Genomic DNA, 115343 nt, shown 5'->3' with positions numbered 1-115343 from the left:
GCACTATCCGACCATCAACGTGCGGCAGACCGACGAGGGCACCGTGCAGTTCGGCGATTCGATGGAGGAAGTCGGCTTCGACGACTTCACGACCACGCCCGTGCTCGCCGACATCGCGCGGCGCGGCGTGCGCGCGTTTCCGATGCTGCAGCACGTGCGGCTCGTGCGCATGTGGGCCGCGCTGCGCGTCTACAGCCCCGACGGTTTTCCGGTGTACGACGAATCGCCTGCGCATCCGGGTGCGTTCGTCGTCACGTGCCACAGCGGCGTGACGCTGGCCGCCGCGCATGCGTTGCGCATCGCACCGTGGATCGTCGGCGCGCCGCTGCCCGACGAATTGCCCGCGCTGTCGGCGCGGCGCTTTCCCGACGCCCCCGCCGCATTCACCGGCGCGCCCGCCCGGCCCCTGCTTACTGACCCTGCCCGCCCATGACCGCCCAATCGTCCTCTTCGCTGTTCAGACCGCTCGCTCCCGCCGGCGCAAGCGTCGACATCCGCTTCAACGACACGCGGCTGTGCGTGCCGGCCGGCGTCACGGTGGCCGCCGCGCTGCTGGCCGCCGGCGTATCGCGCTTTCGTGCGACGCCGGTATCGGGCGCGCCGCGCGCGCCGTACTGCATGATGGGCGCGTGCTTCGACTGCCTCGTCGAAATCGACGGCGTGCCCGCGCGCCAGAGCTGCATGGTCGAGGTGCGCGACGGCATGCAGGTCCGCTCGCAGGAAGGCGCGCGCGACCTGCCGCCCGCCACGATGCCGGCCGCCCCGTCACTGGAGAACGCCGATGGCCGCTGATTTCACGCCCGAAACCGTCGACGTCGTCGTGGTCGGCGCCGGCCCCGCCGGCATGAGCGCCGCGACCCGCGCCGCGCACGCGGGCCTGTCGGTCGTGCTGATCGACGAACAGGACGCCGTCGGTGGCCAGATCTACCGCGCGATCGAGCGCGCCGATGCGCGCCGCAAGGACATCCTCGGGCCCGACTATGCGGCCGGTGCCGCGCTGGCCGACACCTTCGTGCATTCCGGCGCGCGACACCTGAAGCAGGCGACCGTCTGGCAGGTCACGCGCGAGCGCTCGGTCCACTATCTTCAGGACGGCAAGGTCGGCAGCTTCGACGCGCGGCGGGTGATCCTCGCGAGCGGCGCGCTCGAACGCCCGTTTCCGATTCCCGGCTGGACGCTGCCCGGCGTGCTCACCGCGGGCGCCGCGCAGATCCTGCTGAAAAGCGCGGGCGAAGTGCCGGCCACGCCGCCGGTGCTGGCCGGCTGCGGGCCGCTGCTGTATCTGCTCGGCTGGCAGTACGTGCGCGCCGGCGTGCCGATCCGCGCGCTGGTCGATACCACGCGGCACGAGGATCGCTGGCGTGCGAAGCAGCATCTGCTCGCGGCACTGCGCGCATGGCCGTTTCTCGCCAAGGGGCTGCAGATGATCCGCGCGCTGCGCGAAGCGAACGTGCCGATCCATGAAGGCGCCGACCAGCTCGCGATCGAAAGCTGCGCGGGCGCGGACGGCACGCCGCGCGCCGCCGCGCTCACGTTCACTGCGCAGGGCCGCGCGCAGCGCATCGACGCCGACGTGATCCTGCTGCACCAGGGCGTCGTGCCGAACACGCAGTTCACGCATGCGCTGCGCGCGACGCATCGCTGGGACGCCGCGCAACTGTGCTTCGCGCCGCAGGTCGACGCATGGGGCGAGCTCGACGTGCCGGGCATCTTCGTGGCCGGCGACGGCGCGGGGATCGGCGGCGCGCAGGCTGCCGCGCAACAGGGCACGCTCGCGGCGCTGGCGGTCGCCGCGCAGCTCGGCAGGCTCGACGACGCGGCGCGCGATCGCGAGGCGGCCGCGCATCGCGACGCGCTCGCCCGCGCGATGCGGATCCGGCCGTTTCTCGACAGCCTCTACCGCCCGCGCGACGCGAACCGCATTCCGGCCGACGACACGATCGTCTGCCGCTGCGAGGAAGTCACGGCCGGCGAGCTGCGCGGCTTCGTCGCGCTGGGCTGCACCGGCCCGAACCAGGCGAAATCGTTCGGCCGCTGCGGGATGGGGCCGTGCCAGGGCCGCCTGTGCGGGCTGACCGTCACCGAGGTGATCGCCGACGCGCGCCAGGTCGCGCCGGAGACCGTCGGCTACTACCGGATCCGGCCGCCGATCAAGCCGCTCACGCTCGGCGAGCTCGCGGGTGAATGACCGTCATGCGCACGCGCGGCACGAAGCCGACGTGATCGTGATCGGCGGCGGCCTGCACGGCGCCAGCAGCGCGTTCCATCTCGCCCGGCGCGGCGCCCGTGTGATCGTGCTCGAAGCCGATTACGTCGCGCGCCATGCGTCCGGCGTGAACGCCGGCGGCGTACGTACGCTCGGCCGCCCGCTGCCCGAGATTCCGCTCGCGCTGCTGTCGCGCGAGATCTGGCACACGCTGCCCGCGCTGATCGGCGACGCCGGCGGCTTCGTGCCGTCGGGGCAGCTCCAGCTCGCGGAAACCGACGCCGAACTCGACGCATGCCGCGCGCGCGTCGCGCTGCTCGAAGCGCACGGCTTCACGCACGAGACGCTGGTCGACCGCGAGCGCGTGCGCGCCCTCGAACCCGCGCTCGCGCCGCACGTGACCGGCGGCATCTGGGTCGAGCGCGACGGCTACGCGTTGCCGTTTCGCACGACCGCCGCGTTCCGTCTCGTCGCGCAGCGGCACGGCGCGCGCTTTCACGAAGGCACGCCGGTTACGCGGATCGACCGGCTCGGCGCGCGCCACGTCGCGCATACGCCGTGCGGTACGTTCGCCGCCGGCAAGCTGCTGGTCGCGGCCGGCGCCTGGTCGGGCGAGCTCGCGCGCCAGGCCGGCGAGCCCGTGCCGCTGCATGCCGAGGGGTTGATGCTGATGGTCACGCAACGCGTCGCGCCGTTCTGCCGCGCGACGCTCGGCGCGACCGGGCGGCCGCTGTCGTTCAAGCAGTTCGACAACGGCACGGTCGTGATCGGCGGCAAGCTGATCGGCCATGCCGACCTGCCGGCGCGGCATGGCGAAGTCGATTTCATGCGGCTCGCGCGCAGCGCGCGGACCGTCGTCGACCTGTTTCCGCATCTGCGCGATCTCGGCATCAACCGCGCCTGGGCCGGCATCGAGGCGTTCACCGACGATGCACGGCCGGTGATCTCCGCGAGCCGCACGTCCGACGGACTCTATTACTCGTTCGGTTATTCCGGCAGCGGCTTCCAGCTCGGCCCGGGCTGCGGCCGCGTCGTCGCCGACCTGATGCTCGACGGCGCCGCGCCGGTGCCGCTCGACGCGTTCGCGATCGACCGCTTCTCCCGCACACGTGCTGCCGCCCCTGCGTCGTCCTGAATCTTTCCACCTGCCTTCATGGCCAAGGAGTGTGTTTCATCATGTCCGATATCACCCGCATCGAAACCAGCCAGCGCATGAGCCGCGTCGTCAAGGCCGCCGGCCTCGTGTTCATCGGCGGCCAGACATCCGCCGATCCGTCTCCCGACGTCAAGGTGCAAACCGCCAAAGTGCTGGAGAAGATCGACGGTTTCCTCGCGCAGGCCGGGATCGACAAGACGCGGCTCGTCTCCGCACAGATCTGGCTCGCCGACATCGCCCGCGATTTCGCCGGCATGAACGAGGTGTGGGACGCGTGGGTCGCGCCGGGCCACGCGCCGGCGCGCGCGACCGTCGAGGCGAAGCTGGCCGCGCCGCACCTGCTGGTCGAAATCGCGGTGGTGGCCGCGCAGGGCTGACGAATTCGGCCCGCGCTCATGCTGCAAGGCAACCGGCCCGCCCGGTTGCCGCCACGCCCGGCCGGCCGCGCCGCGATATTTGATTTCGAATCAAATATTATTGACCGGTAACGGCGTTTATCTCATCAGTGCGACGCGCCAGAATGGTTTCCGGATCGAAACCGTCCCCCCCTCCCAGGAGCACATGATGAGCAAGATTCCCGCATTCGGCCTCGGCACTTTCCGCCTGCAAGGCCAGGTTGTCATCGACTCGGTCCGCAACGGCCTCGAAGTCGGCTACCGCGCGATCGACACCGCGCAGATCTACGGCAACGAAGCCGAAGTCGGCGAAGCGATCGCCGCATCGGGCGTGCGCCGCGAAGACCTGTTCCTGACCACGAAGATCTGGGTCGACAACTACGCACCGGAAAAGCTGGTCGCGAGCCTCGAGGAAAGTCTGCGCAAGCTGCGCACCGACTACGTCGACCTGACGCTGATCCACTGGCCGGCCCCGGGTAACGGCGTGTCGATCCAGGCGTTCATGACCGCACTCGCCGAAGCGAAGGCAAAGGGCCTCACGCGCCAGATCGGCATCTCGAACTTCAACATCGAACTGACGAAGGAAGCGATCGCGGCCGTCGGCAAGGAGGCGATCGCGACGAACCAGATCGAACTGAGCCCGTACCTGCAGAACCGCAAGCTGGTCGAGTTCCTGAACGCCGAAGGCATCCACGTGACGTCGTACATGACGCTCGCGTACGGCAAGGTGCTCGGCGACCCGGTGATCGGCGCCATCGCGCAGCGTCACAACGCGACGCCGGCGCAAGTCGCACTCGCCTGGGCGCTGCAGCTCGGCTACTCGGTGATCCCGTCGTCGACGAAGCGCGAGAACCTCGCGAGCAACCTGCTCGCGCAGACGCTGCGCCTGACCGACGACGACATGGCGCAGATCGCCGCGCTCGAGCGCAACGGCCGCGAAGTCGATCCGGCCGGCCTCGCGCCGAAGTGGGACTAAGCGCTGCCCACCCCGATTGCCGCGTGGCTCCGCACGACGGAAGCCGCGCGGTGTTCCATCCGATCTTCGATCAGTCGTCACCCAGGAAACCCGCATGAACCTGCAAGCATCGAAACTCGCCCTCGTCACGGGCGGCTCGCGCGGCATCGGCCGCGCCACCTCTTATGAACTGGCACGCCAGGGCTACGTCGTCGCCGTCCACTATCGCGCCGACCGCGCGGCGGCCGAACAGACGCTCGCCGGCATCCGCGAACGCGGCAGCGACGGCTTCGCGATCCAGGCCGACCTCGGCACGCCCGACGGCGTCGCCGCGCTGTTCGACGCGTTCGACCGCGCCTGTGCCGAGCACGGCCGCGCGGCCACGCTCGACGTGCTGGTCAACAACGCCGGCGTCGCGGACGGCGGCACGCTCGACGACACGACGGCCGAGCTGTTCGACCGCCAGTTCGCGCTGAACGTGAAAGCCGTGTTCTTCGCAACCCAACAGGCCGTCCGCCGGATGCCGAACGGCGGCCGGATCGTCAACCTGTCGAGCGTGCTGTCGAGCCGCGTCTTCGAGGCAGGCGGAAATTTCAACGCGATTTCCGCCTACTCGGCGGCGAAGGCGGCCGTCGATACGCTGACGCGCCACTGGGCGGTCGAGCTCGGCCCGCGCGGGATCGTCGTCAACGCGGTCGCGCCCGGCCCGGTCGACACCGACATGAACGCGAGCTGGCTGCGCACCGACGACGGCCGCGCGACGATGACGTCCGCGAGCCCGCTCGGCCGCGTCGGCACGCCGGAAGACATCGCCGGCGTGATCGGCTTCCTCGCGAGCCCGGCCGCGCAGTGGACGACCGGCCAGGTCATCGACGCGAGCGGCGGCTATCGGCTGTAACCGGTACAGCGCGCGCCCGGCGGCTACGTCGCGCCGTCCGGCAAAACGGGCTTGCGTGAAGGCAAGCCCGTTTTTTCATGCGTCACGCAGCATGCGCGATGCACCGAGCCGCAGCAGGCCGGCAACGACCGTTTGCTGCGCGCCGCCGCAAGCGGCCTGATACAGCGGCGTATCAACAGCAAGAACCCGGCCGACTACCGCACCGCGTTCGACATGCTGAAGAAGGTGCGCCCGTACATCACGCAGTTCAATTCGTCGGGTTACAACAACGATCTCGCGAACAACGACGTATGCGTCGTGCTCGGCTGGTCGGGCGACGTCAGCGTCGCGCGCCGCGAAGCCGCGGCGGCGAAACGCAGCGACGAGATCCGGTACGCGAACCCGAAGGAAGGCGGCATCCTGTGGTTCGACGGGATGGCGATTCCGAAGGATGCGCCGCATCCGGAAGCCGCGCTGCAATGGATCAACTCCATCCAGGACCCGAAGGTCAACGCGGACATCACCAACGAGATCGACTACCCGAGCGCGAACCAGGCCGCCCATCAGTATGGGACGCCGGCCGTCGCGCGCGATCCGAACGTGTACCTGTCCGCCGACGTGCTCGACAGGATGACGCTGTCGAAGCCGCGTTCGGCCGACATTGCGCGACTCGAGAACCGCCTGTGGCAGCAACTGAAGAGCGGCAACTGACCGGGCCCGCCGCCGGCATACAATCCTGCGGACGCGCCTGCGGCGCGCTCCGCTCAACCCGAAGAAGGATGTTGTCCATGATCGACGTTTCATCCATTACCGACGCACTCGCCCCGCAAGGCGAACCGGCCACGTATCGCGTCGCGCCCGAGAAGCTGCTTGACGGCGACCCGCTGCAGACGCTCACCCCCGGCTTCACGAGCCCGTGTGGCCGCTTCTCGACCGGCATCTGGGAAAGCACGCCCGGCCGCTGGAAGATCGCGTATACCGAAGCGGAATACTGCGAGATCCTGGAAGGCACGTCGGTGATCACCGATGAGGAAGGCAACGCGAAAACCCTTCGCGCCGGCCATCGCTTCGTCATTCCGCCGGGCTTTCGCGGCACCTGGGAAGTCGTCGAACGCACGCGGAAGATCTTCGCCGCCTACGACGAGCAGCCGCCCGAATAAGCGACGGCCGCGTGCCGGGCACGCAACATCGCGCCCCAATTTGCCACGCACATCCACGCCGATGACACGGAATTGACACGCGCGGCCGGTAATTTCCGCACGTCTCGTCCCGTGTGTCGCCATGCTTGCCCTGCTTCTCGCCGCCTTCTATGAAACCGCTCGCCAGGGAAGCGTGACCGCCGCCGCGAAGCGCCTCGACGTGAGCCAGCCAACGATCACGTCGCGCATCCAGCAGCTCGAGCGCCATTATGGCGTCGAGCTGTTCCATCGCCGCGGCAACCGTCTCGACCTCAGCGACGCGGGTGCGTCGCTGATGCCGATGATCGGCCAGATGCTGCAGATGGAGAACGATATCGATTTCGCGCTGCGCAACGAGCGCGAACTGCATACCGGCAACCTGCGCGTCGGCACGACCGGCCCGTTCTACATCCTGCCCGCGATCGCCGCGTTCCGGCGCCAGTATCCGGCCGTGAAGATCAGCATCGAGATCGGCAACTCGCAGCAGGTGCTCGAGGCGCTCGTCGATTTTCGGTGCGACGTCGCCGTGTCGTCGCAGCGCGACGACGATCCGCGTTTCGTGCGACATACGATCGCCAACGATCCGCTCGTGCTGGTCGTGCACCGCTCGCATCGACTCGCCGCGCGCGAGTCGGTCACGCTCGCCGCGCTGGCCGGCGAGACGCTGCTGCTGCGCGAGCCCGGCTCGCGCACGCGCGCGCTGATGGAGCACGTGCTGAAGCACGCGGGCATCGGGCTGCCCGCGAACGCGATCGAGCTCGGCAGTCGCGAAGCGATCCGCGAAGCCGTGCGGCACGACATGGGCTGCACGTTGATGCCGCGCGGCGAGGTCGGCGCGCATCCGGAACTGCGCGCGGTCGCGTTCGCCGACGATCTGCCGCCGATGCACGAATACCTGTACTACCTCGACGCGCGCGCCGACACGCGGCTGATTACCGCGTTCATGGCCAACGTCGACCGCCACGACGCGCGCACAGCGGCCTGCGCATAACGGCGCACGCGCTCACACCGTTTCGAACAGCTCCACGATCCGCCAGCCGCGCGCCGTCGCCAGCGCGCGCAGCCGGTCGTCCGGATTGGTTGCGACCGCATCCGTCACTTGCTCGAGCAGCGGGATGTCGTTATGCGAATCGCTGTAGAACCAGCTGCGCTCGAAGTCGGACCACGCGAGCCCGAGCGACGCGAGCCACGCATCGGTACGCACGATCTTCCCTTCCCGATAGCTCGGCACGCCCGCCGGCCGCCCCGTATAGCGCGAATCCGGCCGCCCGTCGACGGTTTCGAGCTCGCACGCGATCAGCGCGTCGATGCCGAACGCGTGTGCGATCGGCCGCGTGATGAACGCATTCGTCGCGGTGACGATGCAGCACAGGTCGCCGCGCGCGCGATGATGACGCACGAGATCGAGCGCGGCCGGCGAGATCGCGGGCCGCACGACGTCGGCCATGAAGCACGCGTGCCAGTGCGCGAGCCGTTCCCGCGAATAGCGGGCGAGCGGCGCGAGCATGTTGCACAGGTGCGCATGGATATCGAGTGTGCCGGCCGCATAGCCGGCCGAAAACGCCGCGTCGATGCGGGCGAATTCGGCCGCGTCGATGAGACCCTGCTCGACCATGAAATGGCCCCAGGCCTGGTCGCTGTCGAACGGAATGAGGGTGAAGTCGAGATCGAAAAGCGCGAGTTGCGTCATCGAGTGAGGCGTCGTGTGAACAGGAGGGAATGAAAAACGCGCGGCCTCGTCGTCGCGAGGCCGCGCACAAAAAGCCGCCGGTGCGGGTCGGCGCGCCGGCGGCAACCGGTGATGCGACGCCGGCCGTCCGGCCGGCGCCGGTCAGCTGGACACGCCCATCGCCGGATCGCTGATGCTGTCCTTGCCGGTCTCGACCCGGCCCGCGAAGCGGCGCACGAGGCCGTTCTCGGCCGTCAGCGTGAAGTCGTACCAGCCGCTCGACGCGGCGAGCGTCCAGTACGGCTCGACCTGCATGCCGGCCGGCACCGCGTAGCTCCACGGGCCGTCGGTGCGGTACGCGTTCGACGTGACCGTGACCTGGCTCGCCGCGTTGCCGACGTTCATGATCGTCAGGTACACGGCGTCGTTCGCCGGGTCGTAGCACACGCGGATCTCCGGCACCGGCCCGCTCGCCGCCTTCGCGACGTTGCCCTGGAATTCGCGCAGGAAGCCGTTCGGCCCGAGCACCCACAGGTCGTAGTGGCCCGCATCGTCGGCCACCGCGCGCCATGAATCCGACAGCTGCTTGCCCGCCTCGACCGTATAGCGGCGCGGCGCGCGATCGAGATGCAGCTTGTCGTACACATGGAACACCGCGCCGGCCGTGCCGGTATTGCTGAACGTGAGCCACACCAGCCCGCCCGACACGTCGGCGCTCGCGCTCGTGTGCAGCTCGTACGGCAGCGCGCGCGACGGGCGCGTGCCGGCCGGCTGCGCCGGCATCTGCTGCGTACTGACCGACGGCACCGGCACCGCGCCCTGCAGGCTTTGCTGCACGTGCTGCGCATCGGCCGCGGCCTTGGTCGGCGCCGGGAACGACGTCGTCGGGTTGCCGTTCGGGTTCTTGAAGTTGAAGGCCGACGTCAGGTCGCCGCACACCGCGCGACGCCACGGGCTGATGTTCGGCTCCTGCACGCCGAAGCGCTGCTCGATGAAGCGCAGCACCGACGTATGGTCGAACACCTCCGAGTTGACCCAGCCGCCCGTGCTCCACGGCGACACGACGAACATCGGCACGCGCGGGCCGGGCCCGTACGGGCGGCCGTCCGGCGCGAGCGGCGACGAATCGCCGGGCGGGTTCGGCAACGTGAAGTATTCGTACTGCGTCGTGACGGTCGACTTGCCCGCATAGGTGCCGTCCGCATTGCGCGACGGCGCGTTCGGCGGCGGCATGTGATCGAAGAAGCAGTCGTTCTCGTCGTAGTTCACGATGAGCACGGTCTTGCTCCACACGTCCGGGTTCGCGGTCAGCGTGTCGAGCAGGCGCTGCAGGTAGTACGCGCCCTGCCCCGGCGTCGACGCGCCCGGGTGCTCGCAGTACGCGGTCGGCGACACGATCCAGCTCACCTGCGGCATCCGGTTCGCCGCGATGTCGTCGGCGAGCGATTGCAGGAAGCCGCCGTCGGGCATCGTGTTGCCGATCCCCTTGTACAGCGGCGACAGCGCTTCCATCGCCGGCGTGTAGGGCGCGTTCGGCGAGCCCGGCACCGTCTCGTTGACCTTGCGGAACGCCGCGAAGCCCGCGAGCGGGTTGTCGGTGTAGTTGTCCGGCATGTTCTGGTAGACCTTCCAGCTCACGCCGGCCGCCTGCAGGCGCTCCGGGTAGGTCGTCCACGTCAGGCCCGTCTTCGACGAACCGAGGCCGTCCCAGCCGTCGTTGTTCACCACCGCCGTGTTCGAGCCCGTCGGGCCGTTCGTGCCGGTCCACAGGAAGATCCGGTTCGAGTTGGTGCCGCCGTGCAGCGAGCAGTGATATGCATCGCACAGCGTGAATGCGTTCGCCAGCGCGAAGTGGAACGGCAGGTCGGACTGTCGCAGGTAGCCCATCGACGCGTCGCCCTTCGACGCGGGCCACGCGGTCATCCGGCCGTTGTCCCAGGCCGAGTGCGAATCGGTCCACGAGTGCGCGCCGCCGACGAGCAGCGCGTTGCCCTTGGTGCTGTCGAGGTAGAACGGCAGCACCGGGCGCTTGCCGTCGCTCTGCTGCCACACGGGCGTGCCGCCCGGCTGCGGGATCGTCAGGCGATCGCCGAAGCCGCGCACGCCGGGCATCGTGCCGAAGTAATGATCGAACGAGCGGTTTTCCTGCATGAAGATCACGACGTGCTGCACGTCGTTGATCGTGCCGGTCTGGTTGTTGGCCGGAATCGCGAGCGCGCGCCGGATCGCCGGCGGGAACATCGAGAAGGCCGTGCCGGCGGCAGCGGCACGGAGAAACGAACGGCGGTCGATGGAAGTCATGGTCGAGAAGGAAGGTCGTCCCGGAAAGGCGCGCGCGTCACGGCGCGCAGCGCAGCTGCGAGTTCAGCGACGGCGATTGCAGCGCCGCCGTGCCCGATGCAGGGCACGGGCCGGCGCCCGGCGCCACGACGATCGGCACGGGCGCGCTCGCGCCGCCCGCGCCGGCCGGCGCGGCGTTCGCCTTCGCGGCGCTGGCGGCCGTACCGCCCGAATCGTCGCCGCCGCAGCCGGCGACCAGCGCGCTCAGCACGCAGGCGGCGAGCGCCACGCGCACGCGGCGCAGGTTCGTCATGTTCATGTCGGACTCCGTCAGTGAAGGATCGTCGACAGCGGCTTGCCCGAGCCCGCGACCGACTGCAGTTCGGTTTCGGTCACGACGCGGTTCCACATCGCGACGTCGGAGAAGCTCTCCACGTTCGGCTTGACCGTCGTGCACGCGTTGACCGTGTAGCCGCCGCTGTAGTGGCTCGCCGGGTAACCGCACGCGAGCATGTGGTACTGGCCCGTGCCGTCCTCGTTGACGCCGAAGGTCTTCGTGCCGAGGCCCGGCAGCGCGGCCACCGACACCGTGAGCGGCGTGCTCTGCTTCTGCTCGCCGAGCACCGGGTCGAACGTGTAGGCCGTCATCGTCTTGCCGACCGTGTCGATCACGAACGCCGCATACACCCACTGGTTCGCGGTCACGCTCATCGTCTTCAGGTCGTTGCGGGTGGTGCCGTCGCCCGCGTTGTACTGGAGATTGCAGGTGCCCGACGGCGCGCCCGATGCCTGCGGGAACAGCCCGATCGCGATGCCCGCGTTCTTGCCGCTCTGCCAGTTCTTGTTCGCGAACATCGGCGTGCCGAAGCCGACCACGTCGGTACACGGCGTCTTCAGCCACATGCCGATCGTGAACTGCGCCTGCGTCGCGATATCGGCGTTCTGCACGAGCTTGTAGCCGTCGTAGCCATTCGTGTCGACGGTCTGCGTCGTCACCTGCAGCGCCTGCCCGCCGAACGGATCGGCGGTCAGCGAGCCGCCGTTCGCGGCGGCCGAGAACGGGCCCATCGTGCTCGCGTTCAGCGCATCGACGGCCGGCAGCGCGCCGAACGGGTAGTACGACGCAAGGCCGTTCTTCAGCGTCGTCGCCAGCGGCGGCGGCGGGGGCGGCGACGGCACGTACGCGATCCGCGCGATGCTGCCGAGCGGCGCAGCGCCCGCGGTCACCACGTAGTCGAAGCTGTAGGTCCCGGCCGCGGTCAGACCAAGATTGCTGTCGGTATAGGTCGTCGTGCCGGCCGGCAGCGTCGCGATCTGCTGGCCCGCGCGGTATACCGCGATCGCGCCGCTCGCGGGCGCCGCCCACGTCAGCACGACGCTGTGGCCGTCGGTGCTCGCCGCGCCGGCGAGCTGCGACACCGGTTGCGTGCCGATCAGTTCGCCGCCATCCATTTCGTACGCGGACGGCGCGGGCAGCGCGCCGAACTGCGCGAGCACGGTCGGCGCGATGTCCGCGATGCTGGCGCGCGTATGCAGGTCGGCCAGCGACGCCGGTTGCGCGGCGCTGCCCATCCGCCCGTTGTCGGCCTGGTTCATCGCGATGAAAGTCGTCGATTCGGACAGCAACGGCAGGCCGTCGCTGCCGCCGGCCGCATTCAGGCCGTGGCCGCCGGTGACGACAACCAGCCAGTTCTCCTTGTTGCGCTTCGCGGTTTCGGCGACGAGCGCGCCGACGGCCGCGTCGAGCTGCTGCAGCGTGTTCGTATACGCCGATGCACCTAGGCCGTAGTTCAGCGCCGCATCCTGCGCCGAGTGGTACTGCGCGACGACGAGCGAGTAGCCCTGCTGGATCATCGTGGCGCCTTGCTGCGTGACGCAGCTGTCGACCGCCGCGCAGTTCGCGAGCGTGTCGAGGCTGCCCGCGTTGCGCCCGGCGGTCAGCAGCGACGCCAGCGCCGGCGACCCGACGGCCGCGCCGAGCAGGCCCGCGTTCGCGGTCTTCAGCGTATCGAAGGTGGTGGGCGCCTGCAGCGCCTGGTTCGGTGCGTCGGACAGCACCTGGTGACGGTTGCCCCACGCGCCGGTGAGCAGCGTGGCCCAGCTCGGCGTGTCGAGGTTCGGCTGCTGCGACAGCAGGCCGTTGACGCCGCCGCTGTAGGCGGGCGCGATGTGCAGCTTCGCGAGGTTCGGCAGCGTGCCGCCCGCGATGCCGGCCTGCAGTGCCGCATAGGTAACGCCGTCGAGCTCGATCACGAGCGCGCGGTTCGCGACCTGCTGGCCCGGCGGGTTGCCGCCGTTGCCCTTGCCGTTATCGGTGCCGCCGGACCCGCCGGCCGCGTTCGCCGACGCACCGGCTGCACCGCCCGTGCCATCCATGTTGCCGCCGCACGCGCCGAGCGCGCCGACCAAGGTCAGCCCGCACAGCAGCCGCGCGAGAGTGGTCTTCCGCATGTTTCCCCCTGACTGGACTATCCGGACACGCCCGGAGATCTGCCCGGATTCTGATCAGGGGATGCGATGCACGTATTTCGTTTTGCAGAAGCGTGCCGATACTGGTATCAGTTTTTTTGGGGAGAGCCGGCCGTGTGAAACGGCCGGCTCTCCGGCGGAAACGTTACCGCCGGCCGTCGAGCGCCCCGAGAATCCCGTACGCGGCCTTCACGCGATCCTCGTTCGGATAGCTGCGGTTCGCGAGCATCACGATCGCGATCCGCTTCGAGGGGACGAACGCGACATAGGTACTGAAGCCGTTGGTCGAGCCCGTCTTGTTGATCCACGTATCCGCGCTCGGCGCGAGCGGCGGCTCGATCGCGGTGGCCGGTAACCCGCCGCGCAGCATCTTCATCGAGTTGCCTTCGAGCAGCGTCGGCAGCGCGACCGGATACGGATACTGTTCCCAGATCAGGTCCTGCGTCAGCGGCCCCGCGCGGAAATAGCCGGTGTGCGTGCGTTCGAGCGCGCGCTGCAGCCGCGGCGCGGTTTCGATCAGCCCCATGTTCGCCTGCACGAAGCGCAGCAGGTCGGCCGCCGTGGTGCGCACGCCGTAGGCCGGCTGCCACAGCATGCCGCCCGTCATCCGGATCGGCTTGCCGTCCTGCGTATAGCCCTGTGCATAGTCGTCCTGGCGCGCGTCGGGCACGTTGATGTACGTGTGCGTCATCCCGAGCGCGGGAAAGAGCCGCTGCTCCATCAGCACCGAGAAATCCTTGTGCATCGCCTTCGCGGTGAGCCACCCGAGCATCCCGATCGCGACGTTCGAATACGTGCGGTACGTGCCCGGCGCATACGCGGGCCGCCACGCATCGAGATAGCGGATCAGGCCCGCGTCGTCGCGGATGCTGTCGGGCACCTGCAGCGGCATGCCGCCGGGGGTGTGCGTGCCGAGATTGAGCAGCGTCACGACGCCGAACGGCTTGCCCTGCACCGCCGGCAGGTACTTGCCCGCCGGGTCGGCAAGCGACAGTTCGCCGCCCTCCTGCGCGTCGGCCGCAAGCGTCGCGGTCAACGTCTTGCTGACGGAGCCGATCTCGAACAGCGTGTCGCCGGTGACGGGCTTGCCGGTTTGCGTCGACATCACGCCGTAGTCGAACACGTAGGGCTTGCCGTCGGCGACGATGCCGATCGCCATGCCCGGAATCGCGTACTGCTTCATCAGCGGCGCGATGTGGCGGGTCACGGTGTCGTGGAGGTCGTCCTGGGTGGCGGCGGCTGCGTGGCCGGCCGTGGCGGTGACGCACGCGGCGGCGAACACGGTCGCGGCGAAGCCTGTCGCGTTGAATCGCATGGTTGCGGTTCCTTTGATTTCTGATGGTTGCGTGGACAACGGATCCGGTCGCGCCATGCGGAAATCGCAGCGGCCGGCCCGTCGAAACAGGACTATCCACTGCCGGCTCGCCGCCAACAATCGACGATATGTTGCGCGAGCCGAAAGAAAAACTTATGCGACAGGCGAAGCGCCGGAAGACGCTACCGCGAACGCGGCGCGCTCGACGGTATGCCGCGAACACCGGAACACCGTTACACGCGCCGCCACGCGTGCGGCCACAGGCGCGACACGCGCGGGACGTTGCGCTACGAGCGGTACGGTAGAACCCGGTCGCGGCGCACGGGAGCCCCGGCGCCGGCAACACGGCGACTTGAGCGCGTCAGCCCGGTAGCCGGTTGAGGAACGCCAGCAGCGCCGCGTTGAACCGCTCGGGTCGTTGCAGCGGCGCGAAATGGCTCACACCGGGCAGGATCGTCAGCGTCGCGCCCGGAATCGTGCGCGCCAGGTACGCCGCATGCTCGGGCCGGATGAATTCGTCGTGCTCACCCAGCACGATCGTGACCGGCACGGCGATCGCCGCGAGATCCTGCGCGCTGTAATCCGGTTGCGTGCGCATCATTTCGCTGACCGCCGCGACGAAGGCATCGAACTGGTCCGGCGTCGCGGACAGTGCTGCGTAGTCCTTGCGATGCCGCGCAAAGCAACGGTCGAGCAGCGGGCTCGGCACCCTCTCCTTCGTGCCGCCCGGATCCATGTTGCACGCGAAGAAGAACACGCCGGCCGCACGTTCCGGCGCACGATCGGCCAGCACGAGCGCGATGCATGCGCCGTCGCTCCAGCCGACGAAGCGCGCACGGTCGACGTGCAGCGCGTCGAGGACCGCGAGCACGTCCGATGCCATGCGTTCGTAGGAATAGGGTTGATCGTCGCGCGTGCTGCGGCCGTGGCCGCGGCTGTCGATCACGATCGCGCGGTAGCCGGCCGCGAGCAGCGCCGGCACCTGGTTGCCCCAGTTGCCGCTGTGACCGAGGCCGCCGTGCAGCAGCACGACCGGCGGGCCGTGGCCAAACGACGCGTGCCAGATGCGCGCGCCGTCGTGTTCCAGCCATCCGTGCTCGTCGGCCGCGGGCAGCGGCGTGCCGCCGTGCGCGTCGAAGCGGACGAGGTCGTCGTCGTCGAATTCCGCATTCATCGTTCTGCCGTCCTGTCGAGGGAGACGCGCTTGCGATTGTAATGCGTGCGGCCGACGCGGCCGCAACCGGTCAGGCGTGCGTCGACACCAGCCCGCCCGCCGACGAGGCGCCCGATTTCTCGATCACCTGCGCGAGCTGCGAAATCGCGGTCGAAAGCGCCCCCGAGATCGCGCCGGCTTCCGCGCTCAGCGACTGCTGTTCGATCGCCGCGGCCGGATCGTCCTTCGCGCGCTGCGCCGCGCTCGCCATCTGGCGCTCGATCGTGGCCAACTGCTTCTGCAGCCGCTCGATCAACGCTTTCAGTTGGGCAACCGCCGGGTCTTCCGACGACGCGCCCGATGCGCCGAGTTTTTCGCCGGTGGCGCCGGTCGAACCCGGTGCGCCGGTGGTGCCCGTCGTACTCGTCGCGCCATCGGTGGAGGACGCTGCGGCGGGCGCGGCCGACGTCGTCGCCGCGGCGCCCGGCGAAGCGTTCGCACTCGTGCCGCCGTCCGCCAGCGGGGCGCGCGTGGTCGTGGAAAAATCGATCTGCATGGTGTCGGTCCGTGTGTCGGTAAGCGAATCGTGACTGGGGTGGAATTGCCTTCCAACTCGTTTACGGCATTCGTCACACGAAACTTGAGTAGCGGGGCCGAACTGATTTGGCGGAAGATCGCCGTGTTTTAGCGCCGAAAGGGCCAGATTGGCGACATCGCGGCGCTGGTAAAATTGCGGCTTCGCCAGCGGAATCCGCGTGCCGACCGCCTCCGGGCGCGAGCGCGCAACGCCGCCGGTCTCGACTCCCGCCCTGCCGGGCGCGGCACGCCACGCGTGTCGACGCCGCGGTTGCGGCAGCGCGAGTCGCCTTTTCCGTCCGCCTGCGTGCCCCGCTCGCCGATTCGAGCGGCGAACGCCGTGCGGCGCGCGCTCACTTCATCACGCATTCGAGGAACACACGATGGCCCGCATCGGCGCCTTCTGCATCACGACGTGGCTTGCCGCCGCGATTCTCTACTTCGGCCAGCATTCCGTCGCGATGATCGCGTTGAGCGGGGTCGTCGTATTTGGCGGATTCGACCTGCTGCGCCCGTAGGCGCGCACGGTCGCGACAGCTGACGCGACTGTGATAGCCTCTCCCGCACCATCCGTCACGCGCGCCTCGCTGGCGAACAGGAGAAGGGGAGTTGAATCAGCACCTGAATCGCCACCCGTCGGCCATGGCCTGCAAGGTGTGTTCGGCCCGCGCGCCCATCTGCGGCCTGGTCGATTTCTCGCGCAGCGGCGCCGACTTCATGACCGGGAAAAAAGTCGACCCGTATGCGGGAATCCCGATCTACTACCACGCGTGCGAGGAATGCGGCTTCACGTGGGCGCCCGCGTTCGACAGCTGGACGCACGACGATTTCTCGGAGCATGTGTACAACGCCGACTATGCGCGCCACGACCCCGAGTATCTCGAGATCCGTCCGCAACAGCAGGCCGAGCTGATCTGCACCAGTTTTCCGGAAATGCGGGAAGGCCGGATTCTCGATTTCGGCTCGGGGCTGGGCTTGCTGGAACGGAAACTGGCGTCGCGCGGCTTCACGGACGTGACGTCGTACGATCCGTTCTCGCACCCGGCGCCCCCCGAAGGCACGTTCGATACGATCCTGTCGTTCGAAGTGTTCGAGCATCATCCGGCGCCGTTCGACCTCTTCGACCAGATCATGCGTTATCGGAAGCCCGATGGCGCGCTGCTGTTCCAGACCTCGCTGATCACCCAGGACATCATCGATCGCGGCCTCGATCAGTGGTGTTATTGCATCCCGCGCAACGGGCACATCTCGTTTTACACGCCCCAGTCCTTGACGCTGCTTGCCCAACGCCACGGGCTCGAATATGGCGCGTTCAGTCCGTCGCTGCACGTTGTCTTCGATCGCACGGCGACACCGCGCTGGCTCGGCAGATTTCTCAATCCGTAACGGCTTGCCAGCCGTCCTGCATGCGACGAACGCCGCGCGCATGTCGCCCGGCGGTTCACCGGTTCGCTCACGCCTGCGCGGCATCGCGCATACGTCACGGTCAACGTCAGCGTGCCCCGAACGTCGGCATCACCGGATCGGCCGCCAGCGCCCGCTCGTTGAACACGACAGCCCCAGCCAGCAGTTCGGGCAATCGAGCCGCCACCCGCCGACGCACGACACCGGCGCGCGCTCGATTGCCTGTTGTCGTTCTCCCGGATGGTGTCGTCTCGACGGGCGCGCAGGGCGAAACCCTGCGCGGCCCGGTTGCGTTTATCGTGCGCCGGTCTGGCGCATGCGCAGCGCGGTGACTAAACCGCCGGCCGTCATCGGCGTGAACCGAACGAACGCGGTCGTGCGCGTCAGCGCGGCAAGGTCCGCAATGAAGACGGGCCGCCGGTCAGCGCGATCCGCTTGCCCGTATCGCGCAGCTTGCCGCCTTCCACCGCATAGAGCGCCAGTTGCCGTTCGACGTTGAACTGCACGATCACGTGCCGGCTGTCGGCGGTGAACACGATGCCCTGCGCGGCTTCGCCGCCCGGCAGCTCGCTCACCTTCACGGCCTGCCCGTTGCGGATCTCGAACAGCAACACCTTGCCGATCTTGTGGCGGCCCGGATTGTCGGGCGTCAGGTTCGAGCCGTCCATCGCCTGCACCGCGATCCACTTGCCGTTCGGCGAGATCGCGACGCCTTCCGGCAGTGACGGCACCGTCAGGTACTGAACCGTGCGGAACGGCTCGCGCGACACGTCGATCAGCGCGATCGAATCGGCGTCGCCCGCCAGGGTGCCCGTATACCCCGGCAGCCCCGCGAGCCCGACATTGCTGACGACGGCCCAGCGGTTGTCGCTCGACACGTCGATCGTGTAAGGCGCGACGCCGGTGCTCAGGCGCGACCCGCTGTCGGTCACCTTGCCGTCGTCGACGTTCAGCACCGCGACGCCCTGCTCGTCGCGCAGCGACACGAGCGCATGCTTGCCGTCGTGGGTGAAGCTGATCCCGGCCAGCCGCTTCTTGCCGATCTTCAGGCTGCCGTCGAGCGTCACATGCGTGCCGTCGATGCGCAGGATCGACACGCTGCCGTCGACGTTCGCGACGAGCGCGAGCTTGCCCGAGCGGTCGATCGCAATGCCTTGCGGATGCGCGCCGAGCTCGATGCGCGTGACCGCGGGCGGCGCGGTGTCGAGATTCACGACCTGCAGGAACGTGTCGAACATGAGCTGCTTCGCGGCCGTGTCGTAGCGCGTCGGCGCGCCGACGAGCGCGAGCTTCGCGTCGGGCGTGATCGCGACAGCCTGCGGCGGCCCCTGGATGCCGTTCTCGACGTCGACCTGCAGCGCGACCTTCGGCGGGAACGTGCTGGCGTCGAGCAGCGTCAGCGTGTCGGCGGGCGGCGAGGCCAGATAGGTGTCGCGGCCCTCGACGCGCTGGTACTTGCCGTCGTTGCCGGACACGATCCAGTCGGCGGCGTGCGCGGCAACGGCCGTCGTGGCGAGGGTCAGCGCGGCGAGCAGGCGCGCGCTGCGGGGGCGAAAGGGATTCGAAGGCATGGCGGTCGGTTCTCCGGGTCGGTTGCGGACGCAATAGATGGCTCGACCCTGCTGCTCGACGGGTCGATGCCATCGCATGATGCCCGAAAGCCGATAAATCCGGCGTCTCGCGCCCGGTTTGTTTCCGTCAATCCGTCCGTCGCGCGCCAGCCGGCCACTCCCCGACGTCGTCGAGCGGATACACCGGCCGCGCCAGCCGCTCGTAGCGGAACAGCCCGTAGTCCGAGCCCGTCACGCCACGGCTGTCGCATTCGACCAGTGCGGCCGCGATCGGCACGAACACCGGCCGGCAATACATCCGCGATTTCAGCAGCAGGAAGCGCGCGCGGCGCGGATCGACGCCGACGCTCTCGAACACGCCGAGATCCCACGGCTCCTGCGTGCGCTCGGTGATGACCAGCGTGGCCGCGCCGATATCGAGCACGGCCGTGCGGCCCATGTACGCGCGCTGGCCCGTGTAGGTCGGCCCCGTGATCACGTATTCGCCGTCGGTGAGCGCGCGCACGACACCCGTCGCGCGAAACGGCTCGCGCCGCACGCCGCCGTGCGACGGCAGGCGGTTGCCGACCGGCACCGTGACGGTCGCGCCGACACCCGCGTCGATCAGCGCCGCGACGGCTTGCGGGTCGCACAGCGGCCCGCTGACGATGCCGTCGAGCCCGTGCGCGAGCGCGGCCTCGAGCAGGTCCATCGTGTCGCACGGGCCGCCCGACATGCAGTTGTCGCCGTGATCGAGCATCAGCACCGGGCGATCCGCACCGCGCGCAAGCGCCTCGGCCTGCGCAACCGATTCGGCGAGCGGCGCACTCCGATACACGAAGTCGTCGCGCGCGTCCCAGATCTGCCGCGCGATACGCTCGGCCACGGCATCGGCCGCGGCCTGGTCGCCATCGGCCACCACCACCACGCTGATGCACGGCGCGGGAATGTCCGCGAGCGAGAAGCCGGGCAACACCGATACCGCGAGCATCCCGTCGGCCTCGGCCGCACGCGCGGCCTCCACCGCGCGTCGCATCGCGCCTTCCGCGCTTGCGCTGAGCAACGTCGACGTCATCAGCGGCGGCTGCCGCCACGCGAGCACCGGCCGCGCACGGCCGTGAAGCCGGTCGAGCAGCACGCGCGCCGCATGCTCGCCGGTTTCAACCATGTCGACGTGCGGGTAGGTCTTGAAGCTGACGATCACGTCCGCATGATCGATCATCTTCTGCGTGACGTTCGCGTGCAGGTCGAGCGCGACCGCGATCGGTGCGCCGGGCAACGCAGCGCGGACACGCTCGAGCAGATCGCCCTCGCCGTCCGCGCTCTGCTCGGCGACCATCGCGCCGTGCAGGTCGAGCATCACCGCGTCGCAACCCGATGCGGCCGCAACGATCGCGTCGCAGATCGCCGCGTACGCGTCGGCCGCGACCGGCCCGCTCGGGTTCGCGGCCGCCGATACGGGCGTCACGATCTCGGCGCCCTCACGCTCGGCCGCGTCGAGGAACGCGGCCATCGCGGTGCGCATTCCGCGATTCGCGCGATACGCGTCGTCACCCCAGTCGGGGCCGTTGCGGCCGAATGCGGCGAGCGGCGTCGGCACCGGCGAGAACGTGTTGGTCTCGTGATTCATCCGGGCGATCAGGATCTTCATCGCGCACGGCCCTCCGCGATCCCGGCCGCGCCCAGCATCGCCTGCAGCAGCACATTGCAGCCGGCTTCCAGATGCGCAGGATCGGCATCCTCGATCTCGTTGTGGCTGATCCCGTCCTTGCACGGCACGAAGATCATCGCGGTCGGCGCCACGCGCGCAAGATACACGGCGTCGTGGCCGGCACCGCTGATCACATTCATGGACGACAGCCCGAGCGCGTTCGCGCCGGCACGCACCTGCTCGACCAGCGTCGTGTCGAACGGCTGCGGTGGAAAGTACACGACCTGCTCGACGTCGATCCGCATGTCGGCCGATGCGCCCAGGTCGCCACATACCGCACACAGCTCCGCATCCATCGCGGTGAGCGTCGCATCGTCGGCCGCGCGCAGGTCGACGGTCAGCGTCACGCGGCCCGGAATCACGTTGCGCGAATTCGGGTGGACGTCGACCCAGCCGACCGTACCGCGTCCGTGCGGCGGATGCGCGCATGCGATGCCGTTGACCGCGCGCACGAGATCCGCCGCGACCAGCAGCGCATCGCGCCGCAGCGCCATCGGCGTCGGGCCGGCATGCGCCTCCATCCCGTGTACGGTCACGTCATACCAGCGTTGGCCGAGCGCCCCCTCGACCACACCGATCGTCGTGTCATGGGCCTCCAGCACCGGCCCCTGCTCGATATGCGCTTCGAAATACGCGCCGACCGGATGCGCGACGCGCCCCTCGTCCGCACTGCCCGCATAGCCGATCGCGGCCAGCGCGTCGCGCACCGACACGCCGTCGCGGTCGCATTGCGCGAGCGCATGGTCGAGCGTGAACGCGCCCGCGAACACGCCGGAGCCCATCATCACGGGCACGAAACGCGAGCCCTCCTCGTTGGTCCAGACCGCGACCTCCAGCGGCGCCCGCGTGCGCACGCCCGCGTCGTCGAGCGTACGCAGCACTTCGAGGCCCGCGAGCACGCCGTAGTTGCCGTCGAACTTGCCGCCGGTCGGCTGCGTGTCGATATGGCTGCCCGTCGTCACGGGTGGCAGGTCGTCGCGTTCGCCTGCTCGCCGCGCGAAGATGTTGCCGATCGCGTCGACACGCACCGTGCAGCCGATGTCCTTCGCCCACGCGGTGAACAGGTCGCGCGCCTCGCGATCGAGTTCGGTGAGCGCGAGGCGGCACACGCCCCCTTTGTCGGTCGCGCCGATCCGCGCGAGACGCATCAGGCTGTCCCACAGCCGCGCGCCGTCGACGCGCAAGCCGGACGCCGCGACGCCCGATGTCGAATCCAGAACTTGCATCGATGGAATTCCTCGCAATGAAAGGGTGCGGCGCTTACGCGACGCCGACGCCCAGATAACGGTCCTTGACCTCGTGATCGGCCATGAACGCCGCGTTGCTGCCTTCGTAGACGATCACGCCCTGCTCGATCACGAAGTGGCGATCCGCCAGCTGCGTGCACACCTCGAGGTTCTGTTCGACGAGCAGGATCGCGACGCCAGCCGCCTTGATCCGCTTCAGCTGCTCGACGATCTCCTCGACGATCACCGGCGCCAGCCCTTCTACCGGCTCGTCGAGCATCAGCAGCCGCGGATGGTTCATCAGCGCGCGGCCGATCGCGAGCATCTGCTGCTCGCCGCCCGACAACTGCGCGCCGCCGTTGCGGCGGCGTTCCTTCAGGCGCGGAAAGATCCGGTAGATGTCGTCGAGCTGCCACGGCGAATCGCGGCGTGCGCCGAGCCGCAGGTTCTCCTCGACCGACAGCAGCCGGAAAATCCCGCGATGTTCGGGCACGAAGCACAGGCCGCGCGCGGCGATCCGATGCATGGGCTGCCCGGCGACCTCGCGGCCCAGGAACTTCACCGAGCCGCCGGTCGGCGCGACCGCGCCCGCGATCGTCTTCAGCGTCGTCGACTTGCCCGCACCGTTGCGGCCGAGCAGCGTCACCGTCTCGCCGTCGTTCACGTTCAGGGAGACGCCCTGCAGCACATGGCTCTTGCCGTAATGGGCATGGACTTCCGTGATGTCGAGCATCATGCGCGGCCTCCCGTGATCATGTTGCCGAGATAGGCGGTACGGACACGCTCGTCGCCGCGAATCGCGTCGGGCTTGCCTTCGACCAGCACGCGGCCCTGCTGCATCACCGTAATCGTGTCGGAGATGTCCATCACGATCCCCATGTTGTGCTCGATCAGCACGACCGTGTAGTCGCTGCGCAATCCGCGGATCAGCTCCTTCATGTCGTCGAGATCGTCGATCCCCATGCCGGATGTCGGTTCGTCGAGAAAAATCGCGCGCGGCCGCGCCGCCAACGCCATCCCGACCTCGAGCCGGCGCTGCTGGCCGTGCGACAGCGCGGCGGTCACCGTGTCTGCAAAGCGCTGCAGGCCGAGCCGCTCGAGGACGTCGTCGACGATGCCGTCGTGCGCAAGCGCACCGCGCGGCGGCGTCCACGGGTTCAGCGCGCGTCGCGCGTCGACGCCCTGCGCGGCAACGCGCAGGTTCTCGCGCACACTCAGGTTCGGGAACAGGCTCGTCACCTGGAACGAACGCGCGATGCCGCGCCGTACGCGCCTGAAATCGGGTTCGCGCGTGACGTCGTGGCCATCGAACACGATCGAGCCGGAGGTGATCGGCAGCGTGCCCGTCAGCGTATGGAACAGCGTCGTCTTGCCCGCGCCGTTCGGGCCGATCACCGAATGCACGGTGCGCGGCATGATCCGCAGATCGACGCCGCCGAGCGCCGTGAATTTGCCGTAGCGCTTGACGACGCCGCGCGCCTCGAGAATCGCTTCGCTCATGCCTGCTCCCTGGTCGTAGCCGTCGTGCGTTCGGTGCGCCGCAGCGATGCGATGGCGCGTTCGCCGAGTCCCCACAATCCGCGCTGCAGGAACAGGCTGACCGCGATCAGCACGAGTCCGAGCAGCAGCAGCCAGCGCGGCCAGAGCGTCGACAGCCAGTCCGCGAACAGCACGTAGAACGCGGCGCCGAGCACCGACGCGAACAGGTTGCCCGTGCCGCCGATCACCGTCATCACGAGGATCATCTCGCTCGTGTGATAGTCGATGTTCGATAGCGGCGCGATGCCGGTCATCAGCGCATGCAGCGCGCCCGCGAGCCCCGTCACCGCGCCCGAGATCACGAACGCCGCGAGCTTGAAGCGCTTCACGTCGTAGCCCGCCGCCGCCGCGCGCGCCTCGTTGTCGCGGATCGCGAGCAGCGTGCGGCCGAACACCGAACGCGACACGCGCAGCAGCAGCCAGAACACCGCGACGAACAGCACCGCGACGAAGCCGTAATAGCGCCACGGCGAATCGAGCACGATGAGCGGATGCCCGAAAGCGGACAACGCGGGGCGCGGGATATCGAGCAGCCCGTTGTCGCCGCCGGTGACATCCGGCGTCGTATAGGCGAGGAAATAGAACAGTTGCCCGAACGCCAGCGTCAGCATCACGAAATAAGTGCCGCGCTGCCGGATCGAGAACCAGCCGACGAGCGCGGCCGCCACCGCGCCGAGCCCGGTGGCCGCGAGCAGCGCGACGCTCACCGACGCGCCGCCATGCGTGAGCACGAGGCCCGCCGCATAGCTCCCGAGCCCGAAGAAGATCCCCTGCCCGAACGACAGGAGCCCCGTCATCCCAAGCAGCAGGTTGCAGCCGAGCGCGGCGAGCGCGAACACGAGCACTTCGGTGGCGAGCGAACCCGAGCTCAGCACGATCGGCAAGAGGCATGCGACGGCCACGGCCAGCCAGGCTTCCGGCCGTTGCAGCACGGCGCGCCAGGACTGCGCCCGCCGCGAGGCCGCGGCGCCGGGCGGCAGCGATTTGGACGATTGAATCATGCGGCCCTCCCCAGCAAACCGTTCGGACGCAGCAGCAGCACGGCCGCCATCGCGACATAGATCATCAGCCGTGCCCCTTCCGGCCACAGCGTGCTCATCAGGCTCTGCACGATGCCGACCAGCAGCCCGCCGACGAGCGCCCCGAGAAAATTCCCCATCCCGCCGACGACGACCACGACGAACGCCACACCGAGCGCCTCGATGCCCATGAACGGATCGACGCCCCGGATCGGGGCGGCGAGCACGCCCGCGAGCGCGGCCGTCGCCGCGCCGAGCGCGAACACGAGGCTGAATACGCGCGTCACGTTGATGCCCAGCAGCGACACCATCTCCGACGATTCGCTGCCCGCACGCACCGTGCTGCCGAGCCGTGTGCCTTCGAGCACCCACCACAGCAGCGCCGCGAGCACGGCCGTGAAGCCGATCACGAACAACCGGTATTTCGGGTAGACGAAGCCGCCCCAGATCACGACGCCGTTCAGCGCGTCGGGCGGCGGCACGTTGTCGCCGAGCGGGCCCCATGCGAGGATCGCGCACTCCTGCAGCACGAGTGCAAGCCCGACTGTCGCGAGGATGTGGAATTCGTGCTGCTGCGCGTAGACGTGACGCAGCACGAGCTTTTCGACGCCCCACGCGAACGCGCCGACGACGAGCGGCACGACCGCGAGCGCAACCCAGAAATTCGCCGACCATTGCAGCGCCTGGTAGCAGAGATACGCACCGAGCAGGTAGAACGCGCCGTGAGCGAAGTTCACGAAGCGCAGCAGGCCGAACACGATCGAAAGGCCGACGGCGAGCAGGAAATACAGCATGCCCACGCCGATGCCATTGACGATCTGCAGCAGATAGACGTTCATGGCTTCCGTGTCAGAAAGGAAGGTAACGGATGTCCGCGGCGCACGACTGCCGCGGACGCACGCATTGCGTCACGCGAGCTTGCAACTCGTCTTGTCGAGCGGCAGGAACGACTGGCCCGAGCTGACGATGTCCGCGTAGTCGTCCGCATGTTTCATGCGGCTCTTCGGCTTGCCCTTCAGCAGGTAGTAGTTCTTCAGCACCTGGTGGTCGCCCTTGCGGATTTCCTCCGGGCCCGTGAGGCCGTCGTACTTCATGCCTTCCATCGCCGCGACGACCTTCTTCGGATCGGCGCTGCCGGCCTTCACCATCGCGTCGACCAGGATCTTCGAGCAGATATACGAACCCGCGAGGCTGTAGTTCGGGTTCGCCTTGAACGCGGCGTTCGTGCGCTTCACCAGATCGCGATTCAGCGGCGAATCGATGCCGTGCCAGTACTGCGCACCGAAATACACGCCGTCGCAGATGTCGGGCCCGAGCGCCTCGAACTGCTCGAGGCCCGAGGCCCACGCAAGCAGGATCGTGCAGTTGCGCTTCATCCCGAAGCTCACGGCCTGACGCAGCGTGTCCGACGATTGCGAGCCGAAGTTCAGGATCAGCAGCACGTCAGGCTGCGCGGCCGCCGCGTTCGTCAGGTAGCCGCTGAACTCCTTCTCGGCGAGCGAGTGGTAGCTGTTGCCGACATGCTCGATGCCCTTCTCCTTGAAGATCGCCTTCGCGGCCGACAGCAGGCCGTCGCCGAACACGTATTGCGGCGTGATCGTGTACCAGCGCTTCGCCTTCGGCAGCATCTGCGTCAACGGGCGCACCGTCTGCTCGATCGCGCCGAAGGTCGGCACCGACCAGCGGAACGTCGCGGCGTTGCAATCCTTGCCGGTGATCTCGTCCGCGCCGGCCGTCGTGATGAACACGCCGCCCGCCTTCTGGACTTCCTTGCCCATCGCAAGCGATTCGGACGACAGGATGCCGCCCGCGAAGAAGCGCACGCCTTTCTGCTGGGCGATCTCCTGCACGCGCCGCACGGCGGTCGCGGGCTTGCCCTCGGTGTCGAGCGCCGTGTAGGCGAGCGGCGCGCCGAGCACCTTGCCGTATTGCTGGACCACGAGCTGCATGCCGAGATCGGCGTACTTGCCGTTGGCGGCGAACGGCCCCGACATCGGCACCGGGCACGCCAGCTGGATGGATGAACCTTGTGCGAACGCGGCGCGGGACGACAAGCTGCCGAGCGCGCCCGGCACGGCCGACAACGCGGCCAGTTTCAACAGTTCTCGGCGATTCAAGTTGACGCTCCTCATAAAGGGGGACACACGCAATGCGACCGACTGCCAAACCGTGCCCACGCCCTGCAGGATGCGCGCCGCCGGTTGATCCTATTTATCATGATAAATAGAATGAACCTGATGCTAGAGTTGATCAAAATTGCTGTCAATCAGGCAAAATTCCGTACTCGCGCCGGAACGGATCGTCGACGATGACGCGGCGCGCAGTCAGACAAAGGAGTCGTGAAGATGGTCATGGACCGAGCCAGGGCGGGCCTCGCGGTCGAAATCAAGCAGCCGAAGCGGGCCGACCTCGTCGCCGAGGAGATCAAGCGGCTGATCACCGAGAAGGACCTGAAGCCGGGCGACCGCCTGCCGCGCGAAGCCGAGCTGCAGCAGCTCTATGCGGTGAGCAAGAGCACGATCCGCGAGGCGCTGAAGTCACTCGAGGTGCAGGGGCTCATCAAGGTCACGACGGGGCCGTCGGGCGGCGGGATGGTTGTCGAGGTGCCGCTCGACCGCACGCTGCAGCTCTTGCAGAACTACCTGTTTTTCAAGGACGTGACGATCGACGACATCTACACCGTGCGCAAGCTGCTCGAACCCGAGCTGGCGGCCGGTGCCGTGCCGCACCTGACCGAGCGCGACTTCGCGGCGCTGGAGGCGAACATCGCGTGCTGCGACGGCGCGTCGGGCGTGCACGACCGCGGCCACATGCTGCGCCAGCGGCAGGAGGACACGACGTTCCACGACATCCTCGCGGCCGCGAATCCGAACCCGTTCCTGCGATACAACTGCGAGCTGATCAACGAGATGATCCGCCAGCTGATCGAATTCCGGAACGACACGCCGCTCGTCGAGCACAAGCGCTTCGGCGAAGCGAACGTCGCGATCCACAAGGCGATCCTGCAGGCCGCGCGCGAGCGCGACGCCGAGCGCGTCCGGGCGCTGATGGTCGAGCACATGACCGAGGCGCCCAAGCATGTGAAGCGGATGAAAGGCAAGCTGCGCGGGCGGTTGATCCTCGATTCCGAGATCCGCAGGCGGCCCGCCGTTTCCGTTGCGGGACCCAATGCGGCCGCAACGGATTCCGACGAGGACTGAGGGTCGGCACGCGCGGCATCGGCTCGCCGCTGCAGGCTGCGCGGCGGCCTGAATGCCTCAACCGCGCGGTGTTCGGCCTTAACGCCCCGGGTCGTCAAGGCCGAACGCCGCGAGCGGCATCCGCAACGGCACATGCGCGTCGCGCGTCACCCGGGGCGACCAGAACCGTCAGTGCGTGTCGCTCACGCGTACCCCGTCGTGCCCTTCGTCTCCAGGTACTCGACAAGGCCGAACTCCGCGTACTCGCGGCCGTTTCCCGAACGTTTGTAGCCGCCGAATGGTGCGGCCGGATTCCACGGCGGGTAGTTGATGTGGACATTGCCGACCCGCAACCGTGCCGCCACCCTGCGCGCCTGCTCGAGATCCTTCGACTGCACGTAGGCCGCGAGCCCGTAGACCGAATCGTTCGCGAGCGCGACGGCCTCGTCCTCGGTGCGGTAGGTCATGATCGCGAGCACCGGCCCGAAGATTTCCTCGCGCGCGATCGTCATGTCCGGCGTGACGTTCGAAAACACCGTGGGCCGCACGTAGAAGCCGTCGCCGAGCCCGTCCGGCCGCCCGGGGCCGCCCGCGACGAGCGTCGCGCCTTCTTCGATCCCGAGCCGGATGAAGTGCTGGATGCGGTCGAACTGCGTGCGGCTGACCACTGGCCCGATGCCGGTTTCCGTCGAACGCGGATCGCCGACGACGGTGCGCTCCGCCTCCCGGCGCGCGGCCTGCTCGGCCAGCGCCAGATGGTCCGCATGCACGAGCATGCGGGTCGGCGCATTGCACGACTGGCCGCTGTTGCTGAAACAGCTGCGCACGCCGCGCGTGACCGCATCCTCGATATCGGCGTCGGGCAGGATCAGGTTCGGGCTCTTGCTGCCGAGTTCCTGGTGCACGCGCTTCACGGTATCGGCGGCCGCCTTCGCGACCTCGACACCCGCGCGCGTCGACCCCGTGAACGACACCATATCGACCTCCGGATGCCGCGACAGCGCGTCGCCTACTTCATGCCCGTAGCCGTGCACGAGGTTGAACACGCCGGGCGGTACGCCCGCTTCGTGCAGGATCTCCGCGAACAGGATCGCGCTGAACGGCGCGATCTCGCTCGGCTTGAGCACCATCGTGCAGCCGGCCGCAAGCGCCGGCGCGACCTTGCACACGATCTGGTTGATCGGCCAGTTCCACGGCGTGATCAGCGCGCACACGCCGATCGGCTCGTGCGACACCAGCAGCGAATCGGTCTGCGTGGTGAAGCGGAACGACTGCAACGCGCGGATCGTCTGTTCGAGATGCGCGGTGCCAACCGCGGCCTGCGCCGCACGCGCAAAGGCGATCGGCGCGCCCATCTCCTGGCTGATCGTCTGCGCGACCTCCTCGTAGCGCCGCTGGTAGATCTCGAGCACGCGCCGCAGCAACGCGACGCGCTCGTCCACCGGCCAGCGCGAATACGTGTCGAAGGCCCGCTTCGCCGCGCCCACCGCGTGGTCGACGTCGGCCGCACCGCCGATCCTGAGCTGCGCATACGGCCGCGCCGTGCTCGGGTCGATCACGTCGATCGGCTTCGCATCGGCCGGATCGAGCCACTGGCCGTCGATATAGGACTGTTGTGACGTTCGCATCGAATGCTCCTGAAATGAGGGACGTCGCGCTCAGCGCGTCGCCCGCGCATAGGTGTCGACGAGGATGTCGCGGATCTGCGCGACGAACCACACGATCTCGTCGCGCGACATCACGAGCGGCGGCGAGAACTGCACGATCGGCGTGCCTTCGTGATCGACGCCCGCGCGGCACAGCAGCCCCGCGTCGAAGATCGCGGGCGCGAGCAGCGTCGACACGAACGCCTGTGCGCTGATGCCGGCCGCCCAGCGGCGCGCGGCCTTGTCGGTCACGAGTTCGAGCGAGTAGTGATAGCCATCGCCGCGCACGTCGCCGACGCACGGCAGTTCGAGCAGCTCATCGAGCGTCTCGCGGAATACCGCTTCGTTGCTGCGGACGTTCTCGAGCACGCCTTCGCGCTCCATGATCGCGAGGTTCGCGAGCGCGGCCGTGCACGCGACCGGGTGGCCGCCATAGGTCGCGCCGTGCAGGAACATCTGCTGCGGCCCGTCGAGCACCGTGTCGACGACCGTGTCGCTCGCGATTACACCGCCGAGCGGCACGTAGCCCGACGCGATGCCTTTCGCGAACGTGATGATGTCCGGCTTCAGCCCGTAGCGCGCGGAGCCGAAATATTCGCCGAGCCGGCCGAATCCGCAGATCACCTCGTCCGCGACGAGCAGCACGCCGTGCCGGTCGCAGATGTCGCGCAGCCCGGCCGCGTAGCCGGCCGGCGGCGTCAGGCTGCCGCCCGCGTTCTGCAGCGGCTCGACGACGATCGCGGCGACGGTATCCGGCCCTTCCTGCACGATCAGCGATTCGATCTCGTCGAGCAGATGGCGCGTGAACTGCGCTTCGGTCTCGCCCACCGGGCGGCCGTAGCGCTTCGTGTTGCCCACGTGCCGCACGCCCGACATCAGCGGTTCGAAATGCTTGCGGAAGTTCGTCATCCCGTTCAGCGCGAGCGCGCCGAACGACGTGCCGTGATACGCGACGCGCCGCGCGATGAACTTGCGCCGCTGCGGCTCGCCGCGCGACTGGTGATACTGGCGCACCAGCTTGATCGCCGATTCGTTCGACTCCGAGCCGCTCGACGTGAAGAACACGCGGTTCAGCCCTTCCGGTGCGAGCGCCGCGAGCTTGTGCGCGAGCCGGATCGCCGGTTCGTGGCCATAGCCCCAGTTGGTCGCGAACGGCAGCCGCACCATCTGCTCGCGGATCGCGTCACCGATTTCCGCGCCGTGGCTGTAGCCGACCTGCACGCAGTACAGCCCGGCCAGCCCGTCGAAGTAGCGCTTGCCGTTGCGGTCGACGAGCCAGCAGCCTTCGCCGCGGTCGAACACGGTCAGCGCGTGGTCGCGATACGCATCGGCGTGCGTGAAATGCATCAGCAGGTGGCGTTTGCCGAGGGCCTGCAGGTCCGCATCGAGATTGACGTCAACAGCGTTCATGGATGATTCCTCCTTCAGGGTTTCAGAACCGGCGGCCGGCAGTCGGCCACCGGTCATTCAATTCATCGACAGCGTCGGCGCCGGGCGCGTGAAGCCGCGCGTCAGCCACACGAGCTGGCACAGTCCGAGCACGAGCCAGCCGGTGCCGACGTAGAACGTCTGGCGCGACAGGCCCGACCACAGCCACACGTTCATCGCGAAGCCGATTGCCGGCATCGCGCCGAACGTGACCCAGCCCGCGAAGCGGCGATGCTCGGGGCGGCACAGATAGCTGCGCATCACGCACAGGTTCACGACCGCGAACGCGACGAGCGCACCGAAGCTGATCATCGTCGACGCGAGATCGAGCGTGATGAACAGCGCGGACAGCGACACGATGCCGACCGCGAGCGTCGCGCGCACCGGCGTGCGCAGCCGCGCATGCAGGTGGCCGAAGATGCGTTCGGGCAGCACCCGGTCGCGGCCCATCGCGAACAGCACGCGCGTCACGCTCGCCTGCCCGGCCATCGCGCTCGCGAAACAGCCGGCCACGTACACCGCGACGAAGAACGCCGACAGCGTGCCGCCGCCGATACTCCGCATCAGCTCGAGGCTGGCCGAATCGAGATCCTTGAATGCGTGCCAGTCCGGAAACACCACTTGCCCGACGTAGGCGACCAGCATGAACAGCACGCCGCTCGCCAGCGTGCAGAGCAGGATCGCGCGCGGCACCGTGCACTTCGGCTCGCGCGTTTCCTCCGACAGCGTGGTGACCGCATCGAAACCGAGGAACGACAGGCACAGGATCGCGGAGCCGGCGAAGATCGCACGCGCATCGCCCGACGACGGCAGCGCGACGGCCATCGACAGCCCTTCGCCCGACGCGACCCGCGCCGAAGCGATGAAGAAGATCGCGATGAACACGAGCTGGCTCGCGATCAGGATCAGGTTCACGCGATTGACGAGCCGGATGCCGACGATGTTCAGCCCGGTGATCAGCGCGATGCTCCCGACGATCCACACGCTGGCCGGCACGCCAGGGAATATTTGCTTCATGTAGATGCCGATCGCGAGGTAGCTGATCATCGGGATGAACAGGTAGTCCATCAGCAACGCCCAGCCGACCATGAAGCCGGCCGACGTGCCGAAGTTGCGGCTCGCGAACGTATAGGCCGACCCGGCGCTCGGCATCAGCCGCGCCATGTGCCCATAGCTGCGCGCGGTGAACAGCATCGCGACCAGCGTGACCGCATACGCGGCCGTCAGATGCCCGTTCGTCTCGCTCGTGACGATCCCGTAGGTCGTGAACACCGTCATCGGCAGCATGTACGCGAGGCCGAAGATCACCAGCGTCGCGAGTCCGAGCAAGTGCGGCTTGCGGCGTTCGTCCCCATCGCTGCGAATCGCGTGCGTCCCGAAGTCATGCGTCGCGGCGGCCGATGCGTATCGACCAGGGCTGTCGTTGTCCATGCTGTCCTCACGTGGGTGGCGTTCACGGCTCCAACACTCGTTCGCCCGGCATGGCCGGCGGCGCACGACTGGCAGAAAGTGTGGTGCGCCAAAAAATCGACCACGAATGAGAAAAGCGGACGTAATAAGGGGATATTTCCGGACACATCGCCGCGCGTGGCGGCGGCACGGCTTGCATGGTGCGGCGCCGCACTGGCGTTTTGCGGACATTCCGGCTATGTTCTACGCGACCCAGTCGCCCCGTCAGCACCATGGACAGCCGTTCTCATCGAAACCAGAGCCGGGCCGAGCGCAGCCTGCGTTCGTCGCTCGGCCTCGCGCGCCCGGCCGGCCGCCAGGAGGACATTCCCGCCACCGTCCACGCGATCGCGGTCGCGCTGGACGAGTGCCGCGTGCGGCATATCGACGGTGCCGCGCTGCTCGAAGGCACGGGGCTCGGCGCGGACGAAGTCGCGTCGCCGAACCTGCACGTGAATCGCGGCCAGGAGCAGCGCTGCTTCCACAACCTGCTGCAGCGCAGCGGCGTGCCGTCGATCGGGCTGTCGATCGGCGCGCGGTTGCACGTGTCGACGCTCGGCCTCGCCGGCTACGCGATGCTGATCAGCGGCTCGGTGATGCAGGCATTCCGGTGCATGGGCCAGTTTCCGCTGTTCATGGGGCTGTATTTCGATGTGCGTATCGATGCGCACGCGAACGGCATGAGCGTGACGATCAGCCGCTACAACGGCGAGCCCGATCTCGAGGTGTTCCAGGTCGACATGTGCCTGTCGAGCCTGCGCCTGATCGTGTCCGATCTCGTCGGCAAGCCGGTCTGGCCCGCACAGGTGCAGCTCGCGCGCCGCACGCCGCGCAATGCGGCCGACTACGCGCGCCACTTCGGCTGCAAGGTCGCATTCAATGCGGGCGACAACCGCCTCGTGTTCACGTCGGTGAACGGCACGGAGATGCCGCTGCTCGCGAACGAAGTCAGCTTCAATGCGTTGCACGGCCAGTGCGAGGCGCTCGAACGGCAGTGGGCCGCGTCGGTCGGCACGCGTTTCGCCGATCGCGCAAAGGAGCTGATGGCGCGCGACCTCACGCGTTTCAAGTCAATGACGTCGCTCGCGAACGCACTGCACCTGACGGAGCGCACGCTGCGCAGGCGGCTCGACAAGGACGGCCTCACGTTCCAGACACTGCTCGACGACGTGCGCCGCGACGAGGCGCAGCGGATGCTCGACGACCCTGAGCTGACGGTCGCAACGATTGCGGAACGTCTCGGCTACAGCGAGCCGCGCAGCTTCCGTCATGCGTATCGACGCTGGACCGGCAGGACGCCGCGCGCCGATCCGGACGTCATCGAATAGGCCGGACGCGCCAGGACTTCGTGCGGATACACGGTGGCGCGTGACGGTCGAGCATGACGCAAGCCCACTCGCGAAATCCACTTCGAGACTACCGACCCGCCTATTGATTCGGAATTCGAATCACTTTCTGTACGCTCGATCCTCCCCTGCTTCATCGCAGCCGCACGATCGGCGGTGCGCAATCGCGTTCGTCCCCAAGGTAGACGCGATCATTTGATTACTCTATACTCGGCCCAACTTCATCACAAAATGCATGATCTCGTGTGCAACGTGATGTCATTTCGCAATTCGTTGCGCATGCATCCGTTTCGCCACATCAAGGGGGCCTCCGGCTCCAGCGGCAGGCTTCACGCCCGCCGCATCCATGCCGTCTTCACACGACGGTGCCCTGCTCGAACGCGCCTCGCCGTTACGGCGCCGCCGGGCTGAACATGACAATCAGACGAACGCAGCGTTGCGTTCACTCGACCGCCAGTCGCACATCGTTGCGGCCGGCAGGACTGTTTCCGTCAGTTCAAATCGCGGCCATGCCGGGATCACGAACTTCCATCGCGGCGCCATCCGGCGTCTACGTGGCGCGCGCCTGCGCGTGTGCCGCACCGAGATTGAGGGGGTGTATCTTCATGACTCGACGCACTGTCCAGCTGGTGGGCAGCCTGATAGCCATCGTCGCCATCGCCTGGGCGCTCGCGCGCGGTATCGGCGCCGACACGTTCAGCCAGCGCGCGGACGATCTCGCGTACTACGCGGGCCAGCACATGCTGCTGGTCGTCTATTCGATGACGCTCGCGATCGCCGTGGGCGTGCCGGCCGGCGTGCTGCTGAGCCGGCCGCGATTCCAGCATCAGGCCGAGCGCTTCATGCAGATCTTCAACATCGGCAACACGATCCCGTCGCTCGCCGTGCTCGCCATCGCGCTCGGCATCTTCGGCATCGGCAACGTGCCCGCGATCGTCGCGCTGTTCCTCGCGTCGCTGCTGCCCATCACGCGCAACACCTACGAAGGCATGAAGAACGTGCCCGCCGCACTGCGCGAAGCCGCCAAGGGCATCGGCATGACGGGCTGGCAATCGCTCGTGCGCGTGGAGTTGCCCGATGCGCTGCCGATCATCGTCGGCGGCGTGCGCACCGCGCTTGCGATCAACGTCGGGACGGCCCCGCTCGCCTACCTGATCGGCGCGGACAGCCTCGGCTCGCTGATTTTCCCCGGTATCTATCTCGACAACCAGCCGCTGCTGCTGCTCGGCGCGTCGCTCACCGCGATCCTCGCGCTCGTGCTGGACGGCCTCGTCGCGGCCGGCAGCCGCCATTGGCTCGCACGCCACGGAGGTGCGGCATGACACTCCACCGCACCATTCGATCGCTCGCGCGCCTGTGCGCCGTGGCCGCGTTGTGCATGGCGGCGAGCGCACCGGCATGCGCGACGAAGCTCGTGCTGGGCGCGAAGAACTTCACCGAGCAATACGTGCTGGCGGAAGTCACCGCGCAGTACCTGCGCTCGCGCGGCTACGACGTGGAAGTCCGTTCGGGTCTCGGCAGCACGCTCACGCGCAGCGCGCTGGAGAACGGCCAGTTCGATCTCATGTGGGACTACACGGGCACCGCCGCGCTCGTCTACAACAAGATCAACGACAAGCTGTCGCCCGAAGAAATGTACCGGCGCGTCAAGGCACTCGACGTGCCGCGCGGGCTCGTCTGGCTCGACGCGTCGCCGCTCAACGACACCTACGCGATCGGCCTGCCGAGCCAGCTCGTGGAGGCCACCGGCATCCGCACGGTGTCACAGCTCGCCGAGCACCTGAAGACCGATCCGGCCGCGAAGCACTACGTGTTCGGCATGGATGCGGAATTCGCGAATCGCCCCGACGGGCTGAAGCCGCTGCTCGCCGCTTACGGCATGCAGTTCAGCCGCGCGCAGTTGAAGCAGATGGACCCGGGGCTGGTCTACACGGCGCTGCACAACAACCAGTTGAAGATCGGCCTCGTCTACACGACCGACGGACGCGTGAAGGGTTTCGGCATCGTGCCGCTCGAGGACGACAAGCACTTCTTCCCGCCGTACAACGCGACGCCAGTGGTGCGCAAGGACACGCTCGATCGCAATCCTAAGCTCGCGACGCAGCTCAACGCGCTGTCGCCCGCGCTCGACAACGACGTGATGCAGGCGATGGCCAAGGAGGTCGACCTCGACGGCAAGTCGCCGCGCGACGTCGCCGACGCGTTCCTGCGCACGCACAAGCTGCCTTGAAGGAGAACCGTTGACGTCCTCCTCCGCCTAAAGGCGGAAGATTCCCACACCTGGCGATGCACGTCCGCATCGGAGAATGTTCAGCGCAGCGTTGATATCACGATCATGCACGACACCACATCCACTGCAGGCCCACTCTCTTATTCGCAGTCCCGCGATACCTTTCGGCCGCGTCGTGCTGTCTTGCGACCCGCACGCCGAACAGAACTGGGTAGAACCGCTTTCGTCGACTTCCTCGAACGTGGCTCCGTGCGCGATCGCCTTGTAACGGAGCCTGTCCCGGAAGGACGACCAGGATGCGTCGTAGACGCTCTTCGCCATCCTGGTTCTGGCGAGTTTCGCGGCCGACACGTTGCCAACCGCGATGTAATCGAAGCGTCGTATCAGATCGAGCGCGAGCTTGTGCTGGAAGTCGGCGCGGGCATTCGCCACCTTGGCGTGCAGCTTCGCGATATGCCGCCTGTGCTTTCGCGCCCGTTGCGCTTTCGCCAGCTTTTCCGCCGCTCGTCGACCGAACGGGTCATTGGGCAGCTTCTCGCCGGTCGAAAGTGTGGCGAAGTCTTTCAGGCCGAGATCGATACCGACGCCGGAACGGATTGGACGGGCCTGCACATCGGGCATCTCGATCACGATGTTGAGAAACCAGTTGCCGCGTGCATCCTGCGCAAAGTTGGTCCCGTCCTTGATCTTGCCTTCGGGAAGCGCTCGGCTGTTGAATACGCGGAAGGTGTTGCCGGCGAAACGGAACGCGTCACCCTCGCGCTTCAGGTCGCGCCCCTTCAGCGGCACCCAGCCCAGCGATTTCCTGCCGCGGTAGCGCAGGTAAGGGCGACGGTGCTGACTGCGCGACTTCGCATATTGCTCGCACGTTGCGTTGACCGTGCCGGAGTGAATGCCGAGTTCCTTGCTGCTACCAGTAGTGAACACATTCAAGTCGAAACCCGTCGGCCACTTCTTGCTCCACTTGAGCGCATGCTTCTGCGTGTCATTGCAGAAGTTCCAGACGTAGTTCACCGCACGGCTCTGCTTGTTGAGCAGTCCGTTGAGCGACTTCACGCGGTAGCGGTAGACAAGGATCATGCCGGTGATCCTAACCCGTGGAAGAAGCTGCCTGTCAACAGCATTCCCTTCCTTCCCGCCATCCGCCCCGAAGGAAGTCCCCTTGGGGGAAATGGCGGGGTTTCTCGGAGCAAATTCTGATGAGCGTATTCGACTATCTCGCGTCGAGCTGGCCCGAACTGCTGCAGCTCACGCTGCAGCACATCTGGCTGGTCGGCATCGCCGTAGGCTGCGCGATCGTGGCCGGCGTGCCGCTCGGCATCCTGATCAACCGCCACGACTGGCTCGCCGGGCCGCTGCTCGGCGTCGCGACCATCGTGCTCACGCTGCCGTCCATCGCACTGTTCGGCCTGATGATCCCGTTCTTCTCGCGCTTCGGCCAGGGGATCGGCGCCGCCCCCGCGATCACCGCCGTGTTCCTGTATTCGCTGCTGCCGATCATGCGCAACACCTACCTCGCGCTGCACAACGTGGATGCGGGCATCAAGGAAGCCGGCACCGGCATCGGCATGACCGCGTGGCAGCGCCTGCGGCTCGTCGACCTGCCGCTGGCGGTGCCGGTGATTCTCGCGGGCGTGCGCACCGCGGTCGTGATGAACATCGGCGTGATGACGATCGCCGCCGTGGTCGGCGCGGGCGGGCTCGGCACGCTGATCCTGCGCGCCATCGGCCAGAGCAGCATGATGAAACTGCTGGTGGGCGCGGTGCTCGTGAGCCTGCTCGCGATCGTCGCCGACCGGCTCCTGCAGATGCTGCAGCGGGCATTGACACCGAAGGGAGTGCAGAAGACATGATCGAACTCGACCAACTGACCAAGACCTTCACCCGCAAGGACGGCCAGGCCGTGCGCGCCGTCGACGCCGTGAGCCTGTCGGTGGCCGAGGGGGAAATCTGCGTGTTCCTCGGCCCGTCGGGCTGCGGCAAGACCACCACGCTGAAGATGATCAACCGGCTGATCGCCCCCACGTCCGGCCGCGTGCTGATCAACGGCGAGGATACCGCGCAGCTGAATGAGGTCGACCTGCGGCGCCACATCGGCTACGTGATCCAGCAGATCGGGTTGTTCCCGAACATGACGATCGAGGAAAACATCACCGTCGTGCCGCGCCTGCTGGGCTGGGACAAGAAGCGCTGCGCCGAACGCGCGCGCGACCTGATGGCGATGGTCGCGCTCGATCCGAAGCTGTACCTGAAACGCTATCCGCGCGAACTCTCGGGCGGGCAGCAGCAGCGTATCGGCGTGATCCGCGCGCTGGCCGCCGATCCGCCGGTGCTGCTGATGGACGAGCCGTTCGGCGCGGTCGATCCGATCAATCGCGAATCGATCCAGAACGAGTTTTTCCAGATGCAGCGGCAACTGAACAAGACCGTGATCATGGTCAGCCACGATATCGACGAAGCGATCAAGCTGGGCGATCGCATCGCCGTGTTCCGGCGCGGCCAGCTCGTGCAATACGATCACCCCGACACGCTGCTCGCCCGCCCGCGCGACGAATTCGTCGCGCAGTTCGTGGGCCAGGACAGCACGCTCAAGCGTCTGCTGCTCGTGAAGGCCGGCGACGCCGCCACGCAGCCCGAAACGGCACGGGTCGATACGCCGCTGGCACACGCGCTCGCCGTGATGGACGAAACCGATTGCCGCTACCTGACCGTGCTCGACGATGCGGGCCGCGCGCTCGGCTACGTGACGCGCCGCGCGGCGCGCACCGACGGCGGCGTGTGCGGCGAGCGCGTGACGCCCTTCCCGGCCGGCGTCGCGGCGGACGACAATCTGCGCATCGTGCTGTCGAAGATGTACCAGTACAGCGCGTCGTGGATGCCGGTGCTCGACCCCGACGGTGCCTGGCTCGGCGAGATCACGCAGGACTCGATCGCCGCTTACCTCAGCTCGGGTCGCTCGCGCCGGCAGACGGGCCAGCCGCCCGGCAGCCCTGCCGACGCGGTCGCTGCAAGCGCCACGCATTGATTCGTCGCCGTGCCGGTGCACCATCGCACCGGCACGGGCATGGGCACGGGCAAGCGAATCGGTGCCGTGCGCGATGAGAAAAATGCGGCCAGGCCCGGCGATTACACGCCGCTTGACCCGCCTTCAACTGGAAACCGTCAAACCGGAACCGGCGAGCGGACGCCATTTCCATCATCCGCGTTTCCCGCAGACGTAATCCATGACCAGCGTCTGAATGGAGTCGCGCTCGGCATACCGGTAATCATCCGAATCTTCGCGAGATACGTAGACCTCGCCCGGCTGCGCTCCGACCATGCTGGTCTTGCCCATCGCCCAGGTCTTGTTCTCGCAGTCGAACGACCAATCGGAAACGAGGCGCTTCACCGGAAACGGCGCCGAGTAACGGCGCGGCTCGGCATAAACGATCTTGACCGTCACCCACGAATTGAGCGGATGACGCTCGACGGAAGCGGGATCCACATAGAGCGCGATAGCCGGGCCCGGGCCAAGCGTGGTCCAGTTCCCGGCCCACGCACCGCTTGCGACGAACGCAAGCCATGCGCCCGCGATCCAGCGTCTTTTCATTTTCATTCCTCGAATCCGGCTTGGTGAATTCCAGCGGCCTGATTCTACTTTCTCAGTTCACGCGAAGTGTGCGATTCGATCCGGATCATTCACCGGCTTCGACTCATTTCGTCCAATCGACAACCGATCACATCTATCGGTCACGTATCGAAAAATCCGACGCGCGGAATGAATCGCGAATCGAATGAAATCGACTCGCGTAGAATGCCGGCAACAATCAAGCATCAAGCCGAGCGGGCCGCCCTTCCATTCCACTCGCACCGGCGCAACGCGAACAAGACCCGCGGCATCCGCCGATGGCATCGCCCTGCCCGGGCGTGTGCCATCGCGACGATCGCCCGCCGATCCAGCCTCCATGAGCAAACCGATCCTGTACCTCCTCGCCGGCAACGGCAGCGCGGCCGACTGGTGGGACGATGCACTGCCCCACTTCCGGCATTACCGGCCCGTGCCGCTGGAACTGCCGGGCTTCGGCGACAACCCCGCGCCGCCCTGCGACGATCTCGCCGCGTATGCGCAAGCGCTGCTGGATGCGACCGAACCGGGCCACGCGATCATGGCGGTCGGCGTGAATGCGCTGCTGGTGCTGCACGCGCTGCAGCGGCGCCCCGGCCACTTCAGCCGCAGCGTCCTGCTCGCGCCCGTCGGTGCGTTCCTGTGGGAACGGCGCCTGCCGAAACTGATGGCGCCGACACCGCTGCGCAAGACCATCCACTGGCTGCTCGCGCACTACCCGGCGCTGTTCGCCCGCAAGTTCTCGAACCTGACCTGGACGCGCGCCCAGTACCGCCGCATGGGCGCCGGCTATGCGCGTTGCCGCGCGTTCCTGCCGCACTGGGATCTCGTGCGCGCCGATACCGCGCTACCGCTGCTCGAGTGGGTCACCGATCGCATCGAACTCGTGTGGGGCGACCAGGACAACGTGCTCGGCGTGCGCCAGGCCGCCGCGTGGTCGGCCATCCTCGCGCGCACCGACCTCACCGTCACGCTGCAGGCCGGCTGGGGACACTATCCGTGGATCGACACGCCGGCGGCGTTCGCGCAGTGGCTCGAAGCGGGCGACGCCGGCTTCGTCGCGCACACCAAGGGCGGGCGCCTGGCGCTGGCCACGATGGCCGGCCTGCCCGTGCCGCCCGCGCTGTCGCTGACCCGTGCCGACGATCCGCGCCTGCCCGGCTTTCTCGCGAGCCAGCCCGACGCCGAGTGGGCGATCCGCTCGTCGAGCCACGGAGAAGACCAGGCCGATGCGGCCAACGCCGGCCTGCACACCACGTTCCTGCGCGTACCGGCAGCGCAAGCGGCCGCGCGCGTGGCCGAGCTGCTCGACGGTGGCCTCGAGGAAACGGTCGTACAGCGCTTCATCACGCCCGCGCTGTCGGGTATCGCGTTCGTGCGTCATCTCGCCGTCGAAGTCGAATGGGTGGAAGGCCACCTCGAAACGCTCGCCGACGGACAAGCCAGCCCACAGCGCGCGATCCTGTCGCGGCTCGGCGAGCCCTGGCAACGCGGCACGTTCCCGACCGCGCACGGCCTGAGCGCGACGCAGCTGTGGGACTTCCTGCAGCGCGTGCTGCGCGCGTTCCACTACGTGCCGGGCGATGTCGAATGGGCGTGGGACGGCAAGCAGCTGTGGCTGCTGCAGTACCGCCCGATCAGCAGCTACGGCTGGCACCGGCACCTGACCGCCGCGAACATCGCCGAGATCCTGCCGCCGCAGCCGAGCCGTCTGGTCGAGTATGCGCAACGGCGCGCGGCCGGCAGCATCCCGGCCATCATGGCGCGCTGGGATGCACGCGTACTGCAGGACAACGAACCATTTACCGCACTCTATGGCGGTGCGTCGTACATCAACAACGACCTGTTCCTCGCCCGCCTCGCCGACTGGGGCGTGTCGGCCGGCAACTACAGCGGCGAGATCGGCGGCGCGACGCCGCCGCTGCGCTGGCGACCGCTGCGGCTGCTGCGTTCGCTGCCGGTGTTCTGGCGCATGCTGCGCGTTGCGCGCGGGCATCTGCCGACGCTCGAGCGCGGCTTGCAGCGCTTCGACCGCGAACTCGCGACGCTCGTCGAGCGACGCGCCGACGGCCAGCAACTGGCCGACTGGTTCACGCGCTTCTATGTATTCGTCGTGCAGGGCAACCTGTGCATCGCGTCATCGCTGGCCAGCAGCGGCGGCGCACTGTGGGGCCGTCCGCCAACCGCATACGGCCAGCTCGACGACAGCCCGCATCGCCTGCCGTGGGAAACCGATCCGGGCACCACGCGGCCCGCCCCCGTCAGCCTGCCGCTGCAGGCGTTTCCCGACTGGCCGCTGCCGGTCCGCGTGCTCCACACGCTCGGCGCGCCCGGCATGCGCGGCTGGTATCTGCAGGTGCGCGAGTGGTATCGCGACAACCTGATGCGGGTGTTCTTCCGCCTGCATCACGCGATGCCGGCCGCCGACCGCGACGCGTGGTTCGCCCCGCATCCCGAGCGCCGCGAACGCAACGGCAGCTTCTGGCAGGACGGCAGCGAAGGCACCGACGAGGCGGCCGGCTTCATGATCTATCCGGGCCACACGCAAGGTGTGCTCGGCCACGACATCCTGCTGGAAGACACGCTCGACCCGGGCCGGCATGCGCAGTACCAGGCCGCGCGCGCCGTGATCGCGCGGATGGGCGGCCGGCTGTCGCACGGCGCGACGCTGCTGCGCGAGCTGCGCAAGCCGTCGGCCGTGCTGCCGCGCGTCGATGCGGCGTGGATCGGGCGCGAGGTGCGGCTCAGCGACGGCCGGCTGACACTGGTCGAATAGGCGCGGCGCCGCGTGCCTGAGCCGCGATGCGCGACTCAGCGCACCGGCGTGCGGACTTTCCCGTCGACCTTCAACGTGCGCCGGTCGTGCGCGGCTTCGTATTCGACCGTCTGCGCGGGCGTGACCGCACCGTACGAACGGCCGTTCACATAGACGGTACCGTCCCGCAGCTCGACCCGGTCGCCGTCGACCGTCGCGGTGGCCTGTTCGCCCTGCAGCACCGCGCCCGAGCAACCGGCGGTCGAAAAGCTGCGGACCGACGTGCCCGGCATCGCGGCGATCCCGCCCTGATCCGCCGCATGCGCCGCGCTGCAAGGCGGCGCATCCATGCTGCCGGCAGCGTAGGCCGCGCCGGCGCTGATGCCGCATCCGGCAAGCAACGCAATCGTCATCGGCTTCAGATTGTTCATGGTGGCTCCGTTGTCCGCGGCCGCGGATCGATGACCGGCCGACGCCCGTGCTCGCATGGCTGGCAGGCCGGATGCATCGAGTATGCGTCCAGTTCGCGGCACGCCGCCATCCGCGCCAGTACCACTTGCCGCCCGCCCCTCTGCTCCCCCTTGATCCGCGCCGACACCGACCTCCGGGAGTGCCCCCTCGGCACCACCCGTCCACATGAAACGCCTCCTTGATCAAGTTGCGACTCGCAACTATTATTGATTGCGATCCGCAACCTTTTCAGGGCAACCATGGACCTCATCGACGCTCCCGCCAAGCCTCGCGAAGCGACCATCCTCGAGCTGCGCGACTTCTCCCGCAAACTGGTTCGCGAGCTCGGCTTCATGCGCGCGACGCTGGCCGACAGCGACTGGGCGCCTTCGGCCGTTCACGCGATCCTCGAGATCGGGACGGCGCCCGGCATCAATGCCCGCGATCTGGGCAACATCCTGCGGCTGGACAAATCGAACACGAGCCGGCAACTCGCGCGGCTCGAGGCGGCCGGAGTCGTGGAGCGGCGCGTGTCGAGCGACGATGCGCGCGCGACCGAGCTGTACCTGACCGCCGAGGGGAAAAAGCTCCAGAAAAGAATCGACACCTTCGCGACCGATCAGGTGTCGAATGCGCTGCGCCGCATGGTGCCCGCCGACCAGCAGGCGCTGCTGCGCTCGCTCGCGCTGTATGCCGATGCGCTCGCGCAGGACAACGCCGCCAAGGCGTCCGCCGCCACACCCGATGCGCCCTCGATCCGCGAAGGCTACCAGCCGGGCTGCATCGGCGATATCGCGAGCCTGCACGCGCGCTTCTATTCGGAACACTGGGGCTTCGGCGCCTTTTTCGAAAAGCGGGTGGCGACCGAGCTGGCCGAGTTCGCCGGTGCGCTGCCGGCCGACGGCAAGGCGCTTTGGCTGTGCCAGGAAGACGGACGGACCCTCGCGTCGCTCGTGATCGACGGCGACCCGGCAACGGGCGTCGCGCACCTGCGATGGTTCATCGTGAACGACGCGTTGCGCGGGTCCGGCATCGGGCGCCGGCTCATGACGGAAGCCATGCGCTTCGTCGACGCGCGGCGCTTTCGCGAAACCTGCCTGTGGACGTTCAAGGGCCTGGATTCGGCGCGCCATCTGTACGAGTCGTTCGGCTTCACGCTGACCCGTGAATCCGCGGGCACGCAATGGGGCACCGAGGTGGTCGAGCAGCGCTTCAGCCGGCCCGGGCCGTCCGGCGGCTGAGGTTCGACGGGGCGCAGTTGCGCGATGCGCATCGTCTGGTGGAAGGCGGCGGCATGACCGGCAAGGTCGTGGTCGCGCGCGCCGCGGAAGACACGATGAAGTAAGTCAGGGACGCCGTGCGATGGCTGCCGTTATCGACGACGTCCCGTCGCCCGGTTTCCGGCCCGCCAACCGGGCCGCGACAGCCTGAGCAATGTCGTGTCGGGGCGCAACCCGGGCAGCAAGCCGTCGAATATTCTCATCACTTCGCGCCTGTCCTGACCGGCAAGACAGCCTCGCTTGCACGATTCGCCCGTCATCACCCTCACGCCACGCGCATCCATCGGCCTTCGAATCACTAGGGAAAATCCGGAGACATCCTTACAGCGATTTACCTGATGATTCACGGAAGCGTCATGTTTCGGCGATTCGGTGGTTCGCCAAGCTTTCAACGCGTGTCACGAAGCCGATGCCGCCCTGCGGCAAACGCGATGACCGAAGCCTGAAACGGCAGTCGCTGGCAAACCGCCAGGTGTTCAATACTTTCAACAACCCGGTCGAGAGTAATCGTGAGATTCCGTGGCCCGCTGGTGCGGTGGAGACGAGGCGATGCGCGACACCTGCGCGCCGCGATCGCGTCCTCCGACGACAGTGACGGCGGGCAAAGTCCTCGCCTGTCCCTGTCGATCTACACCATCCTGTCCCGCCGTTCCGTTCGCCGCCACAACGCCGTCGCCGCGCGTGCCTACGTCGCGATCCATACCGACGACGTGGCATCGTTGCTGCCTTAGCGCTCGCCCCCTTCCCTGTATCCGTTCGACCTGCTCGCCGTGTCGCCCGACCGGTGACGGGATCGTCCCGCGCTTCGCTTTCGCGCAGCCCGGCCCGAGATCGAACGGACTCCTGATCGTCGCGCACCGCATTCGCTCGCGGCGCACGGCGGTCGCGCACGCCCGCTTCATCCGATGAACCATCGCGCAACGACCCGCGCCTCGCGGCTCGACACGCGCACCGAAATGGAAGACTTCTTCATGCGAATCCGCACGCTTCGCCGCGCCCTTGCAACCGCCGCCATCCTGGCGGTCGCCGCGGCCGCCGGCACGGCCGCCCACGCGGCCGGCGAACTGAACATCTACAACTGGTCCGACTACATCGCGCCGGACACGATCCCGAACTTCCAGAAGCAGACGGGCCTCCACGTCCGCTACGACAACTACGACAACGACGACACGCTGCAGGCGAAACTGCTGTCGGGGAATTCCGGCTACGACATCGTCGTGCCGACGTCGAACTACATGGCCAAGCAGATCCAGGCGAGCGTCTACCAGCCGCTCGACAAGTCGAAGCTGCCGAACCTGTCGAACCTCGATCCGCTGCTGATGAAGATGGTCGCCGATGCCGATCCGGGCAACCAGTACGGCGTGCCCTGGGCATACGGTACCGACGGCATCGGCTACAACGTGCAGGCCGTGAAGAAGGCGCTCGGCGACAAGGCGCCGGTCGACAGCTGGGCGCTGGTGTTCGATCCGGCCAACATGGCCAAGCTGAAGAGCTGCGGCGTGTCGTTCCTCGACCAGGCCGTCGACGTGTTCGCGGCCACGCTGCAGTACATGGGCAAGGACCCGAACAGCACGAACCCGGCCGACTATCATGCCGCGTTCGAGGTGCTGAAGAAGGTGCGCCCGTACATCACGCAGTTCAACTCGTCGGGCTACATCAACGATCTCGCGAACAACGACCTGTGCGTGTCGCTCGGCTACTCGGGCGACATCGGCATCGCACACCGCCGCACCGCCGAAGCGAAGCGCCCGTACGAGATCCGCTTCGCGAATCCGAAGGAAGGCGGGCTGCTGTGGTTCGACATGATGGTGATCCCGAAGGACGCGCCGAACCGCGACGCCGCGCTGAAGTGGATCAACTACGTTCAGGATCCGAAGGTCAATGCGGGCATCACCAACGCGGTGTTCTACCCGACCGCGAACAAGGCCGCGCGCCAGTACGTGAAGCCCGCGATCGCGCGTGACCCGTCGGTGTATCCGGGCGACGACGTGTTGAGCAAGATGACGCTGCTCAAGCCGATGCCGCCCGAGATTCGCCGGCTGCAGAACCGGCTGTGGGCGCAGTTGAAGACCGGGCGCTAAGCCGCGCACCGAAGTAACGGATCGTGCCGCCGGCGGCTTGCTCGCGCCGGCGGCACGGTTGCTTCAAAAGCGGAGATGGTGCGTGCGGGGGCGCCGACCGCTTGAACTATCGCTGCACCTGCTCCGCCGAAAAAGCGTCTTCCACGAAGCGGATCACGTCATCGAGCGACGACGTGCACGCGGCCCCCGCCGCGAGTTCGCGAAACGCGCCGTCCGGCCCGAAGCAGACGAGCGGCTTGCGCCAGCGCTGCGCGAGCGCAATCTCCTCGGCCGTGCCGTGCCCGCCCGGCAGCGCGACGATCAGGTCGCTGCTCAGCACGTTCACGTAGTTGCGGTTGATCGTGTGCGGATCCGCATCCGGCTCGCGGCGCGGCAGCGGCGTGAGGATCGGGATGTCGACGAACGGATGCGGATAACCGTCGAGCGGCACGAAGCCCGCGAGCGGATCGGCCTGCGTCGGCAGGATGCCGATCGATCGGCCGGCCCGCCCGGGCACGTCGGCGAACGCGCGCGCGACCGCCAGCATCACGCCCTGCCCGCCCCCCGTCAGCAGGTTGAAGCCGGCCTGCGCGATCCATTCGCCGAGCGGCGCCGAAAACGCGAGCCACGGCGCCTTGCCCGAGCCCATCACGCCGATCGTCCTGTTCTTCTGTTGCATCGTGGTTGCCGGTGAAATCGTTGGGTTGTGCGCGAGCGCCGCGCTCATTCGAGCTCGACGCCCTTGAGCTCGGGAATCAGGAACAGCGTCGCGACCATGTCGAGCACGTAGAGGCCGGCGAGCAGCGCGATGGCCGTCTGGAACGAGTAGTGCGCGGCCAGCGCGCCGACCGCGACCGGGCCGAAGCCGCCGACCGCTCGACCGATATTCCACAGCACGTTCTGCGCGGTTGCGCGCGCGGCCGTCGGATAGCCTTCCGACATCAGCGTCCCGTAGCCGCCGACCATCCCGTTGACGAACATGCCCATCAGCGCACCGGCCCACAGCATCGCGGTCGGGTCCGACAGCTGCGCGTACGCGATGACCGTCACGACCGAGCCGAGCTGGTACAGCAGGAACGTCGGCTTGCGCCCGATGCGGTCGGCCAGCTGCCCGAACACCCAGACGCCGATCATCATCCCGACGACGGTTGCCGCCGTCCACAACCCCGACTTCGTCAGCGAGAAGCCCATCTGTTTCGACAGGAAGGTCGGCAACCAGATCATGATCCCGTAGTAGCCGAAGTTCTGGACCGAACACAGGATCACGATGCCGAGGCTCGTGCGCGCGGTGCGCCCGTCCGCGACGAGCAGGCGGAAGGCATTGGCCTTCGGCTGCGTCGCGCGCTGCACGAACGCCTCCGGCTCGTGCAGCTTGTTGCGCATCGCCCAGGCGAGCAGCGCGGGCAGCACGCCGACCAGGAACATCCCGCGCCAGCCGATGTGCAGCAGCAGAAACGGCGTCAGCAAGGCGGCCAGCAGCACGCCGGCCTGCCAGCCGAGCGCGACGTAGCACGACACGCGGGCGCGTTTGCTGGCCGGCCACGCTTCCGCCGCGAGCGCCATGCCGATCCCGAACTCGCCGCCCAGCCCGATGCCCGCGATGGTGCGGTAGACGAGCAGATCCCAGAAGCCGCGCGCGAACGCGCACAGCCCGGTGAAGATCGCGAACAGCAGGATCGTCCAGGTCAGCACGCGCACGCGCCCGTAACGGTCGCTCAGTGCACCGAACAGGATGCCGCCTGCGACGGCGCCGATCAGCGTCCAGGTGACCAGCGCGCCGCCCTGCCCGGGTGTCAGTTGCAGCGCGGCCGTGATCGCGGGCAGCATGAAGCCGAGGATCAGCAGGTCGAAGCCGTCCATCGCATAGCCGATCGCCGATCCGGCCAGCGCTTTCCACGCGTACGCGCCGACCTGCTCCACGCGCGGGGCCGACGGGCCGCCGAGCGTCGAAGATTTCATGTTTGCTGCCATGGTGTCCTGCCACGATTGTCCGGCGACATTCTAAGGCCTGTGCCCGCGAGCAAAGCCCCGGCGCGCGTGTCGGCCGCGACGGTTCGCGCATGCGGCGGCGCCCGCTTGCGGGACGGCAGGCGGGAATCTGCGGGCAATGAACGGGAGGGAAAAACGGCGATCCGGTGTCGGCGGCGAAACCGGCGATGTCGCGGTCAGGCCGGACACCGGATGAAAAGCAGCATGCTGGCGGGGTGTTGCCGGCCGGCCCGCTGGCGCGAACCGGACGGCGCCTGGTGGCCTGGCGGCCTGGCCGGCTTCAGCTCTGGTCGTCTCCGGGCCACCAGGTCTTGGCCTCACGGTCGACGGCGAGCGTATCGAGATCCTTGCCTTCGAGCCATTTCGGCCGAGGGCCGCGGCCCGACCATGAACGGCCGGACGTCGGGTCGTAGTACTTGGCAGGTGCCTTGCGTTTTCGCTGGACGATATAGCCGAGCGCGCTCAGCACTTCCTGCTGCGAGATTCCCAAAAGCTCGACCTGTTCCTTGAATGCCGCGAGCGCGGCCTGCTTCTCCTTCTGCTTCGCGTCCGACAACTTGATGTTCAGGTCCCGAAGTTGTGCTTCGAGTTCCTGCAGGGCCTGGGTCATGTATTCATCCTCTTTGGGCATGTTTTTGCAAAAAACTCCGATGGCGGAACCTACCATGAAGTTCCGCCAATAGGGGCTGTCAAATGTGTGAATCGTTTGCCTGAGCCGGCACGGCTTACGCGATACGCACTAAACGACGTCGCGCGTCAATCAATGACAGACAGAGCCGGGCCGGCAACGCGCAGCGCGCCAGCGACGAAGGCACGGCGAACGGCTGCGGCAAGTCGGCGCCGCACCATGGCACTGGCGCGGCATGGCGCGAATGATAGCAGTGCGCGGCACCGCACTACATAAGTCGTCGACCGGCGTCGATGCGAATCCGGCCGTTTACCGGCCGACGTCGCGCGCTTCCCACGCGATCCGGTCGAACAGCGCGCGCAGCTTCGCGCCGCGCACCGCGTTCAGCGCGGCCGCATGGGCGACACGCCCGGCGAGATGCGCGCGGAAGTCCGGATGTGCATCGCGATTCTGCAATGCCGGCCCGCTCCGGATGCAGTTGGTCAGGATGGCCTTCAGGAGATCGAACTCATCGCGCGCCAGGTTCGGATGACGATTGACGACCACGCCGGCCAGGTGCTGCCGGCTGCCGCGCCGCATCACGCGCGTCTTGCGCAGTTGCAGCGCAAAGCCTTCCTCGAGTGCGATCGCGGCGACCCGCAGTTGCAGCCGCTCGACGTCGCGCGCCAGCGTGCCGCCACCGGAAAAGGCGAGATCGTCCGCGTAGCGCGTGTAGGTTGCGCCGAGCGAACGCGCGAGCGCGGCGAGCCGCATGTCGAACCGGAACGCGCACAGGTTCGCCAGCGCCGGCGAGGTCGGCGCCCCCTGCGGCAGATGCCGTTCGCGATAGCGCTGGCGGCCGATCCAGTCGAACCGGTCGCGCAGGTCCGGCGCGAGCAGCCGCGCGGACGGTACGCGGTTGGTGCACAACCCCGTGAGCGTGCGCGCGACTTCGGCCGGATACCCGAGCGTGACGAACAGCGCGTGAACGCGTGCGGCGCGTACCGATACGAAGAAATCCGCAAGATCGAAACGGACGACGACATCGCGATCCGCATGCGGCGCCGCGAACGAGACGATCCCGTGCCCCTTGCGAAACCCGTGCACCGCGCCGTGCGGCGCGATGCGATCGAGCAGCCCGTGCAGGATGCGGCGCTGCGCTTCGCGCAGCCGGCCCTTCGGAATCTCGACCAGGCGGCACCCGCCGCTGCGCTTGTCGTGCGCCACGTATGTGTAGTGATGCAACGGCGTGGCGCTGCTGCGCGCGTCGACGCGCCAGTGGTCGGACAGCCAGTCGAGTTCCGGCGCGCTCACGCCGAGCCAGCCGGCAAGATCGCCGGGCGTCGCCCATTGCGGCACGTCGCAGCCCGCAAGCGGCGCCGGCAACGGTTGCTGGACCAGCGGCCGCCGCACGACACGGATCGGCGCGGGCCGATCGCTGCCATACCACGCGAGCACGAAAGCCGGCGCATCGGCGAGATCCGCCGCGAGCGTATCGATGTCGACGTCGGCCCAGCGCGCGCCGAAGCGTGCGAGCGCGGCATTCGCGACTTCGTGCGTCCACGGCGGCGCGCCGCCGAGCACGGCCGCCATCCGGGAAAGGACGCCGGCACGTTCGGGCGCGCCGGCCAGCATCGCTTCGGCAATCGTGCGGACGGAATCGAACAGGGAGCCGTGCATGGGAATCGATGGGCGGGACGATGAGTCAACGTGTCAGGTGCTGCGAGGAGTGACGTTGCGCAACGCGCAACGGTGCTCCTTGCGACGCATCGGGATGTCGATCTGATCCACGGGGTAGCCCCGTAGTCCTGGAACATCGGCTGCCTGTTCCGGGCGTGTGCTTGACCCACCGGCCCGCGATGCGACTTTAATGGCCGCGAGCGCGGCGTGTCAAACCAGATGGCGATCCGGTGCCGCCGCGGGGCGCGCCGGATCGCGACGCGCACCCTACGCGTGCCGGGAAAACAGTTCGCGGTACGCGATCGGCGCGACGCCGACGCCGGCCATGTTGTTCAGCATCGTCGCCCAGGTCGCGTTGTCGACGCTGACCGGAAACGACCGCGCGCGGTTGGCGAGCAGCCAGAAGGTGCGCGTCATGCCGTTGCTCATCGCGACTTCGTACCCGCCTCCCTCGAGCCAGTAGCCGACCGGCGGCAGTTCCACCGGTTCGAGTCGGCCGGCCCGGAACGCGGCGGTGGCCGACGCGTACTTGCTGTCGAGCGGCATGACGCGGCGCGGCACGCAGTCCTGCGAGTTCAGTTGCGGAAATCTCGGGCTCGTGCCGAGCCACAGGCCGTAGAACGTTTGAGCGTCGAGATGCACGACGAAGCGCTCCGTTTCGGCGGGCGTCGCCGCCATGTAGCAGTCGGCCTGGCCCGGAACGGCAACACGCCACATCGCGCGCTTCGCGCTCAGGTCGACCAGTTCGCTCGGCTGCGGGCGCGGCTGGACGGGAGACGGTCGTCCCGCTTCGCGCAGGTCGCGCGCGCGGTCGAGTCCGATACGAAGACGTGTCAGCATGGGCCCTCTCTTTCTCTCGTGATTTGTTCGAATGAGTCAGGGGGCGCGACACCGCTGCGTGGCGGGTGGCGGCCGGCCAGCACCGGGCGGGCGGCATGGCCGCGCCGTCTCGACACGCGTGCCCGGCGTCCTGACGCTCCCGATCTGTTCGGGAACCCGCGCAGTGTAGCGCCTTTCCGTGCCAGGACGACGAACGCGCCGCTGCAGCGCCGCATCCGGACTGCCGCGCGGCCCGACCGGCACCATCAGCGATCCAGCAATCGCCCCAGCCGCATCATCGTGACGTTCACGCCGAGATGCCGCATCGACGGTTGCACGATCACGCAGTTGTCAAACGGCGTGACGATCACGTCGTCGCCGTCGCGCGCGATCTCGGTGCCGGCCTGCTCGATCACCTCGAGCCCCGTGAACGGTTGCGAGAACCGGAAGTCCATCGAACGCGCGACGACCGGCTCCGTGATCTCGACGAACTTCTGCCGCACCGGCGCGGCTTGTGTGAGGAAGAGCGCGACGTCGTCGCGCGCAACGACACCCGCATCCAGCAGGAAGCGCGCCGCGCTGTCGAGCGCGACATCGCGTGCGCTCGCGGCGAAGTGCTGGCCCGTCTCGATCAGCAGCGCATTCTTCGCGCTCGCCGGATCGCCGAAGCCGCCGTAGTCGCGCAGCCGCGTGCCGTTCGCATGGCCGCGATCGATGATCACGTGCTCCGGCGTGCCGATCGCGGCCGCCAGCGCGATCGCCTTTTCAAGCGGGCCGGTCATCATCAGCGGCGCGGACGCTTCGTGCATCGAATGAATGTCGAGCAGCAGGTCGACCGTATCGAGCAGCGGACGCATCGCGCGCGCACGCACAAGCTCGCGGCTGCCGCGCGTGCCGTCGAGCGCGGCAGGCGTCCACACGCGATTCATGTCCTCGTCGAGGTAGCGCGTCGCATCGGCGTTCTCCGCACTGAAATGCTCGTATGCGCCAACGTTGCCGAAGCCGAGCGACAGGCGGCCCGCCACCGGACGCAGGCCCGCGGCCAGCAACGCGTCCACCGCGATCGCGCCGCTGACTTCGTTGCCGTGCGTCAGCGCGAGGATCATCACGTGCTTGCCGGGCCGGCCGCTGTCGAACGTATGCAGATAGTCGATGCCCGTATTGCCCGCGCGCCAGCGCGAGATGTCGGGGAAGGCCACTTCGATCGGATAGGCCGGCAATGCGGCGCGGATGGCTTCAAGCGTGGTCATGTCGGAAAGGCTCAACAGGGTTCGGGAAACGCGCAGCCGGCTGGTGCCGGCTGCGCCGGGATCGGGGCCGGCGCGTCACGCCTCGGTCGCGCGCGTCGACGGCGTCGCGGCGGCGGCCGCAGCGGCGCCGCGCATCCGGCGGCCGAGCGAGATCACCGACGTGATCCCGAGCACGGCCGTCGCCATCACGTAGAAACTCGGCGCCAGCTTGTTGTGCGTCGCGTCGATCAGCCAGGTCACGATCAGCGGCGCGAAGCCGCCGAACAGCGTCACCGAGAAGTTGTACGACAGCGCGAGGCCCGTGCCGCGCGTGCTCGTCGGGAAGATGTCCGCAAGCAGCGCCGGCAGCGGCGCGAGGCTCACCGCGATCAGCAGGCCGACCAGCGCCTGCACCGCGAGCAGCGTCTCGACCGTCGGATAGCGATTCAGCATCACGAACAACGGCCACGTCGTCACGCCGACCAGGATCAGCGCGACCAGCATCACGCGGATGCGGCCGAAACGATCCGACAGGTGGCCGACGACCGGCGCGGCGATCATCAGCATCGCGCCCGTGACGACCGCGCCGAGATACGACGACGTGGCCGGGATATGCAGCTGCTTGACCGCATACGTCGGCATGTACAGCTTGTGCACGTAGTTGAACGCCGTGGCCGTCGCGACGACACCCGCGCCGAGCAGCAGGTTCGCACGGTCGCGGACGAACACGTCGCGCAGCGGCGACTTCGCGCGCCCTTGCTCGCCGAGCCGGCGGAAATCGGCCGGTTCGTCGATGTTGCGGCGAATGTAGAGCCCGACCGGGCCGATCAGCAGCCCGACCGAGAACGCGACGCGCCAGCCCCACGCATGCAGCTGGTCGGTCGTCAGCAGCAGGCTCAGCAGGGCGGACACGCCGGCCGCGAGCACCGTCGCGAGCCCCTGCGTCGACATCTGCCAGCTCGCGAAGAAGCCGCGCCGCTTCGCATCGGCCTGCTCGACCATGAACGCGGTGGCCGCGCCGAATTCGCCGCCCGTCGAAAAGCCCTGCAGCATCCGCGCGACGATGATCAGCAGCGGCGACGCGATGCCGATCTGCGCATACGTCGGCGCGAACGCGATCATCGCGGTGCCGAGCATCATCAGCCCGATCGATATCGTCAGCGACGCCTTGCGGCCTGCGCGGTCCGCATAGCTGCCGAGCACGATCGAGCCGAGCGGACGCGTGACGAACGAAATGCCGAACGTGCCCACCGACAGCAGCAGCGAGGTTGCCGCGTCGTGCGTGGGAAAGAACAGCTGGCCGATGACGATCGCGAAATAGCCGTAGATCAGCAGATCGTAGAACTCCAGCGCGTTGCCGATGCTCGCGGCGCAGATCTCGCGCCACGGATTGTGTGGGGCCGGCGCCGCGGCGTGCGTGTTGTGGGTCATCCCTGTGCTCCTCCGGTAATGCTGGCCGTCAGGATTTTGAAAGACGGCGCGCGGCGTTGCCGGCGGCCGTTCGGGCCAGTCAAGCGCGGAGTGTAGGCAACGCGGGGCCAGCGTTCGTGCCGTTTCGGCACGCAATCGTGCCGATCGGCGCGCCGGCGCCGGCGCCGTTGCGCACGGCGGCTATGCCGCGCCGTCGTCGCGTGACGGCGCGGTGCGCCAGATCGCGTCCAGTACCGGGTGCGGGTCGTTCCGGCGCCGGTACAGCGCGATGTCGAAGCCGATCTGCCAGTCGGCGCCGCCGACGATCGCAAGCTCGCCGCGCCGGACATCATCGGCGACGAGCCGCTGCGGCAGCCACGCGAGGCCGAGCCCGCGACGCGCCATCGCGAGGATCGCTTCGTACGAGTCGGCCTGGTACACGGGCCGCAGCGTCGGGCGGTTCGGCATTTCGGCGAGATGCCGCGCGAGCACCGCACGCAGCGTCAGCGTGCGCGCGAACGCGAGCCACGGCACCGGTGCCTGCCCGGCCGGCAGCCGGTAGCGCACGCTGCCGCGCGCATCGAACGCGCTGACCGGCACCAGCACCTCGCGCGCGACGGACAGCCAGTCGAAGCGGTCGCGATCGATCAGCAGCCGCGTATGCGGGCTCGAATAGACGATCAGCATGTCGGCTTCGCCGGCCGTGAGCTGCAGGATCGCTTCCTCCGCGCTGCCGGTCGCCACGGTCGCCGTGAAGAAGCCTGCGCGCGCAACCGTCTCGTCGTACCAGTCGGGGAAGAAGGTGGCCGAGAGCGTGCGGCCGGTCGCGATCCGGAGGTTGTTCTCCAGCACCGGCGCCGCTTCCTGAAGCTGCGTGCGGGCGCCGTGCAGGATGTCGAGCGCGTTCGACGCAGCATCGAGGAAAACGGTGCCGGCCGCCGTCAGTTCGAGCGGCTTCGTGCGCGCGATCAGGCGCGTGCCGACCCATTCCTCGAGCGACCGGATGCGGCGGCCGAACGCCGGATGCGTGACGAAGCGGTTCTCCGCTGCGCGTGTGAAGCTGCGCGTGCGCGCGAGTTCGACGAAGTCTTCGAGCCATTTCAGTTGCATGGCTGGGCTCCTGGGTGGGCGATGAGGTGCTGGCCGGTGCTCGCTCGCGAACTGCCTGCGTGGCGCGGCCGCCGCCACGGGCAGATGCGGCTCGTGCGGCGCGGGCCGCGAGTGGCGCCCGATCCTACAGCACCTGCGGCGCATCGCGCAGCACGGCGCGCAGCGCAATATCGAAAGGCGTCGCGTGATCGATCCCGGCTGCGCGCACGCGCGATGCGTCCAGATGGCAATCGTACGGGCGCGGCGTCGCGTCGGTCGGCTGGTCGATCCGCTTGAGCGCGGCGCCGATGCCGAGCGCGGCCGCGATCCGCTGCGCAATGTCGTACTTCGTCATCGGCTCCTCGCCCGACCAGTGACGGATGCCCGTGATCGATGCGCCCGCGAGATGCCGCAGCGTGAGATCGCGGATGACGTCCGCGACGTCCGGCGTATAGGTCGGGTAACGGATCGCCCAGGCGTCCATGCCGACCGCGTCGGCACCCGGGCGCGCGGAGGCAACGATCGCCGGCACGAGGCTCGTGACGGCCGACTCGCTCCAGTCGACGATCGGGCCGTAGAGCAGCGGCAGGCGCAGCACGCACGACAGCGGCGACGCGGCGAGCAGTGCCGCCTCGCCCTCCAGCTTCGTGCGGCCGTAGATGTTCAACGGATTCGGGGCGGCGTCCTCACGGTACGGGGCAGCCTTGCCGTCGAACACGTAGTCGGTGGAGATGCCGAGTGTCCACGCACCCTGGCGCGCGGCGAGCGCGCCGATGCGGGCCTGGGCGGTGACGTTGATCGCGCGTGCGCCGGCAGGGTCGCGTTCGCAGACGTCCGGGCGACGTTCGGCCGCGCAGATGATCACCGCGGCCGGCTGGCGGGTGGCGAAGAGCTGTTCGAGGGCCGGCTCGTCGAGGACGTCGAGTTCGGCGATGTTTTCCGGGGGCAGCGCCAGGCGTTTTGCACCTGCGCTTTGCGGGGTTCGAATGGTCGCGACGAGGTTCAACGACGATTCGCGGGACAGGGACGCGGCAACCGCGCGGCCGAGCAGGCCGGCGGCGCCGATGAGGAGGACAGTCGAGTGCGGCACGGTAGCCATCTATGAAAGGGGAACGGGAATCCCCCAATCTATACAAGAACAGGCAGCCGATGTCGACTCCCCTGCCACGTCGGCAGCCACGCGAGCACGCCCATTGCGCGGTTCAGTGTCCGGCCGCCGCACACGGTTCCCCCTGCTGCCCCGGCGTCGCGATGCGGATACCGCCGCCCGCTTGCTCGATCACGCAAAACGACGAGCTGTACACCGGTCCCTCATTCCCCGCCGGGACGATCGAGATGCTGTAGAACTTGTCGAGGTCCAGCGTCCTCGGCGGGGTACGCACGATTGCACCGACCATGGCCTGACCATAGACGAGACATTCGCCTCGCTGCAGATACACCGGCGGCGCACGCTCCGGTATCTCCAGCGCCCAGTACATCACGACGGGACTGACGGGCCCCGTTTGCCGGCTCACATCGATCCAGCTGATCCGGATCGGCTCCGAGCCGGTATCGTCGCTCATGGGCAGGCAAGCAGCCGGTTTTCCATCGACCTGCCTGACGTCCAGGCGGATCGGGCCATGCGACATGGCGTCCGCACGGGAGACGAACAGGCAGCAGGACAGGCAAGCGATTGCACAGCTTCGCAACATGTTCCTCATGCTCCGACTCCATTCATCGCAACCTCGACACCACACGAATCAATCAGTCATGCCAACCTGTCCGGCATGCGCCGGTCAGTGATGGGCCGTACAGGGATTCCGGTCGTTCCGCGGCACCGCGATCTGCACACCGCCACCGGGCCGCTCGAGCGTACAGAACGCCGCACTGTAGACCGGGCCGGCGTCCCCGTCCGGAATGATCGAGATGGTGTAGGTCCGGTTGAGTTCCAGCGGCTTGGGCGGCGTGCGGACGATGGCGCCGTTCACGCTCTGCCCATACACGAGGCACTCGCCACGCTTCAGGTAGACAGGCGTGGCCTCCGCCGGCATCTCGAACCACCAGTAAGTCACATCGGGGCTCGCCGGGCCGGTTGGCCTGGCGACACCGACCGTGCGGATCCGGATGACGGGCTCGGCCCGTTCGTCGTTCACGGGCAGGCACGCGGCAGGGTTCCCGTCGACCTGCCTGATTTCCAGTTCGACGGGCGCCTCCGACGTTGCCATCGCACGCGACAGGCACAACACGCATGCGAGCATACCCAACACGCTACCGCGGAAGATTGTCTGCATTCGCGGGATCCTCCAGCAACGGCGCAAGGACACGATCGAGCTCGTCCGGCGTGCCGACGTAGCCACGATGGAAGACGGCGAAAGGCGCCTTCAGCACCTGCACCGCGTAGTAATCCGCGACCAGGTTGCCCTGCTGCTCCATGTTGTAATCGTGAAATACCGCACCGGGCGCAATGGTGTACTTGTATGCGCGCTGTCCGCGAATCGTGACGGTCAGCGCATGCCATCGCACCGCATACCCACGCTGGTACTGCCAGACATGGGTCATCTCGTGCATGAAAAAGCTTCTTTTCCAGATGTGCGGGCCGTTCATTGCCGAGAAGTCGTCGACGTACAGGTCATCAAGGAAATACATCTTCCCGTTCGGCGTGACGGCGGTGTGCTTGCTTTGCAGGTTGAACCAGAAGTAGCTCCCTTTGTGCACCCGCACCTTGTCGTAGTCGATGCCGTCCTTGAAGACCGTCCAGGCCATTTCAATTTCGCCCGCGGTCAACACCCGCTCCTGGGCTTCAACCTTCACCGTCTTCTCCGATTCTCTCTATTGAAACTGGCTCGTCTGCCACCCTTGAAAACGAAACGCAATGCGCAAGCACGGCGCGAACCGCGCCGCTGCGCACGCGCCATCATGTCCGGAACCTGTTCGTTTGGCAACGCAGTGCCCGCGCCGCCAGCCCCGCCAATAAAAACAAGGCCCGGTGCACTTTCGTGCACCGGGCCTGCGAACCCGAACGGACACGCCGCGCCGACTTACTTACGGTCGAGCGAATAGCGCCCCGGCCCGGTCAGCGCGAGCAACAGCAGCCCGCCCATGATGCTCACGTTCTTGTAGAAGTTGATCATCGCCATGTATTGATCCATCCCCTGCAGCGCCCAGTAGCGATGGCCGATCAGCGCGGTCGCGAGCGTATAGGCAGCGAACGCCAGTGCCAGCGGACGCGTATAGAAGCCGACCGCGATCAGCAGGCCGCCGACCAGCTCGACCGCCACCGCAATTGCGGCCGCCAGCTCGGGCGCCGGGTTCCCCGTCGACGCCATGTACGCGACCGTGCCCGAGAAGCCGCTCAGCTTCTGCCAGCCGAACAGCACGAACAGGATCATCAACAACACGCGAGCCGCCAGCAGCAGCTCGTCCTTCTTCGACTCCAGCGAAACGTAACGCATAGCAATCACCCTTGAATTGACGGTTTGATGCATCCGGTGCCGATACGCGCCGAATCGGCGCGCCAGGTTGGCAACGAACTACTCCTCGCACAATCGGACAGCAAGCCGGCTGGCCCGCCGCCGAAGAGTCCGTCTGGTCGCGCCGTTCCTGGCACGCTCCGGATCGGTTCTGGCGAAGCACGGGTGCAGTCTACTGTCTCCCCATGAATCATCAATCCGTCTAAACATGATTCGCTGTCGCATTTTAGTGGACAATAGAAGACAACCCCGCCGGTAGACAACGCCGGCGGGGCATCGCGAACGAAATCTGAACTGGAGCCAATTAGCCTGCCCTCGCTTTCTTCAAGCAAAGCGCCTTGTTCCGGGCGGTATCGGCGTTTTCCGGTCAACGGAAACTGGACCCTTCTTCGTCCGCCATATCTTTGTATTCATTCGACGTGGCCAGCTCAGTCCGGCCTCGACCACATGTCACAGGTTCCGGTAACGACGCGCGTTCTCCGACTCGCCGGGCAGCCCGATCACGCAACGCTGATCGAGCGCTGATGAAACGCCGCGATTGCCCCCCACATCAGCACCGGATTCGAATACATCGGAAAATGTCCGCAATCCGGGATTTCGGCCAGTTCGACGCCCTGCTCCTGGATGTGATTCAGGTAGGAGAGCGATGCATTCTGCTCGCCGTACATGAACATCCTCGGCAACGGCAGGCCGAGGAACTTCGTCATCAGGTCGCCGTTGTCCGACAGGTCGACCATCGACCGGAAGATCCCGCCGACGGCTTCGGCCCGAACCTTGTGGCGCAGACTCGCCGAATAAAGCGCACTCGCATAGGCAGGGGCATGCAGCGTCCGTTCGATGAAGTCGTCGAAGAAACGTTGAGCATCGCCCCGCGGATGGTCGACGATCTGGCGGCTAAGAAAGCAGTCTTCCGGAGCGATGTTTCCTTCGATATCGACGAAGCTCAGCACACGTTCCGGCTGCTGGTGTGCGAGCATCAACGCGGTCAACCCGCCCATCGAATGCCCGATCAGATGGAAGCGATCGAAACCGATATGGTCGAGCACGGCCCGCGCCGTTTTCACCAGAAACGGGATACCGATTTGCGACAGGTCGGCACAACGGGTTTCGCCGCAGCCCGGTGCGTCATAAGCGACGAACGGATGCCCGTCGAATGCGGCGTGGCGCACGATATCGGCATAGTCCTCTTTCGTGGAACCGAAGCCGTGCAGGAACACGATCGGCGCTTTGTCGCCGTCGCGATGAATGGCCGAGACGTCCAGCGCCGTGCCGTCGACGTTGAACCGGAACTGCGACCGGATAAATTCACGAGTCATCGAAATCACCTTGTCCGAATATCCCTGCAACGCAGCCTCGATTCCTTGACGGCAACCGAGGCCCCCCCGGCGACGGTCAATCCGCCAGCGTCCCGCAGAAGTCCTGAATGGCCGTGCAAGCGCGCGCCAGGGACGCGTCGTCGAGCGCATAGGCGATGCGAATGTAAGGCCCAAGACCGAACGCACTGCCGTGCACGGTCGCGACACCAGCCTCGTCGAGCAAAGCGTTGACCACCGCCTCGTCGCCGTCCAGATGGATCCCTGCACGCGTCGTCTTGCCGATCAGGCCTTCACACGACGCGAACGCGTAAAACGCGCCGTGCGGTACCGCGCAGTGCAGGCCGGACGCCTGGTTGAGCTGATCGACGACCCGGTCACGCCGGCGCTGGAATGCAACACGCGAGCGCTGGATGAAGTCTTGCGGCCCCGTCAATGCGGCGAGCGCCGCATGCTGCGAGATCGTCGATGCGCCCGACGTTTGCTGCCCCTGCAGCTTCTCCATCGCTTCGATCAACCAGCCGGGCCCCGTGCCGAAACCGATGCGCCAGCCGGTCATCGCATACGCTTTGGATACGCCGTTCATCGTCAGCACGCGCTCGCGCAGCCGTGGCTCGACCTGGGCGAGCGTGAAGAATTCGATGCCGTCGAAAATCAGATGCTCGTAGATGTCGTCGGACAGCACCAGCACCTGCGGGTGCGCCAGCAACACCTCGGCCAGCGCCTGCAGTTCCGCACGACTGTAGACCGCGCCGGTCGGGTTCGACGGCGAATTCAGAATCAGCCAGCGTGTGCGCGGCGTGATCGCCGTATGCAACGCTGGCGCCGTCAACTTGAAACCACTGCCTGCCCCGCACGGAACGATCACGGACTGGGCGCCGCAAAGTTGCACGATTTCGGGGTAGCTGACCCAATACGGCGCCGGCACGACCACCTCGTCACCTTCATTGAGCGTGGCCGCCAATGCATTGAAGATCACCTGCTTGCCGCCGCTGCACACCAGCGTATCGCGCCAGTCGACGTCCAGGCCGTTCTCGCGCTGGAACTTCGCGGCAATCGCCTCGCGCAGCGCACGCAAGCCAGCGACTTGCGTGTAGCGCGTATGACCCGCCCGGATCGCCGCGATGCCGGCTTCGCGAACGTGTTCCGGCGTATCGAAATCCGGCTCCCCGGCGCTCAGCGAGATCACCGCCGCACCGCTGGCGCGTCGCGCGGCCACGCGATCCATCACCTTGTAGGTCGCCGACGGGCGCGCTGCGGCCAGGAAGCGATTCAGACCTTCTGCCGGCGCGGTCATTGCGCTGCCCTCCAGCGCGTGAGCCCCATCAGTTCCAGCGTGCTGCGGCCTTCACGCAACGCCTCCATCATCTTCGCTTCCTTGTCCGCACGGGCCTGCCCCTGTGCCAGCGTCTCGCCGACGCGGGCCGCCGGGATCACGAGGACACCGTCATCGTCCGCAACGACCAGATCACAAGTCGCCACCGGCGTGCCCGCGAAGCTGATCGGTTGACCGACCGACGGCGCGCTGGCCTTGATCGTGCCGCGCATGCAGATGCCGCGGGTGAACACGGGAAAGCGCCGGGCGGTCAGGGCCGCGATGTCACGCACGCCGCCGTCGATGACCAGACCGACGATGCCGGCAGCTTCGGCCGCCACGGTCAGCACTTCACCCCAGTAGCCCGACACGAAGCCGCCGGTCGATACGACGAGCACGCTGCCGCGCGGCACCTGCTCCATCGCAATGTGGATCGACAGGTTGTCGCCCGGCGAACATTCGAGCGGATACGCCGGGCCGGCAATCGACGCACCCGGCCATAACGTGCGAATCGCGGGATCGACCGAACTGGTCGCGAGACCGGACGCTTCGTACAGCGTCGAGGTGCCGAGCTTGCATGCTTGCGCCAGCAGCAGCGCGTCGTAGGAAGGAACGGTGGTCATGGCTCAACCCTTGGTTTGCAACTGGTGATAGCCGAGTGCGGCGCGCGCGTCACCCAACGACTTGCCTTCCGCGATCTGCTCGCGAATCCGCGACTCGACTTCCTCGATCTTGCGGGCGATCTCCGCCACCTCCCGGGCGCGGCCGCGCGGCACGACGACGACGCCGTTCGCATCCGCCACCACGATGTCGCGCGAAGCAACGCGGACGGTTCCAATCCCCACCGTGGCGTTCACCGATTCGACCTGCACGCGGTCCTTGCCGGTCCGCATGAAGCGCCCCGCCGTGAACAGCGGATAGTTGTCGCCGAGCGCCTTGCTCACGTCCCGGCAGACGCCGTCGATCACCGTGCCCGCGATACCGCGCAGCCCCGCATACTGGGTCATGATGTCGCCCCAGACCGTGCAATCGGTGCGGCCGTCGTTGTCGATCACGACCACGTCGCCCTCCGCGACGTCATCGATGAAGTCGCCAACAGTGCCTGGCGGATTGCCGGCCGGCACGTACTTGACCGTGAATGCCGGCCCCACGACGACCTGCGTGTAGTTCGCCAGCGGCATGATGCCCAGCGACTGCCCGTGCAGGCCCAGCTTGTCCATGGCGTCGGAGACACCGGGGGTGTCCAGCCCGGCGAACGACGCGACCAGTTCCCGGTCTTCGGCGCTTGCCCTGTTCGGATTCGTCATACGGGAAAACTCCAGAAATGATGTCGGGTTAGCGGGCCGCGATGGCCTCGAATTCCTTGTCGTGCATGACCTCGGCAACGGAGCGGCCGGCGCGCACGGCGGCCACCATGCCGTCCTGGCGACTCGCGATGCGCTCGCCGAGATCCAGGACCGCCTCGATGCGCGCGGCCGGCACGAACACCGTGCCGCAGCGATCGGCAATGACGTAGTCGCCCTCGTGCACGGTGACGCCCGCGATCCGGACCGGCTTGCCCGAGTTGATCTGAACCACGCGATTGCGCGCGCTGATCATCGTCACGCCGCGGCCATAGACCGGGTAGCCGATCGACTCACTGCCGTCGATGTCGCGGCTCAGGCCGTCGATGACCGACCCGCGGATCTGCTTTGCCGTCGCGGCATTGGCCAGGATGTCGCCCCAGCACGAGATGCCGTCGGCGCCGCCGGCGATCACCAGCACGCGGTCGTTCGTGGTCACCGCGTCGATGACGGGCGAGATCAGATGCACGGTGGGCCTGGCATCGGTTTTCGGACCGAGCTGAATCGTGCTCGCGCGGCCAACGATCTTCGGGCAATCCCACAGCGGGCGCAGCCCGTAGGTCGCGCCCGGCAGATCGAGAAAATCGAGCGCATCGGAAACGGTGTTGGTGTCGAGCGCGGCGAGGCGGTCGAGGATGGAGGTCGGGGTCATCGCGTCGGGTTCCGTTGACAGATGCCGCCATCGTCGCGTCGCCACATTGATATGTAAATTTCGTATTTCGTAGCTCGCTGATACTATTTTCGGAACAGCGAAAAACGAGGTTGCGGGGCCAGGTGAGTGGAAAATGAGCCCCTTCAACGCATCGTGTAGATCGCCGGGCATTTCGGACGGAGGCAAACTTGCATGAGCAGTACGATCGATTTCAGGCTGATCAGGCAGCTGTGGATGTTCCTGGCGGTCGCAGAAGAACAGCACTTCGGGCGAGCGGCGAAGCGCCTGAACATGTCGCAGCCGCCCTTGACCGAGCAGATCAAGGTGCTCGAGCATTCGTTGAAGCTCCAGCTCTTTTATCGATCCCGTCAAGGCACGCACCTCAGCCCCGCAGGCGCGGCCATCCTGCCCGCCGTGCAGCAGTTCGTCGGCCAGGTCGAACGACTGGAACGCGTCGTCCGGGAAGTCGCCGCGGGGCAGTCCGGCGTACTCCATGTCGGCGCGATCACCTCCGCGATGCTCGAAACGGTGCCGCCATTGCTGGACGCACTCAAACAGATGCACCCGAACCTGACTGTATTCGTCAAGGAGATCGACAGCGCCGACGCCATCCCCGCACTCGAAGTGGGGGAACTGGATCTGGCATTCGTTCGGGTCGACGGGGCGGTAGGTAACGGTATCGCTACGATGCCATTGGCAGAAGACCGGCTGGCCGTGGCGCTTCCGGCCGATCATCCGTTAGCGGCTTTGCCGAGCGTCCGACTGCGCGCACTCGCGGAGGAACAGCTGGTGATGTCGTCTCGTCAGGTCAGTCCGGTCTACTTCGACATGTTGACCTCTGTTTGCCGCTCGCACGGGCTGACGCCGCGGGTCATGCACGAAGTGCGTTCGGTCACGTCGCAGATCGCCTATGTCGGGTGTGGTCAGGGCGTTGCGCTCGTCCCCGCATCGATGCGGAAGCTGGCGCCAGAGAATGTCGTCGTCCGCCCGTTGAAGGAGAAAGTGAAGGTTGTCACTGCGGCGCTGCTCTGGAACACGCGCCGCCATCACCCGATGGTCGACGAAGCGGTGGCGTGGCTGAAGGAGCGGATGAGTCGATCACGATGAACATGGCAGCGGGCGATCGGCCGTCTCTGTACCCCGTGACCATGAAATGTCCCGGCGGCATACGGGAATATGCGACTCGGTGGGCGCGCAAGCAAGCGCGCCCACTTCGGTTGACTAGCGCAGCACGAACGGATTGCCGGTCGACGCGCCCGTGTTGATCCACACGCTTTTCGTCTGCAGGTATTCGCTTACGGCGTCGATGCCGTTCTCACGGCCCAACCCGGAATCCTTGTACCCGCCGAACGGGGACATGTAGCTGACCGCGCGATAGGTATTCACCCAGACCGTGCCCGATTCGATGCGCTCCGCCATCCGGAATGCGCGGCCGATGTCGCTCGTCCATACGCCGGCGCCGAGGCCGAAACGCACATCGTTCGCGATCTCGACTGCTTCGTCTTCCGTATCGAAGCGGATCACGGAGAGCACGGGACCGAATACCTCTTCCTGCGCGATCCGCATATCGTTGCTGACACCGGCGAAGATCGTCGGCTCGACGAACCAGCCGTCGCCGCATTCGGCGCGTGTCGCGGCCTGCCCGCCGAGCGCAAGCCTGGCGCCTTCGCGCCGTGCAACGTCGATATAGTGGAGTACCTTGTCGTATTGCGGGCGCGTCGTGATCGGCCCGACCTGCGTGCCCGCATCCATCGGATTGCCCATGCGCGCGGTACGCGCGAGCGCGACCACGCGCTCGACCACCTCGTCATGCACCTTCGACTGCACGAGCAGCCGCGATCCGGCGATACAGGTCTGCCCCGTCGCCGCGAAAATTCCGGATACCGCGCCATTGACCGCGTCGTCGAGATTCGCATCGTCGAATACGATGTTCGGCGACTTTCCGCCGAGCTCGAGGCTCACGTGCTTGAAATCGCGAGCGGCCTGCTCGTTGATCCGGCGCCCGGTCGAATCCGCACCGGTAAACGTGACCTTGCGCACGAGCGGATGCGATACGAGTGCGCTGCCGACTTCGTTGCCGAAGCCGGTCACGACGTTCACGACACCACGCGGGAATCCGACCTCGTGCAGCAGTTCGACGAATTCGAGCGTCGAGGCCGACGTGAATTCCGACGGCTTGACGACCGCCGTGCACCCGGCAGCGAGCGCGGGCGCGAGCTTCCATGCCAGCAGCATCAGCGGCGAGTTCCAGGGCGTGATGATCGCGACGACACCGAGCGGTTCGCGCCGCGTGAAATTGAAGTAGCCCTTCTTGTCGAGCGGTATCACGTCGCCCTGGATCTTGTCCGCCAGCCCGCCGTAGTAGCGGTACCACTGCGGCAAGTATTGAAGTTGCGCATGCATCTCCGCATACAGCTTGCCATTGTCGCGCACCTCGACTTCGGCAAGACGGGCCGCGTCGCTGGCCAGGCGATCGGCGAACCGGCAGAGCAACTGCCCACGCGCGCTGGCGGACAAGCCTCGCCACGCGCCGGCAACGAACGCACGATGCGCGGCCCGCACCGCGAGATCGGCGTCGGCTTCGTTGCCGCGTGCGATTTCGGCCCACGGCTGGCCGGTGAACGGGTTGTCGCTGTTGAACCACTGACCGCTTGCGGGCTCGCGCCGCTCGCCGTCGACAAAATGAAAGTAGCGTTGCATGACCGGCTCGCTGATGTCGATGATCGCGTTCCGTGCCGGCGCACGATCAAGCCGTGCAACCGCGCGCGGAACAAAAAAGCGTGCGCCGGATACCCGCGCATCCGGCGCACGCGGAGGACGTGCGTCAGAACGGCGCGAATCCGAGACCTTCGCGGAAGCGGTTCTTGATATATACGCCGTCCCTGGGCGGAAGCGCGCGCGGCGGTTCGTCAGCGCGGATGTGAACCTGCGCGAACACCGGGCCGCTCCCCACCTTCACGCGCTCGACGATGTGGGTGACGTCACGTTCGTCACGAATCGCGAACGAATCGGCCAGGCCAAAACCTTTCGCGACCGCGACGAGATCCGTGCCGAGGCTCGAATGGCTTTGCTGCATGCCGGTCTCGCCGTAGTGCCCGTTGTCGAGTACGACGATCGTGAGGTTCTTCGGTTGCTTCGCGCCGATCGTGCCGAGCACGCCGATTCCCATCAGCTGTTCGCCGTCGCCGGTGACGACGACGACCTGCCTTTCCGGTTGCGCGAGCGCGAGGCCGAGGCCCAGCGCGGCGGCCCCGCCCATCGCCCCCCACAAATAGAAGTTGCCGACGCGATCGCCAGCGGCGAATACGTCATAGGACGCCGATCCGAGGCCCGTCACGACCAGTGCGTCCGGTACACCGGCCAGCAGGCTCGCGACGAACGCGCGCCGCTCGATCGTCTTCGTGTTCTGCCCGCTCATTGCTGTCTCTCCCATTTCTTGCGACCGATGAGGCTTTGCGACAGCAGGACCGCGACTTGCTCGCCCGCTTCGAACGCGGCATCGAAGCCCGCACTGACGATTTCCTCGACATCCTCGGGGCGATCGGCGCGCAACACCGTGATTCCCATCAGCTCGAGCGCAGCCTGGGTCGCCTTCCCCATCGGCCCTTGCCACGGGTTGAACTCCGCATACTCGCCACGCATCGTCACGAGCGTGAAGAATGGAAAGTTGCAGCTGCGCAGCAGCGAAAACATGTTCACGCAGTTGCCGACACCGCTGCTCTGCATCAGCAACACCGCACGCTGCCCGCCGAGCCACGCCCCGCTCGTCAGTGCGACGCCCTCTTCCTCGGTCGTCAGGGCGATCGCCTCGATCTCGTCGTCGGCAATCGCCCGACGAATCACCTGCGTATGTCCCGCATCCGGTACGTAAGCGATTTGCCGGGTACCGCCGGCCTTCAGGACAGAAAATATGGACTCCTGCCAGACTGGCGTTTGTCCCGCTGCAGCGCTCATGTGACGTGCTCCTTCATGAAGTGGTTTCAGGCATAATAAAATGCGATTACACCCATCAAGAAATAGCGATTTCTGATTGAAGGATCACGAATCGGCATGGACCTCAAGCAACTGCGTGCGCTGCTGGCCGTCGCTGAAACGGGCAGCGTCACACGTGCGGCCGACGTGCTGCACATCGTTCAACCTGCCGTCTCCCGGCAACTGAAGCTGCTCGAGGAAGACGTCGGGATGTCGCTCTTCGAGCGAGGCAGATATGGGATGGAACTGACGGAGTCGGGCGAGATCCTCGCCGAGCACGCCAGGCGCGCGCTGCTCGAACTCGACCGGGCACGCGCCGAAATCCAGCCGTCCGACGCCAGGATTTCCGGCATCGTGACGATCGGGCTGTTGCCGAGCACGTCGGATCTGCTCGCCGGATCGCTCCTGAGCGAAGTCAAGGATCGCTACCCTGCCGTGAACCTGCGGATTACCGTGGGCTATGCCGGACATATGCGCGACTGGCTCGAATCGGGCGAAGTCGACGCGGCGCTGCTTTACAACCCGAAAGCCACGCCGACCGTTCAGGTTCAACCGTTGCTCAGCGAGAGTCTGTGCGTCGTCGGCCCGCCATCGTCGCGGCTGTCAGCCAAACGCCCTGTCGCGCTTGCCGACCTCACATCGTGGCCGATGATCCTGCCAAGTGCGCCGCATGGCATACGCAACCTGCTGGAGCAGGCGTGCCCCGGTACCGGGATGAAGCTCAACGTCGTCGTCGAAACGAATGCGATGAGCGTACAGAAAAGCCTGGTCGCGGGTGGGCATGGCTTCACGATCCTGCCGAGCATCGCCGTCACCGAAGATGTCGCGCGCAAGCAACTTCGTGCGGCGCCGCTCACCGATCAGGCACTGCAGCGAACGATCGTGCTTGCGCTGCCGAATACGCGCCGGATCGCGACGGCCGTGCGCGCGGTCTCGTCGATCCTGGTGCTCGAAATGAAGCGCGCCGTCGAGCGCGGCGACTGGCCGGCCGCACACTGGCTTGCCGACTGACCCCGCCGGGCTCACGCCGGCGAGGCGTCGGCCGCGCGCAACGTAATGCCGGTCCACGCGCCGCTGACGGCCAGTTCCTGCACCAGTTCGACGATCGTCTGACGCACCGCGAGGGCGGCCGAATTCACCGGCGACGTATTCGACCAGCACAGGCTGGCCGGACGCCGGATCTCCGGATCGACGATACGGCGCATCTTCGGGCGACCTGACGGGTCACGCAGCGCAACCGCCGACGCAGGCAGAATCGTGCATGCAGCCCCCGACTGCGCAAGCGACAACAAGGTGGGCAGCGAATCGATATCCGCGATGATGTTGAGCGGGACTTCCTCGCGTGCGAAGGTACGCTCGAGCAACAAGCGCAGACCATTGGGCGCGCCTGGCGCGACGAGCGGCACGCCGGCAAGCGCAGCGAGACTGCAGGTGCGTGAACGCGACGCTATCGCGCCACCCGGCTCGCCGAGCAGGCACAGCATTTCGTCGAAGAGCGGCAAGGCGGTAATCCCGGTCGTGTTCGACTCCCGGAACAGGATCGCGAGATCGAGCCGTCCGTTCGCCAGCAATTCGTTGATGAAACCGCTCATGCTCTCGACGTACTGCAGCCGAATGCCGGGATACCGCGCACGCACGCGTTCGAACACCGGTACCGCCAGAATCGACGTCATCGTCGTCGGGAAACCGACCGCGACCGTGCCCGATTCGCTGCCCGCCCCCTCCTTCACTTCCTGGCGCAACTGCTCCATTTGTCTGAGCACGAGATGCGCGTGCCGGTAAAGTGCCTGCCCCGCGGCCGTCGGCTTGACGCCCTGAGGGCTGCGAACCAGCAGCGCGACGCCAAGATCGTCTTCGAGTTTTGCAATCTGCTGGCTGAGCGACGGCTGCGCAACATAGAGCTTTTCCGCCGCTTTCCCGAGGCTGCCGTATTCGACGATGCTGACAAAGTAACGAAGCTGGCGGATGTCCATGATGGTTCGAATCGGGTCGACAGGTCATAGGATACCCCTATGACCGGTACATTCAAACGGTATTTCCGCCGGACAGGCGCTTCCAATACAGTCGTCGTCATCCTACTTCGAACAGCCGGGTCACCCGGCGATGGAGACGACATTGAACGCAATGCAGCCCGGCGTCGGCCATGACGGCACCCTGATCGCCGCGGACGTGATCGCTCTCGATCGCGCCACGGCCTTCGCAGCCACACTCGATCTTGACCGGCACCCCGTAGCCGGCGACGCGCTGCCGCCGCTCTGGCACTGGCTCTACTTCTGGTCGGTTGCTCGGCAGTCCGAACTCGGCCACGACGGACATCCGCTCAAGGGCGTCTTTCTCCCCGATCTCGGCCTGCCGCGCCGCATGTGGGCGGGCGGGCGCGTCGTATTCGAAAACCCGCTGCCGATCGGCGAGACCGCCGTGCGCACGTCGCGCGTGCTGTCCGTCGAACACAAGGAAGGACGCAGCGGTCCGCTCGGCTTCGTGACGGTCGAGCACCTGATCGAAAGCGGCGGCACCGTCGCGATCCGCGAAGAACACGACATCGTCTATCGCGGTGCGGTAGAACCCGGTGCGGCCGCTCCCGCACCGAAGGCCGCGCCGGACGGCGCACAGTGGCAGCGCGACGTCACACCGGACGAAGTCCAGCTCTTCCGCTATTCGGCACTGACGTTCAACGGCCACCGGATCCACTACGACCGCACTTACGCACGAGAAATCGAAGGTTACCCGGACCTCGTCGTGCACGGACCGCTGATCTCGACCCTGTTGCTGGATCTCGTCCCGCGCGCGCTCCCGGGCGCCACCGTTCGCGAATATGCGTACCGCGCGGTGCGGCCGACGTTCCTTGGCAACACGTTCAGCGTATGCGGACGCGTCGCCGAGGACGGCAAAACGATCGACCTGTGGGCCAAGGACCACGACGGCTGGATGACGATGTCAGCCCGCGCGACCCTTGCCTGACTCCCCCGTATTGACCAAGAGACACTCCATGACCCATGCCGACGCCTATCAGGACATTCGCGAAGCCGTTCGCGATCTCTGCGGCCAGTTTTCCGCCGAATATTTCCGCAAGGTCGATGAAGAACGCGGCTATCCGGAAGCGTTCGTCGATGCGCTGACGAAAGCCGGCTGGCTTGCCGCGCTGATTCCGCAGGAATATGGCGGCTCGGGCCTCGGACTCACCGAGGCGTCGATCATCATGGAGGAGATCAATCGCGCAGGCGGCAACTCGGGGGCTTGCCACGGCCAGATGTACAACATGGGCACGCTGCTGCGCCACGGCTCCGCCGAGCAGAAGCAGCAGTATCTGCCGAAGATCGCGAGCGGCGAGCTGCGCCTGCAGTCGATGGGCGTCACCGAGCCGACGACGGGCACCGACACGACGAAAATCAAGACGACCGCGGTACGCAAGGGCGACCGGTACGTGATCAACGGTCAGAAGGTATGGATCTCGCGTATCCAGCATTCCGACCTGATGATCCTGCTCGCGCGCACGACACCGCTGTCCGACGTGAAGAAGAAATCCGAAGGCATGTCGATCTTCATCGTCGATCTCCATCACGCGATCGGCAATGGGATGACGGTCCGCCCGATTCCGAACATGGTCAACCACGAGACGAACGAGCTGTTCTTCGACAACCTCGAGATTCCCGCGGAGAACCTGATCGGCGAGGAAGGCCAGGGCTTCAAGTACATCCTCGATGGCCTGAACGCAGAGCGCACGCTGATCGCGGCCGAGTGTATCGGTGACGGCTACTGGTTCGTCGACAAGGTCTCGCAGTATGTGAAGGATCGCGTCGTGTTCGGCCGGCCGATCGGCCAGAACCAGGGCGTGCAGTTCCCGATCGCCCGCTCCTTCATCAACGTCGAAGCGGCCAGCCTGATGCGTTTCGAGGCTGCGCGGCGATTCGATGCGCATCAGCCGTGCGGCGCGCAGGCGAACATGGCGAAGCTGCTCGCGGCAGATGCGTCATGGGAAGCAGCGAACGCCTGCCTGCAATTCCACGGCGGTTTCGGCTTCGCGAGCGAATACGACGTCGAGCGCAAGTTCCGCGAGACGCGCCTGTATCAGGTCGCCCCGATCTCGACGAACCTGATCCTGTCGTATGTCGCCGAGCATATCCTCGGCCTGCCGCGTTCGTTCTGACGGGGAGCGTCGGTCATGCGCCCACTGGAAGGCATCAAGGTCGTCACGTTCGAACACGCGATCGCGGCACCGTTCTGCACGCGCCAGCTTGCGGATCTCGGCGCACGCATCATCAAGGTCGAACGGCCCGGCGTAGGCGATTTCGCGCGCAACTACGACGAGCGCGTGTCCGGGCTCGCGTCGCACTTCGTGTGGACCAATCGCTCGAAGGAAAGCATCACGCTCGACGTGAAGCAGCCCGCGGCGATCGAGGTCGTGCACAAGCTGCTCGCCGATGCCGACGTGTTCGTGCAGAATCTCGCGCCCGGCGCAACCCAGCGGCTGGGGCTCGACTACGAAACGCTGCGCGATCGATATCCGAGGCTGATCGTCTGCGACATCTCGGGTTACGGGCTCGATGGTCCGTTCCGTGACAAGAAGGCGTATGACCTGCTGATTCAGAGCGAGTCAGGCTTCCTGAGCATCACCGGCTCCGACGGCGAACCGGCGAAAGCCGGCTGCTCGATCGCCGATATCGCCGCCGGCATGTACGGCTATACGAACATCCTCGCGGCACTCATCGAACGCGGGCGGACCGGCAAAGGCCGCAACATCGACGTGTCGATGCTCGAAAGCATGGTCGAGTGGATGAGCTATCCGCTCTACTACGCGATCGACGGCCAGACCGCACCGCGCCAGACCGGCGCGTCGCACGCGACGATCTTCCCTTATGGCCCGTTCAAGGCCGGCGATGGCAAGACCGTCATGCTCGGCTTGCAGAACGAGCGTGAATGGAAAAGCTTCTGCGAGATCGTGCTTCGACAGCCGGAAGTGACGACGGACGAGCGATTCATCTCGAACAGCCGTCGCGTCGCGAATCGCGACGCACTCATGGCCGTCATCGTTCGTGCGTTCTCGCCCCTGACGGCCGCCGACGTGATCGACCGGCTTGAGCAGGCCGGTATCGCGAACGCCCGCATGAACGATATGCAAGCCGTCTGGGAGCATACCCAGCTCATCGCACGAAACCGCTGGACCACGGTCGGCACGCCGGCGGGCGACATCCCCGCCCTCTGTCCGCCAGGACTCGACCTCGCAGACGAGCCGCGCATGGATCCCGTGCCCGCGCTTGGCCAGCATACCGATGCCGTCCTGCGTGAGCTCGGCTACGACGACTACCAGATTGGCGCGCTGCGCGAAGCCGGCGCGGTCTGAACAAGCCCCCCTGCATCGATCGGCGCGTCTCTTAGCACTACTACAACAAAAATCCGCACCCTTCATCGGGTGAACGGCATTCCATTCAAGAGCTGCACATGGGATCGGGGCCAGCGCTAACGCGCCGGCTCCGATCGACCACGAAGCATGGAATCAGAGTATGCGCTGATGCGCGGCCTCTGATCGACCCTGGAGACAACGCATGCCCGTCACGACCGTGGCCGATTCGGCCAATCCACTCCCCTCCGACGCGATTTCCGCTCGCAAGCCTGCTTTGAAAGCCATCCTCGTGGCTTGCTCAGGCAATGTGGTCGAGTGGTTCGACTTCTTCGCCTACGCGTTCACGGCGCTGTATTTCGCGCCGGCGTTCTTTCCCGCCGGCGATCCGACATCGCAGTTGCTGAATACCGCCGGCATTTTCGCAGCCGGGTTCCTGATGCGACCCGTGGGCGGCTGGCTCTTTGGCCGGATCGCAGACCGGCGGGGGCGCAGGAAATCGATGGTCATCTCGGTGTTCATGATGTGCTTCGGTTCGCTCATGATCGCCGTGTTGCCGACCTATGCGCAGATCGGCGCGTGGTCATCCCTGCTGCTGTTGCTCGCCCGTCTGCTTCAAGGCCTGTCCGTCGGCGGAGAATACGGAACCAGCGCGACCTATCTGAGCGAAGTCGCCACGCCCGGGCGCCGGGGGTTCTATGGCTCCTTCCACTACGCGACGATCATTGCAGGTCAGTTGCTTGCGGTGCTCGTCGTCGCGATTCTTCAGTCGCTGCTGACAACGGAGGAACTCCGCCACTGGGGCTGGCGGGTCCCGTTTGCGCTCGGCGCCGTTGGCGCAGTCGTCGCGATGGTCGTGCGGCGTGCCATGCACGAATCCAGCTCCAGCGCGCATCGCGCCCATCCGCTCGCCGGCACGATTCGAGGCATGCTGCAGCATCCCAGGGAGTTGCTGATGGTGCTGGGTTTTACAGGGGGCGGCTCGCTGCTGTTTTACACGACCACCTCGTACATGCAGAAATACATGGTCAACACGGCTCATATGAACCCGAAGATGGCCAGCAGCGTCATGACTGGCGCACTCTTCATCTTCATGTGCGTGCAGCCGCTGTTCGGCATGCTGTCCGACCGCATTGGCCGCCGACCGCAGATGATTGCATTCAGCCTGTTCTTCATCGGTGCGACTGTCCCGCTGATGACCGTCATCGGCACGAATGCGGATCCGTGGAAGGCGTTCGGGCTGGTTCTGGTGAGCCTGCTCGGCATGAGCCTGTACACGTCCATCAGCGGGCTGCTCAAGGCAGAATTGTTCCCGGCAGGTGTTCGCGCGATGGGGGTGGGCCTGCCTTATGCCATCGCCAACGCCGCGTTCGGCGGAACAGCCGAGTATGTCGCGCTGTGGTTGAAATCACGTGGCATCGAGTCCACGTTCTTCTGGTACGTGAGCGCCATGAGCGTCGTGCTGCTGATTTGCTCGATGTGTCTCCGACGCGCGGGTGAAGCGACGCACCTCGACGAGCGGAAGTAGCGGCCAGAAGCCCGCGCCAGGCGCGCGTCGCCGAGCATCGGGAAGGTCGGGTCGTCGCGTTGCAGCAATATCGCGGCGGCTCGGTCATCGATGTACTGCGCGCAATCTCGCGATCGTGATTCCGATCGTTGGCAAACCCCTCGTCTTTCGTCATGAGTGGGTTTGTCTCTTCCGCTTCACATGTTCGGGTAGTTCGGGCCGCCGCCACCTTCCGGCGTGACCCACACGATGTTCTGCGTCGGATCCTTGATGTCGCAGGTCTTGCTGTGCACGCAGTTCTGCGCGTTGATCACCAGGCGGTCGCTGTCGTCGCCGTTCTTCACGAACTCATACGCGGCCGCCGGGCAGAACCGCCCCTCCGGCCCCGCGTACGTACGTAGGTTCACGTTCACCGGCACGTATGCGAGTCATGCGGCGTTCCGTCCGTGTTTCAGGTTTCAAGCAGGTGTCGATACGACCTGCTCGATGGTCTACCCCGGTTCAACCGCTCGAATCCAGCGCTGCTCGCCGGGAACCGGTTCAGACAGCCACCGTCATCCTGCGGTGCGACGCAAATGCGAGGACCTTCTGCGCACACAACAAAACCGGACGGTCGACCATCTTTCCATCCACCGTCGTTGCGGCACCGTCTGCACGAGACACCGCATCGACCACGCGAGTCGCCCACTCGACATCGCGGGCGCTCGGGCAGTAACACGCGTGTACCGCCGCGATCTGCCCGGGATGGATACAGAGCTTCGCGCCGAAGCCGTGACGCTTGCCGTTCTGCGTATCCGCCACGAGCCGCTCCGTATCGTGGATATCAGGCGTGACACCGTCTACCGGCTGCTCAATCCCGGCGACACGCGACACAAGGGCAAGCTGGGTCCGGTAGGGATTCAACGCCTCGCAATCGTCATCGGTTCCCATCTCCGCGATGAAGTCGAGCGTGCCGAACATCAAGCGCTTCACGGAAGGCGCTTTTGCGATGTCCATCGCCGACCACATTCCTCTTGCCGTTTCAATGAGAGGAAAAACCGGGATCTTGCGTTTCGCGTTCGATACGACTTCGACGATATCGTCGAGCCCCTCCGTTTTCGGAATGACGACACCCGCGATACCTTCAAGCCCGACGAGTTTTGCATCCTGCTCGAACCAGGGCGTACCACGTCCGTTGATTCTCACGAGAACCGGCTGGTCGCGCGATACCCATGCCCTCACGGTTTCCCGGGCGCTGACCTTGGCTGCGGGCTCCACGGCATCCTCGAGATCGATGATGACCGCGTCGGCGCCACTCGCAAGCGCGCTCGCAAAACGCTCCGGCCGATTACCCGGAACAAAAAGATATGACTGGGCGGAGAAGGCAACTTCGGGTGACATGGCAATCTTCTGTAAAGGGGACGAACAAGAGGCAGGACTCGCCGATCACTGCAATGCTTCGCGTAACTCCGGCACGAGCGCGAACAGATCGCCGACGAGGCCGTAGTCGGCCACGCTGAAGATCGGTGCTTCCGGATCCTTGTTGATCGCGACGATCACCTTCGAATCCTTCATGCCCGCCAGATGCTGGATCGCACCCGAGATGCCGACCGCGATGTACAGCTGCGGCGCGACGATCTTGCCGGTCTGGCCGACCTGGTAGTCGTTCGGCACGTAGCCCGCGTCGACTGCCGCGCGCGATGCGCCCAGGGCTGCCGACAGCTTGTCTGCCAGCGGCTCCAGCACCTTCGTGTAGTTCTCGCCGCTGCCCAGACCGCGGCCGCCCGACACGATGATCTTCGCGCTGGTGAGTTCCGGACGGTCCAGCTTCGTCACTTCACGGCTCACGAATTGCGACTTGCCAGCGTCGGCTGCCGCTTCGATCTTGTCGACCGACGCGCTGCCGCCTTCCGCTGCCACCGGATCGAAACCCGTCGCGCGCACCGTGATCACCTTGATCGGGTCGCTCGACTGCACCGTCGCGATCGCGTTGCCCGCGTAGATCGGGCGCTCGAACGTGTCGGCCGAATCGACCGCCGTGATGTCCGAGATCTGCGCGACGTCCAGCTTCGCGGCGATACGCGGCGCGATGTTCTTGCCGTAGGCCGTCGCCGGCGCGAGGATGTGCGAGTAGTCCTTCGCGATGTTCAGTGCCGTCGCTTCGACGTTTTCCGCGAGGCCCGCTTCGAGTTGCGGCGCGTCGGCCAGGAGTACCTTCGACACACCTGCAATCTTCGCCGCTGCGTCGGCTGCGCCTTGCGCATTGTGGCCCGCGACCAGCACGTGAATGTCGCCGCCGATCTTCGCTGCCGCCGCCACCGTGTTCAGCGTCGCGGCCTTGATCGACGCGTTGTCGTGTTCTGCAATCACCAGAATCGTCATTTCTTTCCGCTCCCTCTTACAGCACCTTGGCTTCGGTCTTCAGCTTCTCGACCAGCGTCTTCACGTCCGGCACCTTCACGCCGGCTGCGCGCTTCGGCGGCTCGACCACCTTCAGCGTCTTCAGACGCGGCGCAACGTCCACGCCCAGGTCTTCCGGCTTCACGGTTTCCAGCGGCTTCTTCTTCGCCTTCATGATGTTCGGCAGCGTCACGTAGCGCGGCTCGTTCAGGCGCAGGTCGGTGGTGATCACCGCCGGCAGCGTCAGCGACAGCGTTTCCGCGCCGCCGTCGACTTCGCGTGCGACCGTTGCCTTACCGTCGGCCACCGTCACCTTCGACGCGAACGTCGCTTGCGGCAGGCTTGCCAGCGCAGCCAGCATCTGGCCCGTCTGGTTCGAATCGTCGTCGATGGCCTGCTTGCCCAGGATCACCAGTTGCGGCTGTTCCTTGTCGACCAGCGCCTTCAGGATCTTCGCGACGGCCAGCGGCTCGACGCTGTCGGTCGATTCGACCAGGATCGCGCGATCCGCGCCGATCGCCAGCGCCGTGCGCAGCGTTTCCTGCGCTTGCGCGACGCCCACCGACACCGCGATCACTTCGGTCGCCACGCCCGCTTCCTTCAGGCGCACCGCTTCTTCAACCGCGATTTCGTCGAACGGGTTCATCGACATCTTCACGTTCGCAATGTCGACACCCGTGTGGTCCGACTTCACGCGGACCTTCACGTTGTAGTCGACGACACGTTTGACTGCCACCAGAATTCGCACCTGCTATCTCCTCGGTCGCCCGTACGATGTGCCACCTGCCGCAACAGACACGCTCACGCTTTGGGCTTGATTGAATGCGCTGATTGAAATGGCATTTGAACCCGTCGCCGAGGGTTGCGCAAATATTCGATCGCACTGCCGGCCATAGGATGAACCTATGTCGAGCGCTCATTTCGAACCGACCCGGCGGGCATCCCCGGAGCACTGAGTGATCGTCCGAGCAGTACCGCGAGCAATGCACGTTCGTGCCACTCGATCCGGTGCATCCCCTCGATGAATTGCGCGCGACGGTCATTCGAATCAGTGACATACCGGCCAATCCACGTCACGGAGTCGACGATCTCCGTAACCACCGCAAACTGCGCAGTCGCCGGCGCCAGGCGGCCAAGTTCCCATTCGCCCGCCTGTTTGGTCGAAAGCCGGTGATGCGACAACGCTGTCGCACGTGGTGACAGCCACGAGATAACCGATCGCTACTGCGATCTCTATTAAGACGACATAACGAGTCTGCGGACACTCCCTTCAACTACAGTGCGCGCATATGTCTGTGAATTTCGCCGTAGTTCTTGTATTCATCGAAATGTGGACCCGGGAAAATTCAGGAACAACCATGACAACGCTAATGGAGGTACTCGTTTCCTCATCGAGTGAGTTTTTCCAATTTTCTTCGCAAGCCCCTGTCGAGCCGCCAAGCCTCGCGGTCTCGATTTTCGGCAGGAGCACCGTCTATCGACGCCATGTTTAGCGAGGCAAGATAAAAAAATTTCATCAAATATTCACGCCACATGCAAGTTTTAAATGTCGGCAAAAATCCTTGAGAAAATACAATCAAAATGATGTTTTTCCTGCCAAAAAACGCCAATTTTTATCTCGAATCACCCCGCCCCTCGCCCATCCGCATTTTTCTCAACAATCATTACAAAAAATTACCAAGTAATACCGATTTAAATATACGATAGCGCACGTCCTTACGTTTCCCCGACACCGCCCGCGAGCGCCGGAACGCGTCGCACCGGAAACAGCCTGCAGGCCGACTCGGCAGCCGCTGGTCACAGGATCGCTTTTCAACCGGAGACCTCCCATGGCAACGAACACGCCCGTGAGCAGCAGCGCGAACGCGAGCAGCCTGATGCAAGAGGCGGCGCAATCGATCATCAACGGCTCGACCGGCAATCAGTCGATGGACGTCGGCACGCTCGTCAAGACGCTGGTGAACGCGAAAACAGCCGGCCGGGCCGCCGCGCTTGCCGCGTCGCAGACCACCGGCACCACGCGGATTTCCGCGTTCGGCGCACTGTCGTCCGCGCTGGGGGCGCTCGAGGCGGGCCTCACGCAGCTGACGAACGGTGGGCTGCAGTCGACGTTCACCGCGGTTGCGAGCGGCAAGGGCCTGACCGCGACGACCAGTGCGGGGGCGGTCGCCGGCATCTACACGGTCGGCGTCACGCAGATCGCGACCGCGCAGGCGCTGGCTTCGTCGGGCGTCGACGCAAGCAAGGCGCTCGGCACCGGCACGCTGACGCTGTCGCTCGGCAGCCAGTCGTTCAAGGTCGACGTCAACCGCTCGAACAACACGCTGCCGGGCATCGCGGCCGCGATCAACACCGCGTCGAACAACCCGGGAGTCAGCGCAACGGTCATCAACGGCACCGACGGCGCGCACCTCGTGCTCGCGTCGACCAAGACGGGCTCGGCGAACGCGATCAGCGTCGCGGTCGGCAACGTGGCCAACGACAACGGGCTGTCGAGCCTCGGCGTCACGTCGACGGCCGACACGTCCGGCGGCGCGTCGAAGATCCAGTCGGCGAACAGCGCCGCCGCGTGGCGGCAGAGCACCGTCGCGCAGGATGCGAAGTTCACGCTCAACGGCATCGCGTCGACCAGCGCCAGCAATGCGGTGTCGGGCGTGCTGAACGGCGTCACGCTGAACCTGTCGGCGGCCGCGGTCAGCGCGACCGATACGCAGACGCTGACGGTCAGCACCGACACGAAGTCGCAGGCAACGACGATCACGAATTTCGTGAACCTGTACAACACCGCCGTCAAGACGATGGGCACGCTGTCGAGCTTCACGCCAGGGGCGAGCTCGCAGGGGGTGTTGCTCGGCGATTCGACGCTGAACACGATCCGCAACTCGCTTGCTTCCGTCGTCGCGCGCGGCGTCGCCAACGGCAGCGGCCACGGGCACACGAACCTGATGTCGATCGGCATCTCGCTCGAGAAGGACGGCACGCTGAAGCTCGACAGCGCGAAGCTCGACGTTGCGCTGACCGCCAACCCGTCGGGCGTCGCGCACCTGTTCAACCCGAAGAACGGGATGGGCGCGCGCATGGCCGAGCAGATCGCCCCCTTCACGAAAAAGGGTGGAATGATCGACGTGCGCACGAACGCGCTGAGCGCCGACCTGAAGCGCGTCACGCAGCAGCAGTCCGATCTGGCCGACTACGCGTCGCAACTGACCAAGCAGTACCAGGCGCAGTTCACGGCGCTCAACGCGCTGATGGCCAAGATGAACTCGAACACGCAGTACCTGACGCGGCTGTTCGGCGGCGCCAACAGCAACGGCACGCTGGCGAACAAGGGATGAGTGTCCGGGCCGCTCGATGAGCGTAGTGGCGGCCGCCGGTTGACGGATCGACCGGCTCGCGCCGCCGCGCACGGTGTCGCGTCTGTACACATCGCTCACGCCCCGCGGTGGACAAGCGCGCCGGGCTTCCTTCCCCGGTTCGCGCAGGCGCGGCAGGCGGCCTGCCCACGGGTCGCCAGAAGCGGGGGTGCCGTCAGCCGAGACCTTCGACGCGATCGGCGAACAAGTCGATCGCACGCGACACCTGACGCCCGAAATAACCGGGCCGCTCGCGCTCGTATGCGCGCAGCAGCGACGTGCATTCACGCTCCGCCCAGCGCCACACGGGGCCCTGTTTCGCGAACACCGGATGATCGTGCAGCTCGGCCGGTACCGTGTGTTCGTCGTCCCAGCCCCAGAAATACGCCTGGTGCGGGCGCGCGAACGGCATCCCCAGATTGTTTGCCACGGTCTCGTCGTGGCGCAGCGTGAAATCGACGATTTCCTTGCGTGCGCGGCCGTCGATATCGTCGTGACGCGCCTCGATCCAGCAGTGATACCTCGCCAGTTGCGACAGATGCCGCGCGGTGCGGCGTCGCTCGCGCGTCGTGCACAGCGCATACAGGTTGCCGCCGCCGAAATCCAGCACTTCCCCGCCCGCGAACGGCCGGTAAGGCTGGCCGGTCAGCAGCGTCAGCACCCGCGCACCGACGATCGCGTAGTCGGCACATCGCATGTAGCCATTGCGCGTCGTCGCTTCCGACACGCTCCGGTGGACGACCTCGTCGATCACGGCGTGCAGCACCGCATCAACCGGTGCCGCCAGGATCGGTGGCTGGCTTGTCGTCATTACGTGTTGCATGGGAAGCGGATGCGGATTCAACAGTTCATCGGTAAAAAACGCTCCGCCGCATAATATTACTAATCGTTACAAGAGCGACGAGGTGGTTTGATCAGATTTGTGTGCTTTTGTCGTCCGACGTGAACATACGCCGGTCAGCCGGTAGCGGTGGCGGATCGCGACGCGCAGCAGCTTGGGGCTTGCGGGCGGCGCGATGGGACGGATGAAGGTGGCGTCGTGCGGCGGTGCCGTGTCGGCTGCACGCCGGCACGCCGATGGGGTGCGACGTCGGTGCGATCGGGCGCCCGGTCGCGCGTGCCTTGCCCGATGCGCTCGAGAACAGCGCAACGGGCTCGGTCATGCGGCCCTGCCCGAGTTGCGCGCCCGGGAATCGACCGCGCCGCCGGCTCAGGCGCGCACAGCGCGAAAAGAATGAAGGTAGGCCGAGCAGCGCTGGCCGTCCTGCCCGCCCGTCACCGCATCACGTCGACCGGCAGCGTCTTGTCGAGATTGTCGTGCCACACCAGGATGGTCTTCGGCACGGTTTTCTTCCACGCCGGTACGTTCGTGTAATAGCGCATCCGGACGTTGTTCTGCGCGTCGAACACGAGCAGCCCGATCCACAGATCGTTGCCGCGCCGCATCACGATCGCTGCATTCGTCGTCGCGATGCCACGCACCCAGTACTTCGTCACGTGCGTGTTGAGCCCGTCGAGATCCTTTTCGTCGGCGCCGTAATTGACGATGTCGACGAGCGTCTGATAATCGGCGCCGAGCAGCTTGTGCGCGGTCGCGTTCTGCTGCGCATTGGCCAGCACGGCCAGGCTCACGAGATCCGCGGGCGGTTTCGCTTGTGCCTGCGCCGCCGTCACGTAGTCTCCCGAGTAGACGACGCCCGCGCCGGCGCCGCAATCGCCATCGTCGCCGTGCTGGGCAACCTGCACGCGTGCACCCTTGCGACTGAAATCGAGCCGGCATTGATCGTGGCGGTACGTGCCGCTGTTGCCGTGCAGTTCGATATCACCGCCAAGCTCGCCAGTGTTCGCGCCGTTGTTGCCGCTCAGTTCGAAATGAAGACGCGGTGCCGTGCCGGTGAACGTCAGCATGCCGTCGAACGACGGGTTGTCGCTGTCGCGATACCACGTCTGCTGCCAGCGGTCAGCGGCCAACGGCGTGCCGTTCAGGCTCGCGAGCCGTTCGCGGTAGCGGTCGCCGAGGCACTGCTCGTCGCCGCCGCACTGGTCGCGCTGCTTGAGCCACTTCAATTGCGCGGCCTTCAGCGCAGCCGTATCGCCGCCCTTTGCGAGCGCCTTCTTCCACGCCGCCGCCAGTTCGCCGTCGAGCTTCGACAGCGCCGCATCCGCACAGATCGTCTTCTCGGTTGGCGACGCGGCTTTCGCGCAGTCGAAGCCGGCCGCATGCGTGGCCAGCGGCAGCAACAGCGGCAGCAGCGCGGCTGTCACGCGCAGGAATGACATCTTCAACTTGATTGCCTCATTTCAATAAGAACCGTACAAAAGAAACATTCGATCCCCAGACGCCGTCACGCACCAAGCACCCCGCGAGCGCGCCCACGCGGCGCTGATGCGGATGCGGATGCGGCCAGCGGCAACGTCATGCACGCTGCCCGGACGAGAAACAATCAGGACCGGTGTCACGCAAATAAAGTCTGCTGCGATCCAAACGGCCATCGGCCTTCGCACCGGGTGCCATCGGTTCGGCCAGGATCACGACGAAACCGACATCTGCACACGCGTTGATCTGCGGCCCACCTCAATAGCCTCGATCTGTTTCGGACGGCCTGGTTCCGGCATGACCTGACGGTCGTCACGCGCCGTCATCGATCGTTGTGCGTAGCGAGAAGGATACGAGCCAACGGATCGCGCAGCGCCGCCGCCGTGTCGAGACGATCCGACCTGCTCGCGATCGGATCAAACAACTGCATGCCGGGCATGGCCGCGCGTCGCGTCAACTCCCGGCCGGTCTGCGCCGAACGGACCGGCCACTGAACATGACAGTTCATCGGCCCGTCCGGCACGACGCGCCGTTCGAGCAGACGTGGTCATGCACGGTTCCGTTCATCCGATCCACCGAACCGCTCACGCGCAACACCTTTATTCGAGCGACGAAATCAACTGCGCGCCGCATTCCGTCAAATCGTCATGAAAGGCGACCGGCGTGCCGTGATGGTTGCGGGTACTGCCTTGCGGAAGAATCCTGAACTGCCCGCCGCACTTTGGACACCATGTCAGGTGCCCCTTCAGCGCAACCGGAACGCCCAATGCCGTCAAATCGTCGCTCGCCGTGATCACTTCGCCACCGTGGGTCGTCTGGTCGTGCAATCGGATCACGCCACGTCCGTTTTCGTCCCTCATCGTCTTCCCACCTTCTCAAATCTCCGCGGCTGGATCGTCGAGCCATGTCTCCGCATACGCCATGCCGTCGGCCCGACTTGTCCAGTTCTCGACCTGGGCCTTGGGATCATTCGGATATTCGCCGCGCTGCTGTGCGAGGACGGTATCGCCCCAGCCCACCGGGGTGCCCGCGCGAGGCTCGGCATACGGATCGTTCGAAGCGACCACGGAGATTTCTTCGATCGATTTCGGCCAGACCGGATCGCGGCACGTTGCATTCGCCAGCATTCGCATTGCCGTGAAAACCAGGATCATCGGCATCATCAACAGACGGATGAAAACAGGCGCACGCATCCCGAAGCTGTAGAGCGAAAACAGGAATGCCTCGCGTGGTGTTTCATTCCGGGTATGAAACAACATCGGCTTGGGCAAACCGTTGGGACCACTGTTCATGTATTGGCGCCAGTAGTTCCACTCGGCCAGGGCCATCTTGACCTGAATCTTGCCGCTCCATTCACGTCCGATGGAGAACACCTGCGTCACGTTGCCTTGTTCGTCGACCGTGTAATGTCTGATGTGAAAGACCGTTCCGAACGGACTGTCTTCACGATGCAGGCAAAAAATGGAATCTTCGGTCCACGGAGCCTCCCATACCACATCCCCCTCGCCCTGCTTCGCGGAAAAGCGTCGCGCCCGGATCGCATATAGTTTTTGCGATTCACGGTGAAATCGAATCGGCCGGTATCGCAGGCCGAAGAACAGACCGCGACCCAGCTGCCAAACGATCGAACCGAACAGCAACACTGCAAAAATGGCAATGCCGTTCATCACGAAATCACCGGATGATCCATCGCGATGGGTGACATAATAAATATATGGCCCAATTCCCATCGCGATAAAAGCGATCGCAACACCGGTAATAAACCACTGCTTTTCCAGAAATGAAGGTTCGATCACATCCATGAATACGGAGTTGATGCTGAAGATCGATCCGAAATCCTGGATGTCAGGGCCAGAAGGTTGTTTTATCGACAGACGATGTGCCAAGTCCCACTCGGGAACTGGCATGCCAATGCATTTCTTCATCAAACGCTCATCCATCATCACCCCCCGATTGCCGAATCGAATGCCTTCAGCTCATCATCCAATGAACTATAGTGCTCGCCTTTGCTGAACCTGCATCGGGATATCCAGTCCTTGATTGCCGCTGCCTTGAAGTGAGCGATCAGGATGCCGACGATGATCGCAGCAACAAAAACAATCCAGAAAGGAGGGAGCCATGCAACGATAACTGCCGGCAAAACCGAGAAGAACGGCGATAGTGATATGTAAATACCGAGAACTCCGCCAATGGCATAGAGTCTGGCAAGACCTTTTTCTTTATTCGCATAAGCCTCGGGCATATTCTTTAACAAATCATAGCCGGCGAGCACTATGCCTGCGACGGCGCCGATTGTTCGTCCTACCCGCGCGCCTGTCTCGGCCCAGCCTTCGGCACCGGCCCATTGCTTCATGAGGTAAGCCGAGAGCGGATGAGCAGGCGCGGCCTTCACTGTTTCAGAGACGGATTCAACGATATTGCCGAGAATCGACACGAGCGAGCCCGTGAGCTTCAACAGGTTTTCGCCGTGGTTGAACTGATCGCTGCCGGCGTAATCCTTGTACGCAAAGGTGAGGGTGGCAAGCTGGAAAATTGCCGTGGCTACCCCCTGGTTGAATTTGTACGGTGACGACGAGCCCAACCATTTCCGAGTCGTTTCGACACCGGGGACCTTGATGACCTTGACGTCGCTCGCGTCAAGCGAGCCCGCCTTTACCCATGCGTCCGTGTCGAGTTCGTACGCGAACACAGCCGGGTCCGATGGCGGAGACGCCTTCACGACCTCCTTGCGGATATTGGCTGCGGCGGCCTGTTGACTGAGTTGGTCGCTGTCCACTGGCAAACCGAGCATCTCCCCCTGATTGACGATCCAGTTTCGCATTTGGGCTGGCGTGATGTGCGCGGCCTTGATTGGGGTGCCCGCGTGTAGCGCCAGACGAATGGTCACGAATCCGACTGCGGGTCCTTTCAGCCCCTTTGCAAGAATGTTTACGAAAGTATTCGCGGTGGTAAAGACAAGGCGGTCGATCAGGTTTGCCCCCTGATGCTTCTTTTCTATATCCTCGAATGCACTCTTGTAGATATTCATAAAATTTTCGTACTGGATATCGGAGCCATGCACTTGCGCGTCTGCGGCCTGGATAAGCTGCTCATGATTGAACATCAACGCACGTGCGTACAGGTTGCCGGTGTCCGATGCCCGACTGTTCAACCAGTCGTTGAGTACCTTCTGGCACTCCTCGGTACCCGCCGCCGTACCGATCGCTTGCGCACACGATTCGCTATAGGCATATCCGCTGCGGATGTCCTTCGGGTCATGTGTGCCGGCCATCCAGTCCGCGAGCAACTTTGACTTGAGCCAGCCGACATGCGCTTGCACGAGCGGTTGCCAGAACGGCTTGAACGCATCGAGCTTGTGCGGGTACTCCTCGTTGAGAAATTTGTCACGCGCACTCATGTCGATGACGCTGACGGGTTTGTTGTCCGCTCCTTTTTTGGTTGACGCTTCCTCCCAGGCTTCGTCAGCCGCCTTCCGTTGCGCACCGGGAACATCCCGCGCCTGGCGGGCGTCTTCATCCAGGGCCTTTGACAGACTACCGGTACTGAACCACCCCTTCACAATCCGATATGCACCCGAGATGTCGCCAGCACCGCCGCCCCCGCCGGGCGCCATCGCCATCGGATCGACGTCGACTTGCGCTGCAAGCTCACTCGACGCGTAACTTGCCCGGGTTTCTTCCCGTGCGTTCAATCGAACGCTGGCTTCGGCGCGCTCCAGCAATTGGGCCGAAATGAATTTCCAGTAGGTCTCATTATCGAAACCGCTGTTCGTGTTGGGGACGGTCAGTTCGGCAAGGTCGTTGGTCATGCCAACGGGATCGTTGACAGCGATGACGAAACCTTTCTTGAGCGGAGATTCGGTCATTGCCCCCTGGATGATCTTGGCGGCATCCTTCCGCCGCAATGCAATCTCGTCCTTGGGTGCACGGTTGCTGAACCCGAATGCGTCCTTCATCGCCGGCCCGTCCATCACGAAATGCGCGATATTTTTCTGGCTGGCCTGAAATTCGCCGGTATCGGTCGCGTTGCCGGCGACCATCGCCGGAACGTTGATGCATTGCATATGCAGCTTGCGCCATTTCTCGTCCTTGATCTTGTTATAGACGAGGTCCTTGGTCCATAACACATTGGACCAGCCGATCCAGAAATTGCCCGCTTCGTCGCTGCCCGGCGTGTGTTGAACATTGACGCAACGCCCGTACGAGCCGGCCCAATCCTTGCCGGATGGGCAACTACTCTCGGCGAGGCGTTCTGCAGATTGCGCAGGGGGCGGCGTGATATCCGGAGCAAACTTGAACAACACGCCGCCGTTCAGGACCATGTATGCGAACAGTTGCTTTCGTTTCTCGTCGTAGGTGTACAGGTATCCCTGACGCAACGCGCGGAGCGTGTATTTGGCCGATCCGACCGACTGTGGCGCGTTGGCATCGATCTTGAATTGACCGGATAGCGCGGGCGCTTTGGCCGCCCCCAGCGGACAAGCGATCGCGTATCGGACCGGATAGATCAGCAGCGACTCTCGGTCGCACATCGGACAGCCTTTCCTGGTCATGATCGATCCTCGGAATTAGGTCAAGTGAGTTGACAGGTATTACTCACTCGCAAGCTCATGCGACAGCTGTTGCCACGCGGCGTCAACCAGTTCATCGGTAGCGGAATGGTGGCCGTTCTCCGCAGCGGCGTTGAGAAACGAATCGGCCAAGGACGGAAACCTAGAGGCCTGCCACGCCGAGAAACCAGAAAATCGGCGGCGTATCCGATCGACGACTTCGCTTCGATTGATGCGCGGCCATTGATCGACGCGCGGCCAGCCAAGCGACTGCCCGACGGGATCGGATTCGACACCGGGGCCGTCGACGTGCCATATGTGACCCGCCCATGCGAACTGCCACGCCTGTATCGGGCCCAGAAGCGCTTGCTGCTGGTCCGGACTGAAAATCGCCAACGCCAGGGCGAACACGCGCGGATCGTAGTGCCGCCAGAAAACAGGCTCGCCACCCGCATCCGGGCCGACCAGATAGCGCGCAATATGCGCGGCGACGCCGTCGATCTCAACGGCGCTCCTGATCCATGCGCAAGCAACAGGTGGGCGTTCAGCGTCGATTTCTTCATGCCAGTATCGAGTGACCGTCTGTTGAACGTCCGCATCGAGCGAACCCAGATCAATCAGCCTTGGCATCAGCTCTTCGCGATGTGCCAGCACGCGCGGCGTGCAGGGACGCATATCCAGTGCAGCAAGATCGGGCGCGTAGTCGAGCGTCGCCGGCTCGACCAGCAGATAGCCCGACGTGAGCGGCCCCGACTGGTCCACGGCGATTTGCATGGCGGGGGAAGACATGTTCATCCGTCAGGAGAGCGAAACCGACGCCTGACCGGCTTGCGCAGCGTCGCCCGCGACCGGTGCACACAAATCCGAACCCGGAAACTTCGCCGGCACGCTCTGCGGCCCGACCGTATCGTGACTGCCGGCGTGAATCCTGTTTTCGCCGGGCGTGTAGCCGACGATACCTTTCGCGCTGACCTCGAACTGGCTATTACCCGCGGTCAGGCGAATCCCCTGCTTGGCGGTGAGGTTGATCCAGTCCGTCGTGCTGATGATCGCGACAACCTTCTTCGCCAGCAATTCCAGCTCGTCGTTTTCCGCATGCACTTGCACCTTGCCGCTCGCGGCGATCAGCTTCATTCCCATCTTGTGCACGAACAGCGAGAACTTGTCCGACACGCTCGCGAAAAACGACTTGCCGGTCGCGACCGACAGGCTATCGCCGGCCGTGACGCCCACGTGCTGCCCACCCGTGACGTGCACCGTCGCGGGGGTCGTGACGGCAATGCCTGCCGCGCCGGCCAACAGCAGGTGCGCTTCGTCGAGCTCCGGGAAGTCACCTTTGTCGCTGCTGCCCGTCGCCCCCGCACCCTGAATGCCGTCCACCTGCGATTTCAGCGCATCGGCGATCGGCGTCTGGTCTGCCCCGCTGTCCTGCGCCTGATAGTGCTGCGCGAGCTTGGCCGATTGCGCATGAAGCGTCTGCGCCTTGGTCAGGCGTGACGCCGGCTCACTCACGTCCGAGAGGTGCCCTTGCGCGGCAGGACGCACCTCGGTGCTGATGACCATGCCCTTACCGGACCGGATCGCGCCCACCTGGTCGGTACGCAGTTCGAAGCCCTCGCCGCGCGCGTCCTTTCGACCCTGCCAATCCTCGATGCGGGTGATCTTGCCGAGCGAGAGCTGGCTCGCCGCATGGTCGGACCGAAGCTGCGCCTGAATGGCGTTCGCCGTATCGTCGAAAATCAGGTGATTGCTACGGCCGCCCGACGCGTTGCCGTCGGCACCGTTCAATTCCCGGCTGCGAATGCCCATCAGCGCATGCTCGTCCGGCAGCTTCCATGACGGTACGTTGCGCGCGTTCATCATGCGGCCCGTGATGATCGGGTGGTCCGGATTGCCGTCGAGCCATTGCACGATCACTTCGGACCCGATCCGGGGCAGCGCCGCCATCCCCTGCCCACCGCCGGCCCAGCCGCTCGCGACCCGCACCCAGGTCGAATACCTGCCGTCGCGATCCCAGTGGAATTGAACCAGCACGCGGCCGTGTTCGTCCGTGTGAATGCTCGTGCCGGACTGACCGACAACGGTCGCTGTCTGCGGCGCGAGAATCTTCGTCTGGACGCTGTTGAAGCCGCGCCCGGGCCGCCATGGCGTCGCCTTGGGAACACACGTGAACGCGTTGCGGTATTCCGCCAGCACACCCGTGTCCTGCAGATAGTTGTTGGTCGCCACGTGCCGGACCGAGACGATCAGGTATTCGTCGTCGCGTTGCTCGCGGCTCAGCGCCGACCCATAACGGTCCGTGAGCCTGAACCAGCGGCCCGGCTGCACGAAGCGATTGTTGCCCTTTGCATCGAAGCGCTTGATCGTCGCTTCGATTTCCTCCATCCGGCGATTGACGACCTGATAGCCGTGGTCCATGTTCCGGTAGCCGTACGCGCCGACATACTCGTTCCATTCGAGTTGCGGCAGCGTGGCGTCGGGGCTCAACAGGCCCGTTTGAACATGGGTCGGTGTCGGGGCCTTGAAGTCGAAACGGGACAGTTCCGCATGCGTCGACGTTGTCTGCTGGAATGGCGACCAGCTCAGAATGCTGTCCGCTTCCTCCGCGCCCATGCCATTGTGGAAGCGGATTGCATGATGCCTGCCGTCGATCGTGGGTGCGGGACGCGTCGGATCGGAGACGGTCAGCTTGTGCGACGTAGCCGTGTGCTCGTACCAGTACAGATAACCCGCGTGTTCCCAGCGCCGATGCACGTAGTTGTGGTCGTCTTCGTCGAACTGACAGGCCATCGTCATCGGCGGATCGTTCTCGCCGACCTTCCACGCCCACTCGGGCAATATGCCGTAGTCCTTAAATACTGTCGCCGTCTGATCGTGCAGATTCTGGTCGAGGAACAGGCGATTGTGCTTGCCGTACTTCAGATAGCGCAGCCAGGGCCCGACCTGCAGCTCGTAGAACACCCAGCCGCCGTCCGTTCGAACGTGCCGGAACGCGAAGATATGCCCATTGAAATATCGTTGCGTGCCGTCGCCGCGCAACAGGCTCACCGTCACGCGCTTGCCGATGAAATCCTTCGATTCGAGATGGTCGTTGTCCGACAGGATTTCGATCGTGTAAGCGAAATCCTTCGATAAGGATTCAACCCCATCGAATGCGTTCGGCAGAAGGATTCTGTAAGGCGCGTTATCGTCCGGAAAGCTGATCTGCACTTGCCGGTTGTGCTGCGGGCCCAGCGCAAGGTCTCTCAGGGCTTGTGCTGTGTTCTCCATTGTTCTTATCCCTTATCCGGGCGCGAAGTGCCGCGGGCCCTTCGTACGCCTGACGTGCGTCATCAAAAGTAGGGCCGGTCGATGCCCGTGCCCACCGCAACGTGCCGCGATAAGCTCAGACGTATACCACAAAGCCCTGCGAAGACCCACTGGGAAAATTGTTACGCAGATTGAAGGCGGATTCACGCCTTCCGTCACCCGGCATCGCTTATTACGGATGCCTTACTTGGTTGACTGGAAGCATGTCGGCGCAACCGTTTCGGCAGTTGCGCTGCACTGCACGATGCCGTCGCGCAACACGGCCTGCGCAGCCACGTCGATGATCCCGATGAAGACCATCACACCGTCCCCGTCGAGCGAAGCCAGCCCTTCGTCCTCCATCGACGAAAAACGGATGCGCCGCGCTGCGACCTGGCAGGCGCGCGTGGCGACCGCCCCTTTTTCATCGGCCACGCGCACGATGCCCTTCGCGCGCAGGATCGTGCGCGGCAACGCCTTCAGCCACGCGCGCAGCCGCGCCTTGTCGAGCACACCGGGCGCGGCGACGGTGACGCTCGCGAACGCCGGCATCGCGTCGTGCCCGATCGGCCGGTGCGCACGCACGATGTCCGGCACGCTCACGCGATCGGACACGGCCGCGTCGAACAGCAGCGCGAGCGGAATCTCGCCATGCCGCGCGGCAACGACGATATCGGTCGGCGCGCACGCGCGCACGTCGTCGAGCACCGCGTCGCGCTGTGCGGGCGCCACGCGGTCGAGCTTGGTCACGACGATCGCACCCGCGCCGTCGAGCTGGCGCTGCGCCATCGCGCCGACGAGCGGATCGGCGAGCGTGTCGCGCCACGCAATCGCGTCGGCGACGACGAGCACCGACGTCAGCCGGAATGCACCGTTCAGCAGTCCGATCTGTGCGATCTTCGCGGGGTCGGCCACCCCGCTCGCTTCGACGAGCAGCAGTTCGGGCCGTACGTCGCGCATCGCAACGCGCGTCAATGCATCGACAAGCGCGCCGCCGATCGTGCAGCAGATGCAGCCGTTGTCGAGCTCGATCACGTCGTCGCCACGCGCTCGCACGAGCCGCGCATCGATGTTAACCGCGCCGAAATCGTTGACGAGCACCGCGATGCGCCGGCCATGCGGTGCCTGCAGGATCGCGTTGACGACCGTCGTCTTGCCTGCGCCGAGATAGCCGCCGATCACCGCGAGGTCGATCGGCGCACGCGCGGCCTCGGCGGGCGCAACCGGCATGCTCATCGCGGCGACCGGAACACGCGCCCGCCCAGCACGGTGCCCCACACGGCGAGTTCCTTCAGGCGCGCGGGCGCGCACACCGACGGATCGTCGTCGAGCACCGCAAAATCCGCGAACTTGCCGATCTCGATGCTGCCAACGAGATGATCCATCCGCAACGTATAGGCCGCGCCGAGCGTGATCGCATACAGCGCATCGTCGACCGCCAGCCGCTCGCCTTCGCCGAGCACGCGCCCGGATGCGGTCTCGCGCTGCACCGCGCACCATGCGGTAAACAGCGGATTCAGCGGCGTGATCGGTGCATCCGAATGCAGCGCGAACGGAATGCCGAGCCGCTGCGCGGAGCCGGCCGCATCCATCCGGTTCGCGCGATCGGGGCCGATGGTCTGGCTGTAGTGCGCATCGCCCCAGTAGTACAGATGATTCGCAAAGAAGTTCACGCACATCCCGAGCGCGCGAACGCGCTTCAACTGCGCGGCGTCCGCCATCTGGCAATGCTGCAGCGTATGGCGATGATCGGGGCGCGGGTGGCGCGCGAGCAGCGTCGTCATCGCGTCGAGCACGACGTCGGTCGCTTCGTCGCCGTTGGTATGCACATGCAGTTGCAGCCCCGCGCGATGGAACGGCTCGAACACGTCGACGAGCTGCGCGGGCGGAATCAGCCACAGCCCGTTCGGCTGCCCGCCCGCGTAACCGGGCCAGCGCACGCGCGCGGTGAAGCCCTGGATCGAGCCGTCGACGATGAACTTCACCGGCCCGAAATGCAGCTTGTCGGTATTGCGCTCGATCTCCGCGAGCACGCCGTCGGCCGAGCGGGCCGGATTGCGCTGCGGCGCGAACGCCGGCACGATCCGCACCGGGTAGTCCGGATCGGCGGTGACTTCATGCAGCGTGCGGTTACCGTCGGCCGACAGGTCGTTGACGAGATCCGTGGCCGTCGTCACGCCCGCGAGCTGCGCGACGCGCCCGAAGTTCCAGATCGCGTGCGGCTTCTCGCTCGCGGAAATCGCCAGCTTGCCGCCGATCGTCTGATAGACCGGCAGCATCGCCGCGAACTCCTGCAGCTCGCCGGTCGGCCGGCCGTCGGCGTCGCGCGTCACGCCGTCGATGTCGGTGTCCTCGTCGATGCCCGCGCGCGCGAGCATCGCGCCGTTCACGTTCATCAGGTGCACGCTCGCATGCAGGATCGCGATCGGCCGCTGCGCCGACACGCGATCGAGCTCGCGCGTCGTCAGCCGCGCCGTGCCGAAGAAGATCGGATCGAAGCCCCACGCGAGCAGCGGCCCGTCGTCGGTCATCGCGCGCTCGGCGTCGGCGAGCCGTTCGAGCACCGCGTCGAGCGAGCGCAGCCCCGGCCACAGCGTGCCGTCGGGGCCCCGACGATCGTAGTAGCCGACGTACACGGCGTCCCACATCGCACCTTCCATCAGGTGGCAATGCCCTTCGACGAGCCCCGGCATCAGCACCTTGTCGCGCAGCGTGTCGTCGGTCGTACACGCGCCGAACCGTGCCTGCCATGCGGCCGCGTCGGCGGCGTCGCCGACCGCGAGGATACGGCCATCGCGCACGGCGACGTGCGTGGCCGACGGCTGCGCCGGGTTCATCGTCAGGATGCGGCGCGCCGTGAACACCGTCACGGATGCGGCCGGGATTGCGGATGCTTGCATGGGATGCGGTTCTCCTTGCGGCGGAACGCCGCTGGTTCAGGATACGGCGTATTGCTTCACTGGACGACCGTGCAGCATCACATGCACGGCCGCGACGACGAGCACGTTGACGACGAGACACACGAGGCCGAGGTTGATGCCGCCGAAGTCGACATGGAACACGTAGAAGATCATCGCGAGCACCTGGCCGCAGATCATCCCGGCCCCGACCGCGACGGGCCGCACCTGGCGCCCCGCAAGCAGGATCAGCACGCCCGGCAGGAACTGCGTGACACCGTAGTACGTGGTGTTGATCAGCGTCAGCATCAGGTTCGGCGTCAGCAACGTGGTCGCGATCGACAGCAACAGGTAGCCGACGATCACATATTTCGCCGCACGCTTCTGGCGCGACTCGGGCAGGTTCGGCATCAGGTTGCGCGTGACGATCGGCCCGATCGCGAGGCAGATGCCGGCCAGCACGAGCAGCCCCGACAGCGCGGCGCCGGCCGCGACGAGACCGATCAGCCAGCTGGGCAGCAGGTGCGTGACGGCGGCGAAGAACGCATCGTTCGGCGACGCGAGCGTCAGGTTCGCGGTGATCGCGTAGTACGACGCGATCACGAGGAACGGATACATCAGCATGTACAGCGGCATCACGACCTGCGTGCGGCGGATCGCGTTCGGCCCGCGCGCGGTGAAGAAATTCTGTGCGGCGAACGGCATCAGGTAGAAGCCGAGCGACTGGAACAGCATCGTGCTCATCGAGAAGCGCAGCTGCGATCCGCTCATCGTGTTGCTGACCTGCCGGCTCGCGGCGTCGAACACCGGATGCACGCCGCCGACCTGCCACGCGACGGCCACGCCCGTCACGACGATCGCGAGCAGCATCAGGATGTCCTTCAGGATCGCGATGTACGCCGACGCGCGCACGCCGGAGATCGCGATATAGGTGAACGCGAGCGCCGCGCACACGAGGATCAGGTACAGCGGCTCGACATGCCAGCCGAGCCCTTTCAGCGCCGCGACGAGCCCGGTGAACTGCAGCTGCCCCCACGGGATCAGGAACATGATCGATGCGCACGCAACGACCAGCTCGAGCCCGCGGCTGCGGTAGTGGCCCTTGAACAGGTCGGGCAGCGTGATCGCGTTGTGACGCTTGCCGGCCTCCCAGATCTTCGGGCCGACGAAATAGCCGATCGGGTAGGCGAGCAGGATATAGCCGAGGAACCACACGCCATAGGTCGGACCCTTCGCGTAGATACCGCCGGGGAAGCCGACCATCGTACCGATGCTGTAGATCTCGCCGGCGGTCAGGAAGAACACGAGCGCCGTGCCGAACTGGCGCGACGCGACGAAGAAGTCATGCACGCTCTGCTTGCCGCGGCCACGGCCGGATCGGATGGCGAGATAGAGCGACAGCGCGATCAGCGCGGCGAAGACGACCGTTGACATGCGCACCTCTGCGAAAGAACGGAAAGCGTAGGGTTCGCCGGAAAGCGTGCGGGCGGCCGGCGGGCAGCGGATGCGTGCGCTAGGCGGCGCCGCTCGCGTGGCGGTCGTACAGCATCCAGCATGCGAACAGGCAGCCGGAGGTCAGCACGAACCACGCGAAGATCCACATGAAGATGAACGGCACGCCCAGCACGTAGCGGTCCTGCGCGGCAACCCAGGGCAGCAGGCCCATCACGCCGAGATACGGAATACCGATGCCGATCAGATACCTGAGCATGCATGTCTCCTCGAAAGCGGGTTCGTGCGACAGGGTCGTACGCGGGGCGGCGGATGTCGCCTGTACGACACCCGGCGTGGAATCCAGTATTCGAAGACAAAAAGGCTCGGGATAGTGCCAGACGCGGGCAATCGCTTGGGCCAGCGGCCTGCCGCCCGGTCATTGCGAAAATGATCGAAGCGGCCACGCGACCCCGCGCCGTCACGAGCGACGCTCGCCGGTCACGACATGCGCCGGCGTCAGCCGTCGAACGGCGCCAGCTCGTAACTCGTGCTGCGGCCGCCGGACGACGAGCGGCGCAGCACGCCGCGCTCGACGAGCTCCGTGATGTCCCGCAGCGCCGTGTCTTGCGAGCACTTCGCGAGCGCCGCCCACTTGGTGGTCGTCAACTTCCCCTCGAAGCCGTCGAGCAGGCGATTCATGACCTTGACCTGACGTTCGTTCATCGCGAAGCCGGCACTGCGCTGCCAGAAGCGCGCCTTGACCAGCACCGCATCGAGCGTCGTGTGCGCATGATCGATGGCCCTGCCGAGCGCGGTCAGGAACCACGCGAGCCATTCCGTGACGTCGAGCGTGCCGCGCTGCGTACGCTCGAGCACGTCGTAATACGCGTTGCGCTCACGCTGGATTTGCGCCGACAGGCTGTAGAAGCGTTGCGGACTCCGGTCGGCGCGCGCCAGGACCAGATCGCCGAGCGCGCGCGCGATCCGGCCGTTGCCGTCGTCGAACGGATGGAGCGTGACGAACCACAGGTGGGCCAGGCCGGCCCGGATTAGCAAGGGCTCGACCGGCGCGGCATTGAGCCACGTGAGAAAGCGCGCGATCTCGCCAGTCAGGCGCACGGCGGGAGGCGCTTCGAAATGCACGCGCTGCCGGCCGATCGGCCCGGACACGACCTGCATCGGCCCGCTTGCATCCGTCCGCCACGCACCGACCGTGATGCGCGACATCCCCGAGTAGCCGGTCGGGAACAGCGCCGCATGCCACCCGAACAGACGGGCGTCCGTGACCGGCGCCGCCGCGTGGGTCGTTGCGTCCAGCACCATGTCGACCACGCCCTCGACATGGCGATCGACCGGCGCCAGCGCCCCGATGTCGACGCCGAGCCGGCGCGCAATCGACGACCGGACCGATGCCACGTTCAGGCTTTCGCCCTCGATGGCGCTGGTCTTGACGACGTCCTCCGTCAGCGCGGCGAGGCTGGCCTCGTCGCGCAGCGCCAGGCCGACATCCGCCAGCCGCCCGGCCAGCATGCCTTGCGCACGACTGACGTCGGCGAGTGGCGTCGCCAGTGCCGGGAGGTCGAAGCGCCACACAGGCCAGTCGGCCGACTCCCAGATGTAGGTGTAATCTCCGCTCATGATGCGGAGATTATCTCACCCATTCACCGCATGGCTCAATATTCTCCGCAATTTTCGCGGAGAATAACGCCTCCATTCCCCGCAAACCCGCCCGTTACCGCGCCCGGCCGGCTCCGCCCTTCGCCGCCGGCGCAGCCTCCCCGAGCCGTTCCGCGAGAAACGCGATGAACGTGCGCAGCGTGACGAACCCTTCCCGATGCTGCGGGAACACCGCATTGAGCGTGATCGGCGACGGCGCATACGCGTCGAGCACTGGCAGGAGCGCGCCACTGTCGAGCGCCGCACCGACGATGAAGTGCGGCAGCAGCGCGATGCCGAGCCCTGCGATCGCCGCGTCGCGCACCACTTCGCCGTTGTTCGCGACGAGCGGCCCCTGCACGTCGAACGTGCGCGCCGCGCCGTCGATGCGGAATTCCCAGCCAACCCGCCGCTCGCGCCCGTACAGCAAGCACGTATGGCCGGCGAGATCGGCCGGCGTCGCCGGCGTGCCCTGCCGCTTCAGATAGGCAGGGCTCGCACACGCGATCATCCGCCACGCGGCGAGCGAGCGCGCGATCAGCGTCGAATCCTCGAGCGAGCCGATCCGCAGCACCAGATCGAAGCCCTCGCCGATCACGTCGACGCGCCGGTCGGTCAGGTCGAGGTTTAGCCGCACGGCCGGGTGCGCGGACAGGAATTCGGCGATCAGCGGCGACACGTGCGTGATCCCGAACGACAGCGGCGCGCTGATCTTCAGCGATCCGTGCAGCTCGGTGCTGCGCACCGACATCGCCTGCTCGGCGTCGGCGATCTCCGCGAGGATCCGCTGCGCGCGCGCATAAAACTCCTGCCCCGATTCGGTCACCGCGAGGTTGCGGGTGTTCCGATGCAACAGCCGCACGCCGAGCGACGCCTCCAGCGCCATCGTGCGCCGGCTGACGAACTGCTTGGACAGCATCAGTTGATCGGCCGCCGCCGTGAAGCTGCCGGCATCGACCGTCGCGACGAAGATCCTCAGATCGTTGAGTTCCATATTGTCCACTCCATAGCGACAGTCATTATCTCCTCAGTCATTTATTTGTCAAATCGATTGACCTAAGATGCTTCTCAACGAACAGCCGCGCCCACTTCCGAGGTTCGGCGTCTTGAAGGACAAAAATCATGATCGAAATCCGTGCAGCAAACCAACGTGGCCGTGCGGAGCATGGCTGGCTCAGCTCCCGTCATACGTTTTCGTTCGCGAACTACTACGATCCGAAGCAAGTCGGCTTCTCCGACCTGCTGGTGATCAACGACGACCGCGTCGCGCAGGGCGGCGGCTTCGGCACGCACCCGCACCGCGACATGGAAATCCTGTCGTACGTGCTCGAGGGCGCGCTGGAACACAAGGACTCGATGGGTACCGGGTCGGTGATCGTGCCGGGCGACGTGCAGTTGATGAGCGCCGGCACCGGTGTGCGCCACAGCGAGTTCAACCACTCGAAGGAAGTGCCGGTTCACTTCCTGCAGATCTGGGTCGGGCCGGCTGAAAAAGGTGCGGAGCCGCGCTATCAGCAGACGAATGTCACGGCCGGCGACAAGCGCGGCAAGCTCGCGCTCGTCGTATCGCCGACCGGCGACGCCGGTTCGCTGCAGATCCGGCAGGACACGCGGATCTATGCGGGCCTGTTCGACGGCGATGAACGCGCGACGCTGGAACTGGCGCCGAACCGCTTTGCGTACGTGCACGTGGCACGCGGCAGCGTGACGGTCAACGGCGTGACGCTCGGCGAAGGCGACGGCGCGCGCGTCCGCGACGAACAGGTGCTGACGTTCGCCGACGGGAAGGATGCCGAAGTGCTGGTATTCGACCTGCGTCCGGTCGAAGTAACCGCCGAGTGGGCATAAAGCCCGTTCGGGAAACCGGGCCCCGCTGAACGCGGGGCCCTTTTAATCGGAGATTCGCAAGATGGCCAAGGTACTCGTTCTTTACTACTCCTCCTACGGGCACGTCGAAACGATGGCGCAGCACATCGCGGAAGGCGCGAAATCGGTGGCGGGCGTCGAGGTCACGCTCAAGCGCGTGCCGGAAACGATCCCCGCCGACCAGGCCCGGGCAATCGGCGTGAAGGTCGACCAGGCTGCACCGGTCGCGACGGTGGACGAACTCGCCGACTACGATGCGATCATCTTCGGCACGCCGACCCGCTTCGGCAACATGGCCGGCCAGATGCGCACGTTCCTCGACCAGACCGGCGGCCTGTGGATGAAGGGCGCGCTCGTCGGCAAGGTCGGCAGCGTGTTCGCGTCGACCGGCACGCAGCACGGCGGCCAGGAAACGACGATCACGTCGTTCCACACGACGCTGCTGCACCACGGGATGGTGATCGTGGGCGTGCCGTATGCGTGCAGCGGCCTCGTCAACATGAACGAAATCACCGGCGGCTCGCCGTACGGCGCGAGCACGCTCGCGGGCGCGGACGGCAGCCGCCAGCCGAGCGCGAACGAGCTCGACATCGCGCGCTACCAGGGCAAGCACGTCGCGGAAATCGCGAGCAAGCTCGCGTCGTAACGCGGCGGCCAGACCGTTCGGGCAGCCCCGCACACGCGCAAACGGCGCCGGTCGATCCGGCGCCGTTTGCGCTGTGCCCGGGCCCGAACCCGGCCGTTACTGGCCCGACGCCGGCGCGGCCGGCGCCGCCTTCGTCGCGGGCGCCTTCTGCGCGGCGTTCTGCGGATAGTTGCTCTGGTCGTTCGTCAGCCGGTAGCCGCTACCCGTGCCGATCGCCTTCAGGTCCGACGCGTGCCGTGCCCGGGCAGCCTTGCGGGCCGCCTTCTTCTGCGCCTTGTCGACCTGCTTCTGCGTCGGCGCGGACGCCTGATCCTGCGCGTATGCCGCCGGCGCCGCGGTCAACAGCAGACCGAACGACGCCGTTACTGCTACTGCCACCGAAACCACGCGAGACTTCTTCATGGCCGGATCTCCTTGTCGATTGTTGGTTGTGGGTCAGACACCGGCGCGCACGCGACCGCTTGCGACATCGGAGCCGATGCAACGTTAGCCGATCAGTATGCACTTGTCCGTGTGCGTTCCTGAATTCTCCCGATAACGGCCACGATACATGCGCACCGCGTGCGCCGCCGTTCCGGCACCGCGCGTGCGCCATCAGGGAAACCGATAACCCGGCCTGGCCCGGCCGGCGCTCAGATCCAGCGCGACAGCACCGGCAGCAGGATCGGCACGACGAAGGCCGTCAGCACGCCGTTCAGCCCCATCCCGAGCCCGGCGAACGCGCCGGCCTCCTCGCTGACCTGGAACGCACGCGCGGTGCCGATCCCGTGCGACGCGACGCCGAGCGCGAATCCGCGCACGGCCGGCTCGTCGACGCGCAGTGCGTTGAGGATCCCGCGCGCGCACACGGCCCCGAAGATCCCGGTCGAGATCACGAGCACGGCGGTGAGCGACGGAATTCCGCCGATTTCCGCGGCGACGGCCATCGCGATCGGCGTCGTCGCCGATTTCGGCGCGAGCGATGCGATCGTCTGATGCGACGCGCCGAACAGCGCCGCGATGCCGACCGCCGACACGATCGCGGTCAACGAACCCGCGAGCAGGCCAACCAGCAGCGGCACCGCGGCGCGGCGCAGCTTCGACCACTGGCGGTACAGCGGCAGCGCGAGCGCGACGGTCGCGGGGCCGAGCAGGAAGTGGACGAACTGCGCGCCTTCGAAATACGTCGGATATGGCGTATGCGTGATCGTCAGCAGCACGACGATCAGCGCGACCGCGATCAGCACCGGGTTCGCGAGCGGGTTGAAGCGCGCCCGCGCATAAACGGCTTGCGCGAACAGATACGCGATCAGCGTGATGGTCAGGCCCAGCAACGGGGTCGCGGCGAGATAGACCCAGATCGCGCCGAGTTTCGGGAAGGCCGTCATTGCGCGCCCTCCGCGGTGCCGCCCGTGCGCCGCTGACGTCGCAGCAACGCACGCGTGACGAGGGCCGTCACGGCAATCGCGAGCGTGGTGCTGACGGCCAGCGCGACGACGACCGCGACCGCATCGCCGCGCACGCGGTCGGCCGACACCATGATGCCGACGCCGGCCGGCACGAACAGCAGCGACAGGTGGCGCAGCAGCTCGAGCGCGGTCGGCTCGATCGCGTCGGCCACCTGCGGCCGCAGCATCACGAAGCCGAACAGCAGCAGCATGCCGATCACGGGGCCCGGCACCGGCAGGCCGAACAAATAGGACACGCCTTCCCCGAGACACTGGAAGGTCAGCAAGACCGCGAACGCCTGCAGCATGAACCGTTTCTCCCGAACGTGGCCGCGCAGCCGTGCGACCGGTGGCCGGCGGGTTGAGGTGCCGGCGTGGACGATACGCGCGATCGTACCAACAATGCGTCCGGCGCGGGCGCTGCGGCCGACGACGCGTACGGGCAGAGCCGTGACGTGAAGCACCGCGCGAAGCCGGCGATGCGGCGCGGATCGAGAAAGAAATCGTGCTGCTGAACAACGGCGGAAAAGCGCTGATGTCGCGGTGTGCTCGTGCAGGGTGCTGCGTGCAAGCCGGCACATTCGCCCGGCTCCCCCCGCATGCAATGAAGGCGGGCATGCGCCCGCCTCGTCGGTCGTCATCGGCACTCGCGCGGCCGCCACTTCAAGGGCCGCGCGAGTGCGAACCCGTCGCGTTACTTCAACCGTGTCGCGATCTCGTTCGCCATCGCCTTCATCGCGGCCTTCGTCGGTGCATCCGTGGCCAGTGCGTTCAGCAGGCCAAAATCATGGATGGTGCCGTCGTAGCGCGTGGTCGTCGCGTCGACACCGGCCGCGTCGAGCTTGCGGCCGTACGCTTCGCCTTCGTCGCGCAGCACGTCGAACTGCGCGACCTGGATCAGCGCCGGCGGCAGGCCCTTCAACTGCGCGGTGCTCGCACGGAGCGGCGACGCGTAGATCTCGTTGCGTTGCGCTTCGTTCTTCGTATAGGCATCCCAGAACCACTTCATCATCGGCCGCGTCAGGAAGTGACCCTGCTGATACGCGTTGTACGAGCCCGTGTTGAAGTTGTGGTCGGTCACCGGCCACATCAGCCCCTGGAAGCGGATCGCGGGGCCACCCTTGTCCTTCGCCATCAGCGCCACCACGGCCGCCATGTTCCCGCCGACGCTGTTGCCGACCACCGCGAGACGGCTGCCGTCGACGCCGATCTCCGCGCCGTGCGCGGCCACCCACTTCGTCGCCGCATACGCCTGGTTGATCGCGACCGGGTAATGCGCTTCCGGCGACGGCGTGTAGTTCACGAACACCGCGACGGCCCCCGATTGCACGACGAGGTCGCGCACGAGGCGTTCGTGCGTCGGGAAATCGCCGAGCACCCAGCCGCCGCCGTGAATGAACATGAACACCGGCAGCGTGCCCGTCGCGCCTTGCGGGCGGACGATCGTGACCGGCACGGACAAGCCGTCCTGTTCGATCGTGCGGTTCGACACGTCGATGCCCGACAGGTCGACCTTCGCGCCGTTCTGCGCATCGACCAGCACCTGGCGCGCCTTCGCGGGGCTCAGCGTTTCGAGGCCCGGGCCTTTCTGGCCGTTCAGCGCGGCGAGGAAGGCGCTCGTCGTCGCATCGGGCCGGACGGCTTCGGCGCCGGCGCTCGCAGCGAACGCGGTGGTCGTGGCGGACAGTGCCGCGGCGACGGCGGCAGCGATCAGCAGCGGCTTGACGATCTTCATGGTGTAACTCCTTGGCTCAATCTGTGAATGACAATGTGGCGGTAGATGATTCGCAATGCGTACGATCAGACGAGCGTGAGCGTGACGTCGATGTTGCCGCGCGTCGCGTTCGAGTACGGGCACACAAGGTGCGCGCGATCGATCAGCGTCTGCGCGGTATCGCGATCGAGGCCCGGCAGCGAGATCTTCAGTTCGACTTCGATACCGAAGCCGTTCGGGATCGCGCCGATGCCGACGCTGCCTTCGATCGAGGCGTCCGCGGGCATCGCGATCTTGTCGCGGGCCGCGACGAACTTCATCGCGCCGATGAAGCACGCGCTGTAGCCGGCGGCGAACAGCTGCTCGGGGTTCGCGCCTGCGCCGCCCGCGCCGCCGAGCTCGCGCGGCGTGGCCAGCTTCAGGTCGAGGTTGCTCTCGGGCACCGTGGCGCGGCCGTCACGGCCGCCGGTGGCTTTTGCATGGGCGCGGTACAGCACTTTTTCGATCGACATGACCAGCTCCTTTTCAATCAGTGAGTGAAACAGCCTTCCAACCCGGGGCCGCGTGCCGGCTGCTCTGCAGCCGGTTTCGCGTTTGTTTATCTACTCATAGATAGATAAACATCCCCAAAAAATGCAGGTGGTTGATCCACCTGCTCAAGCCATCTATCTATCACAAGATAGATAACCAGATCCAATAAAAAGGCGGCGAACCGCCTGACCGCTTGCGCCGCCCGTCAGGGCCGCGTTTTCCAGACCGCCTCGACATCCTCGAGACGCGCCCGCGTGTGAAACAGCCGGCTGGCCAGCACGCTGCCCTGGAACGCCGCATACAACGTGCGCGCGGCCGTGTCGGGCTGGCCGCTGAACTGCAGCGTGCCTTCCTTCGCGCCCTGCGCCAGCAATTCCGCGAGCCAGCTCTCGTTGGCCTTGAAGAACGCCTGCACGGCCTGCCGCACGTTCTCCGGCAACGATTCGATATCGGCCGCGAGCATCCCGCACAGGCAGATCATGTTGCCGTCGCCGAGCGTGCGGCCGAACATCTTCGTGTACAGGCTCAGCTTCACGTCGGCCGGCAGCGCCGGATCGATCGCCCGCATCGCCGAGAGGACGTCGTCGCTGTAGACCGACACCGCTTCCAGCACGAGATCGTCCTTCGACGGGAAGTAGTAGTGGATGCTCGACGTCTTCACGCCCACCAGATCGGACAGGTCTCGATAGCTGAAGCCGTTGTAACCGCGCAGCATCATCAGCGTGATCGCGTGGTCGAGAATCTGTTCGCGGACGGTCGGTTTCGTTTCCATGGAGCGAACTTTATCTACTCATAGATAGACAGTCAAGGATTTTTTTGAGGGCACGATGCGCGCGCCCGGTTCGGATAGCGCCCGAACCCGGCGTGCGTCAAACCGGCGCCGCCACACTTACTGCGGCTTCAACATCCGCTGAATGATCGTCCGCAGCATCGCCTGGTGTGCGCGCGGCTTGAACCCCGGCTCGAACACGACGCGCCCGACCGCGCCTTCCGCGAGCGCGAGCAGCCAGGTCGCAACGAGATCGGGCTTCAGGCTGCCATCGATCTTCCCCTGCGCGACGCCGCGCTTGATCAGCGCGACCATCCGCCCTTTCACCTGCGCCTCGTTCGCCGCGAACAGCGCCGCGACGTCCGGATTACGCGTCGCCTCCGCCGCGGTCTCCACGCTGATGCGCGCATAGACGGGATCGCTCGACAGTTCCATCAACGTCAGCGCTATGTCCTCGATCGCGGTCAGCGCATCGTCGACGTCCGCATGCCGCGCGAACAGTTCGGCCATCTCGCGCTGGTCCTCCTGCGCGACCGCCTCGATGATCGCCGCCTTCGTCGGGAAATAGTGGAACAGGTTGCCGGGGCTCATGCCGACCGCCTTGCAGATCGCGGCCGTGGACGTCGCATGGAAGCCGTCGCGCGCAAAACAGTCGATCGCGGCGTCCAGGATCTGGCGCCGCTTCGCTTCCACTCTTTCAGGGTCGATCTTTCTCAACAGGAACTCCGTGCTCGACGTTGGCTCAAATCTTTATTAGACTGATTAGTCGATCTATTATCGTGGCGACGTCCCGCAGGCGTCAAGGCATCGTGTACGTGCCGCCTGCGACCTCCGCTCACACCACCGCTCCGAGGGCCTCTTGAAACGAACCGTCATTGCCGGCATCGCGCTCGTCCTGCTCCTGCTCGCAGCGGTCGGCGCAATCGCGTTGCGCGGCCTGTCCGACTTCGAGCTGAAGGGCGCGGAGGTTTCGACGCTCGCGTTCCGCGCCGGCGACGCCGCTCTCGTCGGCACGCTCGCACTGCCGGCCCACGCGCCCGATGCGCCGATCGTGCTGCTCGTCCACGGCGACGGGCCGCGCACGCGCTTCGCGGACGACGCGATGCTGCCGCTCGTCAACAGCCTGCTCGACGCCGGCATCGGCGTGTTCGCGTGGGACAAGCAAGGTACCGGCCGCAGCAGCGGCGACTGGCTCATGCAATCGATGCAGGGCCGCGCGAACGAAACGATCGCCGCGATGGCGCGCGTGCGCGCCGCCGTCGGTCCCGCGCCCAAGATCGGCCTGCTCGGCTTCTCGCAAGGCGGCTGGGTCATTCCGCGCGTCGCGAATGCGGTGCGGCCCGCGTTTTCGGTGATCGTCGGCGGCGCCGTCAGCTGGCGCCGGCAAGGCACTTACCTGACGCGACAGCAGCTCCAGGCAACCGGCCTGCAGCCGGATCGAATCGATGCGACACTGGCCGCCGAGCGACGCGACAACGACGCGATCTTCGGCCAGGCGGACGTGCCGGCCGATCCGCGCCGCCGCCCCGACATCGAGCCGCGCCGCTTCGGCTTCATCGCGCGCAACTACCTGGAAGACGCGTCACAGGCGCTCGCGACGATGCAGGGGCCCGTGCTGGCCGTGTGGGGCGCGCTGGACCGCAATGTCGATCCGGTCGACGAGGCGAACGCTTATACGCAAGCGTTCGCGAACCGGCCCGACCGGCGCGTGGTGGTCGTGCCCGGTGCGACGCATGGGCTGCTGCGTGGCAGCTGGTTCGACTACCAGCTCGAGTCCGACTGGCCGACGTGGAAGCAGTGGCTGTACACGGCGCTCGGGCGCCATGCGTATGCACCGGGCACGCTCGGCCCGATCGAGGCGTGGATCCGCGCGCAGTGAACACGTGTGCAACACGGCGCCTCCACGCAAGGCGTCGCGCATGAAACGGGCATTACGGGCCGCGCCGGTCGGCGCGGCCGCATCAAGGAGAGGTTTCAATGTTTTCGTGGTTTGAACGGCGCCTGCCGACTTTCCCGCTCGAAGATCCCGCCACGCCGCCGCGGGGGTTCTTCTCGTTCGTCTGGGCGTGCACGAAAGGCGCGCGCAGCTGGGTCCTGCTGATCGCGCTGACGTCGGCCGCGCTGGCCGCGTACGAAGCCGCGCTGTTCGCGATGATGGGCCGCGTGGTCGACTGGCTCGCGTCCGCGACGCCAGCCAATTTCGGCGGCCGGCACTTCGGCACGCTCGCCGGTTTCGCGGCGATTCTCGCCGGCAGTACGCTGCTGATCGCGCTGCATACGATGGTCAAGCACCAGGTGCTCGCGATCAACTTCCCGATGCGGCTGCGCTGGCTGTTTCACCGGCTGATGCTCGACCAGAGCCTGTCGTTCTACGCGAACGAATTTGCGGGCCGCGTGACGACCAAGATCATGCAGACCGCGCTCGCGGTGCGCGACGCGCTGTTCATGTCGGTCGACGTCGTGATCGGCGTCGCCGCGTACCTGATCGGCATCCTCGCGCTCGCGGCCAGCTTCGACTGGCGGCTGATGATCCCGCTTGCGCTGTGGGCGCTCGGCTACGGCCTGGCGTGCGCGTATTTCGTGCCGCGCCTCGGTGCCGTCGGCAGCCGGCAGGCCGATGCGCGCGCACTGATGACGGGCCGCATCACCGACGCGTATTCGAACATCACGACCGTGAAGCTGTTCTCGCACACGCGGCGCGAAGCCGACCACGCGCGCCGCGCGATGGAAGCGTTCAAGGCGACCGGCGACGCGCAGATGCGCCTCGTCAGCGCGTTCGAGGTCGTCAACCACCTGCTGTCGACGCTGCTGCTGGTCGGCTCGACCGGCCTCGCACTGATTCTGTGGATGCATGGCGAGGTGAGCGCGGGCGTCGTCGCGGCGGTGATCGCGATGGCGCTGCGCCTGTCGAGCTATTCGCACTGGATCATGTGGGAGATGACCGAGCTGTTCGAGAATGTCGGCACGATCCAGGACGGCATCAACACGCTGACGAAGGTACGCAGCGTGGTCGACGCGTCCGACGCGAAGCCGCTCGCGGTGCAGCGCGGCGGGATCGTGTTCGACAACGTGCAGTTCGCGCACGAGGACAACGACCGCGCGGTGTTCGACGGACTGAACCTGACGATCCGGCCCGGCGAGCGGATCGGCCTGATCGGCCGCTCGGGGGCCGGCAAGTCGACGCTCGTGAACCTGCTGCTGCGCTTCTACGACGTGGGCGGCGGCACGATCCGGATCGACGGGCAGGACATCGCGCACGTGACGCAGGACAGCCTGCGCAGCGCGATCGGGATGGTCACGCAGGATACGTCGCTGCTGCACCGGACGATGCGCGAGAACCTGCTGTACGGGCGCCCCGACGCGACCGAGCGCGAGATGCACGACGCGGCCGTGCGCGCGGAAGCGTCCGAGTTCATCGACCGGCTGCGCGACCGCCACGGCCGCAGCGGCTACGACGTCGAGGTCGGCGAGCGCGGCGTGAAGCTGTCGGGCGGCCAGCGGCAGCGCGTCGCGATCGCGCGCGTGATGCTCAAGGACGCGCCGATCCTCGTGCTCGACGAAGCGACCAGCGCACTCGACTCCGAGGTCGAAGTCGCGATCCAGCGCAGCCTCGACGATCTGATGAGCGGCAAGACGGTGATCGCGATCGCGCACCGGCTGTCGACCATCGCGGCGATGGACCGGCTGATCGTGCTCGACGAAGGGCGCATCGTCGAGGAAGGTACGCACCAGCAGCTGCTGCAGGCCGGCGGCATCTATGCAGCGCTGTGGACGCACCAGAGCGGCGGGTTCCTCGGTGAAACGGCGGACGCGGAAGGCGCGGAGCAGTAGGCGGAACCGCTGTGGCAACATGGCGGCGCAGCGATCGGCGGAGAATTCGGCCGCGATCGCTTCCCCGCCGGCCGGACACCATCGCCCGGCTTCCTGTCGCCCGACACCGATCCAGGGAGTTCCTATGACCACGCGACCCAATATCGCCACCGCGCTCGACGCGCCCGATTCGGTGCTTGAGGAAGATGAGCAGCGATTCGTAAACCAGATTCGCCAGCACGGGTGGTTCCGCACGGAAGTGTTTGCGGAAGGAGACGAACCGGGGTTCTCGTTCACGACCGGGTTGTGGGTCAACCACGGCTTTCCGGAAATCATCGTGTTCTCGTTGCCGGCACGTATCGTCCACGACGTGCTGTGGGACGTCTACCGGAAGGTCGGGGCCGGCACGCCGCCTCCGGTCGGTGAAGTCACCGCATCCGTCTACGCGAACGCGAACGCGCTCCTCATGCCGGTCGAGAAAGCGCACTACGAAGCCCACCTCGGCTGGAATCGCTGGTTCTACGGCAACGACGACTTCCCGTGCGTCCAGCTGCTGTGGCCCGACCGCAACGGGATCTTTCCGTGGCAGCCGGAAGCGGACGACGCGCTGAATGCCGCGCAGCCGCGACTGTTCGTACCGGGCGACGATCGGCGGTGATCCGCGCGCGGCACGCCGCAAGCGCGCCGCGCAGCCCCACGCTACAACCGCACGACCGTCGACTTCAGCTCGGTGTACTTGTCGAGCGCATGCAGCGACTTGTCGCGGCCGTTGCCCGACAGCTTGTAGCCGCCGAACGGGAAGTTCATGTCGTCGCTGCCGTCGCCGTAGCAGTTGACCCACACGGTGCCCGCGCGCAGCCGCCGCGCAACGGCATGCGCGGTCGAGAGATCGGCCGACCATACGGCCGCGGCCAGTCCATACTCGGTGTCGTTGGCGATCCGCACGGCCTCGTCGACCTCGTCGAACACGATCACCGACAGCACCGGCCCGAAGATCTCTTCACGCGCGATCTTCGCGTCGGGCTTCACCTCGAACACCGTCGGCTCGACATAGAACCCGCCCGTCTCCTCGCGCACGCGCGCGCCGCCCGCGACGAGTTTGCCCTCGTCGCGCCCGGCGCCGATATACCCCATCACGCGATCGAGCTGCGTGCGATCGACGATCGCCCCCATCGTCACCGACGGATCGAGCGGATGCCCGGGCGCGTAGCGCCGCGACGCGTCGACCAGCTTCGCGACGAATGCGTCCTTGATGTCGCGATGCACGAGCAGGCGCGACCCGGCCGTGCACACTTCGCCCATGTTGAAGAAGATCGCGTCGGCAGCGGCCTGCGCGGCGCGGTCGAGATCGGGGCAATCGCGCAGCACGATGTTCGGCGACTTGCCGCCGAGCTCGAGCCACACGCGCTTCAGGTTCGACTGCGCGGCGCACGCCATGATCTGCTGCCCCGTGCGGGTCGATCCCGTAAACGCGATGCAGTCGACGTCGGGATGCAGCGCGAGCGCCCTGCCCGGCTCCGCACCGCCCGGCACGACGCTGAACACGCCGGGCGGCACGCCCGCATCGCACGCGAGCTGCGCGACGCGAATCGCGGTGAGCGGCGATTTCTCGGACGGCTTGAGCACGACGCTGTTGCCGGCCGCGAGCGCCGGCGCGAATTTCCACGCGGCCATCAGCAGCGGGAAATTCCACGGGACGACGGCCGCGACGACGCCGATCGGCTCGCGCGTGACGAGCCCGACCAGATGATGGTCCACCGGCGCGACTTCGCCGCCGACCTTGTCGATCGCTTCCGCATACCAGTCGACACAATGGGCGGCGGCCGGCACGTCGATCGCCGTGGTATCGGCGATCGGCTTGCCGGTGTCGAGCGTCTCGAGCAGCGCGAGCTCGTCGAGATGCTCGCGCATCAGCGCGGCCCAGCGCTGCAGCACCGCCTTGCGGGCGCGCGGGTTCATGCCGGCCCAACTCCGCGCGTCGAACGCGCGGCGCGCGGCCGCGACCGCCAGGTCGACGTCGTCGGCGCCGCAATCGGCCACGTGCGCGAGCACGCAACCGTCGATCGGGCTCACGCTGGCGAAGGTCGCGCCGGTTTGCGCGTGGCGCGCCTCGCCGTCGATGAATGCGCGCCCGTCGATCCGCAACACGGCCGCGCGGGCCTGCCAGTCTTCGAATGTCGGTTGATTCATGCGTTTCCTCGTGAAAAGTCGCGCATCACGATCCGGTGACCGGATCGATCGGCGTAAAGATGCCCGCACGCGCCTCGATCGCTTCGCCTGCGGCGAGACACAGCGCTTCCTGGAAGCGTCCGGCGACGAGCTGCACACCGGTCGGCACGCCGTCGCGGATACCGGTCGGCACCGACAGCCCCGGCAGCCCGAGCAGTGCGGTCGCGAGCAGCGGCCCCTGCCGCTCGACGATCGCGCGCATCGCGTCGTCGCCGTGCTGATCGGCGTCGATCGCGAACGGCTGCGCGCACGACACCGGCATCAGCAGCAGCGGATAGCGCGTGAAGAATTGCTGCCAGTCGCGCAGCAACGCCGTGCGCCGCGCGAGGCCGTTCATGTAACCCGCGAGGTCCAGCGGCTTCGCGAGATGGCGCTGGCTCGCGAACGCGGTACGGATCGCCGCGTCGCCGTGCTGCATGATCACGTCGCCGAGGCCGCCGCGCGCTTCGTTGGTCACCAGGTCCAGCCACAGTTCGCACGCTTCGGCGATCCGCGGCGGCACCGCTTCCTCGACGAGGCAACCTGCTTCTTCGAGCCAGTGCGCGGCCTGCCGGATCGCGTCGACCACCACCGGATCGGACGGCACGCCCGGCAGCGCCGGGCACACGGCCACGCGCGCGGGGAACGCGGCTTCGTGCGCAGTCGGCGCGACCGGCATCCACCATGCGTCGCGCGCGTCGCCTGCCGCCATCGCGCCGAGCGCGAGCCGCAGATCGCCGACCGTGCGCGCGAGCGGGCCCTGGACGGAGGCGAGCTGCACCGCAAGCGTGCGGTCCTTCGACTGCGTGGCGTTGTACGCCGGCACGCGCCCGGTGCTGGGACGCAGCCCGGCGACGCCGCACGCATAGGCCGGGTAGCGGATCGAACCGCCCAGGTCGTTGCCGTGCGCGATCGCGCCGATGCCGGCGGCCACGGCCGCGGCGGCGCCACCGCTGGAACCGCCCGGCGTCAACGACGCATCCCACGGATTCGACGTGCGGCCGTGCAGGTCGTTGTCGGTGAACCAGCGATACGAAAATGCCGGCGCATTGCTGCGCCCGATCACGATCGCGCCGGCCTTGCGCAGGTTCGCGGTCACCGGGCTGTCCTCGTGCGCGATCAGGTCCGAAAACGCGCGCACGCCGTTGGTCGTCGCGCATCCGGCCGTGTCGACGTTGATCTTCACGGTCACCGGCACGCCGTGCAGCGGGCCGACCGGCGCGCCGCGCGCGATCGCGGCGTCGGCATCGGACGCGGCCTGCAACGCGCTGTCGGCCATCACGTCGACGATCGCGTTGATGACGGGGTTCACCGCTTCAAGCCGCTGCAGGCAGCTGCGCGTGAGTTCGGTGGCAGACACGTCGCGACGCGCGACGTGCTCGGCCATCTCGGCCGCGCTGAGACGCCACAATTCCTGGGTCATGGGTTGCTCCTGGTTGATCTCGATGGTTGTGCTGAACCGGCCGCGCGTTACGCGCCCGGCTGCCCGGCCTGCGGTGCGTGCGACGCATAGATCTTGCGGCACTTTTCGACGACTTCCCACGTGCCGCGAAAACCCGGCGGAATCACGAAGCGGTCGCCCGCGCGCAACACGCGCTCGCGGCCGTCCGCGTCGCGCACGATCGCGACGCCGCTCAGCATCTCGCAATACTCCGACTCGTCGTACTCGATCGTCCAGCGGCCGGGCGTGCATTCCCAGATCCCGCAGCTGAACTGCCCGCACGGGCTGATGTAGTGATGCGACAGCGTCTGCAGCGGATTGCCGTCGAGCAGCAGCCCGCTCGGCACGCGGCTCTGCGTGAGCTTCGCCGGTGCCCGCATCAGGTCGACGAGATTCGTGATGTTGGTCATGAGTGCCTCCAGGGCATGAGTGATTCGAAACGTTTCGGTGCCGCGCGGACGGACGAGCCGCCCCGCGCGGATCAAAGCAGGTCCATCATCCGGTGCCAGGTCATCGCGAGCGCCAGCATCGGCGTGCGCAGCGCGCGCCCGCCCGGAAAGTCGCGATGGCGAATCCGGCCGAACAGGTCGAAGCGCGTGGCCTGCGCGTCGATCGCTTCCGCGATCAGCCGCCCCGCGAGGCCCGTCACGTTGACGCCGTGCCCGGAAAAGCCCTGTGCGAAATACACGGTCGGCTCGAGCCGGCCGAAATGCGGCGCGCGATTCATCGTCGCGTCGATCAGGCCGCCCCACGCGTAGTCGATCCGCACGTCGGCCAGCTGCGGGAACGTCTTCAGCATGTCGCGCCGCATCGCGGCCGCGAGGTCGCGCGGCGCGTTCGTCGAGCTGCTGGCCTTGCCGCCCCACAGCAGCCGGCGGTCGCGCGTCAGCCGGAAATAGTCGAGCGCCGAATTGGTGTCGCTGATCGCGGCGTTCGCCGGCATCGTCTGTGCGGCACGTGCGTCATCGAGCGGCTCCGTCGCGATCAGGTACGTCGCCACCGGAATGATCTTGCGTGCGAGCGACGGCGCCAGTTGCCCGAGGTACGCATTGCAGGCCAGCACGACGTAGCGGGCATCCACGTACCCGCGCGCGCACCGGACGCGGTGGTGCGGTGCGGCGCGATCGAGTGCGAGTGCTGGCGTGTCCTCGTAGATCGTCACGCCGGCCGCGCACGCCGCCCGGGCGAGGCCGAGCGTGTAGTTCAGCGGATGCAGGTGACCGCTGCCTTCGTAGCGCAGGCCGCCGGCGTAACGGTCGGATGCGACAAAGTGCGGCATGTCGGCGCGCTCGACGATTTCGTAGCCGCGATAGCCGAAGCGGCTTGCCGCGGCATCGCGCCACGCACGCAGCGCATCGAGATGACGCGGCTTGTTCGCCGCGGTCAGGTAGCCGAAGGTCAGGTCGCAATCGATGCCGTGCCGCTCGACCCGCTGCCGCACGATATCGACCGACTCCAGCCCCATTGCCCAGACACGCCGCACGTCGTCTTCCGGCAGGTACGCGGAAAACGTATCGATGTCGCACGAGTATCCGGCGATCAGCTGGCCGCCGTTGCGGCCGCTCGCGCCCCAGCCGATCTTCGACGCCTCGACGAGTACGACCGAATGGCCGCGCTCGGCGAGATCGAGTGCCGCGGACAGGCCCGTGAGCCCGCCGCCGATCACGCACACGTCGGCGGTCACCGCCCCGTCGAGCGGCGGATGGCGCGTGCGGTTGTTGGCCGTCGCTGCATAGTAGGACTGAACATGTTGCTGGTTTTCGAACTTGAGCATGTGCAAGACTCGCGAACGGCGTCGCGTCAGAACGCGTAGATGAGTTGGGTGGCGAGCAGATCGTTCGACTTCCCGTACGACCCGTCATGACGCAGGAACACCTTGTTGCTCGCCCAGTCGTGCCGGTATTCGACCTTCACCGTCACTTGCTGGGTCGGGTAGAACAGCAGGTCGAACGCGGCGGCCTGCCGCGTCGCGCCCTTGCACTCGAAGCCGACCCCGCCGTTCGCCTTCGACTGCGCCAGGCAATCCGCGTCGATCCCGAAGCCGTTGTTTGGATCCATCCCGTTGCCATTCAGGCCGATCGACGAGCCGCCACCGCCGTTCTTCCGGTTCACGAGCAGGTCGTAGCGCAGCGTCGCGCCCATGCGGCCGACCACCGGCGCGTTGAACTTGCGGTGCGCGAGCAGCGACAGCCCGAACCACTGCGCGAGCCCGCCGTTGAACGCGCCGTGCTGCTGCTGGCCGTAGTCGAGCTCGGCGTTGTACTGCGCATCGGCGAGCGTGTAGGTCGCGTCGGCTTCGCCGAAGAAGAACGCGCCGTATGCGCTCGGTGCGTTGCCGCCCACGCCGTAGCGTACGTTGCCGGTCGCCGGATCGACCGCGCTCGGCAGCGTCTGGCGGCCGATGCTGATCGAGCCGCCAACGTCGAGCGCGCTGCCGTGCAGGTAATCGACCCGCGCGGTGAAGGTCGGCACCTTGTTGCTGGTCGTGATCGGGTCGCCGAGCGCGTTCACGCCGGTCTGCGTGACCGCGCCCGCGCTGCGGAACTGCTCGTTGCCGACGAAGAACTTCCACGCCCAGTGGCCGTCCGGGCTCTGGTAGTTGAGACCCGCGCCGATCGACGAGCCTGGATCGGAGAAGTCGTACAGCAGGTTGTGCGTGAGCGTCAGCATCATGTTCGACTGCTGGTACTCGTAGCCGCCGAAGCCCGTCACGAGGCCGCCGGTGAGCGCCGTCGTGCCCGACAGCGGCACGGTCAGGACGGCCGTGTTGATGATGTTCAGGCCGCTCGAACCGCTGCCCGTCATCATCGACAGGCCCGCGCCGCGGTTCGGCATCAGCGTGATTTCCGCGGACGGCGCGGTCGGGCCGACCCCGAAGGTCTTCTTGATGTCGAGGAACACGTCGCCGAACGTGCTGTTGTAGTAGGTGTACGCATTCTCGTGGTTCGCGAACTGGAACGACGACGTGCCGGCACCCCGGTTGTACAGGTAGGTCGGATCGAGATAACCCGTCACCGACAGCCCCGCGATCGGGCCCGTGCGCGCGGCATCGGTCAACGAATCGACCTTCAACTGCTGGTTCGCGACCTGCTGGCGGATTTCAGACACGTCGTCGTTGGTCAGCACGGCCGCTGCCTGCCCGTAGCCGGGTGCGGACGGGTCAGCCGCCGCGCCGGTCGCCGCGTTCGACGCGTTCGACGCGCTCGCCGCGGCCGGTACGGCCGAAGGCTTCGCGCCGAGTTGCGATTGCAGCGCGCTCATCTGCCGCTGCAGCACCGCGATCTGCTGCTGCAGCGTCCGGATCTGGTCGGCGCTCGAGTTCGCCGCGGCCAGCCCCGGCAACGCTCCGGCGATCAGCGCGCAGAGCATCTTCTTTTTCATGGAATGTCTCCTTGTCGTTCGTCACTTCGTGGGATGCGGGATACGGTCGTGCAGCGGCGGCGCGGCCGGCGGGCGCGCGGGCGGCATGGTGGAAGGCGACGCGGGCGTGCCGGATACCTCGGACGCGGATGCCGCGTGCCACATCCGCGTGTCGCGCGCCTGCCGCCGCTCGCGGGCCAGCATCGCGCGGTTCACGACGACGACGCCGATCGTCACGACGGTGATGAACACCGTGGCGAGCGCATTCATCTCCGGGTTGAGCCCCATCCGCACGCGCGAGAACACGACGAGCGGCAGCGTCGTCGAGCCGGGGCCCGACAGGAACGCGGACAGGATCACGTCGTCGATCGACACCGTGAACGCGAGCAGCCAGCCGGACACCAGCGCCTGCGCGATGAGCGGCAGCGTGATCACGAAGAACACCTTCCACGGCCGCGCGCCGAGATCGAGCGCGGCTTCCTCGATCGAACGATCGAGCTCCTTCACGCGCGACTGCACGATCACCGCGACGAACGACAGGCAGAGCATCACGTGGCCGATCCAGATCGTCAGCCAGCCGCGCCCGGCCGGCCAGCCGAAGGTCTGCTGCATCGCCACGAACAGCAGCAGCAGCGAGATGCCCTGGATCACTTCCGGAATCACCAGCGGCGCGTTGATCATCGCGGCGTACAGCGTGAAGCCGCGGAAGCGCCCCATGCGGGCCAGCACGAAGCCGGCCCAGGTGCCGATCGCGACCGACGCAGTCGCCGTCAGCAGCGCGATCTTCAGCGACAGCCATGCGGCCGCGAGCAGTTCGTCGTCGTGCAGCAGCGCGCCGTACCACTTCAGCGAGAAGCCCGACCACACCGTCACCAGCTTCGATGCGTTGAACGAATACACGACCAGGCTGACGATCGGGATGTACAGGAACAGGAAGCCCGCGCCCAGCACGCACGCGGACAGGATGCGATTTGCGCGGTTCATGGCTTGGCCTCCGCTTCGGTCTGGCTGTAATGGAGCAGCGCCATCGGCACGAGCAGCAGCAGCACCATCGTCACCGTCACCGCGGACGCCATCGGCCAGTCCATGTTGTTGAAGAACTCATCCCACATCACGCGGCCGAGCATCAGCGTGTTCGCGCCGCCGAGCAGCTCGGGGATCACGTATTCGCCGACCGCCGGGATGAACACGAGCAGGCTGCCCGCGAGGATGCCGTTGCGCGACAACGGCAGCGTAATGCGCCAGAACGCGGACCACGGCGTCGCGCCGAGATCGTTCGCGGCCTCGAGCAGCGTGAGGTCCATCTTCACGAGGTGCGCGTACAGCGGCATCACCATGAACGGCAGGTACGAATAAACCATCCCGATGTAGACGCCCGCGTCGGTGTGATACAGGCGCAGCGGTGTCGCGATCACGCCGAGCGCAGCCAGCACGTGGTTCAGCAGCCCGTCGTCCTTCATGATCCCGACCCATGCATAGACGCGGATCAGGAACGACGTCCAGAACGGCAGCATCACGGCCATCATCAGCAGGTTGCAGCGGGCCGGCGCCGATCGCGCAATGAAGTACGCGATCGGGTAGCCGGCCAGCAGGCACATCAACGTCGACGCCGCGGCCATCTTCAGCGAGCTGACATAGGTGTTCAGGTACAGGTCGTCCTGCAGCAGCAGCGCGTAATGTTTCAGCGACAGCGCGACCTGCACGGTGCCCGCCTCCAGCCGCGCAAGTGCGGTGTACGGCGGGATGCCGAGCATCTGGTCGGCGAAGCTGATCTTCAGCACCAGCACGAACGGCAGCGCGAAGAACACGGCCAGCCACAGGAACGGCACGCCGATCGCGACGCTGCGACCCGACGGCAGAAAACGCGACAGCGCGGCAAAG

105 protein-coding genes and 3 pseudogenes (1 of these 108 running past the window's edge) are annotated in these 115343 nt (G+C 66.4%); 34 read left to right on the top strand and 74 right to left on the bottom strand.

Annotated elements, in window-relative coordinates:
• The 10 genes and pseudogenes from QZM67_RS07210 to QZM67_RS07165 all read left to right on the top strand — a co-directional run.
• On the top strand, positions 1–433 hold the final stretch of the coding sequence (locus tag QZM67_RS07210) for an FAD-binding oxidoreductase (RefSeq protein ID WP_301801514.1). It extends 740 nt beyond the left edge of the window; only the last 433 of its 1173 coding nucleotides appear in the window; its start codon lies off the left edge, out of view; it ends in the stop codon at positions 431–433.
• Positions 430–792 (top strand): (2Fe-2S)-binding protein, encoded by a 363-nt coding sequence (locus QZM67_RS07205; RefSeq protein ID WP_301801513.1) that lies wholly within the window; start codon positions 430–432, stop codon positions 790–792. The genes QZM67_RS07210 and QZM67_RS07205 overlap by 4 nt, the downstream gene beginning before the upstream one ends.
• Positions 782–2188 (top strand): NAD(P)/FAD-dependent oxidoreductase, encoded by a 1407-nt coding sequence (locus QZM67_RS07200; RefSeq protein WP_301801512.1) that lies wholly within the window; start codon positions 782–784, stop codon positions 2186–2188. Before QZM67_RS07205 ends, QZM67_RS07200 begins: the two co-directional genes overlap by 11 nt.
• A complete protein-coding gene (locus QZM67_RS07195) occupies positions 2181–3341 on the top strand; it encodes an FAD-binding oxidoreductase (protein WP_301801511.1) in 1161 nt (386 codons plus the stop codon). The genes QZM67_RS07200 and QZM67_RS07195 overlap by 8 nt, the downstream gene beginning before the upstream one ends.
• A gap of 41 nt (positions 3342–3382) precedes the next feature.
• The gene (locus tag QZM67_RS07190; RefSeq protein ID WP_301801510.1) at positions 3383–3739 is read left to right on the top strand and encodes a RidA family protein; all 357 of its coding nucleotides are present in this window, start codon (positions 3383–3385) and stop codon (positions 3737–3739) included.
• A gap of 187 nt (positions 3740–3926) precedes the next feature.
• Entirely contained in the window at positions 3927–4733 is an 807-nt protein-coding gene (dkgB, locus tag QZM67_RS07185) for a 2,5-didehydrogluconate reductase DkgB (RefSeq protein WP_301801509.1), read from the top strand.
• Between the two features lie 94 nt (positions 4734–4827).
• Positions 4828–5610, top strand: a complete 783-nt coding sequence (locus tag QZM67_RS07180; protein WP_301801508.1) for an SDR family NAD(P)-dependent oxidoreductase — start codon at positions 4828–4830, stop codon at positions 5608–5610.
• Between the two features lie 174 nt (positions 5611–5784).
• A pseudogene (locus QZM67_RS07175) lies at positions 5785–6300 on the top strand (extracellular solute-binding protein); the annotation flags it as partial.
• 77 nt (positions 6301–6377) lie between these two features.
• Positions 6378–6749: a cupin domain-containing protein gene (locus tag QZM67_RS07170; protein ID WP_301801507.1), complete on the top strand. Its 372-nt coding sequence runs from the start codon at positions 6378–6380 to the stop codon at positions 6747–6749.
• Between the two features lie 121 nt (positions 6750–6870).
• Positions 6871–7758 (top strand): LysR substrate-binding domain-containing protein, encoded by an 888-nt coding sequence (locus tag QZM67_RS07165; RefSeq protein ID WP_301801506.1) that lies wholly within the window; start codon positions 6871–6873, stop codon positions 7756–7758.
• Between the two features lie 12 nt (positions 7759–7770).
• Here QZM67_RS07165 and QZM67_RS07160 read toward each other — a convergent pair whose 3' ends face one another.
• From QZM67_RS07160 to QZM67_RS07130, 7 genes are all read right to left on the bottom strand, one after another.
• Entirely contained in the window at positions 7771–8457 is a 687-nt protein-coding gene (locus QZM67_RS07160) for an HAD family phosphatase (protein ID WP_301801505.1), read from the bottom strand.
• 141 nt (positions 8458–8598) lie between these two features.
• Positions 8599–10737: a phosphocholine-specific phospholipase C gene (locus QZM67_RS07155; protein ID WP_301801504.1), complete on the bottom strand. Its 2139-nt coding sequence runs from the start codon at positions 10735–10737 to the stop codon at positions 8599–8601.
• Between the two features lie 37 nt (positions 10738–10774).
• On the bottom strand, positions 10775–11035 hold the full coding sequence (locus QZM67_RS07150; protein WP_043184081.1) for a hypothetical protein: 261 nt from the start codon (positions 11033–11035) through the stop codon (positions 10775–10777).
• 11 nt (positions 11036–11046) lie between these two features.
• Positions 11047–13167 (bottom strand): hypothetical protein, encoded by a 2121-nt coding sequence (locus QZM67_RS07145; RefSeq protein ID WP_301801503.1) that lies wholly within the window; start codon positions 13165–13167, stop codon positions 11047–11049.
• Positions 13168–13330: 163 nt separating this feature from the next.
• Entirely contained in the window at positions 13331–14500 is a 1170-nt protein-coding gene (gene ampC, locus QZM67_RS07140; RefSeq protein WP_301801502.1) for a class C beta-lactamase, read from the bottom strand.
• 361 nt (positions 14501–14861) lie between these two features.
• Positions 14862–15674, bottom strand: coding sequence for an alpha/beta fold hydrolase (locus tag QZM67_RS07135; RefSeq protein ID WP_301801501.1), 813 nt, complete (start codon positions 15672–15674; stop codon positions 14862–14864).
• Positions 15675–15744: 70 nt separating this feature from the next.
• Positions 15745–16209, bottom strand: a complete 465-nt coding sequence (locus QZM67_RS07130) for a hypothetical protein (RefSeq protein ID WP_301801500.1) — start codon at positions 16207–16209, stop codon at positions 15745–15747.
• A 403-nt stretch (positions 16210–16612) separates the two neighbouring features.
• Here QZM67_RS07130 and QZM67_RS07125 point away from each other — a divergent pair, with 403 nt between their 5' ends.
• Positions 16613–16747 carry a hypothetical protein gene (locus QZM67_RS07125; RefSeq protein ID WP_006405345.1) on the top strand — a complete coding sequence of 45 codons (135 nt, stop codon included), beginning with the start codon at positions 16613–16615 and terminating at the stop codon, positions 16745–16747.
• A 91-nt stretch (positions 16748–16838) separates the two neighbouring features.
• Positions 16839–17615, top strand: coding sequence for a class I SAM-dependent methyltransferase (locus tag QZM67_RS07120; RefSeq protein WP_235995735.1), 777 nt, complete (start codon positions 16839–16841; stop codon positions 17613–17615).
• A gap of 401 nt (positions 17616–18016) precedes the next feature.
• On the opposite strand, the gene QZM67_RS07115 is transcribed toward QZM67_RS07120, so the two are convergent.
• The 8 genes from QZM67_RS07115 to QZM67_RS07080 form a co-directional block, all read right to left on the bottom strand.
• Entirely contained in the window at positions 18017–19204 is a 1188-nt protein-coding gene (locus QZM67_RS07115) for a YncE family protein (RefSeq protein WP_301801499.1), read from the bottom strand.
• Between the two features lie 127 nt (positions 19205–19331).
• Complete coding sequence (locus tag QZM67_RS07110; protein ID WP_301801498.1) at positions 19332–20834, bottom strand: M81 family metallopeptidase; 1503 nt, start codon at positions 20832–20834, stop codon at positions 19332–19334.
• On the bottom strand, positions 20831–22120 hold the full coding sequence (locus QZM67_RS07105) for a Zn-dependent hydrolase (RefSeq protein WP_301801497.1): 1290 nt from the start codon (positions 22118–22120) through the stop codon (positions 20831–20833). The genes QZM67_RS07110 and QZM67_RS07105 overlap by 4 nt, the downstream gene beginning before the upstream one ends.
• A 34-nt stretch (positions 22121–22154) precedes the next feature.
• Positions 22155–22856, bottom strand: coding sequence for an ABC transporter ATP-binding protein (locus QZM67_RS07100; RefSeq protein WP_301801496.1), 702 nt, complete (start codon positions 22854–22856; stop codon positions 22155–22157).
• Positions 22853–23620, bottom strand: a complete 768-nt coding sequence (locus tag QZM67_RS07095) for an ABC transporter ATP-binding protein (protein ID WP_175020843.1) — start codon at positions 23618–23620, stop codon at positions 22853–22855. Before QZM67_RS07095 ends, QZM67_RS07100 begins: the two co-directional genes overlap by 4 nt.
• On the bottom strand, positions 23617–24660 hold the full coding sequence (locus QZM67_RS07090) for a branched-chain amino acid ABC transporter permease (protein ID WP_301801495.1): 1044 nt from the start codon (positions 24658–24660) through the stop codon (positions 23617–23619). The genes QZM67_RS07095 and QZM67_RS07090 overlap by 4 nt, the downstream gene beginning before the upstream one ends.
• A complete protein-coding gene (locus tag QZM67_RS07085) occupies positions 24657–25517 on the bottom strand; it encodes a branched-chain amino acid ABC transporter permease (protein WP_089454514.1) in 861 nt (286 codons plus the stop codon). The genes QZM67_RS07090 and QZM67_RS07085 overlap by 4 nt, the downstream gene beginning before the upstream one ends.
• A gap of 69 nt (positions 25518–25586) precedes the next feature.
• A complete protein-coding gene (locus QZM67_RS07080) occupies positions 25587–26795 on the bottom strand; it encodes an ABC transporter substrate-binding protein (protein ID WP_089454515.1) in 1209 nt (402 codons plus the stop codon).
• Positions 26796–27023: 228 nt separating this feature from the next.
• Here QZM67_RS07080 and QZM67_RS07075 point away from each other — a divergent pair, with 228 nt between their 5' ends.
• The gene (locus QZM67_RS07075; RefSeq protein WP_175020845.1) at positions 27024–27878 is read left to right on the top strand and encodes a FadR/GntR family transcriptional regulator; all 855 of its coding nucleotides are present in this window, start codon (positions 27024–27026) and stop codon (positions 27876–27878) included.
• A gap of 182 nt (positions 27879–28060) precedes the next feature.
• Here QZM67_RS07075 and QZM67_RS07070 read toward each other — a convergent pair whose 3' ends face one another.
• From QZM67_RS07070 to QZM67_RS07060, 3 genes are read right to left on the bottom strand one after another with little or no spacing between them, the layout of a single operon-like run.
• Positions 28061–29485: an aldehyde dehydrogenase family protein gene (locus QZM67_RS07070; protein WP_301801494.1), complete on the bottom strand. Its 1425-nt coding sequence runs from the start codon at positions 29483–29485 to the stop codon at positions 28061–28063.
• A 30-nt stretch (positions 29486–29515) separates the two neighbouring features.
• Positions 29516–30913 (bottom strand): aspartate aminotransferase family protein, encoded by a 1398-nt coding sequence (locus QZM67_RS07065; RefSeq protein WP_175020847.1) that lies wholly within the window; start codon positions 30911–30913, stop codon positions 29516–29518.
• 57 nt (positions 30914–30970) lie between these two features.
• Positions 30971–32362: an APC family permease gene (locus tag QZM67_RS07060; protein WP_301801493.1), complete on the bottom strand. Its 1392-nt coding sequence runs from the start codon at positions 32360–32362 to the stop codon at positions 30971–30973.
• Positions 32363–32613: 251 nt separating this feature from the next.
• Here QZM67_RS07060 and QZM67_RS07055 point away from each other — a divergent pair, with 251 nt between their 5' ends.
• The 3 genes from QZM67_RS07055 to QZM67_RS07045 all read left to right on the top strand — a co-directional run bounded on the left by QZM67_RS07055 (position 32614) and on the right by QZM67_RS07045 (position 35956).
• A complete protein-coding gene (locus QZM67_RS07055) occupies positions 32614–33708 on the top strand; it encodes an AraC family transcriptional regulator (RefSeq protein WP_301801492.1) in 1095 nt (364 codons plus the stop codon).
• 623 nt (positions 33709–34331) lie between these two features.
• Positions 34332–35048 carry an ABC transporter permease gene (locus QZM67_RS07050; RefSeq protein WP_089454520.1) on the top strand — a complete coding sequence of 239 codons (717 nt, stop codon included), beginning with the start codon at positions 34332–34334 and terminating at the stop codon, positions 35046–35048.
• The gene (locus QZM67_RS07045) at positions 35045–35956 is read left to right on the top strand and encodes a glycine betaine ABC transporter substrate-binding protein (RefSeq protein WP_301801491.1); all 912 of its coding nucleotides are present in this window, start codon (positions 35045–35047) and stop codon (positions 35954–35956) included. Before QZM67_RS07050 ends, QZM67_RS07045 begins: the two co-directional genes overlap by 4 nt.
• A 27-nt stretch (positions 35957–35983) precedes the next feature.
• Here QZM67_RS07045 and QZM67_RS07040 read toward each other — a convergent pair whose 3' ends face one another.
• On the bottom strand, positions 35984–37036 hold the full coding sequence (locus QZM67_RS07040) for an RNA-guided endonuclease TnpB family protein (RefSeq protein ID WP_175020851.1): 1053 nt from the start codon (positions 37034–37036) through the stop codon (positions 35984–35986).
• A 119-nt stretch (positions 37037–37155) separates the two neighbouring features.
• Here QZM67_RS07040 and QZM67_RS07035 point away from each other — a divergent pair, with 119 nt between their 5' ends.
• Both QZM67_RS07035 and QZM67_RS07030 read left to right on the top strand, forming a co-directional pair.
• Positions 37156–37809 (top strand): ABC transporter permease, encoded by a 654-nt coding sequence (locus tag QZM67_RS07035; protein ID WP_043184058.1) that lies wholly within the window; start codon positions 37156–37158, stop codon positions 37807–37809.
• Positions 37806–38981 carry an ABC transporter ATP-binding protein gene (locus QZM67_RS07030; protein ID WP_301801490.1) on the top strand — a complete coding sequence of 392 codons (1176 nt, stop codon included), beginning with the start codon at positions 37806–37808 and terminating at the stop codon, positions 38979–38981. The genes QZM67_RS07035 and QZM67_RS07030 overlap by 4 nt, the downstream gene beginning before the upstream one ends.
• A gap of 171 nt (positions 38982–39152) precedes the next feature.
• Here QZM67_RS07030 and QZM67_RS07025 read toward each other — a convergent pair whose 3' ends face one another.
• Positions 39153–39551: a surface-adhesin E family protein gene (locus QZM67_RS07025; protein WP_301801489.1), complete on the bottom strand. Its 399-nt coding sequence runs from the start codon at positions 39549–39551 to the stop codon at positions 39153–39155.
• 349 nt (positions 39552–39900) lie between these two features.
• On the opposite strand from QZM67_RS07025, the gene QZM67_RS07020 reads away from it, so the two are divergent.
• Positions 39901–42336 (top strand): PEP-utilizing enzyme, encoded by a 2436-nt coding sequence (locus QZM67_RS07020; protein ID WP_301801488.1) that lies wholly within the window; start codon positions 39901–39903, stop codon positions 42334–42336.
• A gap of 35 nt (positions 42337–42371) precedes the next feature.
• Here the strand turns inward: QZM67_RS07020 and QZM67_RS07015 are convergent, their stop codons facing one another.
• Entirely contained in the window at positions 42372–42746 is a 375-nt protein-coding gene (locus tag QZM67_RS07015) for a sugar ABC transporter ATPase (RefSeq protein WP_301801487.1), read from the bottom strand.
• Between the two features lie 279 nt (positions 42747–43025).
• On the opposite strand from QZM67_RS07015, the gene QZM67_RS07010 reads away from it, so the two are divergent.
• The 3 genes from QZM67_RS07010 to QZM67_RS07000 all read left to right on the top strand — a co-directional run bounded on the left by QZM67_RS07010 (position 43026) and on the right by QZM67_RS07000 (position 46126).
• The gene (locus QZM67_RS07010) at positions 43026–44006 is read left to right on the top strand and encodes a helix-turn-helix domain-containing GNAT family N-acetyltransferase (RefSeq protein WP_301801486.1); all 981 of its coding nucleotides are present in this window, start codon (positions 43026–43028) and stop codon (positions 44004–44006) included.
• 548 nt (positions 44007–44554) lie between these two features.
• Complete coding sequence (locus tag QZM67_RS07005) at positions 44555–44776, top strand: hypothetical protein (RefSeq protein WP_089454528.1); 222 nt, start codon at positions 44555–44557, stop codon at positions 44774–44776.
• Between the two features lie 240 nt (positions 44777–45016).
• The gene (locus tag QZM67_RS07000; protein ID WP_175020955.1) at positions 45017–46126 is read left to right on the top strand and encodes a polyamine ABC transporter substrate-binding protein; all 1110 of its coding nucleotides are present in this window, start codon (positions 45017–45019) and stop codon (positions 46124–46126) included.
• Between the two features lie 106 nt (positions 46127–46232).
• Here QZM67_RS07000 and QZM67_RS06995 read toward each other — a convergent pair whose 3' ends face one another.
• From QZM67_RS06995 to QZM67_RS06910, 18 genes and pseudogenes are all read right to left on the bottom strand, one after another.
• Entirely contained in the window at positions 46233–46784 is a 552-nt protein-coding gene (locus tag QZM67_RS06995) for a DNA-binding protein (RefSeq protein ID WP_235995737.1), read from the bottom strand.
• 44 nt (positions 46785–46828) lie between these two features.
• Positions 46829–48076, bottom strand: a complete 1248-nt coding sequence (locus QZM67_RS06990; protein ID WP_301801485.1) for an MFS transporter — start codon at positions 48074–48076, stop codon at positions 46829–46831.
• A 298-nt stretch (positions 48077–48374) separates the two neighbouring features.
• A complete protein-coding gene (locus tag QZM67_RS06985) occupies positions 48375–48704 on the bottom strand; it encodes an H-NS family nucleoid-associated regulatory protein (RefSeq protein WP_175020860.1) in 330 nt (109 codons plus the stop codon).
• 327 nt (positions 48705–49031) lie between these two features.
• Complete coding sequence (locus tag QZM67_RS06980) at positions 49032–50381, bottom strand: reverse transcriptase family protein (RefSeq protein ID WP_301801484.1); 1350 nt, start codon at positions 50379–50381, stop codon at positions 49032–49034.
• A gap of 267 nt (positions 50382–50648) precedes the next feature.
• Entirely contained in the window at positions 50649–51221 is a 573-nt protein-coding gene (locus QZM67_RS06975) for an Osa protein (protein WP_301801483.1), read from the bottom strand.
• A 245-nt stretch (positions 51222–51466) separates the two neighbouring features.
• On the bottom strand, positions 51467–52450 hold the full coding sequence (locus QZM67_RS06970) for a succinylglutamate desuccinylase/aspartoacylase family protein (protein ID WP_301801482.1): 984 nt from the start codon (positions 52448–52450) through the stop codon (positions 51467–51469).
• Between the two features lie 75 nt (positions 52451–52525).
• Positions 52526–53860 (bottom strand): MFS transporter, encoded by a 1335-nt coding sequence (locus tag QZM67_RS06965; RefSeq protein WP_175020864.1) that lies wholly within the window; start codon positions 53858–53860, stop codon positions 52526–52528.
• Positions 53861–54040: 180 nt separating this feature from the next.
• Positions 54041–54949, bottom strand: coding sequence for a LysR family transcriptional regulator (locus QZM67_RS06960; RefSeq protein ID WP_089454534.1), 909 nt, complete (start codon positions 54947–54949; stop codon positions 54041–54043).
• Positions 54950–55073: 124 nt separating this feature from the next.
• Positions 55074–56027 (bottom strand): SDR family oxidoreductase, encoded by a 954-nt coding sequence (locus QZM67_RS06955; RefSeq protein WP_301801481.1) that lies wholly within the window; start codon positions 56025–56027, stop codon positions 55074–55076.
• A 103-nt stretch (positions 56028–56130) separates the two neighbouring features.
• Positions 56131–56628, bottom strand: coding sequence for a hypothetical protein (locus QZM67_RS06950; RefSeq protein ID WP_301801480.1), 498 nt, complete (start codon positions 56626–56628; stop codon positions 56131–56133).
• Positions 56629–56703: 75 nt separating this feature from the next.
• Entirely contained in the window at positions 56704–57198 is a 495-nt protein-coding gene (locus tag QZM67_RS06945; RefSeq protein ID WP_301801479.1) for a hypothetical protein, read from the bottom strand.
• Positions 57176–57730: pseudogene (locus QZM67_RS06940) on the bottom strand (type VI secretion system tip protein VgrG); the annotation flags it as partial. The gene QZM67_RS06945 and the pseudogene QZM67_RS06940, both read right to left, overlap by 23 nt.
• Before the next feature lie 215 nt (positions 57731–57945).
• Complete coding sequence (locus tag QZM67_RS06935) at positions 57946–58359, bottom strand: DoxX family protein (RefSeq protein WP_089454538.1); 414 nt, start codon at positions 58357–58359, stop codon at positions 57946–57948.
• Between the two features lie 518 nt (positions 58360–58877).
• On the bottom strand, positions 58878–59693 hold the full coding sequence (locus QZM67_RS06930; protein WP_301802168.1) for an alpha/beta fold hydrolase: 816 nt from the start codon (positions 59691–59693) through the stop codon (positions 58878–58880).
• 76 nt (positions 59694–59769) lie between these two features.
• Positions 59770–60987, bottom strand: coding sequence for a pyridoxal phosphate-dependent aminotransferase (locus QZM67_RS06925; RefSeq protein ID WP_301801477.1), 1218 nt, complete (start codon positions 60985–60987; stop codon positions 59770–59772).
• A complete protein-coding gene (locus QZM67_RS06920; protein WP_301801476.1) occupies positions 60984–61628 on the bottom strand; it encodes an RraA family protein in 645 nt (214 codons plus the stop codon). The genes QZM67_RS06925 and QZM67_RS06920 overlap by 4 nt, the downstream gene beginning before the upstream one ends.
• A 3-nt stretch (positions 61629–61631) precedes the next feature.
• The gene (locus QZM67_RS06915) at positions 61632–62312 is read right to left on the bottom strand and encodes an RraA family protein (RefSeq protein WP_175020871.1); all 681 of its coding nucleotides are present in this window, start codon (positions 62310–62312) and stop codon (positions 61632–61634) included.
• A gap of 28 nt (positions 62313–62340) precedes the next feature.
• Complete coding sequence (locus QZM67_RS06910; RefSeq protein WP_301802164.1) at positions 62341–63000, bottom strand: RraA family protein; 660 nt, start codon at positions 62998–63000, stop codon at positions 62341–62343.
• A 192-nt stretch (positions 63001–63192) separates the two neighbouring features.
• Here QZM67_RS06910 and QZM67_RS06905 point away from each other — a divergent pair, with 192 nt between their 5' ends.
• Positions 63193–64107 (top strand): LysR family transcriptional regulator, encoded by a 915-nt coding sequence (locus tag QZM67_RS06905; RefSeq protein WP_301801475.1) that lies wholly within the window; start codon positions 63193–63195, stop codon positions 64105–64107.
• Positions 64108–64221: 114 nt separating this feature from the next.
• Here QZM67_RS06905 and QZM67_RS06900 read toward each other — a convergent pair whose 3' ends face one another.
• The 3 genes from QZM67_RS06900 to QZM67_RS06890 all read right to left on the bottom strand — a co-directional run bounded on the left by QZM67_RS06900 (position 64222) and on the right by QZM67_RS06890 (position 66954).
• A complete protein-coding gene (locus QZM67_RS06900) occupies positions 64222–65700 on the bottom strand; it encodes an aldehyde dehydrogenase (RefSeq protein ID WP_175020873.1) in 1479 nt (492 codons plus the stop codon).
• Between the two features lie 124 nt (positions 65701–65824).
• Positions 65825–66418, bottom strand: a complete 594-nt coding sequence (locus QZM67_RS06895; protein ID WP_301801474.1) for a thiamine pyrophosphate-dependent enzyme — start codon at positions 66416–66418, stop codon at positions 65825–65827.
• Positions 66415–66954: a phosphonopyruvate decarboxylase gene (locus QZM67_RS06890; RefSeq protein ID WP_175020875.1), complete on the bottom strand. Its 540-nt coding sequence runs from the start codon at positions 66952–66954 to the stop codon at positions 66415–66417. The genes QZM67_RS06895 and QZM67_RS06890 overlap by 4 nt, the downstream gene beginning before the upstream one ends.
• Before the next feature lie 96 nt (positions 66955–67050).
• Here QZM67_RS06890 and QZM67_RS06885 point away from each other — a divergent pair, with 96 nt between their 5' ends.
• Positions 67051–67983, top strand: coding sequence for a LysR substrate-binding domain-containing protein (locus tag QZM67_RS06885; RefSeq protein ID WP_175020876.1), 933 nt, complete (start codon positions 67051–67053; stop codon positions 67981–67983).
• Between the two features lie 11 nt (positions 67984–67994).
• Here the strand turns inward: QZM67_RS06885 and QZM67_RS06880 are convergent, their stop codons facing one another.
• Complete coding sequence (locus QZM67_RS06880; protein ID WP_301801473.1) at positions 67995–68945, bottom strand: LysR substrate-binding domain-containing protein; 951 nt, start codon at positions 68943–68945, stop codon at positions 67995–67997.
• Between the two features lie 151 nt (positions 68946–69096).
• Between QZM67_RS06880 and QZM67_RS06875 the strand changes: the two genes are divergently transcribed.
• The 4 genes from QZM67_RS06875 (at position 69097) to QZM67_RS06860 (ending at position 73838) form a co-directional block, all read left to right on the top strand.
• The gene (locus tag QZM67_RS06875) at positions 69097–69933 is read left to right on the top strand and encodes a MaoC family dehydratase N-terminal domain-containing protein (protein ID WP_301802161.1); all 837 of its coding nucleotides are present in this window, start codon (positions 69097–69099) and stop codon (positions 69931–69933) included.
• 28 nt (positions 69934–69961) lie between these two features.
• Positions 69962–71119, top strand: coding sequence for an acyl-CoA dehydrogenase family protein (locus QZM67_RS06870; protein ID WP_301801472.1), 1158 nt, complete (start codon positions 69962–69964; stop codon positions 71117–71119).
• 15 nt (positions 71120–71134) lie between these two features.
• On the top strand, positions 71135–72313 hold the full coding sequence (locus QZM67_RS06865) for a CaiB/BaiF CoA-transferase family protein (RefSeq protein ID WP_301801471.1): 1179 nt from the start codon (positions 71135–71137) through the stop codon (positions 72311–72313).
• Positions 72314–72515: 202 nt separating this feature from the next.
• Positions 72516–73838 carry an MFS family transporter gene (locus QZM67_RS06860; RefSeq protein WP_301801470.1) on the top strand — a complete coding sequence of 441 codons (1323 nt, stop codon included), beginning with the start codon at positions 72516–72518 and terminating at the stop codon, positions 73836–73838.
• A gap of 176 nt (positions 73839–74014) precedes the next feature.
• Here QZM67_RS06860 and QZM67_RS06855 read toward each other — a convergent pair.
• The 4 genes and pseudogenes from QZM67_RS06855 to QZM67_RS06840 form a co-directional block, all read right to left on the bottom strand.
• Positions 74015–74236: pseudogene (locus QZM67_RS06855) on the bottom strand (4Fe-4S dicluster domain-containing protein); the annotation flags it as partial.
• A 121-nt stretch (positions 74237–74357) separates the two neighbouring features.
• Positions 74358–75197: a CoA ester lyase gene (locus tag QZM67_RS06850; RefSeq protein WP_301801469.1), complete on the bottom strand. Its 840-nt coding sequence runs from the start codon at positions 75195–75197 to the stop codon at positions 74358–74360.
• Between the two features lie 45 nt (positions 75198–75242).
• Positions 75243–76178, bottom strand: coding sequence for an electron transfer flavoprotein subunit alpha/FixB family protein (locus QZM67_RS06845; protein ID WP_301801468.1), 936 nt, complete (start codon positions 76176–76178; stop codon positions 75243–75245).
• A gap of 16 nt (positions 76179–76194) precedes the next feature.
• Positions 76195–76944: an electron transfer flavoprotein subunit beta/FixA family protein gene (locus QZM67_RS06840; RefSeq protein ID WP_301801467.1), complete on the bottom strand. Its 750-nt coding sequence runs from the start codon at positions 76942–76944 to the stop codon at positions 76195–76197.
• Between the two features lie 1081 nt (positions 76945–78025).
• On the opposite strand from QZM67_RS06840, the gene fliD reads away from it, so the two are divergent.
• The gene (fliD, locus tag QZM67_RS06835) at positions 78026–79531 is read left to right on the top strand and encodes a flagellar filament capping protein FliD (RefSeq protein WP_301801466.1); all 1506 of its coding nucleotides are present in this window, start codon (positions 78026–78028) and stop codon (positions 79529–79531) included.
• A 193-nt stretch (positions 79532–79724) separates the two neighbouring features.
• Here the strand turns inward: fliD and QZM67_RS06830 are convergent, their stop codons facing one another.
• From QZM67_RS06830 to QZM67_RS06770, 13 genes are all read right to left on the bottom strand, one after another.
• Complete coding sequence (locus QZM67_RS06830; RefSeq protein ID WP_043184016.1) at positions 79725–80372, bottom strand: hypothetical protein; 648 nt, start codon at positions 80370–80372, stop codon at positions 79725–79727.
• A gap of 452 nt (positions 80373–80824) precedes the next feature.
• Positions 80825–81829 carry a lysozyme inhibitor LprI family protein gene (locus QZM67_RS06825; RefSeq protein WP_175020959.1) on the bottom strand — a complete coding sequence of 335 codons (1005 nt, stop codon included), beginning with the start codon at positions 81827–81829 and terminating at the stop codon, positions 80825–80827.
• A gap of 636 nt (positions 81830–82465) precedes the next feature.
• Positions 82466–82726: a PAAR domain-containing protein gene (locus QZM67_RS06820; RefSeq protein WP_301801465.1), complete on the bottom strand. Its 261-nt coding sequence runs from the start codon at positions 82724–82726 to the stop codon at positions 82466–82468.
• A gap of 15 nt (positions 82727–82741) precedes the next feature.
• A complete protein-coding gene (locus QZM67_RS06815; RefSeq protein WP_301801464.1) occupies positions 82742–83791 on the bottom strand; it encodes a DUF6708 domain-containing protein in 1050 nt (349 codons plus the stop codon).
• Between the two features lie 17 nt (positions 83792–83808).
• The gene (locus tag QZM67_RS06810) at positions 83809–86418 is read right to left on the bottom strand and encodes a T6SS effector BTH_I2691 family protein (RefSeq protein ID WP_301801463.1); all 2610 of its coding nucleotides are present in this window, start codon (positions 86416–86418) and stop codon (positions 83809–83811) included.
• Between the two features lie 39 nt (positions 86419–86457).
• Complete coding sequence (locus QZM67_RS06805) at positions 86458–87204, bottom strand: DUF4123 domain-containing protein (protein WP_301801462.1); 747 nt, start codon at positions 87202–87204, stop codon at positions 86458–86460.
• A gap of 9 nt (positions 87205–87213) precedes the next feature.
• Positions 87214–89685 carry a type VI secretion system Vgr family protein gene (locus tag QZM67_RS06800; RefSeq protein ID WP_301801461.1) on the bottom strand — a complete coding sequence of 824 codons (2472 nt, stop codon included), beginning with the start codon at positions 89683–89685 and terminating at the stop codon, positions 87214–87216.
• 222 nt (positions 89686–89907) lie between these two features.
• Positions 89908–90933, bottom strand: a complete 1026-nt coding sequence (locus tag QZM67_RS06795) for a GTP-binding protein (RefSeq protein ID WP_301801460.1) — start codon at positions 90931–90933, stop codon at positions 89908–89910.
• A gap of 2 nt (positions 90934–90935) precedes the next feature.
• On the bottom strand, positions 90936–92603 hold the full coding sequence (locus QZM67_RS06790; RefSeq protein WP_301801459.1) for an amidohydrolase: 1668 nt from the start codon (positions 92601–92603) through the stop codon (positions 90936–90938).
• A gap of 36 nt (positions 92604–92639) precedes the next feature.
• Positions 92640–94034, bottom strand: coding sequence for a sodium:solute symporter (locus tag QZM67_RS06785; protein WP_301801458.1), 1395 nt, complete (start codon positions 94032–94034; stop codon positions 92640–92642).
• A 79-nt stretch (positions 94035–94113) separates the two neighbouring features.
• On the bottom strand, positions 94114–94311 hold the full coding sequence (locus QZM67_RS06780) for a DUF3311 domain-containing protein (RefSeq protein WP_301801457.1): 198 nt from the start codon (positions 94309–94311) through the stop codon (positions 94114–94116).
• A gap of 239 nt (positions 94312–94550) precedes the next feature.
• The gene (locus tag QZM67_RS06775) at positions 94551–95672 is read right to left on the bottom strand and encodes a Fic family protein (RefSeq protein WP_301801456.1); all 1122 of its coding nucleotides are present in this window, start codon (positions 95670–95672) and stop codon (positions 94551–94553) included.
• A gap of 94 nt (positions 95673–95766) precedes the next feature.
• Positions 95767–96684 carry a LysR family transcriptional regulator gene (locus tag QZM67_RS06770; protein WP_301801455.1) on the bottom strand — a complete coding sequence of 306 codons (918 nt, stop codon included), beginning with the start codon at positions 96682–96684 and terminating at the stop codon, positions 95767–95769.
• Between the two features lie 128 nt (positions 96685–96812).
• Between QZM67_RS06770 and QZM67_RS06765 the strand changes: the two genes are divergently transcribed.
• Complete coding sequence (locus tag QZM67_RS06765) at positions 96813–97538, top strand: pirin family protein (protein WP_205821291.1); 726 nt, start codon at positions 96813–96815, stop codon at positions 97536–97538.
• Between the two features lie 61 nt (positions 97539–97599).
• Positions 97600–98202, top strand: a complete 603-nt coding sequence (wrbA, locus tag QZM67_RS06760) for an NAD(P)H:quinone oxidoreductase (protein ID WP_043184002.1) — start codon at positions 97600–97602, stop codon at positions 98200–98202.
• Between the two features lie 96 nt (positions 98203–98298).
• On the opposite strand, the gene QZM67_RS06755 is transcribed toward wrbA, so the two are convergent.
• The 7 genes from QZM67_RS06755 to QZM67_RS06725 form a co-directional block, all read right to left on the bottom strand.
• Positions 98299–98604 (bottom strand): hypothetical protein, encoded by a 306-nt coding sequence (locus QZM67_RS06755; protein ID WP_175020898.1) that lies wholly within the window; start codon positions 98602–98604, stop codon positions 98299–98301.
• A gap of 230 nt (positions 98605–98834) precedes the next feature.
• Entirely contained in the window at positions 98835–99569 is a 735-nt protein-coding gene (locus tag QZM67_RS06750; protein ID WP_089454563.1) for an LrgB family protein, read from the bottom strand.
• Positions 99566–99937, bottom strand: a complete 372-nt coding sequence (locus tag QZM67_RS06745; protein ID WP_301801452.1) for a CidA/LrgA family protein — start codon at positions 99935–99937, stop codon at positions 99566–99568. Before QZM67_RS06745 ends, QZM67_RS06750 begins: the two co-directional genes overlap by 4 nt.
• 386 nt (positions 99938–100323) lie before the next feature.
• A complete protein-coding gene (locus QZM67_RS06740) occupies positions 100324–101364 on the bottom strand; it encodes an alpha/beta hydrolase (RefSeq protein WP_301801451.1) in 1041 nt (346 codons plus the stop codon).
• Between the two features lie 65 nt (positions 101365–101429).
• Positions 101430–101855, bottom strand: coding sequence for an organic hydroperoxide resistance protein (locus tag QZM67_RS06735; protein ID WP_175020900.1), 426 nt, complete (start codon positions 101853–101855; stop codon positions 101430–101432).
• 224 nt (positions 101856–102079) lie between these two features.
• On the bottom strand, positions 102080–102646 hold the full coding sequence (locus tag QZM67_RS06730) for a TetR/AcrR family transcriptional regulator (RefSeq protein ID WP_301801449.1): 567 nt from the start codon (positions 102644–102646) through the stop codon (positions 102080–102082).
• Positions 102647–102763: 117 nt separating this feature from the next.
• On the bottom strand, positions 102764–103360 hold the full coding sequence (locus QZM67_RS06725) for a TetR/AcrR family transcriptional regulator (protein ID WP_175020902.1): 597 nt from the start codon (positions 103358–103360) through the stop codon (positions 102764–102766).
• Positions 103361–103502: 142 nt separating this feature from the next.
• Here QZM67_RS06725 and QZM67_RS06720 point away from each other — a divergent pair, with 142 nt between their 5' ends.
• The 3 genes from QZM67_RS06720 to QZM67_RS06710 all read left to right on the top strand — a co-directional run bounded on the left by QZM67_RS06720 (position 103503) and on the right by QZM67_RS06710 (position 107111).
• A complete protein-coding gene (locus QZM67_RS06720; RefSeq protein WP_301801448.1) occupies positions 103503–104522 on the top strand; it encodes a S9 family peptidase in 1020 nt (339 codons plus the stop codon).
• Positions 104523–104620: 98 nt separating this feature from the next.
• Positions 104621–106474: an ABC transporter ATP-binding protein gene (locus tag QZM67_RS06715; RefSeq protein ID WP_301801447.1), complete on the top strand. Its 1854-nt coding sequence runs from the start codon at positions 104621–104623 to the stop codon at positions 106472–106474.
• Between the two features lie 124 nt (positions 106475–106598).
• Positions 106599–107111, top strand: coding sequence for a DUF4262 domain-containing protein (locus QZM67_RS06710; protein WP_301801446.1), 513 nt, complete (start codon positions 106599–106601; stop codon positions 107109–107111).
• 41 nt (positions 107112–107152) lie between these two features.
• On the opposite strand, the gene QZM67_RS06705 is transcribed toward QZM67_RS06710, so the two are convergent.
• From QZM67_RS06705 to QZM67_RS06675, 7 genes are all read right to left on the bottom strand, one after another.
• Positions 107153–108643, bottom strand: coding sequence for an aldehyde dehydrogenase (locus tag QZM67_RS06705; protein WP_301801445.1), 1491 nt, complete (start codon positions 108641–108643; stop codon positions 107153–107155).
• Between the two features lie 25 nt (positions 108644–108668).
• Positions 108669–110084, bottom strand: coding sequence for an amidase family protein (locus QZM67_RS06700; protein ID WP_301801444.1), 1416 nt, complete (start codon positions 110082–110084; stop codon positions 108669–108671).
• A 47-nt stretch (positions 110085–110131) separates the two neighbouring features.
• Positions 110132–110512 (bottom strand): cupin domain-containing protein, encoded by a 381-nt coding sequence (locus tag QZM67_RS06695; RefSeq protein ID WP_089454574.1) that lies wholly within the window; start codon positions 110510–110512, stop codon positions 110132–110134.
• Positions 110513–110583: 71 nt separating this feature from the next.
• Positions 110584–111876: an FAD-binding oxidoreductase gene (locus QZM67_RS06690; protein WP_301801443.1), complete on the bottom strand. Its 1293-nt coding sequence runs from the start codon at positions 111874–111876 to the stop codon at positions 110584–110586.
• Between the two features lie 26 nt (positions 111877–111902).
• Complete coding sequence (locus QZM67_RS06685; RefSeq protein ID WP_301801442.1) at positions 111903–113483, bottom strand: DUF3138 family protein; 1581 nt, start codon at positions 113481–113483, stop codon at positions 111903–111905.
• 21 nt (positions 113484–113504) lie between these two features.
• Positions 113505–114446, bottom strand: a complete 942-nt coding sequence (locus tag QZM67_RS06680; RefSeq protein ID WP_301801441.1) for an ABC transporter permease subunit — start codon at positions 114444–114446, stop codon at positions 113505–113507.
• The coding region (locus QZM67_RS06675) for an ABC transporter permease subunit (protein WP_301801440.1) at positions 114443–115343 on the bottom strand (901 nt) is incomplete at its 5' end. The genes QZM67_RS06675 and QZM67_RS06680, both read right to left, overlap by 4 nt.

Source organism: Burkholderia sp. AU45251, from assembly GCF_030482905.1.
Taxonomy (GTDB): Bacteria; Pseudomonadota; Gammaproteobacteria; order Burkholderiales; family Burkholderiaceae; genus Burkholderia; species Burkholderia aenigmatica.
The sequence above is the reverse complement of the archived record's forward strand: the minus strand, read 5'-3'. Positions and strand labels throughout refer to the sequence as shown.

Excerpts from the sequence above, each read along its gene's own strand:
- QZM67_RS06965 (WP_175020864.1), bottom strand. The coding sequence starts at position 53,860 with ATGACCCACAACACGCACGCCGCGGCGCCGGCCCCACACAATCCGTGG.
- QZM67_RS06875 (WP_301802161.1), top strand. The coding sequence starts at position 69,097 with ATGCAGCCCGGCGTCGGCCATGACGGCACCCTGATCGCCGCGGACGTG.
- QZM67_RS07065 (WP_175020847.1), bottom strand. The coding sequence starts at position 30,913 with ATGAACGCTGTTGACGTCAATCTCGATGCGGACCTGCAGGCCCTCGGC.
- QZM67_RS06715 (WP_301801447.1), top strand. The coding sequence starts at position 104,621 with ATGTTTTCGTGGTTTGAACGGCGCCTGCCGACTTTCCCGCTCGAAGAT.
- QZM67_RS06960 (WP_089454534.1), bottom strand. The coding sequence starts at position 54,949 with ATGCAACTGAAATGGCTCGAAGACTTCGTCGAACTCGCGCGCACGCGC.
- QZM67_RS06850 (WP_301801469.1), bottom strand. The coding sequence starts at position 75,197 with ATGTCACCCGAAGTTGCCTTCTCCGCCCAGTCATATCTTTTTGTTCCG.
- QZM67_RS07200 (WP_301801512.1), top strand. The coding sequence starts at position 782 with ATGGCCGCTGATTTCACGCCCGAAACCGTCGACGTCGTCGTGGTCGGC.
- QZM67_RS06985 (WP_175020860.1), bottom strand. The coding sequence starts at position 48,704 with ATGACCCAGGCCCTGCAGGAACTCGAAGCACAACTTCGGGACCTGAAC.
- QZM67_RS06795 (WP_301801460.1), bottom strand. The coding sequence starts at position 90,933 with ATGCCGGTTGCGCCCGCCGAGGCCGCGCGTGCGCCGATCGACCTCGCG.
- QZM67_RS07095 (WP_175020843.1), bottom strand. The coding sequence starts at position 23,620 with ATGAGCGAAGCGATTCTCGAGGCGCGCGGCGTCGTCAAGCGCTACGGC.
- QZM67_RS06790 (WP_301801459.1), bottom strand. The coding sequence starts at position 92,603 with ATGCAAGCATCCGCAATCCCGGCCGCATCCGTGACGGTGTTCACGGCG.
- dkgB (WP_301801509.1), top strand. The coding sequence starts at position 3,927 with ATGAGCAAGATTCCCGCATTCGGCCTCGGCACTTTCCGCCTGCAAGGC.
- QZM67_RS06870 (WP_301801472.1), top strand. The coding sequence starts at position 69,962 with ATGACCCATGCCGACGCCTATCAGGACATTCGCGAAGCCGTTCGCGAT.
- QZM67_RS07015 (WP_301801487.1), bottom strand. The coding sequence starts at position 42,746 with ATGAACAATCTGAAGCCGATGACGATTGCGTTGCTTGCCGGATGCGGC.
- QZM67_RS07055 (WP_301801492.1), top strand. The coding sequence starts at position 32,614 with ATGGACAGCCGTTCTCATCGAAACCAGAGCCGGGCCGAGCGCAGCCTG.
- wrbA (WP_043184002.1), top strand. The coding sequence starts at position 97,600 with ATGGCCAAGGTACTCGTTCTTTACTACTCCTCCTACGGGCACGTCGAA.
- QZM67_RS06920 (WP_301801476.1), bottom strand. The coding sequence starts at position 61,628 with ATGACCACCGTTCCTTCCTACGACGCGCTGCTGCTGGCGCAAGCATGC.
- fliD (WP_301801466.1), top strand. The coding sequence starts at position 78,026 with ATGGCAACGAACACGCCCGTGAGCAGCAGCGCGAACGCGAGCAGCCTG.
- QZM67_RS06710 (WP_301801446.1), top strand. The coding sequence starts at position 106,599 with ATGACCACGCGACCCAATATCGCCACCGCGCTCGACGCGCCCGATTCG.
- QZM67_RS07090 (WP_301801495.1), bottom strand. The coding sequence starts at position 24,660 with ATGATTCAATCGTCCAAATCGCTGCCGCCCGGCGCCGCGGCCTCGCGG.
- QZM67_RS07050 (WP_089454520.1), top strand. The coding sequence starts at position 34,332 with ATGACTCGACGCACTGTCCAGCTGGTGGGCAGCCTGATAGCCATCGTC.
- QZM67_RS06825 (WP_175020959.1), bottom strand. The coding sequence starts at position 81,829 with ATGTCATTCCTGCGCGTGACAGCCGCGCTGCTGCCGCTGTTGCTGCCG.
- QZM67_RS07085 (WP_089454514.1), bottom strand. The coding sequence starts at position 25,517 with ATGAACGTCTATCTGCTGCAGATCGTCAATGGCATCGGCGTGGGCATG.
- QZM67_RS07130 (WP_301801500.1), bottom strand. The coding sequence starts at position 16,209 with ATGCAGATCGATTTTTCCACGACCACGCGCGCCCCGCTGGCGGACGGC.
- QZM67_RS07035 (WP_043184058.1), top strand. The coding sequence starts at position 37,156 with ATGAGCGTATTCGACTATCTCGCGTCGAGCTGGCCCGAACTGCTGCAG.
- QZM67_RS06680 (WP_301801441.1), bottom strand. The coding sequence starts at position 114,446 with ATGAACCGCGCAAATCGCATCCTGTCCGCGTGCGTGCTGGGCGCGGGC.
- QZM67_RS07135 (WP_301801501.1), bottom strand. The coding sequence starts at position 15,674 with ATGAATGCGGAATTCGACGACGACGACCTCGTCCGCTTCGACGCGCAC.
- QZM67_RS06685 (WP_301801442.1), bottom strand. The coding sequence starts at position 113,483 with ATGAAAAAGAAGATGCTCTGCGCGCTGATCGCCGGAGCGTTGCCGGGG.
- QZM67_RS06945 (WP_301801479.1), bottom strand. The coding sequence starts at position 57,198 with ATGCAGACAATCTTCCGCGGTAGCGTGTTGGGTATGCTCGCATGCGTG.
- QZM67_RS07125 (WP_006405345.1), top strand. The coding sequence starts at position 16,613 with ATGGCCCGCATCGGCGCCTTCTGCATCACGACGTGGCTTGCCGCCGCG.
- QZM67_RS06880 (WP_301801473.1), bottom strand. The coding sequence starts at position 68,945 with ATGGACATCCGCCAGCTTCGTTACTTTGTCAGCATCGTCGAATACGGC.
- QZM67_RS07060 (WP_301801493.1), bottom strand. The coding sequence starts at position 32,362 with ATGGACAACGACAGCCCTGGTCGATACGCATCGGCCGCCGCGACGCAT.
- QZM67_RS07160 (WP_301801505.1), bottom strand. The coding sequence starts at position 8,457 with ATGACGCAACTCGCGCTTTTCGATCTCGACTTCACCCTCATTCCGTTC.
- QZM67_RS06935 (WP_089454538.1), bottom strand. The coding sequence starts at position 58,359 with ATGCGTTACGTTTCGCTGGAGTCGAAGAAGGACGAGCTGCTGCTGGCG.
- QZM67_RS06990 (WP_301801485.1), bottom strand. The coding sequence starts at position 48,076 with ATGGCAGCAAACATGAAATCTTCGACGCTCGGCGGCCCGTCGGCCCCG.
- QZM67_RS06950 (WP_301801480.1), bottom strand. The coding sequence starts at position 56,628 with ATGAGGAACATGTTGCGAAGCTGTGCAATCGCTTGCCTGTCCTGCTGC.
- QZM67_RS06785 (WP_301801458.1), bottom strand. The coding sequence starts at position 94,034 with ATGTCAACGGTCGTCTTCGCCGCGCTGATCGCGCTGTCGCTCTATCTC.
- QZM67_RS06730 (WP_301801449.1), bottom strand. The coding sequence starts at position 102,646 with ATGGAAACGAAACCGACCGTCCGCGAACAGATTCTCGACCACGCGATC.
- QZM67_RS06910 (WP_301802164.1), bottom strand. The coding sequence starts at position 63,000 with ATGACCCCGACCTCCATCCTCGACCGCCTCGCCGCGCTCGACACCAAC.
- QZM67_RS06895 (WP_301801474.1), bottom strand. The coding sequence starts at position 66,418 with ATGAGCGGGCAGAACACGAAGACGATCGAGCGGCGCGCGTTCGTCGCG.
- QZM67_RS06695 (WP_089454574.1), bottom strand. The coding sequence starts at position 110,512 with ATGACCAACATCACGAATCTCGTCGACCTGATGCGGGCACCGGCGAAG.
- QZM67_RS06980 (WP_301801484.1), bottom strand. The coding sequence starts at position 50,381 with ATGCACGGCTCCCTGTTCGATTCCGTCCGCACGATTGCCGAAGCGATG.
- QZM67_RS06905 (WP_301801475.1), top strand. The coding sequence starts at position 63,193 with ATGAGCAGTACGATCGATTTCAGGCTGATCAGGCAGCTGTGGATGTTC.
- QZM67_RS06690 (WP_301801443.1), bottom strand. The coding sequence starts at position 111,876 with ATGCTCAAGTTCGAAAACCAGCAACATGTTCAGTCCTACTATGCAGCG.
- QZM67_RS06915 (WP_175020871.1), bottom strand. The coding sequence starts at position 62,312 with ATGACGAATCCGAACAGGGCAAGCGCCGAAGACCGGGAACTGGTCGCG.
- QZM67_RS06885 (WP_175020876.1), top strand. The coding sequence starts at position 67,051 with ATGGACCTCAAGCAACTGCGTGCGCTGCTGGCCGTCGCTGAAACGGGC.
- QZM67_RS07110 (WP_301801498.1), bottom strand. The coding sequence starts at position 20,834 with ATGAAGATCCTGATCGCCCGGATGAATCACGAGACCAACACGTTCTCG.
- ampC (WP_301801502.1), bottom strand. The coding sequence starts at position 14,500 with ATGCGATTCAACGCGACAGGCTTCGCCGCGACCGTGTTCGCCGCCGCG.
- QZM67_RS07020 (WP_301801488.1), top strand. The coding sequence starts at position 39,901 with ATGAGCAAACCGATCCTGTACCTCCTCGCCGGCAACGGCAGCGCGGCC.
- QZM67_RS06810 (WP_301801463.1), bottom strand. The coding sequence starts at position 86,418 with ATGACCAGGAAAGGCTGTCCGATGTGCGACCGAGAGTCGCTGCTGATC.
- QZM67_RS06955 (WP_301801481.1), bottom strand. The coding sequence starts at position 56,027 with ATGGCTACCGTGCCGCACTCGACTGTCCTCCTCATCGGCGCCGCCGGC.
- QZM67_RS07180 (WP_301801508.1), top strand. The coding sequence starts at position 4,828 with ATGAACCTGCAAGCATCGAAACTCGCCCTCGTCACGGGCGGCTCGCGC.
- QZM67_RS06830 (WP_043184016.1), bottom strand. The coding sequence starts at position 80,372 with ATGCAACACGTAATGACGACAAGCCAGCCACCGATCCTGGCGGCACCG.
- QZM67_RS06775 (WP_301801456.1), bottom strand. The coding sequence starts at position 95,672 with ATGAGCGGAGATTACACCTACATCTGGGAGTCGGCCGACTGGCCTGTG.
- QZM67_RS06970 (WP_301801482.1), bottom strand. The coding sequence starts at position 52,450 with ATGACCACGCTTGAAGCCATCCGCGCCGCATTGCCGGCCTATCCGATC.
- QZM67_RS07155 (WP_301801504.1), bottom strand. The coding sequence starts at position 10,737 with ATGACTTCCATCGACCGCCGTTCGTTTCTCCGTGCCGCTGCCGCCGGC.
- QZM67_RS06740 (WP_301801451.1), bottom strand. The coding sequence starts at position 101,364 with ATGAAGATCGTCAAGCCGCTGCTGATCGCTGCCGCCGTCGCCGCGGCA.
- QZM67_RS06735 (WP_175020900.1), bottom strand. The coding sequence starts at position 101,855 with ATGTCGATCGAAAAAGTGCTGTACCGCGCCCATGCAAAAGCCACCGGC.
- QZM67_RS07105 (WP_301801497.1), bottom strand. The coding sequence starts at position 22,120 with ATGCAAGTTCTGGATTCGACATCGGGCGTCGCGGCGTCCGGCTTGCGC.
- QZM67_RS07170 (WP_301801507.1), top strand. The coding sequence starts at position 6,378 with ATGATCGACGTTTCATCCATTACCGACGCACTCGCCCCGCAAGGCGAA.
- QZM67_RS07150 (WP_043184081.1), bottom strand. The coding sequence starts at position 11,035 with ATGAACATGACGAACCTGCGCCGCGTGCGCGTGGCGCTCGCCGCCTGC.
- QZM67_RS06700 (WP_301801444.1), bottom strand. The coding sequence starts at position 110,084 with ATGACCCAGGAATTGTGGCGTCTCAGCGCGGCCGAGATGGCCGAGCAC.
- QZM67_RS07075 (WP_175020845.1), top strand. The coding sequence starts at position 27,024 with ATGGTCATGGACCGAGCCAGGGCGGGCCTCGCGGTCGAAATCAAGCAG.
- QZM67_RS06745 (WP_301801452.1), bottom strand. The coding sequence starts at position 99,937 with ATGCTGCAGGCGTTCGCGGTCTTGCTGACCTTCCAGTGTCTCGGGGAA.
- QZM67_RS07040 (WP_175020851.1), bottom strand. The coding sequence starts at position 37,036 with ATGATCCTTGTCTACCGCTACCGCGTGAAGTCGCTCAACGGACTGCTC.
- QZM67_RS06805 (WP_301801462.1), bottom strand. The coding sequence starts at position 87,204 with ATGTCTTCCCCCGCCATGCAAATCGCCGTGGACCAGTCGGGGCCGCTC.
- QZM67_RS07115 (WP_301801499.1), bottom strand. The coding sequence starts at position 19,204 with ATGCCTTCGAATCCCTTTCGCCCCCGCAGCGCGCGCCTGCTCGCCGCG.
- QZM67_RS06975 (WP_301801483.1), bottom strand. The coding sequence starts at position 51,221 with ATGCTGACACGTCTTCGTATCGGACTCGACCGCGCGCGCGACCTGCGC.
- QZM67_RS06845 (WP_301801468.1), bottom strand. The coding sequence starts at position 76,178 with ATGACGATTCTGGTGATTGCAGAACACGACAACGCGTCGATCAAGGCC.
- QZM67_RS06900 (WP_175020873.1), bottom strand. The coding sequence starts at position 65,700 with ATGCAACGCTACTTTCATTTTGTCGACGGCGAGCGGCGCGAGCCCGCA.
- QZM67_RS07045 (WP_301801491.1), top strand. The coding sequence starts at position 35,045 with ATGACACTCCACCGCACCATTCGATCGCTCGCGCGCCTGTGCGCCGTG.
- QZM67_RS07030 (WP_301801490.1), top strand. The coding sequence starts at position 37,806 with ATGATCGAACTCGACCAACTGACCAAGACCTTCACCCGCAAGGACGGC.
- QZM67_RS07010 (WP_301801486.1), top strand. The coding sequence starts at position 43,026 with ATGGACCTCATCGACGCTCCCGCCAAGCCTCGCGAAGCGACCATCCTC.
- QZM67_RS06815 (WP_301801464.1), bottom strand. The coding sequence starts at position 83,791 with ATGAAGAAATGCATTGGCATGCCAGTTCCCGAGTGGGACTTGGCACAT.
- QZM67_RS06705 (WP_301801445.1), bottom strand. The coding sequence starts at position 108,643 with ATGAATCAACCGACATTCGAAGACTGGCAGGCCCGCGCGGCCGTGTTG.
- QZM67_RS07145 (WP_301801503.1), bottom strand. The coding sequence starts at position 13,167 with ATGCGGAAGACCACTCTCGCGCGGCTGCTGTGCGGGCTGACCTTGGTC.
- QZM67_RS06770 (WP_301801455.1), bottom strand. The coding sequence starts at position 96,684 with ATGGAACTCAACGATCTGAGGATCTTCGTCGCGACGGTCGATGCCGGC.
- QZM67_RS06755 (WP_175020898.1), bottom strand. The coding sequence starts at position 98,604 with ATGAAGAAGTCTCGCGTGGTTTCGGTGGCAGTAGCAGTAACGGCGTCG.
- QZM67_RS06750 (WP_089454563.1), bottom strand. The coding sequence starts at position 99,569 with ATGACGGCCTTCCCGAAACTCGGCGCGATCTGGGTCTATCTCGCCGCG.
- QZM67_RS07000 (WP_175020955.1), top strand. The coding sequence starts at position 45,017 with ATGCGAATCCGCACGCTTCGCCGCGCCCTTGCAACCGCCGCCATCCTG.
- QZM67_RS06780 (WP_301801457.1), bottom strand. The coding sequence starts at position 94,311 with ATGCTCAGGTATCTGATCGGCATCGGTATTCCGTATCTCGGCGTGATG.
- QZM67_RS07165 (WP_301801506.1), top strand. The coding sequence starts at position 6,871 with ATGCTTGCCCTGCTTCTCGCCGCCTTCTATGAAACCGCTCGCCAGGGA.
- QZM67_RS06800 (WP_301801461.1), bottom strand. The coding sequence starts at position 89,685 with ATGGAGAACACAGCACAAGCCCTGAGAGACCTTGCGCTGGGCCCGCAG.
- QZM67_RS06865 (WP_301801471.1), top strand. The coding sequence starts at position 71,135 with ATGCGCCCACTGGAAGGCATCAAGGTCGTCACGTTCGAACACGCGATC.
- QZM67_RS06820 (WP_301801465.1), bottom strand. The coding sequence starts at position 82,726 with ATGAGGGACGAAAACGGACGTGGCGTGATCCGATTGCACGACCAGACG.
- QZM67_RS06765 (WP_205821291.1), top strand. The coding sequence starts at position 96,813 with ATGATCGAAATCCGTGCAGCAAACCAACGTGGCCGTGCGGAGCATGGC.
- QZM67_RS06925 (WP_301801477.1), bottom strand. The coding sequence starts at position 60,987 with ATGACCGCGCCGGCAGAAGGTCTGAATCGCTTCCTGGCCGCAGCGCGC.
- QZM67_RS07205 (WP_301801513.1), top strand. The coding sequence starts at position 430 with ATGACCGCCCAATCGTCCTCTTCGCTGTTCAGACCGCTCGCTCCCGCC.
- QZM67_RS07070 (WP_301801494.1), bottom strand. The coding sequence starts at position 29,485 with ATGCGAACGTCACAACAGTCCTATATCGACGGCCAGTGGCTCGATCCG.
- QZM67_RS06890 (WP_175020875.1), bottom strand. The coding sequence starts at position 66,954 with ATGAGCGCTGCAGCGGGACAAACGCCAGTCTGGCAGGAGTCCATATTT.
- QZM67_RS07100 (WP_301801496.1), bottom strand. The coding sequence starts at position 22,856 with ATGATGCTCGACATCACGGAAGTCCATGCCCATTACGGCAAGAGCCAT.
- QZM67_RS06995 (WP_235995737.1), bottom strand. The coding sequence starts at position 46,784 with ATGCAACAGAAGAACAGGACGATCGGCGTGATGGGCTCGGGCAAGGCG.
- QZM67_RS06930 (WP_301802168.1), bottom strand. The coding sequence starts at position 59,693 with ATGACTCGTGAATTTATCCGGTCGCAGTTCCGGTTCAACGTCGACGGC.
- QZM67_RS07025 (WP_301801489.1), bottom strand. The coding sequence starts at position 39,551 with ATGAAAATGAAAAGACGCTGGATCGCGGGCGCATGGCTTGCGTTCGTC.
- QZM67_RS07190 (WP_301801510.1), top strand. The coding sequence starts at position 3,383 with ATGTCCGATATCACCCGCATCGAAACCAGCCAGCGCATGAGCCGCGTC.
- QZM67_RS06860 (WP_301801470.1), top strand. The coding sequence starts at position 72,516 with ATGCCCGTCACGACCGTGGCCGATTCGGCCAATCCACTCCCCTCCGAC.